The following is a 113,967-nucleotide window of genomic DNA, read 5'->3' on the forward strand; positions in this document are numbered from 1 at the left end:
ACGAATGAATCTGCATTAGTAACAACAATCGCATCTTAAGCGAAGAAACGGGTGAATTGTAACATGAAAGCAGTTATTTTTGATCTTGATGGCGTGATCACCGATACGGCAGAGTACCACTACCTTGCCTGGAAGAGTCTTGCGGATGAGCTCGGCCTTCCTTTCGATAAAGAATATAACGAGAAACTCAAAGGCGTAAGCCGAATGGAGTCTCTTGAGCTGATCCTTGCACTTGGAAATGCTCAGTATACAGATGAACAGAAGTATCAGCTTGCCGATCAGAAGAATGAGCTGTACAAAGAAATGATCAAGAAGGTAACACCGGCAGATCTTCTGCCCGGCATTGAGAGCCTGCTCAAGGAATTAAAGGAAGCCGGCATCCTTATCGCGCTGGCCTCTGCGAGCAAGAACGCTCCATTTATTCTGGACCGGCTTGAAGTGACGCCTTACTTCGATCATGTCGTTGACGTAACACAAATTAAGAATGGCAAGCCTGACCCAGAAATCTTCTTGACTGGCGCAGCCAAGCTGGGCGTCCTCCCTTCGGATTGTGTGGGCGTAGAAGATGCTGAAGCAGGCATCGAATCTATTCGATCCGCTGGCATGTATGCCGTGGGTGTCGGTACACCTGCTCAAATGCAAAAAGCCGATCTTATTGTAGCTTCGACCTCAGAGCTAACTCTGGACTTACTGAAGTCTAGTCATGCAAATAGAGCTTAATATGGAAATAAAATAAGAGCCGCTTCCTTAATGAATTGCACCCTGTTTACTCGACAGGAAACACTCATTAGGGGAGCGGCTCTTTTTTGATCATTCAAGGGTACATTGGCTGTGCTTCAGCTTTTTGCAATTTGTTTATACTTCTTAAGCGCGTTTACAGACACATCTGGCTGAATCCCCGTCATTTTATATATTCGCTCGGCCCAATCCTCTATCTGATCAAGGGGAGATTCGGTGATGAGTTCCCGATTGTTGCTTATAAAGCTTCTTCCTCCTTCATACTCCCAGTGGACAATTTCATTCTCCATCGGAACTCTCATCTCTACAAGTGCATTATGCAGCAAGGACTGCGAATGCTCTCCTGCAGCGATCAAATCCTGAAGATCAACCGGTGTAAGATCAAAAACCTGACTGCTCGTCTTGCCATTCGGCCTAACCCAAGTGAAGGATAAGTGACTGCTTCCGTGATGATCAAGCTTTATTTTGCCCCCTGTAATATATCCGCTGAGCACCTCTCCACCGTATTCATCCGCCGTGAAGTCCATGAGAATCGGCTCAATCCATTGATCCCCCAAGTCGCAAAAATATTTACGCCCCTGCTCGTCAAGCGCACACACAGCTGCATGTGCCTCCTCTGTACCGAGGCCTTCTCCTATGGCATAAGCTTCAATCCCGGCCTGCTTGAACTCCTCAATGAGCCAGATCGCCAGATCAAAGCAATTTCCCGAGGTGCCGAATCTCTCGCGATGCTCCTTCATCTCTTCTACACTGCGCTGACGGACAGAGGACTGATCATAATACCATGCCTTGGTCAGCGTTTCCATGGGGAAAGAATCGAATTTATGCCAGACTTGAAGAATTTGAGTTGGTGCCTTCATCTTCATATACCCTCCTGGATTAAACGAGTTTAATTAGAATAAATTATGAATCTGTGCAGCTATTGTCCATACAATCAATCCAAAACATAACGCACAGCAAGTTCCTTCCCATTTGTAGGACTGGTTCATTACAATTTTCTTCATTGCCTCGAGCAAGGTAATAACAAAGAAGATCCCGAGAACCGGTATCAGGTAGAAGCTAAGGGATAACAGCACTGTCATTAACGGCTTCCTCCTATCTTAATAATAGGACACTCTTCTTCAAATCATTTTGAGTCATTTCAACGGAGGCATTGGATTGTCATAGTTCGAATACTGGGGGAGCAAAATCTCATTCGTAAGTGCCAGCCTATTATGCGACTTACCATAGCTGTCTAGTTCGGATATAGGTCTTCCCTTCAAATGGAAACTTCAACAAATACCAAAGATCCTTCTCGATATATTCCTTCACAGGTTCCACTTCTTTGATATCAGATGAACGATTGTAAAAATGATGATTTAGAAAGGAGTTGACAAAAGTGTAAAATTTCTCTCCCAGCTCCCTAGATTCTTCGGGAAGATGGCACTTCCATTCCACATCTCGAACTTCAACAGCTAGAAATGAAGGATCAGCATCGAAGTATTCATAATCCTCATCATCATCCCCGACAACGCTTGCTTCCAAGGCAGAAATGAGCGAAGGGTTTTCTTTTTTCACATCAAGCAAGGTGCATTTGAAGGTAAACTCGTCTTTGCCATGGATCGTCAGATGAGCTACATTCTCATTCCATCCTTGGGACACGAATATGGTATGGTCGTCTATATAACGCTGATAACTGTATTCGGCATTTGGACCAAAAATAGGATCGATATGATCCTTTGACGGTTTATAAGAATATACACGATTTTTTACAAAATCACTGATTCGGCAGATGATATTTGAATAACTCTCACCTGTCAGTCTAATTTCTTCATCAGACCAATTATCAAGCTCAAACAAAGATTCATACGGATCTCCGCTCAGATATAACAAAAAGGCAAAGGCTGCCTCTGTCTTCATACCCTGTCTCTTAAGGGATATCACTTGATTCGCAAAATCATCTCCTGCCAGTCTGAGAAACCGGTCTTCAATGAGCATATGCCGATAAGCATTTTGTTCAGAAGTAGGAATCGGCTGACCAAATACCTCAATACCCCAACCCTCTAATCTAAAACTGGCCTTCATTCGTTTGATGCCGTCTACGATTTTCTCGGATATTTTAAAGCCTTCGTATCCTCCAAATTGGTCTGTGAGCCGCTGATTAAATTCGGAGAAATCATGTACCTCGCAAATGATATCCAGATCGCTTCCCTCTATGTCAACTGCAATGGGAACAGTTCCTGTAAGAATGGGATCATAAACTTCCAATTTATCCATGACTTTGAACTGTGTTAGGACTCGATATACTTCCTGTTGCACTTCATTCCCTTCTATTAAATAACGTATGTCTTTATATAAATGTTTGTTTTGCATTGGTGGTTTAACTCCTTCCATTTATCTGTACAGCAACCGGACTACACGATCTACACAGGCCAGCAGCATAGGGGGCAATTCATCGTTGTGTATTTTAATTTGTCTGGTGAGCATCGGATGATTTGATCCACCACTCTCTATCTCTGCCACCAGCATTTTTCCTGAATTATGAACAAAACTTGTTTTGTCTAATAATTCTTTGGTATAAGTAAATTCCTCGTTCTTGTATGTAAAAATAAATCTAGGAGATAATTTGATTTTGGTGCGATCTTGTAGAATATTCTCTTCATCACCATCAGGACCAATATAACATATACTCCACTTATTACGTCCTAACCAAATCATCTTATCCTGGATGGATACGCGGAAACCTGTTTGAAGATCTTCTCCGTCAACACTAATCTCAAGACTATTTATAAACCAGTTCGCAGCATCCAATCCTTTATTACGATATACACGCCTTAACGAGCCCAAGTCTTGATTGACCTCGTTTTGCAGTATAGATGGGGCCTTAGAATGTGTCATAAATGGGATTTTATAAGAGTACTTCCTCTCCATTGACTCCGCTCCCTTTTTGAGATGAATATCACACATACATCTTATGTACTCCATTAGAAGTATAATGTTGCGCAGCCCGATCTACAAATCAAAAAAACCTGCACGGAGCGCTCCATACAGGTTTTCAGACAGGTTAATGTTTACGATTCGATTACTTGTTAAAGCTGACTTGCTCAGCACCATCTCCAAGAATAATGGATGCCTGCTCGGGCTTTGTTTCTGCAATTTTACGGCCTTCTTTGAAGGAATACAGAACAGCAGCCTGTTTGCGTACAGCCTCATATTCATTCTCCGCGGAGAGTACAATAAAGCTCGCCGGTTTGCCGGCTTCGATACCATATTTATCTTCAATGTGCAGTGTTTTTGCACTATTACTAGTAATAAGGTCAATCGAATTGACGATCTGATCGTAGCCAAGAAGCTGTGATGCATGAATTCCCATATGCAGCACTTGCAGCATATTGCCTGTTCCAAGCGGGTACCATGGATCAAAAATATCATCATGCCCGAAGCAGATATTGAGACCTGCCTCCTGAAGCTCCTTCACACGAGTCAGTCCTCTTCTCTTCGGATACGTATCAAAACGTCCTTGAAGGTGGATGTTCACGAGTGGATTGGACACAAAGTTCAGTCCGGCCATTTTTAACAATCTGAACAGCTTATAAGTATAAGCATCATTGTAGGAGCCCATTGCTGTCGTATGGCTCGCAGTTGTGCGTGCACCGTATCCGCGCTCATAGGCTTCCTTCGCCACAACCTCTACGAACCGGGACTGCTCATCATCGATCTCATCACAGTGGATATCTACGAGCCGGTCATATTTCTCGGCAAGATCAAACGCAATCTTCATCGACTCTACACCGTATTCTCTCGTAAATTCGAAGTGTGGAATGCCGCCAACCACATCAACGCCCATCTTCAGTGCCTCTTCCATCAGCTCGGTCCCATTCGGATACGAGAGAATGCCTTCCTGAGGGAAAGCCACCAGCTGGATATCTACATAAGGCGCCATCTCTTCCTTCACTTCGAGCATCGCTTTGACTGCAGTCAGGCTTGGATCCGTTACATCGACATGCGTACGAACATGCTGAATGCCTTGAGCAATCTGCCATTTGAGTGCAGTCTTGGAGCGTGTCTTCACATCCTCATGCGTCAAAGAAGCCTTGCGCTCCGACCAGCGCTGAATTCCTTCAAAGAGCGTACCGCTCAGGTTCCACTCCGGCTCACCTGCTGTCAAGGTTGTGTCAAGGTGAATATGCGGCTCAATAAATGGAGGCAGTAGAAGGGAACCGTTGACGTCGAGTACCTCATCGTTCGTGCTTGTTATGGATTCCTGTGTAATTTGTTCGAACTTTCCATCTGTCACGAGGATATTCCACAGGCCCTCTTTACCCCGCAATTTCGCGTTCTGTATGATCATTTGTCATCACCTTTTCATTAGATACTTTTGTTGAGAATACGGACATGAGTACGATGTATACGACGGCTGTGCCCAATAACGCATTAAGCGGCGTAATGCCTGGAGCGAGCTGTGCAAAAGCAACCCCGATCGCCCAAGCGAGCATTGCTAACCAGTTTACCTTTTTAAAGCTCATGCTGGCATATTCCTTGTATGTTCTGCGTTTGACGAAAAAGTAGTCAGCGATAATGATTGCACCGATGGATGGTACCGCAGCACCCAGCACATTCAGAAAGCCGACAAAATTGTTGTACATCCACATCGCAAACACCGTGCCGACAATACCATTTATAATAACAAAGAACTTCTTGGAAATCTTCGTAATGTTCGCAAAACCTAATCCTGATGCATACAAAGCATTGTCATTGGTCGTCCAGATATTTAAGCCAAGTACGATAATCGCTGGAATGAGCAGCCCTTGCAGGAACATGACTTCGGAAATATCGGCCAAGTTATAGGCCATGGCGCCAACCGCGCCGAACAGGAACATTAACGAGTTGCCCAGGAAAAAGGCGATGACGGTTGCAATAACGGCTTGCTTGGATGATTTGGCGAAGCGGGTGAAGTCGGGTGTAAGCGTCCCTCCGCTAATAAAGGACCCGATACAGATCGTCATGGCCGCAGCCACAGACAAGGTTTGTGTTGGTGTGTAATCAAGCAAGCCTTGCATGCCGCCAAGTGTATCGACACCCTTAAGCATCGAGTAACTACCCAATATAGCGATCGCTGGAACCGCGATATATCCAAGGATTACCAACGATTTCATACCAAAGATTGCAGAAGCTGTCATCGCCAGACCGAAGATGAAGATGAGTAAATTCACATCCCAGTTCATCGCCTTTGCGACCGGAACTGCAAACATCGCTACACCTACGCCGAACCAGCCGACCTGTGTAAAGCCAAGCAGGAAGGAAGGCAGATAGGAGCCTTTTTCACCAAAAGAATATTTAGCCAGCAAGTGGGTTGAGAGCCCCGTCTTGGCGGCGATATGTGCGAGTGCGCCCGTGTAAATACCGAGCACCAAGTTCCCCGCCAGCACGATCAGCATAAACTCAGTGAAGCTCAGGCCAATGCCCAGCTCTCCGCCCGCCAGCATACTGGCAGAGAAGAATGTGAAACCCAGCATAACAGATAGTGTCTTCAAAAATTGATTTCTCTGCGTTTTCGGTACCGCCTGCAACGAAAACTCTTGATCGTTCTTACTCATCAGAATACCCCCAAATAAAAGTTTCCTGATACCAAAAAGAGCAGAAAAAAGAGGCTAATCGCCGTCGTTAAACTGACAATTAGCCTCATTTGTACATCATAAGCCGCGCGAATATAGAGAGCATCTCTAAATAGACTATGCCCTGCTTCACGCCGATTACGAAAATCCGCTGTCCTTGCCAGCCTCTCTGGACTGATTTAAAGGTACCAGTATTTAATTACGTTCTATTATTTTAGAAAATCAACCCTATGTCAATGTAATTATTATCCAAGTGCCAAAAAACAGGTGTCATTTATTCATTGGACAATACTACGGACGTCTCAATTTGCCTGTCAGGTACAGTCCAATAAGTCTTGAGCAATCTCATCTTATCCTCTTGAGAAACCCTATTAAACCCGTGTTTGTTGTAGAAGCGGATCGCCCATGAAGCATCTGCCCATGTGCCTATTAGAACAGGCTTATTCGTAAGCGCAAGCAGGTGGGTCAGCAGCATGGAACCGATACCTTTTTGGCGAGAATTCGTCTTGACGTATGCGTGCCGGATCAAACTAACATCCCCCCGGTCTTGTATCCCCATGACACCAATCAGATTGCCTTCAAGCTCATATCCCCAAAACACAACTCCGCTCTCGATCTCGCTCTGCAGCTCGTCCAGTGGCATATAAGGCTCGTGATAGCAATCCTCGGGTATGATTCCTTTATAAGCACGCGAAGCATCATTAACAATCTCATAGATTTCCTGCATTTCAACAGAACTACACAGCCTGATCATATATCATGCCTCCTATTTAATAAGCATCCTCTTTCTCCAGCCACTCCTTTAGCCGTTTATTCCGATGCTCCAAGAATCGCTTCATATACGACTCAAGTACCCAGCGTTCCGCCATTTTCCCTAATACTCCAAAATGAGCTTCAAATATTAATACATCCTTCATTTGGGTATACTCGTGGTCTATAGATGAGAAAAAATGCTGATGGGTCATGCTCCGAAATGCCCCCGATTGCATCTCGTCCGTAAAATAGATCGGGCGCTTGTAGGCTGTCACTTCGGAAGTCAATTTTTGTCTGACACCAAAATGAGTGGCCTCAAAGGTTACCGTTTGACCACATTCAATGAAACCGTCTGTAACGCCTGCCACAGCCTTTTCTTTGGTATGCTTCCATACCGTTACGGGATGAAGACGGATATTTCTGGCGGCATCAAAGCATTGCTCTATTGGAGCCCGGATGATGATACTCGTGTCCAAAGTAACCATGCTGGGTTCAGCTCCTTATTTCTTGAAATATAACAGGATATCAAAGGATTGAAGCATCGCATGATGATTAACCGACTGTTTGTACTGAGGCATCATCATCGGTTCATACAGCAGAATGAGGATAACGAATCCGATCCATAAAAGTGCATGGGATAAACGAAGCTTCAACTTTCTGATGAGCAATAGATTGGCTGGTATCCACGCGAACAGCATAAGGAGTAAGGAAGCAATAACCAGCAGTGGCGGCACATATCCTTCAATCAGCCAACTAAGTAAGCGGAGCCAATAATAAGTAAGTAATGTGAGCAAGAAATTATATAACAATAAAACCGCAATCCTGCTATAAGCTTTCATTCAGAGACTCTCTCCTCCGCCTAGAACGAATAGGCATAAGTAATTCATACCTATTAGACGTCATTCGTTAACGATTTGTTTTAGTCATCCTGAAATTTGAATACATATTCATGAGTCCTTGGACTGCTTAATCAAATTACCTCTTACAACAAGCCAGCTTATGAAAGAAGTTATAAACATGCCGACAAACAGCACATAAATGTTATAAAAAACAGTATTCGTATATTGATTCAGCCAACCAAACCGATAAATGACAGATCCCGGGTCATCCGCAAAACCTCCCAGCTGAGTTTTTAAATCTTCAATTTCCATAAATGCCATAAAACTAAAAATAAGAATAAAACAGATCAGCAGGATGGGAACCCTCATCGTAGCCACATATTTATCATGAACAGAAGCGAATAGCTTCTTCATAAAGAAGAAACTGTATATAAACAAGCCGATGGAGTACAGCAATGCCGGAACTAAGATTAATAGTCCTGGATTACCATTTCCTGAAGTGGAGCCGCCGGGCTCATATTTAAAAGTGAACAAATCAACAAGAAGCACTAGCACTAAACTGATCAGTACGTTTACGCTAAATACCACCATATCCCTATAGATCACTTCATCACCCTCTTATTGGCTTATATCTCGATTTGCTGCTAGATAGACACATGCCTCCTTGGAATCACACATCTCCTAAAAAATATATCACACTTATATATGGTTTTACTTCTAATCTATGGATGATATGGTTGGAGATACACTGTTGACGTTGTACTTTTGTGTGTTAGAATCAGAATACAAAGAAAGCATAGTAGTTTACTAGTATTTAGAATGAATGCTATGAAAAATAAGGAGAGTGAGCAAGTTGTTACAAATGGTCATTACAGGACTTTTGTGCGGCGCCTTGCTGGGATTCGTTATGCAGCGCGGCCGGTTCTGTCTGACAGGCGGATTCAGAGATATGTACATTGCCAAAGACAACCGCATGTTCTATGCGCTGCTTATCGCAATATCTGTACAAAGCATCGGGGTATTCGCATTAATTCAGACAGGTGTCCTTCAATATGATGCTGGGGAATTTTCATGGGTAGCCACCATTCTTGGTTCATTTATTTTTGGTATTGGCATTATTCTGGCTGGCGGCTGTGCGACAGGCACTTGGTATCGTGCAGGTGAAGGACTGATTGGCAGCTGGATTGCCCTGTTCGGTTACATGGCGATGGCCGCAATTATGAAATCCGGTCCACTGGCTCCGGTTAACTCCAGCTTAAGTGAGGTCGCTACGACCACAAACTCTATTCCGGCAACGTTTGGACTGTCCGTATGGCCGTTTATTGTATTACTGGTAGCCATTACGGTATTCTTGGTAGTAAGACATTTGCGCAAGCCTAAAGTGTTCATTCCAACATTGAAGCCTAAACGCAAGGGTCTTGCCCATCTACTGTTCGAGAAACGCTGGCATCCATTTGTCACTGCTATTCTGATCGGACTCATTGCCCTGCTTGCATGGCCGCTCAGCGCAGCTACAGGCAGAAACTTTGGCTTGGGTGTAACTACACCTTCCGCAAACATTTTGCAGTATCTCGTAACTGGCGATGACGGATTTATCAACTGGGGCGTATTCCTCGTGCTCGGTATCTTCGTTGGTTCCTTTGCTGCTGCGAAGGCAAGCAAGGAGTTCCGTTTCCGCGCTCCGGATGCGAAGACAGCTGTAACCAGCTTTGGCGGAGGACTGCTAATGGGCTTTGGCGCAAGCTGGGCTGGAGGCTGCTCCATCGGTAACGGTCTCGTCATGACGGCAATGATGACATGGCAGGGATGGATTTCTCTGGTCTTTATGATTCTGGGTACATGGACTGCATCCTATTTTGTATTCATACGTCCACGCAAAAAAGCGAGCGCAGGTGCCGCCGCTTCAACAACTGCAACTGCTTAGGAGGAATTTAACATGCAACAGAAACTACAAGTTCTCGGAATGGTTTGTCCATTCCCACTGATCGAAGCAAAAGAAGCAATTAAAACGATAAACAGCGGCGACGAGCTCGTCATTGATTTCGATTGTACACAAGCGACGGAGAGCATTCCGCGCTGGGCTGCTGAGGATGGACACTCCATTACCAACTATGAGCAGCTGGACGATGCTTCTTGGACTATCACTGTGAAGAAAAAATAAGCTGAGCTTATATGAAAAGCGATCCTTTCAGGTTAACTGATAAGGATCGCTTTTTTTGAGAGCAAAACCCTTGAATTATTGAAGATGGTCCTGATCGTTGTTAAAACCTTGATGCTTGTCGATATAAATATCCAAAGCTTGTATGCCCCGTCTGGCCAGCTTGACAAACAGCACAATCAAGTAAATGGCGACAACAATAGAAACCAGGTAAATGAGTATTCCAAACAAGCTAAATGCCGAGTAAAGAGCCATATCCATCACCTTCCTTTATATGCTTATTTTGTAAACTCCGATCTCCCTTAAGAAATCTCCTCTCGTGAGGCCTGACTCCCCAAGAAATTGCCGGTAGCTGTTAATGGTACCATCATGGGTGACGCAATATACATTGCCTTCAAATCTACTGATCCACTTTAAAAATTTATCTGCCTGAAATTCAAATTGCTCATTGGAGAGTGTATTAATTCCTTCCTTCCATAGCTCCTGCTCGGACGGCACAACTGTATAATCAGGATAGTCAGCAGATATCTCTTCCAAAGTATAAATCTTGTCGCAGCCAAGGGGCTCCCATGCTGGATTTTGCGGAAACATTCTTGGTCCGAGAAGCGGCGTAACATATTTCTGTATCGAGATGTCCTTGCTCCATATATTTACCGTTTCTATGGTTCTTCTTGCAGGACTTGTTACGACCACATCACCAGATACTAGCGGATACAGATGGCGTAATTGTTCTGCTTGCTGGTTCCCACTCTCTGTTAAAGCAGGATGCTGCATATGCAGCTGGTTGGGCCAGTTCAACGTATGCTCTCCTTGAGCATGTCGTATAAATACCAATTCCATGTACGATCACTCCTGCTCACAGCCTTCGTTCTCAATCCAGTACCTTTGAATTTGAATTCCCTCGATGATGACTTCTGACTCAAGGACTCCCCCATTCGAAATGATTGTCTTAGCCGAAGCGATGTTGTCTTTATCACAAGTAACCAGTACATTACGGATACCTAGTGTTTTGGCTTGTTCAAGCGCGAGTGAAAGGAGCATTGCTGCGTATCCTTTTTTTCGCTCACTTGGTCTGATGCCATACCCAATATGTCCGCCACGCCCTAATAGAAAGTCATTCAGTTCATGGCGAATATTTACAGCACCTAGCACTTTACGATCTGATCTTACAAGCCAAAAAGTGCTGCTGTTCACCGTTAAATGGTCCAGTTGGCTCCCATTTTCTAACTCGCTTAACTTAGCTAAAAAACAGTCAAAATCAGAAGGATCGTATCTCAGCACAAAAGGAATCATTCGCTCTCCGGCCTCTGTCCATTCGAGGATCATATCGAGATACTCTTCCCGATATTCGTACGAAGGCTCCACGAGAAAAACCTCCTCCACTCTCTCTCACCTCTCCTTTTACAGCCTTCGAAATAGCAGCCAATTCACCGCATCCAGCAGGTTCTCCGCTATATAATCCGGTACAACCTCCGCCCAGCTTGATCGATAGTCGGTTAGTGATCCCATTCCCCACCCTGTCTTGACAAGCACTTTCAGTGCCCTAACCGCATGTGCTGCTAGTATATCCGTATCGCCGACGTCACCAATGACAGCGCACTTTGCTAGATCGAGGTCATATACTGCTGCAGCCGTATGCAGCATGCCGGGCTTCGGCTTCCTGCAATTACAAATCTCCGTACTTCCATGCGGACAGATAAATGCATCATCAAACCCATACGATAGAAACTGCTCTCTGAACTCTTCTTCACTTGCTTGCTGCTTCGATATTCGATGCTGGTTCGTAAACGCAAACACCTTGATTCCCTTTCCCTTTAGCAAATGGATAGCATCAAGCGCTCCGTCATACAACACAAAATCGCGCGGATGGATAAAGTGCCCCGTCCCCCCAATGGTTCCATCTCGATCTATAAATACAGCCTGCAGTTCCAGTTCAAACACCTCTCACTTGATCCATCATCACAGAATCTATTTCAGTAATTCCATTCTTAATAGTCTCTCAGCAGCTGATCATAGATGATCTTGGCTATTCTTTGAATCACGGGATTGCCGATACGCTGAGCTTCTTCATATATTTCCGTTGTCATAACCTCTGTCATCACTGCCACGGCAAGCTCTCTACCTGGTATCAAGAAGTAACCTGCATCATGTGTAACATTACTCGCTTCTCCTGTCTTGTGTGCGATCAGCATGTCACCAAGCACAGCGCCAAATTTCGTATTCACCTCTTGCCTGGACATCCATAGAAGCAGCAGCCGTCGAGAATATTCAGAGAGCACCTCCCCTTGATATACAAGCTTGAGTAAATATGTGAGCTCTCGGGCATCCGCATAATTGTCCAGCTCCGGGGACTGAACAGGTGCAAACATCTTGCGTGCAAGCTGCGTCTGGTGTATCCCAAGTCCTTCCAGCATAGCTCTTACCCGCTCAAAGCCAATCATATCAATCAGGACATTCGTTGCCGTATTATCCGACTGCGCGATCATGAGTTTTGCCAGCCTTCCTATGTTAATACTAAGGGGCATAACTTCCAGCTGAAGCGATCCCGAGCCTCCTACTACATCCTTATCCCTCACGACAGCCTGATCTTCAAGACGAACTTCACCTCGATCAACCATTTGCAGCAGTGCACAGGCAATCGCCAGTTTGATCGTGCTTGCTGATCTGTACCGCTCTTCTGATCCGATCGAGAACCCTAAGTTACCAGCGGTAACGCTTAGATCAGCCACACTGACTGTTACGCGTACTCCGTTTAGATTGGCTTGTTCTATTAACGGACGAAGTGGTTTCATGATGTGATGAAGCGAACCTGCATACAGCTCCTCTGACGATAATTGCGGCATGAATAGCAGCTCCTTTACATGATCAAGTTACAGCAGCTTTCCACCATGTTACCATTGACGAAGATATTATTTCCATATTTTATTTAAAAAGGGATGAGATCCCTTCCCCCTCTATTTACATGTTCTTCTCATAAAGCTTCGTTCATCTGCACAAAATAAGTTATACTTTTAAATAGATAGTTTAGACAGCCGTTACTCTGAGAATGAACACACTGGAGAGGGAAGTAATGTACCAATTATCCGAAGCATTAGCACAAGATATTGTGAACCGCATGATGAAGGACATTCCGTACAATATCAACATTATGAATGATAAAGGCATTATTATAGGCAGCGGGAATCCAAGCCGTATTGGCACAGAGCATCGTGGAGCCATTAAAGCGCTTGAGAGCGGAAAAATGGTAGAGGTATGGGAGGATCAGCGTTATGAAAAAAAGGGCACGAATGAACCCATCGTTATTAATCAAGTCCGCGTAGGCGTTATCGGGATCTCGGGCAGCCCGGAGGAGGTACGTCCCTTCTGCAGCATTGTAAGAACAACCGTGGTGCTTCTAATAGAGCAAGGGATGGCACTAGAATCGATGCAAAATGAAGCTAATCGTAAGAAGGCATTTCTAGAGGTCCTGCTAAATCATCAAGGGATTTACTCACAGAAGCTGCAAAAAAAAGCGCTCGCCTACAACATTGACCTGTTATTACCGACAACAATTCTCTACATCCATCATTCTGGGATGAATGCTGAAATTTCCAATATTCTTCTTATATATCCTTCATTTATTATCGAGGAAGATATATGCATCGTTCTCATGCAGGATGTCAAGGAGATCAAGAAGGTAATCAAGCAGCTGCTGCAAAGTCAGCCCCTGCTTAAGATCAGTGTTTCGCGTCATGAAATCCATATTGCTGACAGCTATGATCAGGCCAAGTCTGCGATGAGGACAGCCCGGGCCCTGCATCTCCCCGAACGAATTATTCTGTATGATCAGATCGAGTTCCTTGTGAAATTAAGCGAGACAGTGCTTAACGGCTCCGAGCATCTCATCACCAAGTTGGAGGATAAAGAGTCCGTGGATCTGCTCGATACCCTGAGAGTATACATCAATAACAATTGCAGTGTATCCGACACTTCCGCAGAGCTGAGCATTCACCGGAATACACTTCAATACCGGCTCAAACGGATTTACGATCTAACAGGCAAGGACCCACGAAACACGTTTGATCTGTTTGAACTAACTTATGGACTACTTGCGCTGTATAAATAGCTGTATTCTGCATTATTGGCGTACAGATTTAGTCACGGGCGTGATCCTTACATATTCCAACCAAAGCTGGAGCTCCATAGCGATATAAACTCTTATACGCATTTCCCAAGGTATTGACTACAACCTATAACTTATAGCAAAACGAGGCAGACCCGCGAATACCATCGCTACGGACTGCCTCTATTGTTTGTTTTTCTGTCACATTAGATTAAATCTCATGAAGGAGATCGATTTATTAATTGATCATTGAGTTTGTGACAACGTCTCTGACGAACTCGGTGTAAACGTATACGTTGCGCCAGCTTCTGTGTTGAATGAAATTGGCTTTAGGCCAGGACCTTCCAACTGACAAAGCCCAGCAATTGAACTTCTTACGGTGACTTCAGTAATTTTCGATTTCGCCCAGGAAAATCCAATGGTATATCCGCCACGAGCCCTGAGCCCCTCTACACTTCCTTCACACCAATTGTCTGGTAAGGCAGGCAGAAGCCGGATCACATCGGTGTGGCTCTGCAATAACATCTCAGCAATGCCAGAGGATCCCCCGAAGTTGCCGTCAATCTGAAACGGAGGATGATTGTCAAAAAGATTGGGCAACGTGGAGTTCTCCAGGAGAGCTCTTACATTTTCATAAGCCTTCTGCCCATCCTGAAGTCTTGCCCAAAAGTGAATGATCCAGGCCCGGCTCCATCCGGTATGCCCCCCACCATTCTCCAATCTACGTTCGAGCGTTGTACGTGCGGCTTTTGCAAGTTCCGGCGTGTATTCTGGAGTGAAGCTTTCTCCAGGGTACAAACCAAATAGATGTGAGATGTGCCGGTGTCCCGGTTCCACTTCTTCGTAATCCTCCATCCATTCCTGGATTTGTCCGTATTTGCCGATTTGAGTCTTGGGAATTCGCTTCAGAGCAGCAGCAAGTTCTTCCCTGAATGTATGGTCCCTTCCGATCAACTCGGCACTTTGAATGCAAGCAGTGAACAGAGCTTCAATAATCTGAAAATCCATCGAAGCGCCAACGCATAGAATCCCCACCTCACCACTTGGCAGCTTGTAACTGTTCTCTGGAGAAACGGAGGGACAGGTAATCAGACGGCCATCCGCATCCTCAATCAGATAGTCAAGAAGAAATTGCGCAGATTCCTTCATGGTTTCGTATGCTTCTTCCAGAAAATTGAGATCCTGACTATAGCGATAATGCTCCCATAAATGCAGGCATAACCAAGCAGCGCCCATCGGCCAGAAGGAAGCTGGCAGGTAGGTATCCTGAGGGGCCGTGTCTGCCCAAATATCCGTATTATGATGTGCGGTAAACCCCCGGCAGTCATACATCTTTTGTGCCGTAATTCGGCCAGGCTCCCGCATTCGCTCAATCAGATCGAACAAAGGCTCATGGCACTCGGCTAGATTGCAGTTTTCGGCGAGCCAGTAGTTCATTTGGGCATTAATGTTGATCGTAAATTTGCTGTCCCAAGGCGGAGTGAAACTGTCATTCCATATTCCTTGAAGATTAGCAGGCAGGGAACCTGGCCGGCTTGAGGATATTAGCAAATAACGACCAAACTGAAAATAGGTTTCGATCAATTCGGGGTCTTCTTCTCCCCTTTGGAACTGTTGTAATCTCTCATCCGTCGGACCATCATGACGATCAGAACTTTTGGACAGGTTCAACGAAACCCTGCTGAACAGTTCATTATAATCCGATGTATGCCGTACAAGCAGTGTTTCATAAGGAATTCGGCTGAGCTCTTCCATACGAAGTTTAGTGTATAATTCCGGATCTTCCTGGCGGAAAGTCGTTTCCGCAGCAAGCAGCAGTGTGACCGAGCTCGCATCCTTGAGTAGCAAATACTCGCCAAGGAGCTGACAGGTACCTCCATCTGGTATCGCTTTCAACACAGCTGCGAAGGAACTGCCGTCTTTACCACCGCATTCACCACGCATAATGAGTCCATTCTGCTCCCACTTTTTGGTTTTCTCCAGGTATCTCCAATTCTGACGATTGAATCGGGCTTTCATGGACAAGGCATTCTTCTTGTCTGTTGAGATTCGGATGATGATGGCTTGATCCGGATGGCTGGCAAACAGCTCACGAGTATAACGGACACCATTAACGTTATAGCTAACCTTGGAGATGCCCCGGTTCAAATCCAGCTCACGTACATAGTCCTCAACAGGACCATCATGATTGCCGAATGATAACTGCAGCTCACCAAGTGGCACATAATGTCTCTGGGCTTCAGGAAGCCCGGCCATCGTCATGCTGGCCATCTCTTCAGCCTCTTGGAGTTTCCCTTCCATGATTAACTTGCGGATATGGGGCAGATTGGGCAGTGCATCTTCGTTATTCCGATCCCGGGGCCCCCCATACCACATCGAGTCTTCATTTAACTTCAAACGCTCCTCCGCTACGCCTCCAAATATCATTGCCCCAAGCCGACCGTTTCCGATTGGCAAGGCCTCGTTCCATATCTCTGCCGGTTTGCTGTACCACATGCGATGATTGTTCCGATTCGATTCTTTCATTCTGAACCTCCACTATGAATTTCAATGAATGATAAGAGATTAATCTCATAATAACATCGTAACAAAGAATAAAAATAACGTATTCATGCAGATCCATACTCTTTCATGATATGGAATCGAAAAGATCATATATTGGGAGAGTTTCTTCGATAAAAATCAATGGTGGGTGGCTGTCTGCCATAAAAGATTAAGGACCTGATTCGCAAAAATGCGAACCGGCCCGTGTTTGATAATAATGGATGAAAGTGCCGCCCAGGATGGGTATAAACCTCCCCTTTCTCCCTACTTGGAAATGGATGAAGTATCATACGCTGCCTGCATAATTTCCAGATAACGCTTGATGTTGAGGCCTTCCAGCCCTTTTACGTAATCGTCCCAATCCTTTTCCAGACTCTTTGCTCCTGTAATGAATTGCAGGGCATTCTGGTCAATATAATCCTTGAGGTTCGTCTGCATCATGCTTGTTTCGTCCGCATTTGCCGGATCGACCCATAGTGCCCAATGCGGAAAAACTTCCTCGGGTTCTTTTCCTTCCATTAGGAGTGTTGCCTCATAAAGTCGGCGCTCATAACCGTCACCTGCATAGATGTCCTTGCCTTGTACTTCGGCATCCCGATATGCTCTGTGGTGATTATACTGACTCAGTGCACCCCAGCTGTCATTACGAGGCTCCTCTCCTGTGGAGAGGGGAATGGCTTTGTAAAGCGGCTCTACCTGATCATTAAGGGCCACATCGCCTTCCTCCGGCTTGCGCCAGCTGGTGCCCTCCTCACCCAAATATGCACTCATGGCTCCCTCTTGTGTATAGAGATAATCCAGCATTTTTATGGCTGCAATCTGTGTCTCTTCACTTGCCTTGTTCGTGAGTACAAACGATGCTCCAGGGTCAATTGGATAGTTGTAGGACGCATAATTGGCATGCGGCCCTTTCAAAGGAGGAATCGGATTATAATCCTTTCCATAGGGAGCACCCTCAGCCGTATTTACAAAAAGAGATGGATGCATGGCAGCACCTGCGCCAAGAAGCTGCGCATCCGCATTATCTCCAATTTTTTTAAAGGCCCCAACATTTTGAGTGAACGCACCGGGGTCAATCAAACCTTCATCGTATAGCGACTTGATATAGGCCAGTCCTTCCTTCCACTCCGTTTTGTTCGCAACCGTATCAACCCGGCCATCCTTTGCAATGAGATAGGTTCTGTCATCGTCGTAGATAAACCCGTTCATCAAATAGGGAATGATGTGAACGCCGAAATTTTCAATGGAACCGCTCAGAGGCACTTCATCCGCTTTGCCATTGCCGTTCGGGTCCTTGGTTTTGAATGCTTTTAGCACTTCCTTAAATTCTTCCGTCGTTGTAGGCTCGGATAAGCCCAGCTGCTCTAGCCATTTCGTATTCATCCACATTTTGTTCGGATATGAGCAGTGGAAGCATTCATTCAAGCCCGTCAGTCCGTAAATATTGCCGTCCGGTGCTGTATTCATTGCTTTATAATACTCATTGCTGTCCAGTACCTTTTTGATATTCGGTGCGTATTGCTCAATTAGATCATTGAGCGGTACAATGACACCTTGCTGTCCAAATTTCAACAAGTCCGTTTGAGAGAAACGGTCAACCCATGGAATGAGAAAATATAGATCCGGGTAGTCCCCCGAAGCTAATGATATCTGTCTCTTTTCAGCTGCACCGTCAAAAGGAACCGTCGTCCAGTTTATCTTCATGTTAAACTTCTCTTCCATTTTTTTGGTAAACTTGTTCGTTTGAAGGTTGGTATCCGAACTTTGGTGCGCGAACACGTTAATGGTCACGTTGTCTCCGGATGAAGGGCTGCTCCCCTCTTCTCCGCTGCCCTTTGAGGATGAACATCCCGCCAGTGCCACAGACAGGAGCAGTATAAAAGCAAGTGCGAATGACCCTGATTTTCTCAAATAGACCCTCTCCCTTACAATTAATTGTAATGAACTAGCCCTTGACGGAGCCAATCAACATGCCCTGAACGAAATATCGCTGCACAAACGGATAAATGATGAGTACCGGCAAGCTGGCCATCACAATGAGTGAGAACTTCATCAATTCGGCCATTTGCTGCTGCTTCACCATCTCTCCTACATCCATATTTCCCGTACTGTTACTCAGAATCAGAATGCTGCGGAGAATCAACTGAAGCGGATAGAGCGATTGTGTTTTTAAATAGATCAGAGCATCAAAATACGCATTCCACTGCCCAACGGCATACATCAATGACAAAACAGCCACGATGGGTTTGGCGAGAGGCAAAATGACGCTGAAAATGAAACGGATATCACTGCATCCGTCAATATCGGCTGCCTCGGACAGCTCATCCGGGATAGAATTCTGAAAAAAAGTACGTGCGATAATCACCTGCCACACCCAGATGGCATTAGGAATCAACAGAGCCCAGCGGGTATCGATCATTCCCATGGATTTAACCACTAAGTAAGTTGGAATTAATCCGCCGGAAAATAGCATGGTGAATGTAATAAACATCATGAGAGGGCTGCGCCCAACAAAGGTTTTTTTGGAAAGCGGATAAGCAATCATAATGGTCAGTGCTACACTAATGATTGTTCCTATTGTGGTGTAAAATAACGAATTGGCGTAACCCATGATAACCTGATCGTTGCGCAATACAGACTTATAGCCGTCGATTGTCATATCAACAGGCCACAGCCAGACTTTTCCGGATGTAACTGCAGCCGGGCTGCTCAGAGAAGAGCTTACGATATAGATCAGTGGATAGAGCACTGCAATCAAGACAACCGTCAGAATGAGGTAGATGATGGCTATAAACACCCGGTCCCCAAAAGATTCTCTGATGGTGCTCCTCTGACTAACCGCTGAACCGGCTTGGGACTGCAACTTGCTCATCGGATTCCTCCCTTTCCTAATGCCGCATTACCATAAGCTTGTATTGGACAGGCGCTTGGCGGCAGCATTGACCGTTAACAACAGAATCAGGTTAATAAGCGAATTAAAGAGTCCAACTGCGGTAGCAAAGCTGTAATTGGCATTCAGTAAACCCATTTTGTACACATAGGTGGAGATAATCTCGGAAGCCGATAAGTTCAACGGATTTTGCAGCAAATAAATTTTTTCGAATCCGACGGCCATGATATTACCAACGCTCAGAATCAGGATAATGACTGCCGCTGGCAGCAGACCAGGCAGATCGATGTTCACCATTTTCTGAAACCGGTTAGCACCATCAACCTTGGCTGCCTCGTACAACGAAGGATCAATACCTGCGAGTGCTGCCAAATAGATGACTGCGGAATAACCCATGCTCTGCCAGACATCAGAAAATACATAGATGGAACGGAACAGCCCAGGCTCTCCAAGAAAATTGACCGCTTCGAAACCAAGCATCCCTGCAATCGTATTCACAATGCCGAGTCTCGGGGATAGGAACAGCATGATAATGGATACCATGACAACCGTTGAAATAAAGTAAGGTGCATAAGTAACCATCTGTACCGTTTTTTTGAATTTGGCATTCTTGACTTCGTTCAACGCCAGTGCCAGCAGTATCGGGACTGGAAAACCCACGACCAAACTGTAAAACGAAATATACAGTGTGTTTTTGATCAGGGTAACGAACGCAGGGTTTTGAAAAAGCAACTCAAAATATTTGGTGCCTACCCATGGACTTCCCCAGATCCCCTTAATCACGTTGTAATCCTTGAAAGCGAGCACTGCATTAACCATAGGCACATACTTGAAAATAATGAAGTAAGCGACGGGAGGAATGATCAACAGGTAGAGCTGCCAGTGCCTCCTCCAGCTTCTGGACAAGGCAAGTTTCAATGCGGACCGCCTGCCTTGTTTTACTACTGTTCTGCCATTCGAAATAGTGGTTCTCAGAGTCATCCCCCCAGAAGGTAACCTATTATGAATAAGGCCCTCTTTATTTTGGTAGCGCTTTCTTGTTTGTAATCATAAGAGGGTTCCCTTATTCACGTAAAGGTACACTTTACTCGATGAGGTACGATTCAAGGACAAGAAGGCCGAGAAGCCTGATATGGCTTTATTTTCGCAAGAATTTTTTTAATGTTTTTTCTTGGATTGATATTCATAATGGTGCCAGCTTCATTTCAATTCGTTCTCCATTTGCCGGAATGAACTAGGCAAAACCCCACGGACTCGCTTGAAGGCTCTCCGGAATGAATGTGCGCTGTTGTATCCGGTGGTCATAGCAATCTCATCGATTGTCCGCTCAGTCTCACACAGCAGTTCAGCTGCTTTGTTAATTCGTACCTTCTCCACATAATCGGAAAGGTTCTCACCGGTATACTCCTTGAATAATTGCGAGATATATTTTTCCGGTTTCCCCATTTGTTCCGCAATGCGATACACTGTTAAGGTAGCATCGGCATAGCGTTCCTGAATGTAAGCCATCGTTTCGTTGATAATTTCAGCATGCATATTGGATTTTTTGCGTTGTATGTCCAGGCAGACGTCTTTCGCCAGTTGATGAAACTTGTCCCGGAGTACGGTAACACTGTCCGTTGCCTGAATAGCCGCAATCCGATTCTTAAACTCATCGACAAGCGCTTCGTCCAGCATGATCTTCGGTTCCAGCTTCAGAAATGTTCCCTTCAATTCCACAACGAACTGCTGTGTCATGTCATAAGACAGCTCCCGCTCGGTAAAATTACGGTGGAACAACTGATCCAGAACCCGATCCGATTCTTCCATTTCACCCGCCTTTAGCGTATTGAGCAGACGCTGTTCGGACTCCATCGGATAGTAATACAATTCGGTTTCCTTGACGGTGTCCTCGAATCTCACCAGATGCTCTGTTCCCATATGAATGGCATATTCCAATGCTTGCCTTGCCTCGTTAAACGAACGGCCAACATCATTCCACACCTCATAAGAAGCACCCATTCCAATAGTGGTCGCTACCCGGTATTCCCGGTAAACTGCATCCATCTGTTTGCTCAGTTCGGAAACCGTTGTGTGCATGGCTAAATCCGAGGGTTCAACACTAAGCGGTTGTATAAAAGCAATCTGATCTGTACCCCAGTCTGTTATCAAGATCTCTGAATTCCATGTCGTCAAAGCTTCACGCACGATAAGCCTCGCGACGCTTAGTTCTTGAATAATTTCTTCGCTATCGGGACTTCCATAACCGTCTACCTTCACAATCCCTACAACCCCTCGGCTCGTATGAAGAGGTATATCGGTCTGGGAAGAGAGCGCCTCCAACTCGGGGATGGTGTAAAACTCACCTGTCAGCAGACGTTTGATAAATCCATCCCGTAACATGGGAATCTGTTCATTTAATGCATTCTTAAGTACATGGTTATTGGTAATTAAGCTAGTGATATTGCTTGCCAAAAAATCATATTCGTTGCTTGTCTTTCCGGGCAGCCCTATATCCTGTTCCCGGAACACCGACAGAAGCCGATGAATCGGTGCGCTGTGTCGGTAAGCCAGCATTAGCCCAATCAATAATCCAATACCAAGTGTTGCTAGCGTAAAGGTTAAGGTAACCCGCTTGATCTGATCGGCCTTGACCATAAGCGCACCTTCGGGGATGCCAGCCATGTAATTCCAGCCGTTTTGATTGGAGTGAATGGAAATGAGTAGCCGTCCGTCGTCCATTGGCATCACTTCATCGTTCTTGTTAGCAGGCATACCTTTCAATTTTTCAGCCTCTGCTTCATCTATACCACGCGAAAAAATAATATCCCCATTCGAATCTGTCACCAATGTCCACCCCCCATATTGCTCCACAATATGTTGAGTCAAACTCGCCATCTGATTCTCATCAATCATGACGCCAATGGTAGCCTGCGGCTTGTTGAAGCTGTTTAAAGGAATCGACTGAAGAAACGTGATAGCTGGAGCGTCCTCAAACACACCACTGAGGATCTCCTTCTTATAAATTTGTAGGGGAATGATTTCGTTTAAATGCGGCTTTTTTAATACATTCTCTTTCCACTCTGCAAACGTGATGCCTTCCAGGCGGTTGGCAGCAAAATAATGCTCAGGTCGGTAGTAAACCGTCGTAGGCGTAATAATGACATTATAGTTGGGGATATAGATGAAAAAACGAGACAAATAATCATTCGTACTGCTGTACATGGACAGGCTGCGCTGCATGCGGCTCAAACCATAGACATTATTAACGTCAGGCGGCTTGGGATCAGCTATTAGACGGTTTAAATCCTGATTAATGGCCAGTTGTCTCGTGAAATCCTCAACCAGCATCAGATTTCGTTCAATAATTTCCTTGCTCAGGTTGAGCGATTTGAGGCTGTTCTCAATCGAGCTGGTCCTCGCTGCTTCAATGGATGTTCTGTAGGAGGCATATCCGGCAATTTGAGGAATCATGAGAACAATAAGATACGAAATCATGAATCTGCGAAACAAAGGCGAGAATTTGGACCATAAGCGCTGCATATGTACCCCCTTCTTTCGTAAGCGTTTACAAAACTGTTTTGTTAATGATACACCTATCATTTGCACAAGGTGAAGGTACAACTTCTGCTTTTGGGTACAAATCCATAAATTTCGACCCAAGACCGAAATCATTATCTGAATGAGTGCACTGTATGACAAGGAAAACAAGAAATAAAGCGCTCAAAAAGGACGAAACAGCTTAGAACACTGCTTCGTCCCTTTTCTCCATATACGAAAATTAAGTTTCTTGCTTACGGACTTCAGAATTGAACCTATCCTTTTATGTCTTTTCGATGTTAGTTATTTTATACAAAAAGTAATCAAAATCAGCGTGTTTACGGGTACCGCCAAGATCCTGCACACAGAGACCAATGTAAGTTCCTGTAAATCGGATGTATTCCGGAGATTCATCGGACAGATGTGTGACATCCAGCCATCCACCTGCTGGATACCAGGATGAGTCATCATCGCATGCAAAGTAAAAGCAGGCACGGTCATACTCATACACAACCTTCAACCGAATTCGATTCTCTGATTTTAGTGGAATATCCTCCAACAGTTCGTCGTATATTCCGTATCTCGACTGAAGAATTCCCAAGCACATTCCCTTCTCTTCATGATAGGTGACCCGTAGATAGAGGTAGTCTTTGGTATCGTAGTACAGAATCAGTCCTGCCATTTGCTGCGGATGGTCCGGCGCAAATTCTAGGCAGGTTTCAACTTCACATCTGAAATCCTGAAGCCTCCGGGCGACCATGCTTTGTCTGTGTGTCGAGCTCATGGATTCCATCCCGCGCAAGCGCAAGTAACCGGGTCGTTCCGTCAGGCTGAGCCAAGATGAATCGGGTGGTATACGAAGGGTATTCCAATCGTTACGTAGCTCTGATTGATCGAAATGGTCCATTTCCGGTGCCGGTTCAAATGGAACTGACGAGATTTTCGGTGCAGGCACCGAAACCTCCGGATGCCGACCACCGTTAGACAGCTTCAGCCAGCCTTCATCGCTCCACGTACACGGTTGAAGAGCAGTCTCACGTCCAAGGATGCAAAATTTCTCCTGAACTGGCCTTCCGACCAGATGAGCCATATACCATTCACCCATGTGAGTTTCGACAAGACTGCCGTGACCAGCCTTCTGCAGAGTCAACTCCGGCCTGCCGTATGATGTAAGAATTGGATTCCCCGGATCAACTTCATAAGGACCTTGCAGGGAACGAGAGCGTGCTACCGTAACGGCATGTTCATAACCCGTACCGCCTTCAGCCGTAATCAAGTAATAATAGTCTTGGTATTTATATAGATGAGGCGCTTCTGTCAGCCCCAGTTCTGTTCCCTTAAAAATGTTAATGGCAGGTCCGATCAGTTTTTGCTCCTGAACAGAATATTCCTGCAGCACGACGCCTGCAAACCGATTTTTGCCCTTCCGGTGATCCCAGATCATGTTAACCAGCCACTTGCGACCATCTTCATCGTGAAACAAGGAAGGATCGAAGCCGCTGCTGTTCAGAAATACCGGTTCGGACCATGGCCCTTCGATATCTGTTGCGGTCACAAGGTAATTGTGAGTATCTTTGAAAGCCCCTACACGACTTTTGACATCTGTGTAGATCAGGTAAAATACGCCGTTGTCGTAGCTAAGGCATGGCGCCCATACCCCTCCGGAATTAATGTTCCCTTCCATGTTCAGCTGAGTGCTACGGGTCAGCGGAGAAGTTATCGGCCGCCAATGAATCAGGTCCCGGGAATGGTGAATACGTACACCCGGGAACCATTCGAAGGTGGAAGTGGCGATATAATAATCTTCCCCCGCCCTGCATATGGACGGATCGGGATGGAAACCGGGAAGAATGGGGTTGGTAATCATATTCATTATAGAAGCAACCTCCGGTATTCAAATAATGGCAGATACAACAAATGATAAAAATGCGTCACCATGCCAGCGCTTTTTTGCCGGCTTCCAGGGCAGTTATGATCCGGTCTACATCATATATATTCCCTCTCCATGTTCCGCCGCTGACAGCTTGCAGCGCAGCCCAAAGCCTGGTATCATCCGGCAAGTTTTCATCAGGACGCATATCTGGATGAAAGGTCCTTAGAGCCAGAATGAAAGCTCCTTCTTCTGGCGAAAACTCCGTATCTCCTTCTCCAATGAAGTTCACGCTGCCCTCCAGCTTGCCCCGATCCACAACGATGTCAATCAAGTCGCCGTTCCGGAGTTTGCCTATGGGCCCTCCTGCCAGCGCTTCGGGCCCAACATGGCCGATACATGCTCCGGTTGAAACCCCCGAGAAGCGAGCATCAGTGATGAGGGAAACATACTTCCCAAAAGACAAATGCTTGAGCGCAGAGGTAAGCTGATACGTTTCCTCCATCCCGGTTCCTGAAGGTCCACGACCGAGCAGTACAACAACGTCGCCAGCCAGAACCCCGCCAGTCTTAATGGCACGGATTGCCTCGCGTTCAGTTGTAAATACCTTTGCCCGTCCACGATGCCGGTACACGCCATGCTCATCCAGCACATCAGGATCAATGGATGTGGATTTGATGACAGAGCCTTCTGGCGCGATATTTCCGGTTGGAAAGGTCACCGTCGAAGAAATCCCAAGACGCTGCGAGTGCTCTCTGCTCATGATCACACTGTCCGGATCAATGCCGTCTTTCTCTTCCAATTGCTTGCGTATGAGATGACGACGTTCCGACGATTCCCACCAATCCAGCACTTCATCCAGTGATGCACCTGTTACTGTAAGTACAGATTCATCCAGCAGACCAAGCTGTCTAAGGTGAAGCATAACCTCAGGAACACCTCCGGCCTGAAAAACCCGTATGGTCGGATGAAAGATCGGTCCGTTCGGCAGAGCACTAACCAGTCTTGGAACGTTCTTGTTCACCTGTATCCAGTCCTGTACCGTTGGCACAGTTAAACCCGCTGCATGGGCAGCAGCCGGGATGTGAAGAAGCAGGTTAGTAGATCCGCCGAACGCGGCATGAACGGCCATGGCATTGCGAATTGACGCATCTGTAACAATGTCTGCCATCTTGATCCCTTGGGACTCCATGTTGATCAGTGCACGCGAAGATTGGCGCGCCATCTCGAACCAGATCGGCTGCCCTGAAGGTGCCAGAGCGGCATGCGGCACCGTCATGCCCAATGCCTCTGCTACCACCTGGGCAGTTGCCGCGGTCCCCAGAAACTGACAGCCGCCGCCGGGTGTAGCGCATGCCCGGCATCCCAGCTCCGATGCCATTTCAAGAGAGAGCTCTCCATTCGCGTACCTTGCACCAATGGTTTGAATTTTACCTGCATCCTCCCCATCGGTAGGCGGAAGCGTAACGCCGCCGGGAACAATAACTCCGGGCAGCTGCGGCATACCTGCAAGTGCAAGCATCATGGCAGGCAGCCCTTTATCACAAGTTGCAACACCGAGCACGCCTTTTCGCGTGGGCAGGGATCGAATCAATCTGCGGAATACCATCGCGGCATCGTTTCGGTATGGCAGTGAGTCGAACATGCCGGTTGTTCCTTGAGACCTTCCGTCGCATGGGTCGCTGACATAGCCAGCAAACGGGATTCCTCCGTGGCTTGATATTTCTTCTGCGGCAGCTTTCATCAGTAAACCGACTTCCCAGTGTCCTGTATGGTAGCCAAGAGCTGCGGGACTACCATCTTCATTACGGATACCGCCCTGTGTACTTAAGATTAGAAACTGTTTTCCGTTCAATTCTCCAGGCTTCCAGCCCATTCCGACATTCTGAGACATGCCGAACAAGTCGCCGCTTGGAGCGTTCCGCAGCAAATCATCGGTTAAAGGCAGACGTCCTGTTGCGCCTGGAGCATGCGCTATAATATCATAGCTGCTTGACTCCTTTTCCCCCATAATCGACACAATCTGTTCGTACATGGTAGCCTCCCACAGTTTATGACTTCACAAAGACTGTTTTGATCGCCGTAAAAAACTCGATTGCCGCTTGCCCCTGTTCTCTGGAATGCGAGCTTGACATCTTCATTCCACCGAACGGTGCCTGCAGTTCTACGCCAGCAGTTTCCGCATTAATTCTTACGAGTCCGGCATCCATATCCCGGATGAAGGAGAGCATGGCCCCGACGTTTTGTGTATAGATTGAAGCACTCAAACCATAATCGCTGTCATTTGCGAGCGCGATGGCCTCTTCCAAGGAATCCACCGGAATCAAGGCCAGGACCGGTCCGAATATTTCTTCCCGGGCAATGGACATGTGCGGTTCGACACCTTCAAATACCGTCGGCTGTACATAAAATCCTTCTGCGAGCTCAGGATTGTCCGGTCTTTTTCCTCCAGCGAGCAGAACGGCACCTTCATCCTGCCCTTTTTGAATGTAACCAAGCACGGTATTAAGCTGACCTTCACTAGCACATGGCCCCATCCAGCTTCCTGAAGACATGCCGTCCCCCAAACGGATTTCCTGGATTTGTGACAGAAGTTTTTCTTTAAAGGCATCGTATACTTTTCGTTCAATAATGACCTTACTAGTGGCTGTGCATTTTTGGCCGGTTGATTTCAAGCCGCCGCTGATGGTGGCCTCAACAGCCAAATCCAAATCAGCGTCTGCCGCGATGATAATCGGGTTTTTGCCACCCATCTCAAGCTGATACTTGGCTCCGCGAGCAAGTGCAGCGGCACCGACCCGCTTCCCAACTTCATTGGACCCTGTAAACGTTATTCCATTTACATCGGGGTGCTCAGCAAGTGCAGAGCCGATTACCGAGCCTTTTCCGCTCACGAGATTGAGAACACCAGCTGGGATGCCGGCTTCCTCAAAACATTCCAAAACCTTGGCTGCTGTAACCGCCGTTTCCTGAGCTGGCTTCAATACAACGGTGTTGCCATAGATCAATGCCGGTGCTGTTTTCCAGATGGGAATAGCCACCGGAAAGTTCCAAGGTGCAATTACACCGACTACGCCAAGCGGCACACGGGTCGTGAACATTAGTGCCTCCCTATCTGTTGAGGGAATCACATCACCCGTTTTGCGCATGCCTTCCCCTGCGTAATATCTCAAAATGGCGACGCCGCGCATCGTTTCTCCCTTGGCTTCCGGGAATGTCTTCCCCATTTCTCTGGTCATGGCTTCCGCCACCTCGTCGGCCCGGCGTTCCAGCACATTTGCGGCTTGGAAAAGATAATTTCCCCGTTCCGCACCCGTTAAGTTCCGCCAGGCCTTTGCTGCTTCTTTTGCGGATGTGACTGCATTGTTCAGGTCCTCTACACCCGAGGCGGGCACATAACCCACAATTTCTTTTCGATTCGCCGGATTAATGCTCGGTTCCGTCATTCCGGATGTTGGTTTCACCCATTCCCCGTTAATAAAATTGTTATAGGTCTGCTCTAACTGAAATGCGCTCATCGCATTCACCCTCCTTCTAAACTAGTTTGAAATGACAGGATTGATTAGTGTCCCGATATCACTTATGGATATTTCAATGCGGTCTCCTGGTTCAAGGGTGAAATCATTCGGAGGCACGATGTTAGTGCCTGTCAAAAGTACCGTACCGTCATACAAATCGTTATCCCTTGCCAAAAAGGAAACCAGTTCATCCAGCTTACGGTTTAATTCACTCGTACTCGCTTCACTTTTAACAACCACTACTTCATCGCGATAGATCTGGCAGACGATGCTGAATTCATATGGATTCTTGACCGTTTCTGCCAGTCGAATAGCAGGACCTATGGAACAGGAATTGCGCCATATTTTGGCTTGTGGCAGATACAACGGGTTTTCCCCCTCGATATCGCGGCAGCTCATGTCATTTCCGGCGATGTATCCCACAATGCTGCCATCTGCGGCAAGCACCAATCCAAGCTCAGGCTCCGGGATCTGCCAAGTAGAATCGCTGCGTAGCGTGACAGCCTCATTCGGTCCAATAGTCCTGGCTGCTGTAGATTTAAAAAAAATCTCCGGTCTCTCTGCGTCATAGACCTTATCGTAAAAAGTTTCCGCATCCAACTTTCCATCTGTAGCTTCATAATTCCGCGCTTCCCGGCTCCGCTGATAAGTAACACCCGCTGCCCACACTTCCGGAGCTTCCACTGGTGTGGTCAGGTGCAGAGAAGTCCAATCATCGGTCAGCTTGTTCAACGGTATAAGAGCGCTTTCAATCAATTGAACCGGAGTAACATCTTTCTCCTTTGCCTGATAAATTAAAGTCATAAAATCTGCTTGCGGCAAACGATACGCTTTTTCATCATCCGTAACGGCTGCCAACCACTTCTGTTGTCCATCCAAAAATCGAATAATTCTCATTACAGCTTGCCCCCAATCTCCCTACCGGGTTGATAACACTACCTTAACACCAGAGATGATTCATGACGATATACTAATCACTCCGGCAACTTATCCTTTTCACGCATTATTTTTCTGTTAAGATAAATCTATCCGCATTTGGAATACAGAGCATTACAAGGAGGTAGCTGTGACCAAAATTTCAGAAGCCGTATATTTAGGCCGTCTGCCTGATGTTCGCATGTCTTTTCAATTGTTGGGACTGCATGCAAGACAAGTAGATTCCAAATGGACGTATCCGTCTCATGAGCATTCCATGTATGAAATTCACTGGATGCTCGACGGTGAGATGAACATGGTGGTCAACGGTCAGTCGTACAGTCAATCCATTGGAGACCTTCTGTTTATCCGTCCGGGTATGACTCACTCCTGCACTGGTGCCGGACCGCAGGGTTTCACATACTTCTCCGTTCATTTCAGCGTACACGATACCTCTTTCTGCAGAGAACTCAACCGCTGCAAGGACATTTATTATCCGGCAAATTCGAGCCTCACTTTAGGATTGTCCTCTTCACTGTGTACCTTGTATGAACTGGCCAGAGAGCACTTATCCATGCCGTTGTCTTCCTCCAAACAGATGAAGGTTCATGCCGCCGTATTCGAACTGCTCGGCTCCCTGGTTGGCCAGTTATCCCAGAATGTATCCGTTACCTTATCCAGAAAAGAGACCATTGCCCACCAAATTGCCGAGCACATTGAGGACTCCGTAAGATATATCCACCTTCATGGTGACGTTCGGGAAAGCGAACGAACCTGGATCCAAGACATCGCCAAGTCGCTGAAGATTAGCCCTTCACAGATCAACCGGATCTTTCGGGAGGTATACGGTACAGCCCCGCGCAGGTTTCTGTCAGAAACACTTCTGAACGAAGCTCAGCGGCTGTTAAAACAAACAGACTTGAATATTGACCATATTGCGATGATGCTTGGATACAAGACCAACGCGCATTTCAGCCGTCAGTTCAAGCGATGGACAGGCATTACGCCAAGCGAGTTTCGTATCCATTCCCAGCGAATTGCTGCAGAGGAGCATTTCGGTGATTGAAGAACCTTTCCACAGAAATAAGCAGCTGCCGGGTTACGGCAGCTGCTTATTTCATAACAGAGTTCGAATCTGTGCAGCCCATTGCCTCATATTCTCTTGCTCTAGTCCTTGCCCTTATCCTGCTTGTCAATCAGGATTATTGCTCAAGCCAGCTTCAAGATCCGACCAATGTTCTCACAGGTTCTCTTCACATTTTGAGGTCCTTCAGCTAACAGCTTCTCAATGTCTGAAGCGCCTGGCACGATGCCAAAGATTGCGTCAATTCCTTCTTCGTACAACACCTCAACACCTTCGCCGATATACCCTGCCAGTGCAATCACTTTCTTACCTTCCAGCTTGGCCGCCTTCGCAACACCATATGGTGTCTTGCCAAATTTGGTCTGGAAGTCCATACCGCCTTCTCCGGTGAAACAGTAATCCGCCAATGCCAGCTTGCTGCGAAGCCCCGTGTACTCAATCACGATATCGATGCCACGCTGCAGGGTTGCCTGGGTAAAGATAAGCAATCCTGCTCCAAGACCGCCTGCTGCTCCTGCACCAGGGATATCACGAATATCTTTGCCGAGCTGTTCTTTGACCACAGCTGCATAATTCGCAAGATTCGCATCGAGTGTGAGTACCATTTCAGGTGTTGCTCCTTTTTGCGGTCCAAAGACATGAGAGGCTCCCGTTTCTCCACACAGTGGATTTGTCACATCACAAGCCACGATGATCTCTACATCTGCAAGGCGGGCATCAAGCTCACTTATATCGATCTTGGCAAGCTCACCAAGACTTCCTCCGCCGCGCGGCAGTGTGTGCCCCTCCGTATCCAGAAACTTCACACCAAGTGCCTCTGCCATACCTGCACCGCCATCATTGGTTGCACTGCCGCCAATACCAATAATGATCTTCTTGATGCCTTGATCCAGACATTCCTTAATCAGTTCACCTGTTCCATAGGTTGTTGTAATCAGAGGATTCTTTGTTTCCTTGGTCACAAGATGAATTCCACTCGCAGAAGCCATCTCAATCGCAGCGGTCACACCATCCCCCATGATTCCGTATTTGGCAGTAACAGCCTGGCCAAGCGGGCCTAGCACCTCTTTTTCAACAATTTTACCCCCTGTTGCATCAACGAGAGATTGAACCGTTCCTTCCCCACCGTCTGCCATAGGAACATGTATATAAGTCGCTTCTGGAAATGCTTTACGCAAACCAGCCTCCATTGCTACACAGACTTCCTTTGCCGTCATGCTTTCTTTGAAAGAATCGGGTGCAAGCAAAAATGTTGGTTGTTTCATCCCTCTCACCTCATAAATTCATTTAATAATATTCACTTCACCTTATAAGAAAAATCCGTAGAGCAATGTAGCTACAATCGTCATCGTTCCACCGACAATCGCTTCATATGGCACAAGTCCCATACGCTGCTTAATCGACATGTTCATACTTCCTGCAGTAACATGGAAATAGTTACCTTGTGGCAGGGAGTCAATAACAGTAGCACCTGTGTGGACCATTGCTGCCGCTGCGAGAGGTGCTGTACCCATATTCAGGATCGCTTCACCGAATGATCCGGTTGCCAGAATAACACCTGTTGAAGTTGAAGCGGTTGCTGCTGCCATCAAAATACCTGCAATCGGTGCAAGGAAGGTACCGGAAATACCGGAAGCTTCGATAATACTTACAACCTGTGTGGATAGATCCGAATTCGAGATCAGTCCTGCAATACCACCTGCACCCAGCAGGATAAGAACGGTTGCGGTCATTTTATTAAGCCCGGATGCGGAGTAGTCCAGAATTTTGTTTGCTTTTCCCATCGCCAGCATCCCGATGATCCCTGCGATCGGCAGGATAAACATAGCGTCTACTTTAAAGCTGGCAAGCAAATCGATGCCCAAGATGGAACCGATCGGGTTAATCATCAGCAGGATGACAGCTACGAGCGGTGCCACAATGGCCGTTTTGAGCGGTGGATATTTGGAAGCATCCACTTCTTCATCATTTACCGCTTCTTCAGCCGACACCATTGCCCCTTTGTTCTTCAGCAAGGACGCTACGATAACGGTTACAGCTAGTCCAAACAGAGCAGGAATGAACCCTGCGATCATGACTTGACTCAAATCTAAATTAAATCCGTTTGCTGCTGCAATCGTATTCGGATTAGGAGAAATGATATTCCCTGCTTTACCCCCGCCTGAGAGCGCAAGCAAGAGTGCAATCTTCGAAATGCCCATTTTGTTACCCACTGACAAGGCAATGGGTGCAACGATCAGTACTGCGACTGGAATAAATACACCTACGGCTGTAATAATCATTGTGGCAAGTGCAAGTGCGAGAATCGCCTTGCCGCCGCCAAATTTTCTCACGATCGCCTGCGCGATCGTTTCGGCAGCACCGGACTCCATCATCACGCCAGCCAGAACACCTGCGGCGAGTACCCGGAGAACCGTACCCATAACACTTTGTGTTCCACCAACAAGCACATCAATCGTTTCTTGCAGATTGGCTCCACCAATCAATGACCCAATGATGGCTCCCAGAAATAATGCATACACCGGATTTAGCTTTCTCAAGATGAGGATGATCGCAATGGCAAGTCCGACGAGCGCCCCGATCCAACTGATGGTTAATCCGTCCATCTTTGTATGCCCCCTTATGTTTATTTATGAAATCGCTTTCTTGTTGAATACGCTTTCAGTATAAGATGAATTGAAGTTAAGATATATTGATAAACGGACGATTTTTATTGTGCAATTGCACAATAACACCTTCATTTTTCTTCCAATTAAAAAACGGAGCACTGCGCTCCGTTCTGATCATTCCCTTATAAGTAGATAATTATCTACTTAGGGAAGAATGATATATTCTCCGTCACCTAGAAAAAGAATAGGATCCGGAATCTCTTTCATAGCCTTCTTCACGACAGTCTCATAGGAAGCTGTACGATATCGGTTGCTATGAGGCAGAATTGCCGCTTCAAGCACACCGAGTCCACTAAATTCGGTCAACAGGGTCTCGTTCCATTCAGGATGAAGAATATCGGCATGCTGAATAGTGCTTCCGAATATCGCAGCCCCTGCACTTTGCCCAGATACCAGCTTACCTTCTGACAGCAGAAATGCCAGAATTTCATGCGCACCGGAATCTTTAACTCGAGCCAGCAGATATAAAGGGTTCCCCCCATTAATATGTACAATATCATAATTTAGCAATAAATTTGCAGGGTCTGTATCCAAATCCACATAATCGACCTTCGCAAAACCAATGGCGTAGAACAAATCTTTTGTTCTGACCGCGTGCTTGCTTTTATTTTTATATTGAACATCCGCCGTTGTTATAATACAAGCAGTTAAACCTGTCTTCACCTGGGGAAGCAAACTTAGAAATTGTGCCATTGTGTGCTTCGAATACAGTCCGCTCGCCGTTAGAAATAGCGGCATTAGTATAATCCCCCTGTCTAGTCATATAGGCAGTCTTCATGTGGCTACTTCTAGAAAAAGCATAATTTTGTAGGATTACATTGTTCGAGGTTACTGTGACTAATTAGATATTAGAACGGTTATTAATGTGAATGTTAACGGAATGGAGCGGGAAGCTTAAGATGTGTGGCAGGACCGAAAGGTTATAAAAAAGGTCCGATCCCGCCATGGGGAATGATCTGCAAGGTGTGTTAGGAAGCAACTCTTACTTAACCTGCTCTGGCTGGCAATCGGTCTACACGGGAATTTAAACCCCTGCTTCCTTCATGCGCTGGAGAATTCCCACAATGCGTAATCCTTCTACATCGCTGATCGTAATTCCATACTTCTCTTGAATGCGTGTGATTTTTTTGAGAAGGGCAAATTTAGAGTCACAAAAATCAAACAAGGATGCATCATCTGAAATGAACATGCCGTAGTATTCCAAGCCAAAGATCTCTTTGAAAAAAATAATGCCTTCCGGCTCCAATTCATTAATCTGGTCTACGCTTGCATATACGATGCCCGCCTTGCTTCCCGGTCTAGGAAGTTCTCCACCGCGAGCTAGATAGGCTTCAAAATTTCGTTGCAGATTCGCGCAAGCCTCTTCCTTCGTATCTCCTTCCCCTCGCATCCAGTACCAATTAAGTACTCTGGCTTGCCAAGGATACTTTTTGGAGTAGGAGTCTGACTCAGGTTGAATTTCTTGATTTATAATTTCAATCGGATAGTCACGAAGAGACCAATTTGACTTAAAGAAGGAAGCCGCCATCTTATATGCTGTTTTCCATGATTCTGTCAGTAATTGTTGTTTCATCGTTCATAACTCCCTCATTTATATGCTTGGGTGATATTATCCTCTATTATAACAAGCTCATACCTAATCTTCGAATGTTTAGGCCTGAAGATGAAGCTTGTATAGGTATTAGACAAAAAACCATCACATTTAACGAGATATTTAGAACTTTTTAATCATTTCCATTAATTTCGTAATCTATAATTTAGATGTTTATTTCTGATCTTCTTCATGCATTTTTTGCAGTTCCGCTTCTATCTCTTCATCCGAGGGCGGTGTATCTTTATCCGCAATATTAAGCTTCCGTTTGATTGCCTCCATATCGGCTTCCATGTCTTTTAATCTGGAACGATTCGATAGCGCAACCAATAAAGTAATAAACAAAATGATGAGAATAATCACCATGTTAGCTCCCTTCAAATAAACAAAGAACGCACCTCTAACAAGTTTGAACAAGTATAGTCTGGCTGCACTTCATTTTTTCTCATTTTATTCAATCGATTCAACCACACGGCAGCAATACCTGCATTCTGAGCTCCCTGGATGTCACTCTTTAGCGAATCTCCAATATGGATGATTTCATCAGCGGCCAGACCGCTAAGCGCAAGTGCCTGATAAAACATTTCGGGCCGAGGCTTATATGCTCTTACGCTTTCGCTCGTTATGATTCCATCCACTTCAATCCCGTGATAAGACGCAGCAGATTGGACGTCATATGTGTCTATATTAGACAGAATATAAGAACGAATCCCTTCTCTTCTCAGCCATTCTAGAAAAGGCACGGTATCCTCATAAAGTACGGGTTTCACCCAATGTTCGAACTGGGATGTGATCAGATCCTTCGACTTCCCTATTCCTCTTCTACCTGAAAGATCGAATCAACGATAATAGGCAGATTATCACGCACCGAAACGGCTCCAAACACAGACCTTGCATGAACACCTTTTTCCCCAAATACGTCAGACATCAAATCGGAGTAACCGTTCAATACCTTGTGATGCTCCTCAAAGCTCGGCTCAGCATTAACGAAACCCTGAACTTTAACGACTCTCTTGACACGATCCAGTGTACCAAGCGCATCTCTCACAACCGATAGGACCTCAATCGCCGCATCGCGGGCAAAGGTATAACCCTCTTCTGTCGTAAAATCACTTCCAAGCTTCCCCTTCGGGCTGCCAGATGGACCTTTGCCTGAAACAAACATCAAACCATTGACGATAACAACATTCGTATATTGCGCAGCCGGATTACTCGCCGCAGGAAGCTCGATTCCGAGATCTTGTAAACGCTCTTCCGTAGTTTGTAGTTGTGACATATAGATCGCCAGCCCTTCGATATAATATAGATGCTTCATAGACTGCTTCTTTCGTTCGATTGGATTCCCATATTATAACTTGATTGAATTAAATCTTCATCCTGTATTTCAGCTGATACGCCAGTCAACTGCCAGCTAAAGCTGCTATTTCTGATACAATGAAAATCAATGTGTATGTATCTTGAGTTATTTAATGAACGGAGGAATATCATGTCCCATTCCGAAACCAAACCTATAAAAATCACCAAACCAAAGCTTCCTAAGCAGCTCTCATTGGTTAAGCTTGCAGATTCCACCATTCTGGATCGCGCTGAAATTGGCCAGGTCATGTGCCAGGAGGAAGAGATCATGGATGTCATCGCCGAGAAAGTAACATTTGATCAGATGGTATTCGAGAACATCACCTTTAGCAGCACCTCACTTCTGCATGCAGAATTAACAGATGTCGTCTTCAAGAACTGTGATTTATCCAATGTGAACTTCAGCGACTCTGTCCTGCATCGAGTTCAGTTTACGCATTGCAAAATTATTGGGATTGACCTTACCGCTGCAACTATGCGAAATGTATCTTTTCAAGAATGCGCCGGAGATTATGCAACGTTTCGTTTTGCCAACATGAAAAACATCTCATTTCAGGAGTGCTCGCTCATCAAGTCGGATTTCTATCATTCCGAATTTGCCGGCATTGAGCTCATCGGCTGTATGATTGACGGTACACAGTTCACGGGTGCGAAGCTAAAAGGCATTGATCTTAGCCAAACGGAATTTTATAACCTCGGTGTGACCATGGAGGATTTGCAGGGCTGCATTATTGCACCGGCACAGGCACTTCTGTTCTCCAAAATATTTGGTCTCGTCATTAAGGAATAACTTCACAGAAAAAATAATTTAAAAGGTTTTTTATCCCTGTCAGATATAGATCAATGTTATATTATTACAATCATGGTTTTTCGCGTTTGCAAGAAAAGGAGTTATTCATATGATAGAAGCTATAGGAAAATACAACACGGCTAAAATTTTTACAGATACGATCGATGAAACGGCTTATGCTCAAGTCCTTGAGCTGTGTAATCAGAAGGCCTTTGAAGGTGTACAGATCCGGATCATGCCAGATACCCATGCAGGAAAGGGCTGCGTCATCGGATTTACGGCTGAGCTTGCAGGACGCGTCGTCCCTAACCTCATCGGTGTAGATATTGGCTGTGGAATGGAAGTAACCTACCTCGGACCGATCGATATCAATTTTGAAGAGCTGAATCACTTTATACGTCATAAGGTCCCTCATGGTCATTCCATTCACCAAAAAATCGTGCACCCTATTCATAAGCCCGTACTGGAGCAAAAAATTGAGAACATCGCAAGCAAAACAGGTACGGTCTATGAGAAGCATCTAAGAAGTGTGGGAAGTCTGGGTGGAGGCAATCATTTTATTGAAATTAATGAGGATTCTTCAGGTAACAAAATCTTGGTGATCCATTCCGGAAGCCGCAATCTTGGACTTCAGGTCGCCAAATATCATCAGAAAAAAGCAGAGCTCTACTGCACAGACCGCATCAAAGACCTGACCTATCAGCAGAATGAGGAGATCGGACTCCTCAAAAAATCAGGCAATCTTGATGCGATTCCTGCCGTTATGGAGAAGTATAAAGCACTCATGGAAGTGTACCAGGTTCCAAAACCGCTTATGTACCTCGAAGGGGCTGGGGCTGACGAATATTTAGCGGACATGTACGCAGCACAGGAGTTCGCTCTCTTAAACCGCCAAGGGATGTCGAGAGCCATTGCCGAGTTCCTGAATCTGAACTACCGTCAGCTGGAGAAATTCACAACCATTCATAACTATATTAATCCAGAGGACAAAATTATCCGCAAAGGCGCGATCTCAGCCAAAGCAGGTGAAAAGGTCATCATACCGATCAATATGCGAGACGGTTCTATTATCGCCATTGGCAAAGGCAATCCTGATTGGAATCATTCCGCCCCTCATGGAGCAGGCCGCCTGATGAGCCGATCCAGAGCCAAGGATATTTTGCATATGAACGATTTCAAGGACACGATGCGCGGGGTATGGACCTCATCCGTAAGCACCGCTACGCTGGATGAAGCACCCATGGCCTACAAACCAATCGAAGAAATTCTGGAGAATACGGTGGATGCATTAGAGATTGTAGAGATTATCAAGCCGCTGTACAATTTCAAAGCGAGTAATTAATTTGTCATTTAGAACAAATAGTACAGCCACTATGCTTCCAGTCTTGAGAGAAACGGTGCACTGATTTTTGAGTAAAATTCGACCCACAAAATAGGAATGCCTCACTCTCGTGCAAACTTGATTCGAGGTGAGGCGATAAAATTATTGCATTATTTAATTGGTAATTATAGTGATGATGTTTCTTTCAAGTAATTTACTAGTTCAGTAGAAGGTGTGGCAACCATTTTTCGATATTCATCAGTACGTTTTCCATTCGTATCGTATGATATTTTGACATAAACATTTTTATAAATATTATTTATGTTTTTGGATAGTTCCCCTTCTTCTTTCAAGACGTATCCCCGATATAAACTTAAACCAAATGGTTTCTCGTTTGGTTTGAGTATATTCTTTTTAACATTATCAGGATTACTAATTGAGATTAAATCATAGCTTTCTAAGTTATTTATCATTTCTGGTTCAAGAGTGAATGATATTGTGATATTTTCCATTTCTTCTTTTACATTATTAACTAAGACATCGTAAACGATCATATTAGCATCTTCACCGCTTTTAAAAGTTGAAGTTACCGTCAGATCATAATTTACTGGTTTCGAAGATTCAGAAGCTTGATCTCTAATAAAATCATCAAGCTTTTCTAATTCTTCTATCTCATTGTAGCCATTAGAATAAAAGCTTGTGTTAGTATTGGAAGAACATGCTGTTAACGTAAATATTATTATACATACAAGTAAATAAAATCTCGGATGAAATCTACTCATCATTTTCCCCTCACACAATGTGTAAAACAAGTGATTATGCTGCTGGCTGTTTTTTATCTGCTTCTTCATTGAAAATATAGCTCTCATAAAGCTACTTGAGCGTAAATCCTTTGCCTATAACAGTTTCCTTATCCAAGTCAACATAGACTACGAGATCACCCGAAGTATTCGTACCGGTATGATTGAAAGTCACAGCATAAACTTGATCATTGCCAACATTACTATACATATAGGAGTTGTTCTCCTCATTAACTCTTACTTTCTCTACGCTTGAATCCTTCGGGCTGGCAGGTATTAAAGCTTGTTCTTCATCTGTAAGGCTACTGAATGCCACCATTTCGATCGGTGTCTGTTCATGAGTTGAAATCAAACTGCAGCCTGCTAAAGTTGGTAAGATCATTAATAACAACGAAATAAAAATGTGTTTTTTTATCATCAACACTCTCCTTTGACTTCCTCAAAAGTCGTTCTTCAACCATAGACCCACGCTAAATATAGCCTCGTTGATGAAGGAGCTTAAGGTAGGTTGCGTAATTTTCATTACCTAGATGGCATTCTTCTTCTCGGAGGCCTCTTAATATGTATAATTCCTGCAGTAGCTGCTGGCTCATCCCCTGAAGTGTAAATCCGGTAATGTATTGTTTATCTGCACTTTCTATAATAATGCGAAGCAATCTGCCCTGCCTGATCTTTCTCCACAGCCGTTCTGCACCCGTCAAGGAATCCTCATCGGAAGGGACCGTTGCATGAATTGCCTGCATTTCTTTTATCATTTCTTGCTCTTGAGATGTAAAGATGGAGGATAGAATTTGACTGTCGTTCACATGATAGATTTTTACGATATGATTGTAATGGATTAGAGGGTCTTTTTTCAGGTCGGATACTTCCAATGGGTTCACAACAACAACACCATATTTACTTTTCAATAGATGATCTGCTTCCTGAAGAGTATACCGCAGCGGCAAATTAGATGCCTTAAACCGCTCATGCAACTCGCTGATTTCGATATCCACGTTTTCTATATTCAAGTAAACTCCCCCTTTGAACTACTTTATTTCCTCAAAGTGTTGATCATAGCAGCTTCAATCCTCAGACTAGAGCCTCACTAACTCGGCAAAAACATCAGAGGTTGTTCAAGCTCACATACTACCGTATTCATTTAGAAAGCGGAAGATGCCTGGCTCAGCACTTCAATAGTTCATTGACAGTCTTAGTCCACTGTCCTGCCGAATCTGCCAAAATGGTCTCCCATCCCATCTCTCTAGCAGGAAGCAGATTACGCTCTTGATCATCTACAAAATAAATCTCATCGCTATGCTCCAGCCTGCCGTGCAAAGCGTTGTAGATAGCAGCACCCGGTTTACACATCCCAACCTCACTCGAAATGGTACAGGATGTGATGTAGGGCATGAGCGGTGCCAATACAGGTGATAACCATTCATGTCTATGATTACTTAGAATATGTATGTTTGCTTTTTCAGACCATTTTGCTACCCATTCCGCAGCAGGCAATAGCCTCAAATGGGTTTGCAGCATTCGCCTCATGACCTCATCACTGTGGTCTATGTCACTGATCTGCCTTCTTATCCAAACGTAGAATTCCGCTTCCGAAACACGCCCAGACCATAACGACTCCCTGAGCTCTTCTTTAAATTTGCGAACAACACTATTGCCAGAGACTATATCTGATAACATCAGTTCACTCCAGTAGCTGGGCGACAAATTTGCCGTGATGACGCCTCCGGCATCAAGCACAAGCTGTGGTTTAGGGTTCATTGGGGTGATCATCCTCCCAGATATGATTAGTCCTCTTCAATTACTTCGGATCCACTTCAAGCTTGACTACATAAGTACCCGTACCAGCCGGCCATTCTCCGTAGATCACGATGAAATAGGTCCCCGGCTCAGAAGGGGTTCGGATCGTATTATCCTTTACAGGAATTGTGCTCCGCTCCATATCTGTCACTTGCGCGACCGAATACTCGGAAGGCTGAATAGAGAATGAGAGGATCATGTCTGTGCTTGGAGCCACTTTATATCCCTCATATTGATTGGCTATTTCCGTTGGTTCCGGCGCATCTGCTATCCCACTCGTCCAGACATACGAGCCTTTATGAAAGAGAAGCTCCTGCTCATCCAAGCGCCCAATCAGATCCGGAGGCTCCGTTAGAAAGAAGGACCTGGATGTGATGTAAATGACGGCAAGGAACAACAACACTCCCACAGAAATAAGCAGCCTCTTCTTCATTTTATTTTTACTCTCTCATATTTGGATACAGATTCTATCAAATTCTCAATCGTCCCTACAAATCGTTTGACTTCAGGCAAATGATAGAACGTACTGGACTGCTCCGGTTCATAGACATGTTCTGATTCTGAGTATATCCATACTTCCTTTCCTGTACCCAGGGCAATACCCAGCTCAATATGACTTCCCTTGCCTGCAGGCATCATCATAATGAACACATCGGAACGGATGACTCCTTCCATTTCCGCTTCTCCAATTGCAGCGAGCTCTGCATGCGTAGTAGCTTTCCCATGTCTGGTCCAATCATAGGTATGTGTATGCCCTCTCAAGACAAGCTGTTCAGCAGTGTAATGAACATGCTCCATGTTTCTAAAGCTCGAAGCAATATAGAATCTCATAAGTTCCCCCTGATACGTTAATATCTAACCATTAGATTATATTGAAAATATTGGATTTTATATTATATTCTACACGATTGTCTACAACTCAAAAACCCCCGCATTCACACGCGAGGGCATTCAAGCTGAAGCTTATATTCTAAATCACTATCTTATACATCTACAGCGGTAAAGTTACCAAAATAATAGAGCAAAAATGAAGCTAACAATAGAACAGCAACAATAATTCCAACAGTAATCTTCTTCTTGCGTTTGGTTAGGTGTTCTCTATTTCCTGCCATATGAAGTCTCTCCCTTAATTGTTCATCTTGATAGATATATAAACGTTTGAAGAGAGTTATAAACGAAGGCAGGACCGAAATTCATTCCATTCTACTTTCTTTTTGGTATGGAAGCCGTAATGAAATCCTGATCTTTAAACATTTTGGCAAGGTATAGCATCTGCCCCAAATGTTCTGAAAAATGCGTTGCACACGTAAGCAGAACTTCCAGGTTACTCCGTTCCTTATTCCGAATCACCTGTGTTTTCATCCAATCTTCTTCACTCATTCGCTCAATGGTTTGTCTAACATCTTGGTAAGATTCCTTTGTGATCTCGATAAGCTCATCTCTTGTACGGGATAACACATCGAATTCGGCGTCTCTGTCTCTCGTTACATCGGATCCCCGAATACCTCGACGAACGCGTTCATCCACATTGCCGCTGATATGCACAACCAAGTTGGCAATGCTGTTGGATGCTTCATTGCAGCGATAGTTCACCTCATCATCATTCAACTGATGAAGCACATGCAAGGTTCTTTTCTCGATATCATCGAGCTTTGTACATAGCACTTCTTTAAACAAATGAATATCCATTTGGATCATCCCTTCCTGCTCATCGATGAATTTTACTAGAGATAATAGCATCCTCCCTGTTGCAGTCCATTCCTGAGCTGAGTATATTTATCTTTAGTTATAGAAAAAAACGCCATTTCCCTCTATTTGATATATAATTTCTTTTAGCAATATCATAGGCCGCACGAATAAGATATATCAGGAAAGGAGAGCTTGCTATTCGAACCTTGGTCATCAGTGATATTCATGGCTGCTACGATGAATTTAACGCATTGCTGCATTTAGCAAATTACATACCAGAGCAGGACAAGCTCATACTCCTCGGCGATTATGTAGATCGCGGACCGAACAGCAAGGAAGTACTTAACCAAATCATACAGCTTCATCAGGATTATGGTGTCGTTACACTAAAGGGGAACCACGATCAACTGTTCCTGGAGGCGATGCTGCTGCAGGAGGATGATCGCTGGCTAAAAAACGGAGGATACCAGACGGTCGAGAGCTACATGGGCCCTTCCTACTTCGAAGATCATTACTTTAACAAAAATGCCTACGCAGAAGCAAAGGCCTATATTATGGAGCATTATCCTCATCACTTGGAATTTCTTCAAGCCTTGCCTTATTACTATGAAACGGATACCCACTTGTTCGTCCACGCAGGCATTAATCCATTCTATGCAGATTTTAGAGAGCAGCCGAAGGATGATTTTATATGGATACGCGATCTCTTTCATGATCAGCCCACCAGTCTCGATAAGCCGGTTGTATTCGGTCATACGCCGACGGTGCATCTGCATGAATCTCCAGAAGTGTGGTTCCAGAAGGACAAAATCGGTATTGACGGTGCGTGCGCCTATGGCAAACAGCTGAACTGTCTCGAAATTGCGAAAGACGGTACCTATAACACCTATGCTGTCTCCAAGGGAACCAAGCTTCCTGCAAGTACATAAAGCCTTCTGTCTTGTTTAATCCTACCGTATAAGGGTACTAAAATGATGTATGTCTCATTTTGACCTTAATTAGGAGGTGGATGCAGGTGGAAGAAAAGAAGCTCTTGCCTAAAGAGGAAGGCCTAGATCACAGCTTAAGTGTGCTGCGTGAAGGCTACCTATACATAACGAATCGTACAATCGGGTTCCAATCGGATATTTTTGAAACACGCCTTCTTGGGGAACGCGCAATCTGTATGCGGGGAGAAGAAGCTGCGAAGTTGTTTTATGATAATGATAAATTTGAAAGAATTGGCGCTGCACCGAAGCGGGTCATTAACACTCTTTTTGGTGAAGGCGGCGTTCAATCCTTGGACGGAGAAGAACATCATCATCGCAAAAACATGTTCATGTCCGTCATGTCCACAGAAGCCCTTGCCCAAATGCGGACGATCACTCGCAAGCATTGGGCCCTTGCCGCTCAGCGGTGGGAGACTATGCCGAAGGTACAGCTCTATGAGGAGGCGCAGGAGCTCCTGTGCCGAGCTGCCTGCGAATGGGCAGGCGTGCCTTTGCGAGAAGCCGAAGCACAAGAAAAAGCAGCCTGGTTTGGCTCCATGATTGAAGCCACCGCTGCGATCGGTATCAAGCATATGAAGGGGAAGAACGCCCGCTCTAAGGCGGAGAAATGGATTAGTGGCCTGGTTGAGCAAGTCCGTACAGGTGAAATCGAAGCACCCGAACAGAGCACACTCCACACGTTCGCCATACACCGTGATCTGAAGGGAGAGCTTCTCGATTCACAAACAGCTGCCGTAGAAATCATCAACATCCTGCGCCCGATCGTCGCGATCGCTATATATATCTGCTTCACAGCACTGGCGGTCATTCAGCAGCCTGAGGAGCGCAAGAAGCTGGCGACGGCAGAAGAAGATTATCTTCAGAATTTTGTGCAGGAGGTACGCCGTTTCTATCCCTTCTTCCCGTTCCTGCCTGCACGTCCAACCAAGGATTTTACTTGGCAAGGGTACGGATTCGAGAAGGGTGTTCTTACTCTCCTTGATCTGTACGGTACGAACCATCACCCGGATCTGTGGGATAATCCTGAGAAGTTCAGACCGGATCGCTTCCGGAATTGGAATGGAAGTCCATTCAATTTTATTCCGCAAGGCGGCGGAGATCACTATACAGGACACCGCTGTGCCGGTGAATGGATCACGATCGAAATCATGAAGGAAAGTCTCGATTATCTTGCGAACAAGATGGAGTATGACATCCCTCAGCAGGATTTGAGCTTCAGCTTTCATGAGATGCCCTCTCTGCCGCACAGCCGCATCGTCATGATCAATGTGAAGGCAGTAGGGGATGTTTTAAGCAGTAAGGTTACTGTAGAAAATAAAAAGATGGACGTAAACTTTTCTACGTCCATCTTTTATTTTCTGGCTTAATTCAACTTAATGTTGATTTAGGCTCAAAAATGGGAGTTACACTCCCGAAGTTACTTTTTTCTTTAATTTTGACTCAACTATAAGAACGAAAGGGTATGCAACTATTAAAATGAGGGTGCAAAAAGTAGATTTTTCAAAAATGTCTCGAAACTTATCCTGAGACCAGCCGTCATCACCAATAATTGAGTACGCCACTTGATTTGATATTCCAATTCCATCGTTTGCTTCTGGAATTTGGCTTTGAGTGTAGTTTTGAGCAAGACAAACAACAGCTACTATGGATAAAACAATAGCTAGGGCGAAACCTTTAGAATATGGATTTGAAATCCTGACTTTTCTAAACGTAAATATTGAGACAATAATAAAAATGAGAGATACAAACATAAATAACATCCTCACACCTCCGTTCTTACAATGACTGAAATGAGAAGATCCCTGCAATGACAGCAATCACATACCCTAGAAAAATCAGTAAACCGATGATGAATAGAATTCTAAACTTTCTGGTTCTTCCATCTAATATTGCTCTGTTTTTCATCAAATTATTGCTCCTCTTCCCTTGATCTCCACAAGCCTCCTCTACATCGCTTAAATCCACCTTCTATGTAAAATGATTCATGCTGATCTGCAAAAGTTACAGTTACTATAGGTATTCGTGCATCCTCTGCCGCATGCAGCAAGGCCTGAACCAACTGCTTGCCCAGGCCCTGTCTCTGAAAATCCGGATGAATCATAATATCCTCCATATAACCATGCTCGAGTCCTGTCCCGGTAATATAACCAAATGCAATAAGCCTGCCGTTCATATCTCGTGCACTTCCCCATAACAAACATCGCTTGAACAAAATCGGATAATCCTGCTCTCTCCTGTCCCATCCGACAGACTGCCGCAAATCAGGCACTTCATGATCTTGAATCGAATTATTAATTAAAATTGTAACTACAACAGAATCCATAGCTGCTTCCTCCCTTTTCGCTAATCCTAAAATATGAGGGGGTCCTTCAGTTCCGACCATTGCATTAAGGGTTTTCCCAGCTTATTTAGGGTAATCGTCCCCACCATAATGTGCTGACTGGAAGGACTGGTGAGGTAGTGCTCCAGCATGAAGCTATTAATTCTGGACATTGTGAGATGAGGCAGTTCCTTTTTCGGTACCCAGATCAGCTCTCCTTCATCACAAGCTGCTAGATCTACCATATCCGTTTTACCAAAGTACACATACTGGAGTCGTATCTCGCTATTCTTGATTCGATGTAAAATATACTTCAGCTCTAAATCTATGATATCCTTGCTCTTGATGCCGGACTCCTCATACACTTCACGAATACACGCCTCTTTGGGATGAGACAGCTCCTCCGGTTCGAGATGACCCCCGAGTCCGGTCCAGAAGGCCTCGTCATGAAGCCGGCTTCCTAATCTTTTTAGCATAAGCACTTTATCCTCGTTAAACAGGTACGCTGTTGCCATCTGCCGAACTTCCATAGATCTTCCTCCTAACTACTTCAACAATTTCGCAATACTGCCGTTAACACCTAATCTGCTGGCAGCTTCTATGTATACATCCGGCGCAGGCTTTCCTTTGGGCACTTCCTCTCCATAACATACTCCCTTTTGAGAATAGAATATAGCGCAGCATCTACCGCTGACTTATTCTTCATCAAGCCTTCGCGTAGAACCCCCTCTTGCTTAAATCCGGATTTATCTAGCAATTGTCTTGAAGCGCTATTATCAACATGGACTAGGGCCTCTACTCTATTTAAAGCCATCTGTTTAAAGCCATAAGTCAATATTGCAGAGACGGCTTCTTTCATGAAGCCCTGACCCCAGTATTCTGGGTGAAGATCATATCCAATCTCCGCCTTTAGATGCTTCTTCTTCAAGTTATGATAACCGCATGTACCGATCAGTAGATCAGATGATTTCAACGTTATGCCCCAGCGAACCACCTCTTGCCGTTCATATCTGTCCTTCCAATTCTGAATTAATGCAAGAGCCTGATCTCGATCATCGAAGCTCTCCAGATCATAATATCTCGTTACTTCATCACGGCTGAAATAGGCAAATAAAGCTTCTACATCGGTATACTCAATCGACCTAAGAATAAGTCTATCTGTTTCAATCACAGGTAAGGTAAAAACCATAGATTTAATCCTCCCTTGCATATGGGCATGGTTATTTCAATAGCGGCTGATACATCATCAATGCGTGATTCTCGGTAATATACTGGTCGTCTACAAGCTCCTCATGAAGATTAAAGACCCGCCTGTGCAGAACATTATGGCGCATGTAACCTCCCCAATATTCTTGAGTGATTTTATGCTCCTTCTCATAGACTTCATATTTAAATTGTTGTGGAATTACACTGTTCCAGCTGCCGACGAGCTGTTCTTCTGTCATATATAGCTTTAGCTGATAAGGAAATGTAGTGGGGTTATATATTCGCAGGTCCAAATAATTATAGGCACAGGTAGCTCCGCTTCCGAATGGCTGACTTCGGTTAGAATCCGGAAATACATCATAGCTGTGTCTGTGACGCTCGGTGACCACCAGTGGCGTGTGAAGAGTGATCCAGTAGATGAGGTTAGACAGCTGACACAGTCCGCCGCCTAGACCGGGCTTAAATCCCCCGTAGAAGAGAACCATGCCCTCTACATATCCTTTTCTACGGGATGGGTTGCCAATCCGCTTCCAATAGGACAAGGTCTCTCCTGGATGAATAATGATCCCATCGAGCTTAGGAATCGCAATCTCCAGATTCTTAATCTTGTTGAATTGAAGCCACATCTCTACATTCTTCAGGCGGCGAAGGAGCGGGGTCTGGTGTCTCGCCAGTTCATGAGGATAAATCGTGCTGCTCTGTTCTTTAGCAAAATTAGTCCTGCCAAAGTACCACTCTGTATATCGTTTTGATCGATAATAGGCTGTACCCAGCTTGATGCGAAGCTTCGATCTTGGAACAGGTTTCAAATGATCCCCTCCTCTAACCTCATTTAGACATCTCTTGATACAACAGAATGACAACCCTAGAAAATCGTATTCAAAAATCCTACAGTATTTACTTTATACACCGTGCCATCTTCTAAGAGCTTATATTTTATCTCACGCTTGGTGAAAATCATGCCGCTAAAGGTAGTCCCAGAATCGAGAATCATTTGTCCGTCTTTCACACAGCCAAGTCCATCCAGGTAATTATATTGATCACATGAAATACCGTGTTCCTCATGCAGCCAAGCATAATAATCTTCTTGTGTTGACCCGCTTCTAGAGTTCTTCGTACAAAACCCTTAGCGTTTTGAGCTATCCCTTTTTTTAGTTGCGTACGACTTCGGTTCCTGCAATAAAATCATGAAGGGAGCGCTTATCCTCTCGGATCGCTACCATCAGCACACTGACAATCGTTCCGATTCCAAACGTGATCGCATAGACCAGACCGGAAACAACGTCTCGCAGCAGCATCGTGCCAATCCCGGGAGGTCCTTCGTCCGATACCTTGCGAATCTTAATTCCGCAAATGTATTTCCCTATGGTATACCCTCTCCAAAATACAGGCAGAAGCAAGGAATACAGAAAGCTAACCGTATCATTCAGCCAATTCTCTTCTACGTTCCCAACAATGAAAGAGGTCACAAATGCCAAAGGAATACCCACAATAATTGCATCCAGCAAAATAGCTCCAAAGCGAATCCAAAACCCAGCCGGTTCGTTTACCATGCCATCACTCCATTCGTAAGCATCTTCTAAGATTGTATTCAGAATGATCATTCTTAATTTACAATAACGATGCGACAGGGGTATAAGTTTCGTTTGAATAAAAAAAAGCATCATCCGAATCAGATGAGCTTTTCTCATAATGATGGAGCAATCATTGTTAACCCCAACGACGGTTGGCGTACTTCTCCACTAATTGTCTAAATTCCGTTTGCTGCGCAGTGTTAGCAAATCCTCTTTTCGGAACACCAATGCCCTGCGTATCATTCACAAACACATAGAAGTATTGAGGATCTTCACGAAGATGCGCTACCTTGCTCCATGGGTAATTCGTTTGGTTAATCGAGGTTGTTTCCGTAAAGCCCTGATCGTTTACTTCAATCGTATGCTCACCGATAAGGCCTTTGTTCGTCTTCACATGTCGCTGCACCTTTAGCTTCACAGAAAAAACAACATAGAGATCCGCAAGTATCCCAATAAGCAGACCTAGTATTATCGAGACCTCCCAAGATCTGCCGAGCACTTTTAATGCAGCGCACATCAGGATCGGCAATAGGATCATGACCAGGAGGATCATATTCTTAAATTGAGGCATATGAAACATCACATACTTATTGAGCTCCCAATAATCGTCTTTTGTAAAATCTATGCTAATCTTCATCTACAGTACTCCTCTTGCCTATTCAAGATTCAAACCAGTGACAGCTCGCTTCTGCCAACTCTTACAATGATACTCTATTGTAACTGGGTAGCACCAGTATTTTAAGAGATTGCTGTGGCAATAAATTTTTCCTATGTGATCATTGGTCTATAGAGTCCTGACGAGGTGCCCGCATTTCTTCATCTCTTTTTCTCAGATATTCATTCATCTCTCTTAATTCTCTTAAGATGAGCTTGTTATATCTGGTGTTCTTGGAATCATCAATTGCCAGCTTAATGATGAAAAAAGTAATAATAACCCCTATAATCCAAATAATAATACTCAACTTAATCCCCTTTCCCTGGTACCCTTGTTAGTTTTGATCACTTGGCATTGTACTTTTGAACTTTTCCCAAGCTTCAGTGGGCCCAAATGCATATCCGTCCATTATACTGTATTTGGTATCAAAATCATCGGATTTAATCCATATCGTGCTGAAATCCTTCGAAATATGAATGGCCCCTGCCGTCCGTGGCACTTTGTCTTCCCCCCATTGCACTATGTGATGAATATAATCCGTACCATCCAGGTCTGCCGTGATGGGATATGTCAAATCCTGATCTACTGTGACACTGCCGACAATTCGATGCTCGCCGGAGAGCCGTTTATACCGCACACCTTCTATATGGATCGTTGTATTCTGCTTATATGAATCTTCTGTGGAATAAATTAAGCTATCGAATGTCCGCTCAAACAGAGTTCCCCGATGATACAGGACAAGGCCAAGGATAACTAGGGCAAGACAGGCGAAGATAACATATTTCTTATGTGGGGTGACTTGATTTGCAGTAGAAATGTTTGACCCTCCTCTTTAGAATTGCACACTAAAATGGCCAAAATGATGTACCCCGGTTCCGAATTTAACAAGATCGTTCTCTTTCATGTACGTTGTCGCTCTCGTTACTTCCTCTAAAATGCTAGGGTCAAGTCCTAATGTATTATGAGAACCACACACCATCTTGACACCTCATCGTAGAAGCTTCCTTTTAAAAATAAACACCCGTACTAATCGCTCAACATGCTGTTGTTATATAAAAATATAGACCTCTTATCAATGGCAAGTATAAGATTATCACTAACCTAACCTTTGGCTTAATATAAAAAGGAACAGCTACCAACTGGCAACTGCTCCTGACTGTTTTAACTAACGTTTGCCATTAGATGAACTAAGGCATCCATCCTTTTCGCCAGCTGCCTTCGTGAAATCTATCTCATAGATAAATCTTTTCAGTATTGAAATTCCTCTTTCAATAACCCCAGCACAACAGTATCATAGTACTTTCCATCAACAAAAGAATGGTTCCGCATCCGTCCCTCGACAACAAAACCGCATTTTTCATAGGAACGAATAGCTCGCTCGTTTCCACTCCAAGTATCAAGCTGCACACGGTTTAAGTTCATCGTTTGAAATAAATAATGGATCAGTGTCTTAAGAGCATCAGATCCAAATCCTTTGCTCCAATACTCTTTGTCACCAATCCCCATACCAATCGTGCACCGCCGTGCAACAATATTCATTTCACGGTAGACAATGAAACCAATATGCTTTGGATTTTCCTCCTGCGTATAAATGGAGAATTCACCTTTTTCCCGTCGATCAAGTGTTCTAATTTCCTTTTCATACGTGGACTCGATCTGGTCCAAGGTAACATGACTATATCGGAATAAGTCCGTGCCTGCACTCATTTTGGCAAACTCTTCATCGTTCCGCCATTCGAACGTCCTTTTAAAATCCTCTATCGAAACAGGGCGTAGCTGGACTTTTCTTCCCGTAATCAAGAGTGTGATCATCCTTCCATTTGTTCTTTTCAATTCTTGTAGCAAAATCAATAAAATGATTACTTAACGATTATAGCAAAAGTTGGTGAGAGTTCCATTATAACTAAACCTGCTCGTTCGCTATAAATGAAAAAGAGCAGCAGCGTTCAGGAGAAGAATTTGTAAATGTAAACAAAAAAGCCGCTAAATTAGCGACTTTCAATAGGATTATGTCTTAATCCTCCGGACATACTTTTCATACCATTTCTTCCACCCTAACAGCTTGCTGTATCCCATTGATTGAACGAATACTTCTTGTGTCAGAACCCAGCCCCATCTCGCCTTCTTTCAATGTGTCCGTTAGAGGGTAAGACAATCCGGCCAAGAGATAGGGCTTATCCAATATTTTAGCTTTTAAACGATGTAGCCCCGAGTATAAACGGCTTTTTACTGTACTAGGTGTAAGATCCAGGAGCTCTGCAATATCTTTAAGCTTCATATCCTCATAGAAACGAAGCATAACGACCTGCTGCTGTGTATAGGTAAGCTCATAGAGCAATATCCGCATTTCATTTGATGTCTCCCACTGAAGAAACTGTTCCTCTGCATTCACATGGGGGTCGACCTGTTCAGGCAGTTGCTCTCTTACTAGTGCCTCAAGTACGGCAGATTCGCTTACCCAGTAATCACGGCATTGATTTATCAGCACACGGTAAAGCCAAGCTTTTACATGCTTGAGCTCCCCTTTATCGCGTAAATGCCTGATCAGCTTGATGAAGGTTTCCTGGACCGCATCCTTGGCTCTTTCTCGATCTCTTAGCAGCCTAAAGGCATATTGAAGAAGAGGTCCATGAAACCGGACAACCATCACTTCAAAAGCCTCCTGATCTCCTTCGCTTATTTTCCGTGCCAATTGTTCGTCGGTCACCATGCCATTCTCTCCTTCTCCTTCAAAGTCCTCTGGCGATGAAGCGTATTTCATTCCAAAAGAAATATCAGCAAAAAACCGGAAACAGCAATAACTGCTCCCGGTTCCTTAATTCTAGATGAACTAATTTTTGATCTCGAGCGTGTGGGTAAACTTATGAGACTGGCCGTTTGCATCCTTGATGATGATCGACCCACCTTGCTGGGTATACTCTTCCACGGTCAGCTTTTGTGGTTTGCCATCCACATTCACTGTCAGCTCATATTGTACGCTATCCACTTTCTCATCGAGTTTACCTTTTGATCCCTTTTCCTCCAGTGCCTCATCATCACCAGTTGAACTGAGCACGTCCGTTTCATCCGCCTTATCGAAGGTTTGGGATAAATCACCTGATGGTTTGCTCGCCTCTGTGGCAAATGCAGTGGTTACGCCGATAACGGCCACCAGTGAAAGTACGGTAGTAAAAACTGTCAATTTTTTAAAATTCATAATGGATACAATCCTCTCTTCAACGCTGTCTGCGCTGAAGCCGCTGTGGGTTGCGGCCATCCGTCCGCCACGCTCAGCTGCCCGGAGCAAGGACAGAGCATAGGCGGAACGCTGTTCTGGTCCAAACTTGCACAGTACTCGCTCATCGCAGGCGAGCTCCAAATCTCGCTTCATCAAGCCGTACATGAGCCATACAAGCGGGTTGAACCAATGTACACATACCGCAACCAGCATCAACAGCTTCCATAACGCGTCCAGTCGTTTAATATGAACAAGTTCATGGGCGATGACAAATCTTAATTGCTCTTGATCGTCATAATTATAGCCCTTCGGAAACAAAATACACGGTCTAAAAATGCCACAGGTAGTTGGGCTGCCGACCCGGTCGCTCGTCAGTATCCGGATCGGGCGCAGAGGCAATCTCTGCTCACTTAGGACCTCTGCTAACGAAGAGGTAACAGCTATCGGCAGCGCACTAGCAGCGATATGACGACTTCTAAAATAGCCAAGTGCAAAGTAAACCGCCAGCAGCAACGCGACGGCCAGCCAGATCACCATAAACAGACTTGTCCATTGTACTGCGTCTTCAGCTGCGGTGGTTCCGGCCATTATCGTCACAATCTTCGTTATCCCATTCTGCCCTCCTGGTACCGAGTCTGTCTCGGAGGATGTCGCCTGCAACAGATGCTGCACACTGAGCGGTGATGCGATCGGCAGCGGATTGAGCAGAATATACAGCGCACCTAGCCACAGCAGCAGAATGGCAGATTTGGGCAATCGGTGCAAAGCAAGAGTCCGCAGCGCTACGGTAATTACTATAAGTATGCCTGCGGACAGGCTCATCTGCATCAAGTTCATGCCATCCACCTCACTTGTGCTCGTCTACGAGCTTTCTCAGCTGCTCGAGTTTTTCCTTCGTCATACCCTTGCTTTTGATGAACGAAGCAAAAAACTGCTCGGTCGATCCGTCAAAAAGCTTGTCGATCAGTTCCCCGGTTTCTTGTTCCAGCACTTCTTCCTTCGAAATCAGTGGCACACAGACAAAGCCGGGCTCCTGCCGCTCGATCGCTCCCTTCTCCACACATTTCTTGATGACGGTGTACGTCGTATTACGATTCCAGCCAGTTTCCGCTTTCAGCAGTTTGGCCAGTTGCCCCGCGGTTTGTGCGCCTTCCCGCCATAGCACATCCATCACTTTCAATTCAGAATCAAACAATTTAAAAGACATAGGCCTATTCTCCTTCTTAATTGACTATTGCAATAGTCTGTCGACAAGAAATATACTATCAGAGTAGTCACACTGTGTCAACAGCTTCAAATATCTGATGCTAATAACTAGAGAAACTGCTACCGTCGTCAATCAAATCGTTAAACAAACTGTTACATTTCCCAAATATTACTTTTAAGTAACTATATGAGTTCAAAGTGCGTACTTTTCTTCAGTTCCCCTCCCACTCATAATAGCTGTTATAAGAGAAGGAGGAATACTTTATGGAACACTTTGAAATGAAAGCAGATAAAACCGCTCTTGTAGTCGGAGCTAACGGAGTCATCGGACGGAATCTTATCGACTATCTGTTAACACTCCCCGAATGGAATATTATTGGCGTTTCAAGACGTGGCGGCAAGAACGAGGGTCGGTTACGATATGTAGCAGCAGACTTGCTTAATGAAGAGGATACCTATGAGAAGCTGGGCAATCTAACCACAGTCACACATATCTTTTATGCGGCTTATCAAGATCGCCCTACATGGGCTGAACTGGTTCCTCCTAACTTAGCCATGCTTGTAAACGTGGTCAATGCAATCGAACCGATTGCCCCGAACCTTGCACATATTAGTCTTATGCAAGGCTACAAAGTGTACGGAGCACATCTCGGTCCCTTCAAAACACCGGCACGGGAGACGGATGCCAACCATATGCCTCCCGAGTTCAACATCGATCAACAGCAATTCCTCGAAGAGCGCCAGCCAGGAACCTCATGGACGTGGTCGGCCCTTCGTCCGTCTGTCGTTAGCGGGTTTGCATTGGGAAATCCGATGAACCTCGCGATGGTTATTGCGATTTATGCTTCGATGTCCAAAGAGCTTGGCCTGCCGCTTCGTTTTCCCGGTAAGCCAGGCGCTTATAACAGCCTGCTGGAAATGACCGATGCAAACTTGCTAGCTCGCGCGACAGTCTGGGCTGCAACAGATGAACGTTGCGCGAATCAGGCATTTAATATTACGAATGGTGACTTATTTAGATGGAATGAGCTTTGGCCGAAGATCGCGAAATTTTTTGAACTCGAGACCGCCCCTCCGCTACCTATGGCATTAGAGGTTGTCATGGCTGACAAGGAAGCTCTATGGGACTCCATGGTGGAGAAATATGATTTAATGAAGAATAGCTATAAGGACGTTTCATCCTGGAAATTCGGGGACTTCGTGTTCTCTTGGGATTACGACTTTTTCGCAGACAGCTCAAAATCTCGCCGTTTCGGCTTCCATGAATTCGTCGATACGGAAAAAATGTTTATGGACATCTTTGAACAATTCCGCCAGCGCAGAGTGATTCCATAAATAACTTAGAAACTTGCCATACCGGTTCCTTATAATCAGGGACCGGTTTGTTATCTCATTCGTCCGATGGAGGCGGTTCAAATAATACCTTTCCTCTATCCCCATATACCTTATCGATGTGCGTATCTCCCCATCTGCACATGAGATGAAGGATCTCTTTTAGGCTCCAACCATAGTCCGTCAACTCATATTCGACCTTCGGCGGCACTTGGTTATAAGAAATACGGAACACGACTCCATCATCTACGAGTTCCCCTAGCTGCTGAGTCAGCACTTTTTGGGTTATGGCAGGCATCAGGCGCTTCAGTTCGCCATTGCGCCTCTTTCCAAACGTGAGATGGAACAAAATAACCGGCTTCCACTTGCCACCGATTACTTCTAGAGTAGCTTCTACCGCAGTGTTATAAATTTTATCGGGCTGCTGCATAATCTGAAATTCCCCCTTCACTTCAATGGTTACCCTAATCCGGCAACGGAACTCTGTTTAATGCCGGTTTGTTGTTGAAACTAACGTTTCTACGTTAGTTGAATGCTTCATAGAATTAAATGCAAACATTATTTCTGCTTCACAAACCAATTCATTGTTTACCATTGCGATGCCCGTTCCTTTGACAATCCCTTGGTTCGGGTCACTTCGAATTCAATATGGAGCTGCCCCCCTGTTTTACTTGCTTTTTGAACCGACAATGATCAATACCAGTCAGTAACCCTAACTTATGGTTATTGCTCTCTAAAGATATCTATGGGGAATAAGCTTTTTAATTTGATTAATATCCAGCATGGATTTCCTCCTCTAATATTGGCTTATAACCATTCTAACGTCATTTGGAGGAATCAGCCATTTTTTAACTAACCTACCCATTAACTTAAAGAAAAAGGAGCAGCTGCCAATCGGCGAACTGCTCCTGACTGTTTTGAACTAACGTTTTTACATAGCTTAATAAGATCTCTCTTCTTATTAGAAGCAGAACCCGCCTCTAGAATGAATAATTTGTCCGGTGATCCATTGGGAATCGTCGCTCGCCAGAAAAGCAATCAGACGGGATACGTCTTCAGGAAGACCGATTCGGCCCATCGGAAATCCCGGTAGCATGGCACTTTTCACTTCTTCTGACATCCACCCCGTATCTGTAGGCCCGGGATCAACCGCATTTACAGTAATGTGAAACTGTGCAAGTTCAGCAGATAGACATTCTGTAAAGGTGGAGACGGCAGCTTTGGTTGCGGCATATGCGAGATTACCAGGCATCGGACCCTTGCCTTGGCCGGACGTGAGATTGATGATCCGGCCGCCGCTAAGGATCTGACGGCTGGTTAGTTCAACCTCCAACATACGCGCAAATTCGGCAGAAAGCATGAACGTACCTCGAATATTCATGGCACAGTGCGCATCGATAAGTGATGCATTTAATTGACGAAAATCAGCTGCTACGCTATAGGTAGCGTTGTTGACGAGAATGGTCGGCAGTCCAATAGAAGACCGGCACGCTTCAAGCACTCGTATTGGAGAGGTGGGATCGGTCAGATCGACCTCCATATGTGCTGCCTTAATGCCATAGGAGTGTAGCTCTTCGGCGAAAAGATTCGGCCAGTTCTTGTCCGCATCTCCCGGGTTCTCATTCTTATCGTATTCGTGGAAATGAGTATAGAACACATTAGCGCCTTCTTGCGCCAATGTACGGCAAACGGCTGCCCCGATACCTCTTGGGCGGCTTGTGCCTGTTACGATAGCGGTTTTTCCATTTAGTTTGGTCATTTTATTTCCTCCGTTAATAAGGGAGGGAGAATACCATTTTCATTGGAGATAGGGTGATCCCAGGTATAGCAAAAAGCGGATACATCAAGTATCCGCGCCCGAGTTTGAATAAAAACGGTTCCTCGCGTCCCTTGAATGGTTGCAGATCGACATAACAAACAAGGCATATGGTTATGACCACAACACCAAGTCGAGCGATCTATTTAAGATATAACCATTACAAGGAAGTCCACATTATCCTGCGAGTCCCCTTTCCTACATCTCCAACTCAAATATTATAAGCTAGACCCCGAACTGTCAAGAATACATGCTAACCTGCCCGTTAGTTGAACAAAAGCACCCAATTTTTTTGCTTATCTCGAATATCTTCACTCATTTTCATAAACATTTAGTATGGAATCTATTAACCCAGGAAAGCGCTCATTAAGGTCTTCTGTTCGAAGCGACAACAGACGTTTGGTTCCTTCAAAACGAGTATAAATGATTCCAGATTCCCGAAGTGTCCGAATGTGTTGTGACCTTGTAGAATTCGCAATAGGAACGTCAAAATTTTTACAAGCCTGCTCTCCACTTCTATGCATTTGTGCCACCATGTGAAGACGAATTGGATCACTGAGTGCATGCAAAACTGCTGGCAGCATGAAGTCTTTACGATCTGGATGATGTAGTGATTTCATTGAAATTCCCCCATTATATTCCTATACCTAATTATTAGCTGATGTGAGCTTACACTTTAATCTAATGTCCAAAAACAAATTCATGTTGTATTTTACAATACCACGTTATATACTTCAATTGTTCGCTATTTTACGAACAATAAAACAAAATGTATACATAAGTTATATAACCAGAAGGAGAGATCGTATGAGTTCAGAAAAAAATTCCTCGATAGTTCAATCCGAGCAACCACTTTTAGCCCGAGAAGGCTTTACCATTGTTGCCATATGTATTGCTATTGTATTGGCACTTATGAATACGTCCATGTTTAATTTGGCGCTGCCTAGTATCATCTCAGATTTCAATATTTCCTCCTCCACAGCTTCTTGGATTGTGTCCGGATATTCAATTATGTTTGCAGTTTCGTCGATCACATTTAGTCGTTTATCTGACTTCATACCACTCAGACGACTGCTGAATATTGGAGTCGTTGCTATCGGACTGGCTAGCTTAATCGGATTCTTTAGTGGTAGCTTTGTTACATTGCTTTTATGTCGGATTGTGCAAGCAGCTGGCGCGGGGGGGATTATTTCCCTATCTATGGTAATTTATACGCGTTATATACCTATAGAACGCCGTGGCGCTGCTATGGCCATCAATATGTCTGCTGTATCACTAGGACTTGGTGCAGGACCAGTTGTCGGCGGAGTAATTGTCGAAAATTTAGGTTGGCACTGGTTGTTTATTTTAACTTCATTGGTCTTGCTGCTGCTTCCATTATTTCTTACGTTGCTTCCTAAAGAGTCGCCACAGGCTGGTTCTTTTGATTTGATTGGTGGTATATTCCTTGCTTTAGGTACGACTTCATTACTTCTATTTACAACAAACCAGAATTGGATTATGCTTATCGCCGGACTCGTTGTATTAATACTCTTTGTTATGCGAATTCGTAAAACCCCGGAGCCATTTGTACTTCCGTCACTATTTGCAAACCGCCCATTTCTAATACTCGTTTTACTAGGAATGACAGGTTATATATGTAATTTTGCTACTTTGTTTCTCTTGCCTCAGATCTTAACTCAGAATTTCAGCTTTACACCCGGAAATGCAGGATTAATCATTTTTCCTGGTTCGTTACTTGCTATCCTCGCTTCACGCCAAGTGGGGCGAGTAATTGACCGTTACGGAAATCGTATCTTTTTGAAGTATGGACCTATATTATTGTTAATTTCTACGATCCTCTTCGCTTTTTTGATTGGGCACTCTTGGATAGGAGCAATGATTACCTATATGATTCTTAGTCTGGCATTTACAGCACTCTCTAGCTGTTTATCCAACGAAATCTCACGTGTACTAGACAGGAAGTATATAGGTTCCGGAATGGGTTTATATCAACTTCTTCAGTTTTTCAGTGGAGCCTTTGGGGTCGCCATAGTAGCCATTGCTTTAGAAAAACAGCAACAACTCACCTTGGCCACAGCATATACAAATATATACTTGGGATTATGTGTGTTAGCAGTCGTTGGTGTTGTTTCTGCTATCATCTATAGCAAAAGTGGAAGTTTCACACAAACAAACTGAGGCCGTCAAATAAATTTCATTGAATAATCGTTGTAATCGATTAGGAGGGGGCGGCTAGCGCCCGTCCTCTCACACCACCGTACATGCGGGTCCGCATACGGCGGTTCCAAAAGGTTAACAAAGTTCTAAATAACGTGAGAGCAAACTTTTCAGCCCTTTCTCTTTCCAATAGGAAGTCAAGCTGGGGATCCGATCATATTGATCGGCTCCTTTTCCTCCCATTATTTAACTCACGTTTCCCGTTAGCTTAACAGTAGAGTTTATTGATTATCTTGCCGCCTTGCTTTAACTACTCTAGGTATTTGTTTCTCATAAATGGATAGTACATTTGAAATCAATTGTTCGTTCGAATTTTTGTTATCTTTTAAAATTGCATATATTAAGTTTAAAAAAGTCTTAGCATCTTTTTCTGTTAAACTTTTGATAAGTTCCATAGTGTTATCGTTTGAAAAATTCTCTTCCTTCGTCTCCATAACTGTACCTCCGTATCTAAGTATCTTTTTAATGCAACTCACCGCTAATTATCGTTCCATTATCTTTCCCTTCACAAATTTCTTTCATTGAGCCACGCTTGTCAAAATTAAACACATGCATGGGCAGATTGTAGTCTCTAGCTAAGATAAAAGCCGAATGATCCATTGCATCACAATTAACTTCGATTGCCCTTTGAACGGAAGGATAATCTGTTGTAACATAGGGTTGCCCGTTTCCTCCCGCAAAAATTACTATGTAGCCCTTTTCCAGATGGTGAACTGCCCATAGTCTTATGTACGGTTCTGCAACTGATGTAATAGGTATTGCTGTCATTACACGAACTTCTTTGTTTGATTTGGCTTTAAGAACTCCTCGAAGCATCAAGCTATTAATAACAGTCGCAAGCGTCCGGATGTTATCAGCTTCTGCTCTTTCTATTCCCCAGCTTTCCGCCATATTACCGCGAAAAATATTCCCTCCACCTATAACTAATGATACCTCAACACCTAGATTCACAACTGACATAATTTCATTGGCAATATGGTCCAACTTTTCAGGCTCAAAACCAAATTCCGTGTTTCCGGCGACTGCTCCACCACTTAGTTAATAAGAACTCTTTTGTACCTTGTCAAATTAACACCTCTGCGCAAATAAAAACACTAAAGCAACGAATGCTGTAGTATCTTAATGGAACGAGAATATGAAATTGTAACAATCGACTTATTGTAAGCCTTCCGTTTCTTAAAGAGGTATTTGTTTTGCGTATCATCTTTACGTATCAGGATTTAAAAGTTCTTCGCCAAGCCAACGCAATTCCGCAGGCGCTCCTTGAACTTGTCCAAGATTACCTCAACCAGCTAAGGATTGAACTTGAAGACAAAGCTAAGAGCGAATTTATCCCAAGCGCAAGGAATTACAAAAAAACTTGCCCCTTATTTATGATACGGTACTCCACGCTGTCTGTAACGGCAAGTTTTAAGGCCATCCTTTTGGGGACGGCCTTTTTTCATTGTATCGAGTTAGCTTCTCAAGCTTTAGATTTGAAGTAATGGATCGGACGAATCTCAATGCCCCATCCAAATTGCTCGCCCGCACCTAACTGTACGGCTGGATGTAAGGAGGCGATCCTAATCGCTTCCTCTATGTCACGTGCTTCGATGAGAAAAGCACTGCCTATCATCTCTTTGGATTCGATAAAGGGACCATCCATAACCTTTACCTTCCCGTTCACATGCCGCAAGCACTTTGTTTCAGAGGAGAGGCCGGCATCAACAAACACTTGGCCGCTCTCGTACAGAGCTTCTAGGTGAGGTGGACATTCGCTCAGTATGGCATCAATCTCTTCCTTTGGGCAGGCATCCATCTTCTCAGCATCCAAATAACCTAAACACAGGAATTTCATTTTCATTTCCCCCTTTTCATTAGATAGAAGCATTGAAGCATTAATTCTTGCCTCTATTTAATCGACGAACGACACGTATAGAAATCGACATACCGAAAAAAATGTTCTTAAAAAAATGAACTCAATTTTATTCTTCAGTGCACGCAGCAGCACGTTTCAACAGCAGTTCTTGCTCTCGGACGTTGCTCGTAAGCGCTGCAGCGCGTTTAAATTCCAAGAAAGCATCGTCAAGTCGGCCCAACTTCATCAGTAAATCGCCACGGACGCTCGGTAATAAATGATAGTTTTTCAATGATGGCTCCGAAAGCAACGTATCGACGATTTTGAGTCCAACCTCCGGTCCATGCGCCATCGACAATGCCACCGCACGATTCAATTCAATGATGGGAGTTGGGACTATCCGGAAAAGTGTATCATATAGCCCGGATATCCTCACCCAATCCGTCTCCGAAGCGGATTTGGCTCTGGCATGACAAGCAGTTATAGCCGCCTGAAGTGTATACGGGCCAAGTTCGCCGCCAAGCCGCTCAGCACGCTCAAGAGCAGCTAGGCCACGATTGATACGGAGATCATCCCAGAGTGCCCTGTTTTGATCCATTAGCAGAATGGGCTCCCCCGCCGAGTCGACCCGCGCTTTAAACCTCGATGCTTGAATATCCATAAGTGCAACTAGTCCGTAGACCTCTGGCTCGTCGTGCACGATTTCCGCAAGTATACGACCGATTCGAAAAGCCTCTTCACAAAGTACGGGCCGTAACCATCTGTCTCCGGCAGACGCGGAGTATCCCTCGTTAAACATGAGATAAATCACCTCAAGAACGGAGGACAGTCGAGCTTTAAGCTCGGACTTTGGAGGAACTTCGAATTCAACGCGCCTTTCCGAAAGCTTCCGCTTCGCCCTCGTTATTCGTTGTGCGACCGTAGATTCAGGAACCAAGTAAGCTTTTGCTATTTCCTCGGTCGTAAGCCCTCCGAGTAGTCGCAGCGTAAGCGCCGAACGTGCCTCTTCCGACAAAATGGGATGGCAGGTTATGAATATTAGGCGTAGAAGGTCATCGCCAATGTGATCATCAAGGGCAGAGTCAAAATCCGGTTCGTCCTGAGTGTTCAACTCATAGCTTAGCTCTTCATATTTGCGTTCTCTCAATTTATTTCTACGCAGCAGATCGATAGCCCTACGCTTTGCGGTTGTCATCAACCATGCGCCGGGATTGTCGGGGATGCCTGATAACGGCCATCGCTCGAGAGCGATGAGGAGAGCATCTTGCGCAAGATCTTCGGCAAGTCCGATATCTCGTACGATACGTATCAGACCTCCAATGATCCAAGCCGACTCCCTCTTCCAGATCGCATCGACGGAGCCATTGATCGACATGTTATCTATGAAAACTCCTCCTTCCATTGGATCCCTGTCAAAACATGCCGTTAATTGTGATACGATTCACCGTGAATAATCTTAAACTATCCTGCTCGTTAGCTTAATGAAAAAGGAGCAGCTGCCAATCGAAAACTGCTCCTTGCTTTTTTCAACTAACGTTTCTATGTTAGCTCAATGGTAGTCCGTCAGAATATTGCTCGTTGCGCGTACCATTGATTCAAATCAACAGACCCTTGTACTCCTAATAAGCGGTAAAAATAGCGGTACACCTTGCGATATTTCGATATATCAGGGGGATCTAGGATGGTCGAATAACCTTTAAGGAAAGAAGCTGCAGATTTCTCATCTAATACATACTCTAGTCCCACAAAATCAAATTCACGCGGCCCTATTGCATATGCTTCAACATCGACGACTGCAGACAGCATACCGTCTTGAATTAAGAACTGAGACGGATCCAGATCAATAAACACGGGGCAAAAGTAGTCCGGTACAGGCAGAACAAAAAGCTCGCTGATAATGGATTCGACCTGCGTCTTGATCTTGCTATCATGCTTATAATCGCGCTCAACAAGCTGCCGAATGGTTTGGGACATATGAGCGTGGAAGGATTCTTTTCGATCAACTTTTCCAGAGGAAAGGTTTCCGAAGTAATCGTAACGATTTAAATGTACTTGGGCAAGCCAGGTACCTAACTGATGAAGCAGCGCATCCGATTGCCCAATGAATGCCCTACATGCCTTGCCATTCATCTTCTCGACAACGAGATATTCCTTGCTTTCGATAACCGCACGCGAATGCACCCTAGGAGCCCGAATGCCCAAGATGGAACCGAGCATGTCAGCGTTTGCCTCGAAATGCCGCATTCGTCTAGGATCGATCCCGAATAGATTGAGACACCCCCACCAAAACTCACGGGTCGGCGCCTCTGTCAATCTTGATGTACGTACGACGCACTCTTCACGAGCTGTTTTGACTAACCACACATCGCTAGCGTGCCCAGAGTAACCAGGATCTAGATATGTGATCCTTTCGATAGGTTCGTAAAAGAGGTGTTGGAGCAGAGAATCGCTAGCCATGGATTAAATTCTCCCCGTTTAAATATTTGTGCCATTTGAATTGACTAACTAGTTCAAGATATATCCACGTTATCCTGCCTGTTAGCATATTTAAATAGCTTTAAACTCCGTTAGCTCAAACATATATTCAGTTAGTGAGGTCTTCTATTCATAAAACGTTCAGTATTTCTCATAAATCCATACTTCTCGTAAAGCCCATGACCGTCTAACGTACCGAGTAAGCCCATCATTCCTTCAAATTCTTCGGTTATAACTTCAATTAATTTCTTCCCTAGCCCCCTACCTCTATATTCTTCATCTATGAAAACAGCACATAGATAATAAACCGTTGCCCAATCAGTAATGATACGTGCAAAACCGATTTGACTATCTCCATAATAAATTCCATAGCAAACCGAGTTGTTTATTGACTTTTCTATTATTTCAGCTGGTCTTTTATTCGCCCAATAACTCCTAGATAAAAAGCCAAGAATAGTATCAATTTTAAGCATTGCTTTATCATTGCTTATTAGAAATTCATCATACGTTAGTTCCATATAAACACCCCAATCACTCAAGTAAATACGATTAACTTATCTTCTCCAAGTGATTTACAACTCCTGCCTGTAGATCGTGCTCAACAAAACGGCCCGTTAGCTTAACGAAAAAGGAGCATATTGCTTATCTAAAATTCATCATGAACTAACTTAGTAAGTATCACCTTATATCCATCTACACTGAAAACTTCTTCTGCTTCGTAGTAGTTATAAGCTTTTGATGCGTCGTATCGTTCTTTAATTATTCTTTCGGCTGATTCTTTACTTTCTGCCACCACTAGCTCAATATCTCGATAACCGTTGTGAAGATACAAGGCAACTTCATAAAGTTTCATTATGTTTATCACTCCCGAGAAACCCTTATAATCATCAAATATCATACCAACTTTACTTTCACTCAAATCTTACATTAATGGAACTAACCTTCCCGTTAGCTTTAATAAAGCAGCCACGTATCAGTTGGCTGCCTTCTTGTTCTGTAGCTCCCTTTTCATTATCTTCTCACACCGTAACTGATGATTTCTTTTGTATCAGCATTAAGAAATACTTGAATGGGACCTAAAATAAGATCATTGGTTGTTTTGAAAGTCACTTTGTACAGGTTATCAATTTGAGGCGGTTCACCACCGTTTTGTACTGTAGGCAGCTCACTCAACTCCACTTCTGCAACATTTGCTGATTTCCAGTCACCTTTTACTTCTTCTTTAGCACTTTCAGTTAGGCTATTCCATGCTACTTCACGAAGAACCGAAACATTGCTAATTTTGTTCTCCTCATTTGAACATCCAACAGAACTGATTATCACCAAAAGAAAAGCTAGGAACACCAAAATATTTTTCATCTATACTCCCCCATAATCTTGTTGTCATAATATAGACGAAATGAAAAGATTAGTAGTTCCGTAACTTTACAATCAAATATTATATATGTTCAACTAATCTGCCTGTTAGTTGAATGCTTTAATAGAATTAAATGCAAACATTATTTCTGCTTCACAAACCAATTCATTGTTTACCGTTGCGATGCCTGTTCCTTTGACAATCTGTCCCTTGGTTCGGATCACTTCGAATTCAAGATGGAGCTGATCCCCTGGTTTAACTTGCTTTTTGAACCGACAATGATCAATACCAGTCAGTAACCCTATCTTATGGTTATTGCTCTCTAAGTTAGACATAACGATACCACCCATCTGTGCCAATGCTTCTACAATCAAGACTCCAGGCATGACAGGATAGTCAGGAAAGTGACCAAGGAAATAAGGTTCATTGAAAGTCACATTTTTAATTCCAACAGCTTTCTTTCCCTCAACAATTTCTAAGATTCTATCGACCAAAAGAAAGGGATACCTATGGGGAATAAGCTCTTTAATTTGATTAATATCCAGCATGGATTCTCCTCCTCTAATATTGGCTTATAACCCATTCTAACGTCATTCATTTAGAAGATGGTTAGATCAATAGACGAGAAACTAGTGCGTCAGCCTCATGATTATACCCTAATAAACAAAGATTATTGGCAATCCGATCAATTAAATTTTTCACCAGAGCAAGTATGTTGAAGATGGCGAACGAGAGATAACATGGCTATAATTTCATTAGACACTGTTGGTATGAATTGTTTGATACCTACTGAATCTTGAGTATATTTACAGTTACTTGAAATGATCTTTCTAGACGAAGCTTCTTCTTTGTTAAATAAAATTAAAAGGATTGATTATGTGTTAAAGTTAGAGGAATGTTTTAAGAAAGTAATAATTTATTTTAATGAGGAGCATATGTTTATATGCCCACATCAGCCGGTACTTAATGAAGCCGGAGAGTTTCAAAATTTTTTAGATGATGGACCCGTTCTAGAATTAAAGCGTAATATTACTATTGAAGAGTTACAGAATGCGATATTCGAAACTCTTGAGAAATCCAATTTGTATATTCTCAGTCAGCGCCCTAAACGTTTAGGGATTGAAAGACATCTAAAAGTAAGGAGCTACAAAGCAGCTACAAAAGATAAGAGCTTAATTTCACTAGGTTATTCTCCTGATGAGTCTATTGAGTATAGAATAATTGCTTATAGGAAGGAAAATAGTCTCGTCTATCTCAAGGAAAAAGAACTTTTAATAAAACAAGAAGATGCAATGCAGGATAATCAACTTGCTAAAACAGTGATTGAATTTATGGAACTATTACGAAATAAATGAACATTAAAATTAATTTTTAACTGTTATCAGATTCATCTCTTTTAACTGTACATCATTGAAATTACTTAAATAATCTAATGAAATTGATTCGTAATGGGTTAAACCCAGTTTTTGAGCAATGAGATAAGCTGGTGGGTTGGAATAGTCGATTTTGTTAACTTTAAAATCAAATATTTCTTCAATATGTTCCGTGGAGTTGCCTTGCTGTACAACTAATTCATTGATTAAATCAAGATCGAATAATCTCTTTTCAATAACTAGAGTATCTCCGGCCCAATCGGCAGCATAATCAAATACAATTTCGTCTTTGTTGTATATTTTAATTTCCCACATATGATCTTCGAGATAAACGTAATACAATAATATACCCGGGTTAAACTCACTTATTATTTCATCTACATTTCCCCCTCTATAATCAACTACAAATGTAACCCAGCCGTTATTTTCACCAAACACATACCCTGGTATTTCAACATCTGATAAAAGATTCATTACCTTTGCTTGGTCAAAAGTCCTTAGGTGAAAGCTATCAGTAAAGCCACTCATTATATTGTCCCCCAAATAATTTGATTAAACTATCTCCTTCTAGTGAATGTCGGTTATGAACCAATATTCATCTACTGTGCTTAGATGGACATGCATTTATTCCTTATGCGAACAGTGAAAGACACCTCATTTTATTTCTTTGCTTGTTTAGACGCAAAATTTAATAATTCGTTGCATTAAACTGCCCGTTTTAACGAAAGGAATAGCTGCTAAACGGCAACCTGCTCCTTCCAGTTTTTGAACTAACGCTTCACCTCGGTTTAATCATGACCTGATTTAGAAGTCACCTCTTCATTTTTCTTTCTTCCATATAGCAGTTACTACAAAAGCAAATGCATAACCAATCACTTTAAATACAGCGTTAATAATCTCCATCTTTAACCATCTCCTCTATGGAGATTATATGCGAAACCCCGCGTTAACCTGCCCGTTAGCCAACGAGAAAAGGCGCAGTTGTCTTCTTACTACAGCTAACGTTAATCTTCAAATGATATCTCTTTGTCTAAAATGAACTCTTTATTTCGAGAACGTTCCATTGGTGGAGCATATGGAATCAATCTGAGTTTTAATTCTTCTATACTTTGAGGAAGTCGTGGGGTAACTATAAAACTAATTTGGGCATGTCCACCACCGCCACCTGCACTATTTTTACTGACTCTGTATTCTTTTTCTCCACTTATATCTAGGAGTAGTTGTGGGCGGATACGGCGTGTAACTTCACTTTTGTTCGATTGGTAAATTTCTAAATATACAATGCTTCCACCTTCATGCTGCATTGAATGTGTGATTTCATATTCAAATCCATTAACTATTGCCCTTTTCATAATGGGTAGGACATTGAGTAGTTTACCAGGTCCAATGGGTAAAGTTGGAGAGGAAACCTCAGCAAGATTGTGTAGAAGTCCATTAATTTGAGGGATACTTAATCCGAACTCAACTGCCCATTCGCCAACTATTTCTTTCGGTGGGAAAAATCGTTTCCCTTTTGTAATGTCTGTACGTTCACTAATTAAACCGATGATCCTTTTATCAATAGCTTTAACCGTTTCACTGTATTCGTTAGGAATTGACTTAAACTCACTCCAATTCATAAGACGCCTCCTCTACTTATCTAACTATACTCAGTATAACAAACAACCCAGTAATCATTATAAAAACAGCAAGTATATTCAACTATCCTGCCCATTTAGATTAATGAAATAGCAATGAAAAACTGTTAGATATTTTTCTAATTGATCAAATAATCAAGTTCTTTTCTATTTTCCCCTATACTTTTTTATGAGTGATTGTTAATATATTTTAATAATTAACTATTTGATGAAGGAGCTTTGTTTTGGAAAAAGTAGCAAAGATCGTTGGCGGAGCCTTTCTATTAATTGCATTTATTGTAATTTGTTTTATAATTTATATCTTGTACTCTCTTAACACACCACCGAAGAGTAATCCGGAACTTGTCACATATACTCAGGACAGGGTTAAAGATTACTTAATTGAGCAAAAGGGATATTCCGAAAGCGAAATCTTACATGTTGAATCAAAAAAAGAGCCGAAAGACGCAGACACTACAGCTGCAGGGTATTCAATTGCAGTTGTCTTCTCGGATGAGCCTAACGGATATTATTTTTATCAACTAGTTGATGATGAAGTCAGACAATTTGGAACGAATGGCGGAGTTTATAAACATGAGGATATTGAATATTGAATATTGAATATTGAGTTTTCAAAAATATAAGCTTTATTATTTGCCTCCCATAAACCATCCTTCTAATTTCTTTTGTGATGATAGAAGTCCTATGTGGCATTACAACTCATGATTATGGAGCAGTGCTAGACTGCTCCATATTATTAGGGATAAAACTAAACTTCCCCCAGTAGCTGAATGAAAACCCGTACCTTGATTCACTTCCTAACGTTTATATACTGACGTTCTTTCCACACGAACTCATTCCCCAACTGAAATGTGGCTAGTTCAATCACCAGATCTAGTTCTTTTTTAGGAGCATCCAAAAATCTCTCCTGCCCGTGCGCCCAGCAGCAATACAACTCTAAGTCTTCACCTACTTCCATATTACTGCGTATATATTTAAAAAGTTCTACTAAGCACTTTTTGCTTGTCTGGTATAAAATCGGATGAGAATGTTTAAGCTCGTCATTAATCTCGAAAGAACCACCTTCGGGATTCACTTGGTAAACATACGGATGACGGAACAGATGCGAGGGTTGTCTGGTTATGGGACCGCTTATATATAATCCTGCTGCATCCTCTTCGGTATCGTAGACCTCCATAAGTTTATCCCCTTGTGGGTATTTTTCCAGTAATAGTTGCATATTGAGTTGATCCTTTGCGGCAGGGTTCACATTCGTTACGTAATCATTAATTGTCATAACTGTTTTTTCAGTCCAAACGAGCCTGTCGGAAGCTCATGACTTGCAGCAATATAGTAAAATAGAGTCACGTGTCAATCTCACCCCACTCTGGAACTATTTTTAAAGCTTTTTATACCAATTAATCTATCTAACTACTCCATTGAATATTTAATTGATGATCATCAACAAAACCATTACAAGAATCATTCCTATAACCCACGCAGTAACACCGAGGTCTTTCCACGCATTTTAATAATTTTCCATTTTACTGGAATATATCAAAGACACTAATTTTATATAAGAATCATGATTAAAGAAATCACAAATCCTTGCGCAGCAGCTATGATCAAATCATGTTTCCAGTAGGATTTTGTGTATAGACTAAATAATCTGAAGATAATAAAACCGCAAATTGCCATTAGAAACCAGTTCATTAACATTCCAACCACTCCTTCGTGAACTGTTGGTAACGTCCCGTCGGACCGTTATGTCATCTCATTCTATTTATGTAATATGATTCGAATTCAGTGACAGAGTCAAACTTGTTTACAGCTACACCTTCTGTTTTGAGCTGATTCTCTAGCTTTTCCATTAATTGCAGTACAGCTAAACGCAGCGGTTCATAATTTATGGGATCTAACAACGCGATAAGATCGGGGTAACCATAACTATCATAGAATTCACGATATTCACCAAGGTCAGCAGTATTAGGCCAACGCCCTTTCTCTGCAGCATACAAAATTCGAGATAAACTGTCTTGTACACTTATTGCTACGAAAAATGCCGTTTCGTAGTGGCCTGTTTCGCATGCGGTTAGTAGTTTATTCATCATCCCTCTCTCTTCTTCGTAATATCCACTCATGTGTCCTTTATAAGAGCGCACGACTTCTTGACTATTTCGTCGCATCGAGATAAGACGAAGTGTATCTGTAGTTAATTTTTCACACGCTAACATTATTTCTTCTGGAATTATACTAAACATTAGGGTATCCAGGTGCTTGTCCAGTTGCTCCGGTTTAAGAGAAAGATTTCTGACTTGCTCACGATAGTGCCCCCACATACGTGTATAATAGGTTTGATTCAACAACCCAAGAGACTTAAAGATATTGGCTGCGATCTCTTGAGATTGGGTTCGGAAATAACTCAGATCTTTGGCATTCTCAGCAATTCGCATTTTAGCTATGCTAATAAGACAACTGTTCAATACCGATTCGGCTTTGGTGATCATTTCAGCTGTTTTGGATTCACTTCTCATGTTGGATATAGTCTCACGTAGTTCTATAAATCTTGCAAGATCATCATCTGATCGGACATATAACAGCTCACAGTCTGCTATAATTGTCGTGCTCCACTCTTCAGCAGCTGCCATTCTCTCAGCACGCTCCCAACCAATTGGCCAGAAGTCAAAACTTATACCATCAATAATGAACTGACACTCTACTTCTCTCCCTCTGGTTGTAGCTGGGATAAAAAAGAAATCCAAATCTGATCGTTCAGTCGCATGGCCCTGCAGATATGACCCATAATATCCTACAATCGCTACATCTTGAGGGTAATGATCCTTAATATGCTTGACAATAATGTCAGCAACAGCAAATACATCAACCATAAGATAACCTCCCTGGAATCAACTACGTGGCTGTCCGAAGTACTTTATTTCTAGAGTAACTTGCAACGCTGAGGAACAAAACGGAGAGATTACATATAATTATTATCTACCTGTTGTTTTATGAAATGACAATAAGGTTTATGAATGTCAATCCCTTGATAGAGTCAACACTCCATTTTTCAAAAATCATTAGTCGGAAAGAATTTTGCATCACCTTCGAAATCCCACCACAACTCCTGGTTACAATACCCAAGCTTGCATGAGAAAGACGAAAGAGAATGCATAACATAGGATAGCGAATACACGTAATCCTTTGTTATATAGGTTTCTCCCAATAAAAAGTACAGTAAGCGCAGCCGCACAGAAAAACAGATACAGGTACTCGTCTATACCGAGCACAGTTGCAAACATGATACATACGGCTATAACAGCCATTGCAATACATGCGTACAACAGACTATTAAAAAATCGCATCGTTAGCTCCTTTAAATCTTCTTACTTTGAATATAAAAAAACAGCCAGGTCCCTCATGGAAGTGGCTGTTCATATCGTTGAAGTATATTATATTAACAAATTAAGAGCTTATATTTGCTGCGCGGTTAGCCTGGCTTGCATGAATCTTCTTCATTGCAAATCTTGCGATCGGCTGTGCGACAAGCAGTTCAATCCAAAAGGCAACACCAAAATTTCGAAACCATGTCGGAAAGAAGTTGTGAAAAGGTTCTAGAGATATTTGTCTCATCCCCACCCAGGTACCGATAATCGTTAACAGAACCGATAGAACCGTCACGTTCATTACAATGTTCAATAACACTCTGGCGTTAAAACCATCTGTTTGACCCACAAATTTGGGTAATACCTTGCGAACCAAAGGTCCTGCCACCAGCTTCACTAACAGAATAACGATAACCCACATGAACGGGATGACCTTCAATGTTTCTAAGTAATTGGCTACGCTAAAGCCTCGTTCCAACCCCAATATGATGGGCCCAATGGTGTTTACCGAAATAATGGACACGATCAACATAAAAATAATGCCTTCTCTAGCATTTTGCGGAAGTCTGTCTTCCTTGAACAAAATAATCCCCTCCGAAATTAAAATTAAAATTAAAATTTCAGATGGTAGACGTATCTTGCGACATATATTTTTGGCGATCAAATAGTGCCAATATCTCTACACACCCTGAATCAATTTCATATCGCGTTATAACGAACGAAATTGGTTCAACAACTGAACAATTATAACATTTTACCTTAAGTTTAGGTAAGAGCGAATTTTGAATAACTCTTAATAATGATTCATTTCTCTTCCAACTCTGCTACACTGAGCTTAGAACTAGAACTCAAAATCTTGAAGAAGGTGCCTCCATGCAGCTCGAATTTGCTTATCTCCCCCCCACCTATTATGCTAATCTGCCTAATCCAGGTGGATATTTTCCGTTCACTTTTAATCAGGAGCATGTTCCATATGTTATGGATTTCATAAGTACGAACTCAGTCTGGTTCAATGAATCCAGTGCTCCGCTATTATTGGAGTGGATGCACAATCTGAATGCTTATCCGATCTGCTTCTGTCTGAATGTCTCACGTGTTTGGCAGGAGGATATCACTCAGCTATGCACACAGCGTTCGATAGAACACGTGGTGCTTAATAAATGGTTTTCTTTATTACATGTTACAACCACGGTACAGCTTGCCAGTGCCCTGCCGCTACTTCTAAATATGGCAAGCTGTAATGAACTGGTGATCTGGTCTATTGGCACTAGCGAGCCTCCCTTTACCATTGAACCAATATTAGTGGCAAATCATGGCGGTAGTCAGACCCAGCATATGGTTGTCATTGACATGACGAAAGCCAAAACGATTTTCTGGCCGGGATACGATGGTGCTTTTATCTCTGTTCTATCGAATGAACCGCGTTTCACTAATATATCGAAGGTCAAAGCGACCTTTCCTCCAGGTGTTGAACTGATCGAGATTGAATTGTCATCTTAGCTGAAGTACCGGGAAACAATCACAGCACCCTTTGCGATGCAGCAGTGCCTCGATTTGAGCGGTGTGATGTTTATTGTGCCAAATGAATCTTTGCAGAGCCGTATCAAGTGTGATCTTCCCCAGCACTTCGGTACGGAGCATTCGGCTAAAATCTTCATCGGACAGGCTGCTTACGAGAACATAGAAACGTTTATGCAGGATGGCAAGCAGAGTTATGGAATCATTCACTTCTGCTCTCCTATAATCTTCGAGCTCGGCCCATAAGTCCTCCCTGTAAGAGCTGGCGATCGGCACATCCTCGGTCAGAGCACGTTTAAACCGAATATAGGCATTCATATCATTATCCGCCATATGATGGACGACCTGCTGAATGCTCCATCCAGCTTCTCGATAAGGGGTAAGCAGTTGTTCTGGATTTAAAGGTTCAGTGAGTCTCTTAAGATGACGCGTTATATCCAGTAATTCATCCATTCCATTCATTCTTGCTTCTCCCGACAATAGCCCAACAGGTACAAATCGACCTATAGGATAACGTAGTGGATCCATGAAATCACCAAATCTCTCTCAACATGTTATATAAAAAATAACCCAGCCTTAAACCACGTGGATTACAGGCTGAGTTATTTTCCGAGAATATCGAGAATATCCTTTATAGCTATTGTATCTGTTATTCACTGCTCATGTAGAGTTGAAACATCCTTGGTCCGTTCCATATACCACATGTAAAAATGATCTGCTGCTTGCACCGGCACATCCTGAGCCTTATGATGAAGAACAGGCTTTGCACGATTGGTGGTTTGGATGGAAGCTAGGTCAAGACGTCGCTGAAGTATGCCTTGCGTTACTTTGACTTCGGTGATCTTGGCTCTCTTTGAAATAAACAGACTTGTAGCAAATCCTCCGCTCTTAAACTGAACAAAATGCTCTCCAATGCTGTATCTGCAGTTAAGATAATCGAGGACTCTCCATAGCACGACACAGACAAGCAAGCCAGCGGATAATACCCACCAAGCTTCATCCCAGCCAAATAGGTTCGGCTTAAAATAAACGAGCAGCGCTGTTGCAACGATCCAGATCCAGCTTGGCCTCACAAGACGCAGCCATAACGATGTACGAGGCAAACGCTGCATATCGAGGGATACTTCATAGGCCGGCAGCATCTCGGGGATCATGGCGTGAACTTTACTTACTGGTAAAAAAGGATACAGGCTGTTCACTTCATGCTCCGCTTCCCCCACACTGCCTGCCGTGACCAGCTTGACCTCTGCCAGTCCGAGCAGCCTCTTGATGAAGGATTGCGAAATTTCAATTGCCTGCACCTTTTCTTTTGCAATGGAAAACGCAGTTTGCTCCATGACTCCTTTGGCAATATAGATCCGTTCCTCGTCTGAAGAAATCTCGAAATTTCCGTATTTAAGAAATGTAGTCAAAATCCCAAGAATGACAGCCAGCAGGACGATTCCGGCTATAACCAATGTGGTCATCCACCAAGAGGATAACACCGTGGACAGTATTCCCTCGGCCTGCTCCTCGATATCGATAAATTCCTGCACATTAGTGTACAGTGTCCCTACAATGGGAATAAGGACCAGGAAGCTAAGCGATGTAAAAGAAGCCTTTAATACTTCCTTTCTGGTCGGCTTGAAATGGAGCGTGCGCTGCTGTGCTTCAGGAGCTTGTTCAGAGGTCGCAGCATGGACCGTGTTGTGGGCCTCCTCCGATGAATCTTGTATCTGATCTGCTGTCAATTCGATTTCGTTCTCACCAATTGGAGCGCTGTCGGTTTCGTTTGTGATGTTCTTGGACTGCATAGCAGAAGCGACACGCTCTTTATTCACTTGGTCAGCGATGTACTTCTCAATGCGATCTGCTTCGGCACGAGATATCACTTGAAACTCCACAGCCGCTTCGTCCCCCGTCATCCCTGTCTCGAACCTGATGGAGGTCACCTTAAAAATTCGATGAAACAATGAAGCATGACGGTTTACATTTTGAATTTTTCTGAATGGAATCGTTCGCTTCGATTTGACGAATACCCCTTGCGCAAGATGAAAGGAGGTATCATCGAGGCGGTAACGCTCTGTGATCCAGCGCCACACAATAGTAATAAGACAACCCACGATAACCAGATAAAAAATCCATCTTCCGTATATGACCCACTTCGCTTCGGAACCCATTTGGATGACAAACAACAAAATAATAATGGAGAAAGTATTTTTGATCAGCTTCCATACCTCAAACAGAATTAGCAGTGGATGATAGCGTTTATCTTCGGTCATTCATCCACCTCTTTTATTTTGGCATAATAAGCGATTTGATCTCTCAGGTCCAGCGCAACCTGCTCAGGCAGAACAGGAATACTGTGTGAAGATCCCATTGTATCTACCGATACAGCGTACAAATTGTATTTGCGAAGCAGCGGGCCCTGACGGGTAGCTACCGATTGGATCTTGGTCATGGGAATCAGCTGATGGACCTCAGTCAGCGTACCGAACTTCAGCTGTAGAAACTGCTCTGTTACATCATAGCGCCAGTGTGCGTACAGCAGCTTTGGACGGATCAAGATATCCCAGACAGCATAGAGCACCGAGATGATCGTGAGTCCGATGAGAACCCAGCCGATCCAAGCATACCAGGAGAAATAATAGTCGAGATATAACAACACCCCGAGTACTACAAACCCGATCACATTACTGATTACTGCACTAATCCACCATATTTTGACCGCATTGTCTGCTAATCGCTGCTGCGGCTCTTTCGTTTGCGAGTACAATGTACCACCTCTTATTCCGACCACCCTTATGTCTTGGTCTTCGTTTCGTCTGAATGATCGTCTAATGACAATTTTTCATATATACCTTCATCTAATTTAACAAAATAAGTGTAAAATTAATTCCTCTCTGTCTCATTTACCCTCCTTGCTCTTCAAGTGGATTCTTCGGTGTTCTTCCAGCTTTAATTTGATCTGACCGATGTATGTATCCAGCACACGGATCCGGTGACAGCTAACGAAATGAATGCAATGAAGCAACACATATAGTACGGTGAGGAAGTCCCCGTTTGCCCTAAGCTTCTCACTGCTGGAATCTACTAGCCTTTCCATATCCACCTGCCTCCTACATTACTTTATTTCACGGTCATGAATGACGCCGAACATGCCGGTCATACCTTGATGCACATTAAAACCGTATTTCTGATAAAAGCTTTCTTTGCCCTGAGCGGAAAATAGCCCTACAAATGCCTTCTCAGCCGCATGCTCACTTAAATATTGCTGGATCGCCTTCATGATCAGCTGTCCCAGCCCCTTACTCTGATGCTCCGGCTTCACGACAATATCCTGGACGTAGAAATACATGATACCATCGCCCACGATTCTGCCCATGCCGACAGCCTCTCTATTATATTCTATAACAACGCCATAGCAGGAATGCTGCAATGATTGTTCAGCTGCATCAAAATTCATGACCTCTTGCCAGCCGACTGAACTGCATAAATCAATATATTCCTTCACATTCGGCATTCTGTGAATCGTTTGATATTTATGTTCGGACATGGTCGTTCGATCTCCTATTCATTGTCTTGTTGTCTGATCACTCGTCTTAATTTGGATCTCTGTAAAGAATAGCTCTCACTGCAAATCTTGGCAAGATCAGCTGCCTTCTCCACCTTGAAGGCTGATTTATAAGTCTGTACATCCACTCCAGATTCAGCCTCTGCCAGATGCGGGGTGCTCTTTTTACTCTTCCAGCTATAATATCAAGCGTGCCACCAACACCGATAGCGATTCGTGCATTCAGTTGGTCCCTGTGCTTATGTATCCACTCTTCCGCATAAGGCGCGCCGAGTGCAACGACAAGGATATCCGGATTCGCTGAACTGATCTCCTCTAGGATTCGCCCTTCCTCGGAAGGATGGAAGAAACCATGATGCCTCCCCTTTATGATGGCACCAGGGTAGGATGTTCGTATGTTCGCTTCCGCTGCTTTGCTCGTCTCCTCATCCGCTCCTAGCAGATAGAAGGACCACTTCTTCTGATGCCCGGCGTCTAGAAGATGATAAAGAAGATCACAACCCGTTACCCGCTCAGGAAGGGGATCTCTTTTGACCCTTGAGACCATCACAATTCCTGCACCATCGGCGGTAAGCAGCCCGGCACGATCTACAATCTGACGAAGCGCAGCATTATGCTGACAGGACATCGCGATCTCCGGGTTCAAGGTAACGACATGATACAGCTCTTCTTGCCTTTTCTCTATGACCTCACTCAAGATTTGGACCGTCTCTGTCATCGTGAGCTTTGGAACTGGAATGCCCATAATTTTCGAATAGTTCTCCATGATGATAACCTCGCTTCTATACTTTATGTCCTTCGTTCGATGCATTATTTAATCCTAACGCGTTCTCATACTAACGATAATGATTATTCCAATGGGTATCCGTATAGCCGCGATTGATATTCCACTCTGCCAGCAATGCTCTTTGACGCTCTTCTAAATCTGGATACGGTGCGGCGTTGAACTCAATTTGATTAAATAAATCATCATATACTGGGAGTGGACTGCCCGCATTTTTAAACCTTCTGAACGCACCAATCTCTTTATCATTGGCTGCCCACACCACTTTTCGAATCAACGACAGCACGATTGTACCTGTACACATCGGACAAGGCTCACAAGTAGTGTATAACGTCAGACCATTGTTGGGTATGAATTTACGGGTTGCTGGGTTTACAATAACCTGTCCTGCTTGTCTAATTGCGTCCACTTCAGCATGAGCTGTTGAATCAGAATCCGAAAATACCCGATTTCTTCCCCTACTGATGACTTCACCGTTCGCATCCACAATGACTGCTCCAATGGGGAAGGTTCCTTCATCTCTTGCTTTCATAGCTTCTTCAAATGCCATCAGTAAGTATGTATAATCCTTGTCCATCACTACACTCCTCTGTTTTAAAGATCGGCTTTGCTGTGTGCTTGCATTGTTATGTAAAAAAAGACCCGGCCTCAGATAGCTTCTATCTTGGGCCGGGCCTCGGAAGTCATTACGAGCTTATGTACATAAAGCCCATCATTCCATTATTATACAGTTATTGAATGCAGCTTGGAAACCTAATCTTGATATCCCTCTATTTCTACTGATAGTTGAATCTATTACTTAACTTATCTTGTGACTTTATCAAATGAATTCGGTTGAATAAAATATCCAATCTCCACCGCATGATCAATCAGCTTATTAAAGTACGCCTCATCTGGCTCGGCACACTGTACCCCGGTGCCTGCAAGGAACTCCATCGTTTGGGTACATGTGTACCGGAACATGGAATTCTTCGCTCCATCCCCTTCCAGCTGGGCCATCGCGAGTTCAACTCCCGCCGAATCCTTCGGTTCGTTCGGATTAAGCAGCCATTCTTCGAACTCACTCAAGTCCATTAACGTGATGTCATAGCCTGCAGCTGTAAAGTACTCGACCATACGCTCATAAGGAATCGTGACCGGATTACATATGTGAAAGACTCTTCCTACGGTCTCATCCTGAAGCGCAAGCGCTGTTACTGCTTGTCCCGCATAGTCAATCGGAGTCATATCCACTTCCCATCGAACCCGAGGAGCTCTTCTCAGCAGCAGCATCGCCTTCAGCATGCGGTAAAAAGCATTGTTATCGATATTATGTTGGAATACCCCGTTGTCTGAGCGGCAGGATAAATTGCCGACCCGATAAACATTCACCGGCACTCCTTCTTCACCCGCCTGTATTACCAGCTTCTCCGCTTCAAGCTTGCTATTCGTATATACATTCTCGACATATGATGTCATATAGCCGTTCCCTTGAACGATGTCAGCCCATTGTCCATTCTCAGCAAGCTCTTCCGGAATACCCAGTGTGGAAATAAAGTGGAACCGGATGCCCCTTCCTTCTCTTGCCAGAGACAGCAGGCGATTCGTGCTCTCTACATTCACATTGGCAAAATGCTTGGCATCTCCAAAGTGTCTCACATCCGCACCGCAGTGGATGATAGAATCAATCTGCTTATCCACCAGCATTTGGTCTGCCTCACTAAGCCCCAGGTTCTCCTTCTCCAGATCTCCTTCCAATACAACAACCCGGTTCTCAATCCATTCTGCAGATTCACTGCCGAAGTAGCCCTGCATGATGTGAACCAAGCGTGCATATGGATCCATTCCCGAAGAAGAGCGGACGAGACAGTACACGATAGCATCTGAACGCTGAAGCAGCTCTGCCAGCAAATGAGAGCCTAAGTATCCGGTTGCTCCAGTTAGTAGAATGTTTTTCTGTGCAGACCTCTTTATGCTGAAGTGATCTGCAGTACCAATGACTGCCGGATGTTCTGCTAAATCCTCAACTGGACGATTTAGGATATCTATATCCCTGTCATCCTTCTCTACCGCCTGATTAAGCTCCTCAATCCGCTCAGCTAATTTTGCAATCGTTGGATACTGGAAGAAGTCATTGATTTTGAGTAGTGGATAACTTGGCTTCAGCTGAACCAGAATCTCAAGAATCTTGAGCGAGTACCCGCCAATCTCAAAGAAATCATCATGAATACTGATTCTCTCTAAGTCCAGTACCTGCTTCCAGGACACTGCAACAGCTTGCTGGGTATCATTCTCCGGTGCTGTATATACCGAATCATTCTCATCTGCCTTAAGTTCATAGGCTGCGAGTTGTTTACGGTCAATTTTGCCAGTAGGAGATAACGGCATTTCCACTACATGCTGCATATACGTAGGAACCATATATCCCGGAACCTTCTTACTTAGATATTGCACAAGATCCTTCTTAGGTATTGCTGCCCCATCGTTCGTTGTATAAAATGCCGCTAACAATTTGTTGCCATCCTCAGTAATTGGAATGACTGCAGTGTCCTTGATATTCTCGTGCTTGGCAAAACTATTTTCAATCTCACCAATTTCAATTCGGAATCCTCTGATCTTAATCTGCGAATCCCGTCTTCCTCTGTATTCAACCTGTCCATTCGGCAATAGCCGCACCAAATCACCAGAGCGATAAAATTTCTTCCCTGAACCCGGACGGATCGGATCTGAGATAAATGCTTCCTTCGTCTTCTCCGGCTGGTTCAAGTAACCTTTGGCTACACCTACAGAGCTGATTAGCAGCTCTCCTGTAACTCCGATGGGACACAGGTCATTGTTCCCGTCCACAATATACAGCTCGTAGTTGGCAAGCGGAGTCCCGATCACAATCGTGGAGACATCCTCCGGCACTGGATAATCTACCTTATGTCCGGTTGCAACAACGGTAATTTCGGTAGGACCATAGAGATTCGTCACGGGAATCTGCAGCTTTTTCTGAAACATCCTTACCGTCTCTCCCGTCAGGGCTTCTCCCCCGACAGTGATGCTCTTAATCTTCTCATATTTAACTGCTGCATCCTCCGGCAGATAGGCGGCAAGTCTGTTAAAGAATACGGTTGGCAAAATGGCAATTCGGGTCGCTTCTAGCTGCTCCACAGCTTCTGTAAAAGCATCGATCGAGAAACGTTCTTCATCGGACAGCAGATGCAGTCTGGCACCGCTCCCGATCGAACCGAAGATATCATACACGGAAGCATCGAAACTGAAGGTAGAGTATTGCAGAATCACATCCTCTTCCGTCAAGCCAAGATCCTGCTTGGTCGCCATCGCCAAATTGACAACCCCTTTATGGGCAATCAAGGCTCCCTTCGGCTTGCCGGTCGATCCCGATGTATAAATGACGTAGGCCAGATCATCCTCGTCAATGCGGATCGCTGGCGCCGTCTCGGAATAGGAACCGTCAAGCTGATCCAAACAGACGATTTCCGGTCTATGCTCGAATCCGGCAAGCAGTGAATCCAGCTTCGGAATATAGCTGCTCTCGGTCAGGATCACCTTTGATTTCGTATCTTCGATGATATATGCATTTCTCTCCTCCGGATGGGTCGGATCAAGCGGGATATAAGCTCCTCCAGCTTTCATTACACCCAGCAGGCTTACAATCGTCTCTAAGCTTCGCTCCATAAAGAGAGACACAAATTCACCCTTGCGTATCCCCTTCTCCACGAGCATGTTTGCAATTTTGTTTGACAGCAGGTCCAGCTCTTGATAAGTAAGCTCATCCTCATTCGCGGACAAGGCGGTTCGATCTGGAAACTGCGCAGCTACTGAAGTGAACATGGACACGATGGTGGCCTGCTCCGGGAGACTCATCTTCGTGTCGTTCAGCACATCGTAGACTCTCCAGTCTTCTTCTGTCAGAATGGGAAGACTAGAAATCGTCGTATCCATATCTCCATCTTCAAGCACACCGCTCATTAACCGCTCAAAGTGCTGAATGTATCGGCGAATGGTATCTTCCTTGAACAGCTGCGAATCATATGAAACATGAAGGAGCCAGGTATCCTGCCCCTCCTGCACGTACCAATTCAGTCTGCTGTCTTCATGATGAAGATCCACGCCGTATATCGTTTGATAATGAACCGTATATCCAGCTATATGCTCCACATCCGCATGGCTCAGCTCTGTTGAATCCAGTTGTACAAGCTTATCCAGGACCTGCTCATACACACGTCTGAACGAATCTGCTCCACTTATGGAGATACGCATGGGAAGAAGCTGCTTTCTTCTGTTTTGCACACCAATCAGCATATCATTGTCCTGAGTCATTCGGTGCAGGAATACCGCGTATCCGGCAAGCATCCATGCCTTCATATCATATAGTTCACTGTAACGCTTCAGCATTACGGGCTCAAGGTTCAGTACCTGCTCTGTCCGAGCTGCTGCCTGCTTGGCATAGTTCAATGACCCATCTGTATACAAATGAAATCCGGGCAAAGGCAGCTGCAGCTCGTCAGACCAATACTGCTTGCTTTGTTCTAACAACATGGTGGTATTCAACAGATATCAGCTCCCTTTATTTATTGCACTCTAAGTTTGTCTACTAATGTCTCTAATTCGCCTGCAACCTCGTTCATTTGTTCCGCTGAATCAAAAATCTTGGCAAAAGCAGCCTGCTGCTCTTGAGCACTACGCTCAATTTGACCGGAGACTACTGAATTCTTCTCAGCCATATCCGCAAGTGATTTGATTGAAGCCGTAATTTGCTCCGTTTCTGCAACCATCTGCTGTGTAGCGGCAGATACTTCTTGAATTTGGCTTGTGACGGAATCGGTTGAAATTAGAATGCCTTTGAAGATCGAGCCGGTTTCTTTGACGATCTCAATACCTTTGGCTACATTTTGCTCTCCATCACCAATGGCCTCTACAGCGAGAGCCGTCTCATCCTGGATGTATCCGATCAATTCTGCGATCTGATCTGCTGATTTCTTAGAGGCTTCGGACAGCTTCTTCACTTCATCCGCTACGACTGCAAATCCTCGTCCCTCTTCACCAGCTCTTGCCGCTTCAATACTAGCATTCAGAGACAACAGGTTCGTCTGTGAAGCAAGCTCTGTAATCACTTGAACGATCTGGCCAATTTCGCCGGAACGCATCTGCAGCTTCTCAATAATATCTACCGAGTTCTTAACCGAACGATTGATGGAGTTCATCTGCTCAATGACCTGATCTACATTCTGATGTCCTACCTCAGACTGCTCCTTCATCTGCAAAGAAATCTCGGACAGCTCGGAAGTATTCCCAGCAATCGTGGTTACACCCGATGAGATCTCTTCGAGCGAAACGACGCTCTCTGATATCGACACGCTTTGCTGCGCGACACTATTGGACATTTCTTCAATATTTTTCGTAATATCTACCGTATTTTCATTGTTAACTTCAACCGCACTGAACAAGAATTTAGATTGCTCCGCGGATTGCTCGGATACCCTCTTGATCGTAGTAACCAAACGGCCAATGTTACTTGCTGTGGTGTTGAATTTCTCGTTGACTTGTCCAAGCTCATCATCACTCGTTCTCAGCTGTACGGTAAAGTCACCCTTACTCAATTTGTCTAGTGCTCCCATCAGCTCTTTGATCGGCTTGAAGGTCTGTCTAATGGTGATATATTGCAATGCCAGAACGACAACTAGAGTAATAAGCAGTGCAAGAAGGGTATAAGTCAGCAGCTCCTGCTTGCCCGTTTCGATCAGACTTGCGTCCACATCAATTCCCATATATGCAAATACTTCGCCTGCTCCATTCACAAAGGGATACAGTACCGTGATCCATGTACCGTAATCATCTTTATAAGCAGCGGTGTAGGCAATTTCCTTGGTTTCGAGCATCTCCTTCACGCCGTCTGCATGAATTTGAGGCTGTGCGTACATGTCTCCAAGTGCCATATCTTCTGCAGCAAACATCTCAAGAACTGCCGTTGGCAGTGCAATAATCGAGGTTTGCGTACCTTCTTCCAGCTCCGGTCCAAAGATATAGCCTTGTGCTACATTCGGATGTGTCTTGGATAACTCATCAAATACAGCCGTAATTTGCTGTTGAATCGGAGATTTCGGATCCGGATTATTCTTCGCTGCTTCCGCATCTTCCACAGATACCTGGCTTCCCAGCGCCTCCATTAATTTTCCAGAATCGGATTGAAGCTGTTTGGTCAATACATTACCTTGAATAAACTGACTGCAGCCAATAACGACGGCACCTGTGATAATAATATAGAAGCTTGTGAGTATCATATTTCTAGCAACAATGCTCAGGTTTTTGAAGCTCCATTTTTTTAACTTACTCATGTCTGACAGTTCTCTCCCTACTCATCCATATGTAGTTTCTATTTCATCTTAAATTGCATGGTAAACCTTCCAGCCTTGGTCGTTGGTGCCTACTTCCTCCTTTCTCATGGATCGCTTTAATAAACAAAAAAATGAACCTATGGACAAAATAATGCCATGGCTCATTCAAGCAACTGGCTGACATTTCCTTCACGGAAGTAGTCCCTCTAGCTTTGCGTCACTGCTTTTCAACAGCTTTGCCACGTATTCAATTTACAAGTAGTGCTTAAGAACTATAAAATCTATATTCACTAAAAGTAAACTGGTGTTCACTTTTACTAATCGGCTTTTTTTGTTAGTTTTTTAATACTATAAGACTATTTTTTGCATAAAATCTCTATTCTCAATTTAAATATGCCCCCCCTCATAACCAGTTCCTAATTGCAGGGATTATTTCACATTTCATCAAAAAAAGTCCCCATCCATAAATGGATGGAGACTCGAACCCATTTTATAACCCCTAAAATAAAGAATTTAAAACGATCTTTGGAAAGGGATTATTCCTTCTCATACAAGTTGATCTTCCAGCCGTTATCCCAGTGAAGCAGCTTCTTATGGAAATATCCAGAGTTTACATAGTACTGATTCAGCCTTTCGTTGTCTGCCATGCAGTCCAGCCTAATCTGCTTCTTTCCTTTGCTTCTTATGTAATCCTCTGCCCACAACAGCAGCTCTCTGCCTATGCCTTGTCCAGAATGTGATCTCTTGACGGCAAACCTATGAATATATCCTGACGACGCCGCATCATTCAGCTCGCCCCAGACAACGGGGTCAGACCAGCAAATGTACAGCGTACCTATGATGTTACCCTCCGTTTTTGCTACATAAAGCTCCCGATTACGATCCATAATCAATTGTTCGGTCTTCGCGAGGTTAAATTCATCAGGATTCCACTGGTTGATCCCTTTGGCCTGTATCCAGCGGGCCGCACCTATCCACAGCTCTAATATTTCTGGACCATCCGTTAATCTTGCAGGAAGCACTTCAAGCATTTGTCGGCTCCTCACTTTCTGCATCAGCGAATTGTAAACCTCTGAATTCTCTTGCCTTGTTCGTATCTGACCATAAGATCCAGGCCAGCGGCTTCGGAAATTACCCGATTCCAGAATGCAATTGCTGGATAGTTATTTTCCAGCTGATTTAATTCCCATTTCCCTGTAATGGAACCAAATACAGCTCTGGCTGCCTGCTTGCCGACTCCGGCTCTTCTAAATTTGCGAAGGATGAAAAAGTGAGCCAGCTTATGGCTTCGCTCATCCTCCAATTGCTTAACAAGTACAAAGCCGGCGATCTCCCCGTTGGCCTTGATCAGATAAGCATTATAGCCGTCATGATTTTCCCAGTATTTATGAAGATCCGATAATATGGGATAAGTACCTTGTTCATTTATTCGCTCGTTCGTAAATTCAGTAAAATCATATATATAGAACTGCACCAGATTCTTTATTACTGTTTTATCTGTCATCAGTGCCTGTAATACTTCTACTTTCACATTTGTTTCGGATTTAGCTGCTTTGTTCACTAGAGCATTATTCTCATTAGGAAGTACCTTTACCATCTTATATCTTCCTGGTACCGGCTTATATCCCAGCAGGTCTCGATTGATGTGAAGCATGGGAAGATTCAGAGAGTCATTATTCGTACGCAAGTACTTGATCTTCAACTGCTCCGCAAGCTGTACAGCACTTACCTTCAATGCCAATCCGATCCCTCTGCCTCGGTACGCTTTATCTACCCCTGTATATTCATGGTACATGCTCTCCGTGGAAGTCTGATGCAGCAGTTGCGCTACTCCAACGTACCGATCTCCATCCAGGGCGATCAGCACATACTCGGGCCTTGAACCGGGCAGCTCCAAAGTCCATTTCTTCCATTCTTTAAAATCAAAATAATTTCCGCTAATTCCCGGAATATCCCGGCTCGTTACTTTATACAGCTCATACAGCTTCCGTTCGGCCTCGAGCTCTTCCATCTCGGATAAAGGTTTTATAGTTATTGACGTCGGAGGTGAAGGCAGCGATTTCAGACTATCCTTCGATAGCTCTAGGACAGATTCGAACTGATGTCTTTCTTGATCAAATCGACGATGCTCGGCAAATGCGATAGAGGAAGCATCATTATCGTTCACTTCATAATTCAGCTTGCTTGCTCCATTCAGGACAGCCCAATTCTCAAGCTCTGTGTACAGTGCTCGGCCAATGCCTTGCTTGCGGTAATCCGGATGAACGGCTAGAAGATGATTCAGCTCTCCTGCCTCGGTCCAAGGCGCTCTCCAGGATATCCCATAGCCCACAACCTCTCCCTTGTCATTCACAGCGACCAAGCGACAGCGGTCGAATCCAGCAAGCTGTCCGTCCTCATTGATCCATAGTGATCCGGTATCAGGAATTTTGGCATCCTCATCAGCCAGATTCTCTGCAGTTGTCGGTTCGGCGAAGACATAACCCAGAATCTCCGCGATGGAAGCAAAGTCGTCTGGTGTTCTGATTTTACGAATGATACAGCTCATCATGTTCCCCCAATCCATATTTCAGTGGCATAAAAAAAGCCCACCGTGTATTATTTCTTCGGGTGGGTAAGGCTTGCTGCAAATAACTCAACGACAGAATAAGATATGATCTGCCTGTCACGGTATGTCGTTTGAACTGCATCTTCTCTTGAGCTTAGAATACCGCCTTGAAGAACCGCCGTGTTGAAGCCTCTTTCGATGGCACCATTATATGTGAACAAGACACAGTGCTCTGCCGCAAAACCAGAAACGATGACAAGCTCTACACCTTTGTCTTTTAGCATCGATTCCAGCTCCGTTTGCCAAAATGCGTTAGAATTGACCTTGTTCATGGTGATATCTCCAGCTTCTATATGTATCTCCGGTATAAAATCATAGGTTGCATCGTCTGGATGGTCTGCACCTTCTATATCCTTGATATGAACGACAACCTGATCATTCACGCGAAGTCGATCCGCTACGTAATTGATATACTCACAGGCATTGTGCTTATCTTGCGGTTTAACCTGGTCCTTCAGTAATAGCTCCTGCATATCCACGATCAGTAAAGCAATCTTCAAATCGTATCCCCCATCCATTTTCAAATCCTGTAATTTACTATACTCCATCACGGTCCATTCGTCTTGGTAGTAAATTTCTATAACCATCTTGCCTTCTGCAGGCCAAACAATGTCTTGCTTATCTCAACTTGATCTAATGATATGCCGTACCTGCTCTACTACCTGATTCATTGTTACATTACTTGTATCTATTCGGTTAGTTTGCATATTCTTATAACCTTGGAGTCTATCTATGCTTCGCTTAATCTCTTCCTCGGTTCGCTGATCCTGCTCCATTCTCTTCCTCAAGGCAGTCTCCGAGCAAGTCAGCGTGATCGTTTCTACCTGAAACTCCAACCCGCTGAGTCTGTCCAGCAGTTCATCCCTGATCTCTTCCTTATGAAGAACCCAGCTTAGGATAACGTAGTCAAATGTGGAATTGGTAAGATAATTACGAAGCATATAGGTCATGTTATCTATGACCATCTGAATGTTCTCCTCACTGAACACCCAAGGATTCATCATCCAGCACCAGTCTCCATCGAGCCAGACGGATCTGTCCAGTGATTTATGGACCTCTTTGCTTACCGTTGTTTTACCGACACCCATCGTTCCGCTAATAATAATTAATTTCTTCATTGCTACCTCTAGTCACAAAATACGTCCCTTGAAGGATCTCTCAAGTAATTGAACAATGCCTTAATCTGCTTCTCGGTGTTTCTGTCGATTGAGAGCTCCGGCAAATGATCCTCATCAAAAAATCCAACATCTGACGTTTCCACACCTTCTTGAGGTTTGCCGCCTATGAGCTCACATCGTATAAACATCTTGTATACATAAAAGGGGGACGGCGGATGATCGTGGAACTTCTTATCATATACGCCAAGCAGGCGGACAGCCTTTACTTCATATCCGGATTCTTCCCGCACTTCCTTTACAACGACCTCTTTGGGAGACAGCCCGATATCCGCCCAGCCGCCAGGAAGCGCCCATGCTCCATCGATCTTTTCTTTCACCATTAGAATCTTATTGTCTTGAAAAACAACCCCGCGGACGTCCATCTTCGGTGTTGCATATCCAGTCTCACTCGCGAATAGGTCTCGGATCTGATCGACTTCCACATCCACATACTCTCTCATGATTTCGATGCTGAGTGCTCTAAGCTGCTCAAAACGCTCCAAGTCATATACGTCCTTCGAATAAGCCAGTCCGGTTTGACTAATGGCCTGAATCTGCTGTGCCCACGCGAGCCATTTAAGCTGCTCCATTTACGCCTCTCCCTTGTAATAGACTAGATTACAATATCAAGCCCTTGCTATGCAGTCTTGCAATCAATTGCTTATCTTCCCTCGCCTGCTGGATCGTCTGGATAATAAAATCCGATTTCCCTTCGGTATAGGCCACACGGTCATAGGTATGCGCTGCTTGCAGCTTCTTTTTGAGCCGATTATATTCCTGCTTGACCTCTTCATGGGATTTCAGATAATCGCGAAACAGCAACTGGTTGATCCAATGCGGACCCTTGAAACTGTACACATGCAAGTGATGGGTTCCAGCTCTCCATTTTCCTTTTCGAAAAAAGAGCCGCTCTGGAAATTCAGGCTTATGTACATATTCATATCCGATCCCTGCCAAACGTTCAATAACCGCCTCATTCACAAGACTAAGCTCCTCAACCCCGGCCATCATATCAATGGTGGGTTTGGAGTCCATACCAGGAACAGCGGTGCTGCCGATATGTTCAAGGAAGACAGGAAGACCTTCGAAGCTATATCGTATTTTCTTCTGTTCATGCTCGTAGTCCTGCATCCATTCCGCGTTGTATGAAGAAATAATGACTTGTTCCATAAATGTTTCCTTTCGTGAATACATATGTGTTCAGCTATTTGTCTGCACGGGTATGATCTCAATACTCAAATCGCTGGCTATAATGTGAAAAATATTCATGCTGTTCATCAGCATTCTCAAATAAGCCTCCTTCAGTTATATCAATTTCAGGGTATAGCAAGACATCCTTCATAATCCCCGGGTAGTTATTAAACACCTTCACTCCGGTAAAGCATAATTGGTACTGGTGCTCAGGATATCCGACGAGGTCAAGAAGAATATCCACCTGTTGATGCTCCGTCCGTACATCTATAATTCTAGCATCATGCAAGTGAAATTCCTTATCTAATCTTCGAACCTCTGCTGGCAGCTGCTCTTGTATGGAGCTATATTGTTCCCAGTAGCTGTCGCAGATTGTTTTCCATTTAAGGTCCCACTCCTTCTTCCATGCGCCGATCTCTGCCTTCATCTCCGGGCTATGTATATAGCAATCCATAATGCTCTCGTCATATACGTACTTTAACAAGTGAGCAGGCAAGAATTGCAGCATATGAGGGCGCAGCCATTCAAATCGGTCTCGTGACTCCTGATAGAAGTCCCTGCCTTCTGAAGCCAGCCATTGCATCTCCTCTTGGCGCTGTTCCTCCGATTCGAGGTAGCTTCCCATGCAGCCTCTGACCTGCATTTCGTTGTATAGATCTACTGTAAAATATCTCATTTTTTCTACTCTCCTACCCCTCCTACCCCTCCTATAGCGGATATTGAAGAAGAATCTGCTCACTCTTCAGCCCTTCATGAAAAAGATAATTATGGTCTGCGCCAACGACACATAGTATTTTTCGTTGCGGATTTGCCTTGATCGCATTCTTTGCCCGCTCAATCATAATCTGATTCCTGACGATCCATCTAAAATTCACTGCTGTCGGATTAACTTCATACATCCATTCATATTTTTGCTTCGTTACTTGATCAAATTCTGCGGAGTTAAATGGAATATTGCCATATGACCAAGTATCCATCTGTCTCTGGAACCATTCATCATCCAGCTTCTCAAGCTCTTGACGTTTCTCTTCTGGAAAAGGCACAAAAGGATCAAAATCATTCCATACATCCAGCTCAAACCAGTCAATCGGAACGAACTCTACCCCATGCTCCTCACAATAAGGAAAGATTAGCTCCCAGTACTCACTCGCTGGCTCACCCCAGTAGCCCTGCTCATGCTTGTTATTCAAGTACTTCTGCCAACTGTCAGGATGAACTTCACCGCAGATCAGGTCAGGCTCAAAGCGATGGATCACTTCTCGATATAGATCAAGAGAACAATGATACTGCTCTCTCAGGCTCTCATTATGAATTGTTCCCAGAATTCCAACCACGGGTCTCATGAACGCAGCCCAGCCCCTTCCTTTTTATTTTGTTATACATCTGGATATAAGGAGGTAGATAAGTATCTCTCACCTGTATCAGGGAGAATGATGACCATCGTCTTCCCTTTATTCTCAGGCCGTTTCGCAAGGGTTAATGCAGCAGACACTGCTGCCCCTGAGGAAATACCAACAAGAAGCCCTTCACTTCTAGCCAGCAGCCTTGAAACTTGCATCGCTTCATCATTTCTGACTGTAACAATCTCATCAATGACAGAGCGGTTAAAGTTGTCTGGAATAAATCCGGCACCGATGCCTTGTATGGAATGCAGTCCCTTTTTGCCGCCTGACAGCACTGGAGAATCATAAGGCTCCACAGCAACGACCTGAATGTTCTTGTTCTTATTCTTCAGAAATTCACCTACCCCGGAGATGGTACCTCCAGTACCTACACCCGCAACGAAGATATCAATGTTGCCTTCTGTATCTCTCCATATTTCTTCTGCTGTCGTTTGTTTATGTATTGCTGGATTAGCCGGGTTCTTGAATTGCTGAGGTATATAGGAGCCTGGTATTTCTGCCGCCAGTTCCTCTGCCTTCTTGATTGCTCCTGCCATTCCCTCTTGTGCCGGTGTAAGTACTAATTCAGCTCCTAGTGCAGTGAGCAGCTTACGACGCTCTACACTAAAGCTTTCCGGGAGCGTAATTATCAATTGATATCCTAGAGCAGCCGCAGCAAATGCCAATCCTACACCTGTATTGCCGCTGGTCGGTTCAATAAGAATTGAATCCTGCGTAATAACTCCGCGTTCCTCCGCATCTTTAATCATGGCATAGCCAATTCTGTCTTTTACACTTCCTGCTGGATTAAAGTACTCTAGCTTAGCATACATAGTAGATTCAATCTGTTGGACTTTTGAAAAATGACTTAATTCTAAGAGAGGTGTATTTCCAATAAGTTCGGTAAGGTTTTTCGCGATTCGGCTCAAGTTCATCCCTCCAGCTAGATAATACCAACCAACGAGGTGGGTTATACTAAAAAGCTAACATAGATGGAAAATAAATACAAACATATCTTGGATAATGGATTAGATTTGCGAGCATATCTGTCCCCAGCGGGAGAAATTTTGGTATACTGAATGACAACTATACATTAGTAGACTTACTGAAAGAGGTTAGACACATGGAAAAAGCGACATTTGCAGGCGGATGCTTCTGGTGCATGGTTACTCCATTTGAGGAGCTGCCCGGCATCCACGGTATCGTATCAGGTTACACAGGGGGTACTGTAGAGAATCCCACATATGAACAGGTCAAGACCGGAACGACAGGTCACTATGAAGTCGTCGAAATCACTTTTGATCCAGAGCTGTTTCCATACGAGAAGCTGCTGGAGTTGTTCTGGCCTCAAATTGATCCGACAGACGAAGGCGGGCAATTTCAAGATCGCGGCAGTCAGTACAAGACGGCTGTGTTCTATCATAATGAGCATCAACGAGAGCTTGCTCTGGCTTCCAAAAAAGAGGTTGCAGAAAGCGGGCGTTTTGATAAACCGATTGTCACTGAGATCCTGCCAGCGGCTACATTCTACCCTGCCGAAGAATATCATCAGGACTTCCATAAGAAGAATCAAAAGCATTATAAGGAAGACCGTGAGAAATCAGGCCGTGATGAATTTATTGCGGAAAATTGGAAGTAGAAAATCTCTGATATTATAAACTTCAAAAAGAGCCAGACACTGTAAAGTAAAGTGAATGCTTCGCTATTAAAGGTCTTGGCTCTTTTTTCATAGTTGTTTATATCACAGAATAACATCCGCTGTCAGATACTTGTTTTCATTAAATATGTTTCTGACCCGCTTCATCATGTCCTTTCCTTTTAAAAGATCGCTCCCTCTGCTGAGCAGCAATCCTCTGAGTGTCGCAATCGCTTCAAACAGCTCCAGCTCTTCATCCGTATAAGCGGTTGCAGATAAACAAGCGGCTCGATACACTGCTGCATTCCGGTCTCCTGCAAATATCCGCATAACAATGACAGACCAGGCGATATCATACCTTGCATCTCCCAACTGCCCATTGGTCCAATCGATGATCTTGTATTGACCTTCCTGCTCCAAAACATTGCCGAGATTAAAATCACCGTGAATCACACTGTGATGATTGAGATTTGCACGCTCCAGCAGCGGCATCAGCAGCCGCTTGATATCCTCATGCTGATCGATAGACGGATAAAAATAAGACATAAAATCGTATTTCGGCAATAAGTCGCTAAACTCCGTATCTACCGGCAGCTTATGTATATCAATCAACATTTTGGCGAGCTTACGAACAACCGCTGCACCCAATCGGGTAACCGGTGCTCCATCATAAGGAGTGAGCAGAACCTGATTGCCGTTCAGATCATAACCCCAGCCAAGCGGCCTGGACACGGGCATACTATAGCTATGCAGAAGCTCAAGCAGTTTATATTGACGCCGGATATCCGGTCTGGAATCGCGATTCCATATTTTGAGCACAAGGCTGTTTTCCTCTTCATCGGGCACGATCTGGAAAACTTCGGCTTCAAGACCCGCTTCTAACGCCGTCATCCCTTGAGAGCTGCCTGGCTTAAGCAGCACATCTACCTTGTCATCCTTTTCCTCCCAACGAATATCGAGCAGATAATGACTCATGGCGACACTCCTTTTTATCCATGTAATCTATCAAATGCATACGCTGCTGCGCCAATCATTCCTGCTCTTCCACCAAGCCGGGCTGGTTCAATTCTGCAGGCTTCTCTCGACAGCTGTAACGCATGGCGATGAACCGTTTCTCTCACCGTCCCCAGCAAACGCTCTCCTGCTGCAGACATACCTCCTCCAACAATAACGATCTCGGGATTAAATAGATTAATGACGTTAGCTAAACCGAACCCGAGAATTTCACCTGTCTCCTGCATTACTTCCCTGGCGGTCTGATCCTCCAGATCGTAAGCATCTGAGATCATCTTGGCTGTGATTTGGGTATCATCCCCCTGTACCCAATCCTGAATCATACTCTGCTGACCAGCAGACAGCTTCTCAAGCAGTGTATTCACCATCCCGACAGCCGAAGCATACCTTCCAAGACACCCTGAACTGCCGCATCTGCAAGGACGTCCCTCTCTATACATATTCATGTGTCCAATCTCACCTGCGCTGGAGGTCGTGCCATAGAGAACCTGTCCACCGCAGACAATCCCGGATCCAAGCCCTGTACCCAGTGTAATCAAGAAAATGTTCTGGTACCCTGCACCTGCCCCATGACGCCATTCTCCATATAGATTTACACGTACATCATTATCCATATAGACAGGGAAATTGAAATGCTCCTTCATACGATCCACAACCGGGATGTTTTCCCAATCTGGAAAATTCGGCGAAAAAATAGAGAACCCTGCTTGAGGATCCAGTAGTCCTGGAATTCCCATTCCCATAACCTCAATATCCGCCTGCGACAAATTTACGGAAGCGAGCAGTTTTTGCACCGTTTCTGCGATATTGGATAATACATAAGCTGGCCCTTTTGCAGCTTCCGTCGCCACGCTCAGCTCTATTACTGTCTCAAATTGTTTCGTGTAAATCGCTGCTTTCGTATTGGTTCCGCCGAGATCAACACCGATTAAATATTTGCTCATCTGTCTGCTCCTACACGTACTTAAGTATTTTTTAAGCTATAAAAAAGAGATCCCTATCGGACCTCCTTTTTGCATAAGCTTCATTATTTTCTATAAGCTTTGAATCCAAAATAACATAACAGAGAAATTATTGATATACCCGTCAACACCTCTACATACTCCGCTTTAGAGCTTGATGGGGAAATTTCAAATAGGAATAGAAAGGTGAATCCCGCTCCATCTGTTGGTCCGTTTATCAATAAAATACTTAGAATCATAGAAAAACCAAACACAAAAAGAGACAGCTTAGACCCATACTGCTCATCTTTCGATTTGAAAATAAAGATCAGAGAAAAGATAAAGCAAATAAACAATAATACCAACAACATGTCATCACCTGCTTCGATTAAGACTACTTGTCGATAAAATCGTTCACCTGACACAGCCATACCATGTGCACGGAGCCTGGTCCCCAATAATCCCGTACGGTAACATAAGGCTTGCCGAATTTTCGCAGCCACTTCTGCTGTGCCAGCTTATAGCCGCTGTCCAGGCAAAACTGTTCGACTCCCTGTTCATTCAGTAGAGTCAGCAGCGCCTTGATCAATGCAGAGCCTATACCCTGCCCCTGATAACTGGGGAGTACATATAAACTGCCGAGCTCACCCACATGATCGAGTGCATGCTCGGTGCACACTTTAATATCCTCTCCACAAGGCGAATACGAGATGGTGCCTACGACCACATCATCCTGCATCGCTGCGAGAAAAAGAGTACCTGCAGCATCCGATTGAAGCGCCTTCTGCAGAAGCTTTTTCTTAAGCTCAATTTCCCCGCGAAGATCCTCTTCCAGATGGGCGATGCCTTCTTTTTCAAACGTATCCGGTATGGTCTTCTCAAAAATATAATTAACCCTCTCAACATCAGCCGAACCCGCCGGTATGACCTGTACTTTGCTCAAGACATTGCTCCCTTCCTCCACATTTCAGATCTGCGATTATGAATTGCACTTGGCAGTCTATCTTTTTTGCGTGGCATGTTATACCCTGCTTAATTTCTCAACCGCCTGCTCCTCATGATCCAGGAAAAAGATATGTCGGCCCTTATTGCTCTCATATATAAAGTCCTTCAGACTCTTGCTCTCATAGATTGAATAATCCCCCACGATCGCGATATTCGTCTGGTAGTTTACAAACTTCTGCATGATCTCACCAGCCAGCTTCGTCTTCAGATCAAAAAACGGCTCCGCTATTGCTGATTTATGCAGGACAATCCGGCTGGAGCCCGTCTCATACTTCACCGTTGCCATAAGATCCAAGGCAGATTGAACATCTTCAATTAATACATCCATATCACGTACAACTGCAATCTCAACTCCATTGTGCTGAACAGTCGATATTTCCATCTTTATTCCTCCCGACTTCAATAGGACAAATTCCTATGCGCTTAAAGGACCAGCAGCACGCTTATCCCCACATTCTCATTAAACACGGAATATCCATTTTCCACAACCAATCCCCCTCAAGCATTTAAGCTAGTCGGTTAATTAATAGACGAACCTGCGCTGTGCCCAGTAGCTGAACACAAAGATGGATGCCTCCGTCAGTATCTTCGCAGCAAGCAGCGGAATGATTAATTTCTCATTGTAAAAGTACAATAGTCCATAATTCAGCAGCAATATGAGCAGGACAAGTGCAAAGTACTTGGGAAAGGATTGATAAACTCTCTTCGTATGGCCTCCCGTGAACACATATCTTCGATTCATAGAATAGTTGAATACAGAGCTGCACAGCCTTGCAACGACCACCGATAATAATAGACTGCTGCTGAAATAATGAACGATGAACAATAATGCAAAATCAAGAAGTGCAGAGATCAGCGACGAAGTGCTGAACAGCAGAATCGGATAATAGATCCGCAGCGAATCGGCAACAGGTCGAAAGTGAGAGGATTTATTTTCATCCAAATAAACCGTATCTATATATTCCTCCGTAATGGGATAGCCTGCTGTGTTCGCGGTCAGCAGCATGTTCATCTCATATTCGAATCGCTCGCCAGGGAGATCTGAGAGCCAGCTCAGCATGGATAAGGGAAATCCGCGCAGTCCCGTCTGTGTATCGTATACTTTATTTCCTGTCGTCAGTTTAAAAACAGCTCTCGTGACCGTATTCCCGAACCGGCTTCGGAGAGGTACCTTGCCGCTGAAGCGCCGGCTGCCGAGCACCATGCCAGGTACTGTCTGCTTCTGCACGGCTTCATATATCCGCTGTATATCATGTGGAAGATGCTGACCGTCACTGTCGGCCGTAATGATGGGACCCGGGAGTCCGGCTCTCTGAATATGCGCAAAGCCTGTTTTTAATGCGAGTCCTTTACCCAGATTGGCCTCATGCGTGAGGACGGTACACCTTAGGGATTCTACCAATGTAAAAATCTTACTGTATGCCGGCCCGCTGCCATCGTCGATAACGACAATTGGGCCAAGCTCACAGTTTAGAAGCTGAATAATCAAATCAAGCAAGCGGTCATCCGGTTCATAGGCTGGAATTAGAATGGTCATCTCATTCTCCCTCCGCTACATACAAGATATCGCTGACCCCGCGTTCTTCATTTTTACCTTGAGGATTGTTCACGACCCTGCCCATGAATACCATCGTAGAGGAGCCGCCGCCGTCCAGATTATAAGCCTCTGTTGCACCGAGGTTATCCATTAGCTGTGCAAGCTCGTCCAGCGTCATTCCGCGGCTGTAGCCTTTATTTCGCCCATCCACCACGACAAAAACATAATGATTCGGTTCAATCATACCGATCGCTGTCCGCGGGTTCGCAGCCTGAATGGAACGGTTGCCGAAATTGCTGTCAATCTTGACATGACTGAAATCTCCCGTGATTTCACCGTCCTGTATGAGAATCGGTCCAAAGGAAAGCGTATGGACTGCCCCGTCAGCCAGCAGCTCAGAGGAAGAAACCTCGGTCTCGTTATACGTCTGCATGGAGCCATCCGCAAACAATGCCATCGCATCTCTCACCGGGCTGTCTCGATAGAGCGTTCCATTGCGAATAATGACTCCATCGCTTCGAAAACCATAGTAGTCTCCATTGATCGCGAAGATCGCATTTTTGCCTGAAGCAATAGCCGAGGTATTCTCGATAATATTCGTTCCAAAGCTGTCATTCGCGAATGCTGTGCGTAAGAGTTCCGCATTCTTAAGTAAGACATCGGCAACATAGTAAGTAATCTGGTCCTCACCCGAACCCGTTTGTACCTGGTCGATCTGAATCTGAATATCATTACTCGTATAATTCCAGTCATCATACTCTTCGTCAGTAGTGGATGCAGAGGAATTGCTAGACTCGGCTGTACCAGCTGCTTGATTAGACTCCACTGTCTCATCCGTGACCACAACCTCAACGTGCTCAATAAGATAGCGATCAGCAAGTCCATATAATATAACCCCCACGATGATTAGAATCATTAGGGAGATGAGCATCCCTTTTCTTTTCCGTATTTGACCAAGCTTCAGATCGGCTCTCATAAGAAGTCCCCTTTACATATATTCTAAGGCTGAGTATATAAAGGGTTGCTTAAATGAATCTGAAACAAAGATCCAATGCACTGACGGTTAGAACGAATCTCGCATCGATCTTCAGATACGGAAGTGCAAAAAAAAGATGGCTTTCTCTCCTTAATTGAGAAAAACCATCTTGTATACTTTTCACAATCAGCTAAGCTTTTGCCGCTAAATATAAGGCAACTCTATGCTCCTTATGAATTGTACCACCTGCTCGGTCAACGGACTCCTGGATTCGATGGAACAACTCATCTTTAACTGATTTTGGAAGCTGTCTGTGCTTGGAGTTTGTATTCAGCAAGGATACATAAGCGGAGCTGGTGAGTGTATGTATTTCCCTATACTCTATTACACGCAGATTCTTAAAGAACCCCGACTTGTCAGTGATCACTCTTCTGTCTTCAATAATCTCCTCAGGAGTAGGCAGCGCAGCGTCATCCAAATGAGGAGCAAGTCTGCGGTAGTGAAGACGAATTTCCTGGTGGAGGTCATCGTACATCGGAATATGTACCGTCCAGAAGAAAGCCATTGAACCGTTATGTTTAAGCAGCTCCCACACTCTCCGATATCCGAATTCAGGCTCAATGAAATGAAAGGCCGTTCCCGAAATCGCGAGGTCAAAAGGTGAACCCTCTCCATTCCAATCCTCAAACGCGGTATGAAGTACTTTTACTGAGGGATATCCTTTGAATTTCTCGGCAGTAAACTGTGCTAGTTGGTCACCAAGCTCAACACAGGTGATGTCCGTAAAACCTTTATCTACGAAGCCTCCAGTCGCTTGACCTGTTCCGCAGCCGATTTCTAAGATCCTTTGGCCTTGTTTCAGACCGGAATAATCAGTAATATCATCGAACATTTCTTTGGGATAAGCGGGTCTGAACCTCTCATATTCACTAACGATATAATTGAAGGTTTCTTTATTCTCCATACTGCTCCGCCTCCAGCCTGAATTAACTTCTAACTATACATAACTTAATATCGGTCGAGGTCATTGATTGCTCTTAGTCAGCTCTTCTTCGTCATCAAGATGAGTCCCGTGGACCAATTGAGCTTAGACAGATGGAAATCCTCTCTTGATTCCAGATACGATACTAACTTGGATACCTTATCCTCATGGTCTTCAGGCCAATTCGGCTGCGGGTTCAGATCATCAATAATATACATTCCTCCAGGCTTGACCATATCAAGCACCTCTTCCACCAGATAAAACTTGCCTGGCCATGTATCAGCGAAGATGACATCATATTGTTTGGATTTATGTTCTTCTATGTATTCGCCGCCATCCTGAGCAAATAGATGTAACCGAGGATCATCCCCCAGCACTTCCCTCGCAATATTCGAGCATTGCTCATCCATCTCAACAGAATACAGCCTGCTGTCCTGGTCCATTCCATCAAGAAGCCAAGCTGTAGAGTGACCTACACCTGTTCCTAATTCCAAAATGGTGCTCTGCCTGCGATTTGCGACTAACATCCGAAGGAAGCTGCCTGTTAAATCATCACACGAAGCCGTGAAGCCATATTCTGCAGCACATTTACTCACTCGTTCTGCATGGATCGGGCGCTGAATACCTTGTAATTCGTCCATGGATAAGCCTCCTTTTATTACCTTGAGCTAACTTAATCGTTATACCTTCATTCTCTTTTTGATCATTCTGATTTGTCCTCTATGATTGATTTCATCTTCAAAGACGTGGAACCACATAAAGTAATAATTTGCTTGTTTGTCATACCAGAATTGCTCCTCATGATGAAGCCAATCATCATTTACGGAATTAAAATACTTAAGTGTTCTATTTCTTACTTCTTCCAATTTGTTAAGGTAAAATGTGAGTTCATGCCCTCTGATCTGTTCTTGCGTTCAACGCTGCTACCTATTAACAATCCCGAAGGAAATCTTCATGTTGGGTGCGTAGGTTAACCAGGATTGATCATTAAATTGTTTGGAGAATAACCGTTCAGCATCGTACTGCCTTCTTGTCTCTTCCGCTGTCAACCCTCTCTCTATCAGATTGATCTCAACCTGTTCGTAATCACCTGGATCTTGGCCTAGTCCATCTGCACTTAATGCTTCAAAGAGCTTATTCTTCATCGTTAAATCCATGTGCTGATCTAAAAAGTTTACCCGATCACTGACCCGGCACTGTACGTCCTGTAAACCTAGCTGGCTAAGAAGTACAGGTAATCTCATGCCGATATTTCCGTCTTTGCTCTTACTTCTTCTGTCTGCTTCAAACAGTTTTTGAAGTATTCCCAGCTGTATGATATCGGATTGTTCCTGCCCTTCGAAATAATAGTTCGACATATTTGAAATCCAATGAGGCTCAAAGCATATAACCCTGCCCGAATTTACTACGCTATCGATCATCCTCTGAAGAATAATAGATGGTTCAGCGATATGTAACAAAAAGGCGTGACTCATCGCAATATCATACTTGCCATCTACGGACTGTTCTTCAAGATCAGCTACGATAAATTCTGTTGTATACGGTAAGCGAGAGAATAATTCTTTTGCTTCATCAATCAAATCCTGGCCTTTATCTATCCCCGTATACGTTGATCCTTCTGGCAATAAAGGCAGCAGCTTTAAACCGAGGTAGCCATATCCGCAGCCGTAATCTACCACATTTACAGGCTTATGAATGTTCCACACTTTTTGCACTAGAAATTCTAGATAGTCATCGTTGTAGTACAGCCATCGCGTATTTCTAAGGTATTCGATTTGAGTATCCCAATAATATTCGGACATTGTGCAGCCCCTTTACTCATTGTTAGTATTTATTTTATTTAGCACGCAGCATCTTTTCTGTGGGGTTAAAATTAGACCACATCAAGCATTGGCTTTAAATGAAGTAATCCCATATCCACCGATGTTTCGATATAACCCAAGATTTGAACAAACGTGAATACTTGAAGCTGCTGTTTGTTGACTTCGTCTTTGTCGTATTCCATATCACCTAGTACATAAGGGAGGAAAAGTTCAACGTCCTTGGACTTCACCTCTTCCAAATCCATAACGGCAGGAACATCACTGAGCATTTCCTTCAGTATATTTGTAAATCCATAGTGTTCTAACAATTTCCCGTTCAATGTTTGAAAGTCTTTATGATATATAGGGTATAAATCTGGATCCGCTTCCATTCTGTTTTTCAACCATGAGAGGTTAAATCCTCTGAGCCAGATATCATCCGCAATTAGAAGTGTAAAATATCCTAATATATACTGTTGCTCCGCCTGTGAGCTATATTTATGTAAAAATCCTTTATAATCTATGAATCTTGAAGAGCGTCCGGTCTTCCATGGACAAACTCTCTGCAATTCGATTGGCAATAATCAAGTGCATGATCCTTGAACCCATATGCTTCCTCGCCTTCTTCTGTTATTTCTATAGCCCTTTCAATTTCCATCAGCATTCTAAATCATATAATAATTGTAAATTTTGTTCAATCGAAACCTACTTAAAAAACCACTTTTACTTCCAAGTGATCCCCATAAAGCATGGGCTCTCGAGTTCTAATTGTTCCTGTAAGGTTCAATTAGGCCTGAGAGCCTCATCCTTCTAAAAACCATTCACTATAAAAATCAAACTCATAAATAATATCAAGCCAATCGTTCCAACAGCCGCAAGGATGTTAATAATCTTGTCAGCTCTGAACTTCGTCCGGACTAGCTTTAGCAGTAAATGATACAGCCCAATTCCAATAACACCACCAAGCGTATTGTTGATAAGATCCGTTATGTCACTTGCACCAATGGCAAACATATATTGAAGCAGTTCATATACCAGACTTATAGCTGCAATAGTCGCTGCTCTTTTGAGAAATGACCATTTCGTCAGCATGCTTAGATATATCCCAACAGGAACAAAAGCAATCATGTTATATAGCAGCTCTTGTATATCTAATTCATTGTTAACGATGACCGACTCGCCAAATGGAACCAGGTTAATGTTTCTGATCTCAGGTAAATCCTGTGCTGAGAATGCCATTTTGAATACGATAATCCAGGTTAACAGCAAAATATAAACTGCAAATAGCAACCAAGTTAGCTTTGTACCTCGTTCTCGTTGTGTTGTTTTCATTTTCTCTCCCTCTCTAGACAATCATCTCACTGACGAATCAACTCTATAACGATTGAAGCTGCGAATAAGTTTGATTCTCTATATTGAAATTATTGTCAGGCGGGGGGATTGTTCAAATATTGTTATTATCCATAAATTCAATACAAAAAGGCTGCGTTTCGGGCTTCAAACAATACTCTATTCTTTTTCTAAAATCTTTCCATTGTACTTTCTCTAACGCTTCTTCAATGGGGAAAAATCCACATTCCAGGCTCTCCGGTGAACATGTTAATTCGCCTCCGATGGGCTTTGCTAAAAATAGTGTATTACAAATCGAGTTCCCAACATTCTGAAATATCCCGCAAAATTTAATAATTTCAATGTCTATTCCTGATTCTTCCTTCGTCTCTCGTATTGCGGCCTGACTCAAAGATTCTCCTATCTCTACTTGTCCTCCAGGCATTTCCCAGCCTCTTCTTGGTCCTCTGATCAGTAATATTTCGTTATTATCATTGACTACAACGGCAGCTGCCGAAACAATATGCTTTGGTGGGTGCATGACGCTACTCCTTCATTTTTGAGATTACTTATTTATTTTAGCAACCATGGTTATGGATGTGCCTACCTTACCTGTCTCTTCGAAGCAAAATCGCTGGTAAAGTTTCATTGCTGCTTCATTGTGTGGATCTACACTTAATGAGATTCTTTCAATGTTCTTCTTCCTGGCTTCTTTAAAGAGTTCATTCATCAAAGCGCTTCCAATTCCGATTCCTCTGTATTCTTCTAAGATCGCCATTCCGAGCTCCGGCACGTCATTATCGACATACCCAAAGCCTTTATTACTCTCATGAAAGTATCGGGCTGTTATTGATCCAACCGGCTTGTCTTGTTCATCCATTGCTATGAATCCAAAATCTCCATCCCGTCCCCAGCCTTCTACATACTTCGAAAGGTGTGGGTCATTGATCATTTCTCTGCTGAACGGCTCCTGCCCCTCTGGAACAAACAGTGATTCGTACAACATATCCCATAAAAATGTAACATCTTCTGCTTCAATTGGTCTGATTCTATAATTCATCGTTTGTTACCACCTTCACCTATAATAAAGTCTTTAAAATGGTCCGTTCCCTGTCTACTGTTGTTGTGAAGAACTCCTGTTTAATCTCCTGCAATTCTTCCTTAAGCTTATCTCTTCCAATGGCATCAAATCGTTGTTGAACCTTGCTGATATGTTCCTCGTCGGACTTAATCTTGCTCTCAATCTCATCATATTGCTCTAACGAATCATATTCCCACATGGCGAAGATCTCACTAGTATCTTCATTCAATGTGGTTTGCCATCTCCCAATCAGTCTAGCTCCATACTTCTGTTGAGCAGGCAACAAGATATCATTGAATAACGAATTAAACTCATCTACGATTGAATTAGCAACAATATACGTCTTCCTCCGATAAATCATTTTCCACGCCTACTCTCGCAGTTTTTGTATACGTACTTTTGTTGAGTTAAACTTCGAAATCTTGTATCTTACCATTTTTCGTGTAATAGATAAGCCCTTCCACTTCTTTCATTACTCTTTGAGTACCTTGCTGACTTTCCCACCAGTTCGTAGGTCTCGTGCTCTTATCTTGAGCAGGACATAATGAGTACTCAATATGTTCAGGCAAATAGGTCTTCAATGTTAAGTAGCAGCGTCGGATATGATAAAAAGTAGTGACGATCAGAATTCTTTTTATATGATTTAATCCGAAATACGGATCCAGTACTTCTCTGGATTTCAAGACATTATCTATCGTGTTCTTGGATAGGGTCTCAACGATAATATCTTGTTCAGGTACCCCGAGCTCGATGGCTCTATTCTTCATTAATATGGCTTCGGGCACCTCGAGTGCTCCACCAGACATTAATATCTTTGAGGAACGTCCAGAATTATATAAATTAACTGCGTGTGGAACTCGATATTTACTGGCCGACACACTGCCAAATACAAAAATAACATCGCCGTTCTCGCCATCATCCTCAATTCCACGGAATAGAATGCGGGTTAGTAAATCTTTATCATCCAAAGTGATACGATCCAAAGACATATCCGATATTTTCATTTCCCGATCCTCTCGTTTATTGTGATCTTCGACCTGTCGTTCTCGATTGATGAAATAAACACTAATATAATAAGCAGCTCAGAAACATTATTTATATTCGACTTTATAGTCATATTTCACATGCGTTTATGTATGTCTGGCACTTCATTGTTTGCCTTTAATTTCATCAATACAAAATCAATTTTTTCTTCTCCTACTCGACTTTTGAAACATTGAGACTTTACAAATCCAACCCGTTCATAGACTTTAATTGCCCGTTCGTTAAATGTAGCCACAACAAGTTGAATCTTAGATATTTGATATTCCTCTATAATAAACTTGATAGAAGCTTCCAAGAAGTTTGCACCATTACCCATCCCCGTGCGTGAAGGAGCTAATCCCAGCCCAAGGTCTAAACATTTATCATCATTGTAAATTCCTATTTCATAACCTCCCGATACACGGGCTGATTCTCCAATACAAATAAATCCACACAGCTCATTATCACTATTTAATACGTAATAATATTCACCATTCATTAACTCCGAGATCGTTTCCTCGCTGCCATCCATGTTATAGAAAGAGTAAGATTCTTTATATGTCCATTCAGCAATGGACGCAGCGTATACTTCTGTCATTAAATAGTAGCGAAAGGATTGCATAACTCTTTATTTCTCCCTTCCTTTAGAATAAACTTTCATAAATCTCTTTAGCGCCCTCGTTAATTTCGCTTAATATTTCGCTCGGTGTTGGATTCTGAATGATTCTCAGCAGATCTTCTCTTACTTCGTTATGGAGATCCGCATTCAGATCATCCGCTTTGAATCTTGGAAGCACCGTACATAATTCTTGTGCAACAGGCCAATTAATATCCTGCAGCCATTCAAATAAATCATCCATAATTGAACTAACATCCATTTCACTGGGATCAAGTTCTTTCAACTTATCAATGACCTCTAAATCATGTTTATGTTTTGGAACTAGCTGTTGGAGATCATTCATTTAGTTCACCTTATTCCTTAACTTTTAACGCCAATACCATAATTCTTGATTGTCTTATCTAACGTTAAATTGCTTTTCTCATTCCATATAAAATTCATTTCAAAAGTACCCTCTGCAAAGAACAATGGAAACCTTCGTTTAAACCAATCTTGCATAGGTAACTTAGGTACATCTTCAATCTCTACCCACCGTAACTCCCCTTCTGGCGGATGATCAAGCAGCTCCCCCTCAAAAGAAGTCGCCAGATAATTGAACACCATATATCTTAAGCCTTTATCCGGTTCACAGAATTCATCGAGACCTTTGTATATGATGTCTTTAACGATTAATCCGGTCTCTTCACGCACTTCTCGAATTGCACCATTAACTATACTCTCTGGAAAATCCACCTTTCCCCCGGGGGCTATATATCCTGGAAATCCAAGCTTATCAGGTCTATTCATTAATAATACCTTCGATCCATCCTGTATCATGCACATCGTATATATTTTATGAGTTACTTCGGCTGCCAAATGGTTCAACCCTCTCTTTATATTCATTCTCTAAAATAGAAAACAAATAGGAATCATGGAATTTTCCTTTAGCCCATATATGCTCCCTTAAGTGACCTTCCATTTTCATTCCTATTTTTCGCAATACCTTTTCTGATCCCGTATTCTCTGGTCGACAAGTTGCAAAGACTCTATGTATATTGAAGTTCTCAAATGCTAGTTTCAATAACACTTTAGATGCTTCGCTAGCATAGCCATTGCCCCAATATTTGGAATTAAAACAGTAACCGATCTCTGCATTTTTCTCTCTGATATAAATTCCACAGCCACCTATTAATTGGTTTGTTTCTTTTAGAATGACAGCAAATTCATAATCTGTTCGCTCATTTAATTGTTGCAATGCAATTTGATGACTTACATACGACTTCGTCTCCTCTTCACTATTGGGTCCCCACAACGTATGCTCAGTTACCTGAGGGCTGGATGCATACTTATGTACTTCAATCCAATCATTCATGATGAACTCACGAATATTTAATCTTGCGGTTTCTATGTGCATTTATATATTCTCCTTAATGTAATTTAGTGTCTTCTTCATTCTCACACTCTTCCTAATATCATAAGCTGTGTAGGTTTAGCTCGACTTTCCGATCATTTTTGTACATAATTAGCTCATAAGTTTGTTTATTACATTTTTATACAATCCACTATGTTTCACACTTTATATATCGCAGGAGGGTTTTCATTTGAAAAAAACGTTCGCTTTTTTGCTGGTATCCACTCTATTTATTGGATCCGTTAGTTCTGCCGCTGCCAAACCTGAGGTGATTACTTACAAAAACTGTACTGAGTTAAACAAAGTCTATAAAGGCGGAGTAGCCAAATCAGCTTCTATTAAGAACAAAGGCGGGAAAACCAAATATAAGCCCTTCGTATCCAAAGAGTTATATGAAGCGAATAAGAAAAGCGATCGAGATAAAGATTTTATTGCATGTGAAAAATAATATATCCACGGGACCTTCTCTATTGAAGGTCCGACTATTGTCAAAATATCAACTCGCAATCATGATTTTCCCAGATTGTGCTTAAAGCACACAACCTTCCATATTCCATACTTACTAGTAATTTCCTGCAATGTACTAACATAACTTGACACCGTATAACAAAAAAAACCGCATTCAGCGGCTGATAAGCGTTCGGTGACCAGGTACTGCGGCTCACCCAGTTTGAACAATTGAATACTGTATTAGACAATGATATGTTTTCATTGATTCTCTTAATTCAAGTTCTTATTCAAGAACACCAGTCTATCGATCTCTGCAAAACCAATCTTTTTATAAAATGCTTCAGCAGGAATACCTCGATCCGTTAACAACGTTATATTACCTACCTCGTCAGACTCAAGCTTCTCTATTAAGAATCTCATAAGTGCTGATCCTACACCCGATTTCTGCTTCTGTACACTGACACACATTTCGTTGATGAAAAACTCTTTTCCACTCCACCAATGCTTAGTAGCACCAAAAATAAAGCCTATGATTTCTTCCCCATCTACAGCAACAACACCGATAAATCCAGGAGTATTCGTGAAATCGGTCAAGTATTGATATGCAGTATCTGATGACCATTCATCATTCCACGGCTCTTGATTAAAAACACTTATAAACGTACTTACACATAGCAAGAGATCATTTCTATCGAATAATCTAAGTTCCATAGCTCAATCCATCCTTTCATCGATTTATTATGTTCATTGATGTAGCCTCATTGATGACTCCGTGTTCCCCATATGGTTCTACATAATTTATATGCTCTGATTCAAAAAGTTTCATTAGTTCATATTCTTGAGGAAAAGGCACCTAACGTTTCTCCTGTTCGTTGACTTAACTCAACAATAACTTCGAATGTCTTTGCAGAAAAAACTATACTCCGTTCTCCATTCATCCGCTTTCAATCCATAAATTGTCCTATCTATAAATCTTCCATTGATATATTCGTAATCTCTTAACTCCCCTTCACGTTTAAAACCTAATTTCTCAGGAATCGCACGACTCTTCGTATCAAGCCGTCTAAGTTCTTCCAATGGTTTTACGCTAGGTTTATCTTTCACTTGTATCACAGCAGAATAATCATATTCCATCAAAGTCATCCATTCATCTTTTACTTCTAAACTTAAGTCGAGATCCGGATTACAATGAAGACAATAATCTAAGAGCTCTGCTGTAACTTCAGATTCAATTGATATGTACTTATTAATCCCTGTATGCTTACAATCAATGTAGGCTCCATTGTAATAAATAAAAGAACCTAAGTTGAGCATGTCCTCACTTATAAACGACCTGACTGCTCTTGGAGGACGTGCTGTTGCAAAAATAAATTTCATCCCCATATTCGAGCAATTCATAATCGCATTATAGTTTCGCTTTGATATTTCTTTTTTGGAGTTGAGGAGGGTGCCATCTAGATCTAACACTATAATTGGAAAATTCATTGAGATCTCCTCTCTGTAGATATATCTGATTATTTCTCACACAATGCCTTCATTGAAATAAGTTACTTCAGAGTTCTTTTGTACTAGTCCACTTAAACCTTGTTTATAATAGGGCATCAATCTGTTAGATTCTTCAAGACTAATCCATTGGATATCCATTATTTCATCAGGTCTTATGATCTTTTTATTTCCTCCAACAATCTCTGCATTAAACGTAATAAATAACGCATGTTCGTTACTATGGCTTATTTTCGCTTCATTGACCGCAACAATACCGTGAACGTTTATGTCAAACCCCGTATCTTCCTTTGCTTCCCTGACTGCTGCTTCATCTAAATATTCACCCTCTTCAACTGCTCCACCAGGAAGAGACCACCGATTGTTGTCTTTATTCTTCACCATTAATATGTGTGTCTTTGTCTCGTCTAAAATAAGAGAATAAACTACATTAATTCTTTTCATCATTGATCTCCCCCACATATGAACTCCCATAAGTTTTTTCAAAATATTCAATCATTCTTTCGCTTAATCACAAATGCCTTATCTGCTCTCTCAAACCCAATCTTCTCGTAAAATCCTACAGCTCTAGGAGCTGAAGTTAAAATATATTGAATTTCTTCTTCTCCTAATCTTTCCCTTAGTATTCTTATAAGTTCTTTACCGATTCCTTGTCCTTGATAGTCTTTATCTACAGCAATATCTGATATGTAGCAGCAATAAGAATAGTCAGTTATAGCTCTTAAGAATCCAATAAGTTTTCCTTCATCTCTTACCGAAATAACTTCATCAGCATTATCAAGCATTCTCTGAATTCGATCACCATCTCCAACTGGTCTCCTGATCCCGGATTTACTAAACACTTCCTCTACTTCCTTGACACCACAGTATTCATTGATTTTATATTCTAGTCTCACAGTACATACCTCACAAAATATATAATTTTTGCGATTTCAACCAACTATTGCGTCAACTTTAGCTAAATGTTTCTTTGCTTCTAATATGATTTGCTGTCTTACTTCTACTTTATTTGGTTTATGATACTGATCATCATATATTATTCGGTCAATATCTTCACTAATGTTCACCCAAGTTATCAAATCTTCTGGGTAATCCAGTTCAGAAACAAGGTTAATATAAGCATTCCTTGAATCACTTAATATTTCCTGACAAAGGTAATACAAATATGTTCGAGCACACTCCTCATAAATAGGAATACTCATTTCTATTTCAAGTACAAATTTATTAAAATATTCTTCGAAACTAAACAAGCTTTCATTACAATTCATTGATAATATCTTGTATAAAGTGATTGAATCAACGTCAGCTTCAGCTAAGGAATTAGCCCACTTCAGATAGTCAGTAGCTGTTGCCTTATTTTTATACCTTTTATAGTAAAGAAGATTTGTTTCTTTAGTGAGTATATCTGTCATTCATTAATTTCTCCTTATCTTCACTTAAGAAATTTGTTGACGTCGTGGTGTCTACGTAACCGAGATGTGTATATGAATCTGCGAATGGTTTAGACCGACTTCTCCGATTTATCCATCAGAGTATTTTAATAATTCCCCTGATTCAAATTGCTTATCAATAATATTTAATAAATGCTTTCCAAGTTCTTCTGTTGATTGTAATTGCCCTGTTTGATGTGCTTGTTTAAAGAATTTCGCCATTTCAAAGTCTTGATCATTCTTTTCTCTGGCTACTTTCTGCAGATCCGTCTCAACCAGCCCAGGATCAACAGCAATAATTTCTATTGGATTTTCCCGTTTCAATTGTTCTGCTCCGATACACTGAGTGAACATATTGATTCCAGCCTTGGCTGTACAATACACACTCATTGCTGGCGCTGGATATACTCCTGAGCTAGAGGAGATATTAATAATCTTTCGTCTAATCTGCTCATGCTCTGTTAGTTTAATAAAGCAAGCTGTTAATACCATCGGAGCTACCAAACTTACTTGTAGATTCTTATTAATTTCTTCTGCATTACATAGTCCTATTGGTTTCAAAGGTTCTAGCATTACCGCGTTATTAATGAGACATATCATTGCCTTATTGTTTAAGTTAATTTGATTGAGAATTATGCTTAACAGATTTTCAATTCCAGATACGTCACTTAAATCATAATTGTAATGATTGTAGTTCTCGTACTCCATTAAACTAGCAGCGTCTCCTCTGGATATACCATATACAAAGTTTTCTTCATCAAGAAGCATCCTGGAAACTTGCTCACCTATACCTCTTGATGTTCCTGTAATAATAAAATGATTCATTTGCAGTAAGTCGCCTCCTGACTCCTGAACATAACTTAGGGATTTACAGTATGTATCTCTTGTGAGAATCATTCTCCCAGATCTTTGATTAGATACATCAGCAGGTCATCATCAACTGTCACTTGGTGCCCAGGTTTCACTTCAGTATTTTTATATACAATTCCTCTACCATCCATGACATATCCGCGCTTGTTATACATCATTTGAGCGTTCCCATAATCTTTATATAGTCCTACTCCTAGACCGATAAATTTGGACTTCTTTGATGCTATTCTTTCAAGCTCATCAAACAGTACACTTGCGATTCCCTTTCTCCTAAAATCCTGAAAAACATTGAGGTCATTGATCTCCGGTATGTTTTCTCGTTTAAAATAGGGATAATCGGATTCAAACAATAAGTGGCAGCAGCCGGCCAAGGTATCTCCATAGTAAGCTAGTAAAGTAACTCTCTTACCTTCTAAATTCTCTTCTAAACAATTAGAAAAATAATCATTCGAGGTATACCATGGATATCTCTTTGCGAATTCTATGTCCAATAGGGATACCTCTTCATCATTTGAAAGTTTTCTTAATGTTATTGAGTTTGTCATCTTTGGTCCTCTTTCTCTCGATTCATAGAAGGGGTGATACCCAATGGATGGATATGTTTTAAATTTGACATCACTTCTGGAATTGCATCAATAAAATATTGTATTAACTCCCTCATCTTCTCTTCAAAATCTTCCCGATCTGGTGCTCCGATATTGATAGATGTATTCTGTTCTTTATATAATTCATTGAATAAGTGAATGTCTTTATTATATTCATTCTTTACAAATTCCTTATGTAGCTCACTCATACCAATGATGATGTCATATTTAAGAAACGCTTCATTATCAAATTGAGTTCTCTTAAATTCAGATGTATCGATATTCATGTCATTCATTATTTTAAAATGAAGCTCTGAATATTTATTTATGTCACTATTTGCTCTTATCCCTGCAGATGCCACTTGCACATCCGAAATAAATTCATCCTTAAATAATCCTTACAGATAAACTCAGCTATGATGCTGCGAGTATAATTATCTGTGCATAAAAATAGAACCTTCAAAACATTTACCTTCTTTCTATTCCATGCTTTGTTAGTTTGTTATACACCGGATCTCTTAAACTGCTTCCATATCCTTACGGATTCAACCTCATGTTTGTATAGTATGAATTAAATCCGATCTCTTCCCAAAACCTTCTGCCCATCGGGTTACTTTCTAACACATCAATAATGAGCATTGAATTTTGAAATAATTCGGTTCTTAATTTATCTATTCCTTGTTTTCCTAAACCTCTTCTTCGATATTGCCTCCTGATAAAATACTGTCTTATATAAAAGGTTTTGTTCTTCCTATTATTTATGTCCTCTCTTTCTTGGTATAAGGCATATCCTACAGCCTGTTCACCTAGTACAAGTAGAACTGCTTTCCAATCATTATTCAGAAAATCTGTCATTCTGTCGTTCAATTCTTCTAATGTCATGGGGTTATCGCTTTTTTCATCTTCAATAAGTTCTTTGTTCATTTGGGATAAAATGTGTACATCGTTAAGTTGTGCAGAAATGACAGTTAGAGTTTCCATGTTTAGATCCCTCATTTTTATATGATTCTTCGGTCTAATCTAATTCCTTCAAAAAATAATAATGTTTGTGCCCTCTAGGTGCATCATTGATTGTTGCTATTATCTTGTATCCATGTTTCTTATAAAAATCAGGTGCTTGAAAGCTAAATGTATTTAGCTTAATAAAGCTACACTTTTTCTCCCAAGCAATTCGCTCGATTTCACTTAATAGACTTGATCCATGCCCATTCTCCCTATGATTCTGATCAATCCACAGAATATCAACCTCAAGCCAATTCCAGCATAAAACACTGAGAAGTCCCCCAATGATATTTCCTTCCGCATCCTTCATGTGTAAGTTAATCTCTTCATAATTGTTTTTAATATCATCTGATAATTGATTTGCATTAAACTCGATAAGTTTGTTTCTTACATATGTGCTATCTTCATCTGTGCTCCTTAATATGGTTTGATTAGACATCATGATCCTCCAAGATAAACGAAGTGTGTTTGTTATTTTGAATTTAGACTATCTCTGTTAATTCATGAACGAAACGCCCCAACCTTAGATAACTCTTATCTTAGGCTGGAGCGTTTGTTTGTCTGAGTTTATTCCAATATTATACATCTACTATCCGAAAGGTGATAGCCCCAATGAATGAATCCCTTGTTACCCAAAGGAACTAACTTCGTAAAAATATTTTCACTGGCTTGTTTGACTTGAACTTAGCAATTGTTTCTTCAGCAGCATGATCTGTCCTATATGATACGCATTATGAATACATAAATTTGATACCACTCCCCACCATGGAGCATTATAATATGACGGGATAACAGATATTAGTTTTGCATCCGAGCTTCCCTCAATTGCCCTATTCCAATCTATAAAAACGGTTTCAAGCCTCTGAAGGGTCTTCTTCCATTCAAGATCATTTATAGAATGTGGATTAACATAAAACGTATCCTCATTGTTTATGGTGCTGTCCAATTCGAATTGTCCGGCGTTATATCGTTCAAGCCATTTTTCATTCCAAAAAATAAGGTGGTTCACGATCGACCAGATCGATTGTTTACTCTCTGTCTCCCACGCAGCTTGTGCTGCATTTAAGTCGATTAGGATCTCATGAAGAGGAATAAACCAGCTCTTATCGTTATAACAAGCGTTTAATTGATCTAACAGAATAGATTTATGGCTCACACCTATAACCTCTCTTCTCGAACGATTTTCCGCTTCTGTTCAGAAACTACTATCGATTTTTAGGAGTGGGAACGGCTGGATCATTATCCCCTCCCATTCTTCTTCTCGAGGTCTCCATTCTACCGACTGCGGGTATATGTGTTCCGGCCTTGGCCAAACCAAATTTAGGCATATTTCCATAAATACATTCATATTGCCCGGGCTGAATCATATAAGTCTCGTGATAAATTCCCACCGTTCCATTCGTGCCCACGGATTGATTGAATTTTTTCCATTCTACAAGATGAGTTCCTCCCCGTGCATATTTCTCAAGCTGGTCATACGTTTTCCAGTATTGTAATAAGTTGACACTCCCACAGCTAAAGCAATGGGATTCTTGAGTGATGAAACCGAAGTCCGTTTCCGGTATCGGAGTATGACCTCAAGATTAGGCTGTGCCATCAGCCCTCCTAAGACAGTGCGTATAGCATCTTAGGCTGATTGGCTGTTACCGCCAATCACAGGTGCGTGAATAATATTGATTGCACCCACTCTATCTCGATGGGTTTTATAACCACATGAACAAGCATATTTTCTATCCTTTACTTTGTTTTTTGAATCGCAAGTAGGACATTTTTGTGATGTATACGCTGGGTCCACATACTCTACTTTAATTCCTACCATATTTGCCTTATATTCAATGAATTGAGCCAAGCGATAAAATGACCATGTATGCAAATTCTTCTCGTTTTTACGACTTGTTCTTGTCGTCTTCCTTATATTAGTTAGTTGCTCTAATCGAATAATAGACACTTGGTTATCTACCGCAAAATTAACGATTTCCCTACTAATTTTATGGTCTTTATCTTTCATCCACCGTTGTTCTTTATCATGCAACTTGCGAAGGGTACTAAGTTTTTTCTTTTCTCCTAAGCACTTTCTTGTTTTGCGGAACTTTCGTTTCATAAATTTATTTTCTCTTCCGTTTCCAAAGAACTTTGTCTTACCTTCATTAGTTACTGCAACGGCCGGTACTTTTAATCCTAAGTCAATACCCATCAATTGTTCTTTTGTTGGCTTTTGAGACGGGGTTGGCACTTCCAGGGAGATTTGTGCAAACCATTTCCCTGATTTCTCCACGACGCGCATTAGCCCTAATTTGGCTGCTTGGAGAATTTTTTTGTCTCTTTCTGTTATTAGGGCGGGGAAGATGGTTTTCTTTGCTTTTCCGTTGACCATTATCGGAAAAGCAAGTGAAGATTGATCTAGGCTATAGTTTTGGTTATTTATACAGTAGGTTGGCTTCTTCAGAACGGGGCGTTTTTTTCTTTTCTTTGTTATTCTAAATACGCTTTTAGCGTCACGAATAACTTGATTCAATACAGCTGAGGGGAGAGCAGCTTCAATATTCTTTGTTGTGACTTTAGGGAACGAACCTTCTATCTCGGCTCGTTCAGTTAAAGTATTAACAATACGAATATATTCTTTACTCAGTTCCTTTAAACCGGATATGTCTTTCGGAAAAAAGCGAATTTTTACTGTAATGGGTTGCATGTAAATCACCCCCTTGTTTTTTGTTCTTCTACATATCGTTTGATTGTTTCACTTGAAACATTACCTGCAGTACTTACAAAGTATGAACGTGTCCAAAGCGAAGGTAAATGCGACAAGTGCTTGTGTTCCTCTCTTAATATTTTTGAAGTTGTTCCTTTGATTCTAGCCATAATGTCAGATGGACTTAGTGTGGGAAGTGCATTCAAAAAAAGATGCGCATGATCTTTATCTGTTTCGATGGCGATAATTTGTATGTCCAACTGAGCACAAACATCTTTAACAATTGATTTAAATCTTTCTTCTACTTTTGAATTGAGAAATATATTTCTTCGATAACGAGGACAAAAAACAAAGTGATAATTAATTAACGATACGGTAGTGTGGGTTCTTCTATAATCATTCATATATTCATTGTATCAGTTACCGATAAAAACTGAAACATTATTTTTGTTAATATTGGAACATTTAACGTCTG

At 43.3% G+C, this 113,967-nt stretch carries 137 protein-coding genes, 3 pseudogenes and 1 riboswitch (1 of these 141 running past the window's edge); of the genes and pseudogenes, 19 read left to right on the top strand and 121 right to left on the bottom strand.

Annotated features, from left to right (window positions below):
* Both BLW49_RS05170 and pgmB read left to right on the top strand, forming a co-directional pair.
* On the top strand, positions 1-39 hold the 3' portion of the coding sequence (locus BLW49_RS05170) for a glycoside hydrolase family 65 protein (RefSeq protein ID WP_090723478.1). It extends 2,244 nt beyond the left edge of the window; 39 of the gene's 2,283 nt are visible here — the last part of the coding sequence; its start codon lies off the left edge, out of view; the stop codon is at positions 37-39.
* Between the two features lie 24 nt (positions 40-63).
* Positions 64-720, top strand: a complete 657-nt coding sequence (gene pgmB / locus BLW49_RS05175) for a beta-phosphoglucomutase (RefSeq protein WP_076311764.1) — start codon at positions 64-66, stop codon at positions 718-720.
* A gap of 116 nt (positions 721-836) precedes the next feature.
* Here the strand turns inward: pgmB and BLW49_RS05180 are convergent, their stop codons facing one another.
* From BLW49_RS05180 to BLW49_RS05225, 10 genes are all read right to left on the bottom strand, one after another.
* Positions 837-1,598: a hypothetical protein gene (locus BLW49_RS05180; protein WP_090723480.1), complete on the bottom strand. Its 762-nt coding sequence runs from the start codon at positions 1,596-1,598 to the stop codon at positions 837-839.
* Positions 1,599-1,631: 33 nt separating this feature from the next.
* Positions 1,632-1,820: a hypothetical protein gene (locus tag BLW49_RS05185; protein ID WP_090723481.1), complete on the bottom strand. Its 189-nt coding sequence runs from the start codon at positions 1,818-1,820 to the stop codon at positions 1,632-1,634.
* Positions 1,821-1,959: 139 nt separating this feature from the next.
* The gene (locus BLW49_RS05190) at positions 1,960-3,090 is read right to left on the bottom strand and encodes a DUF4269 domain-containing protein (protein ID WP_177178646.1); all 1,131 of its coding nucleotides are present in this window, start codon (positions 3,088-3,090) and stop codon (positions 1,960-1,962) included.
* A gap of 21 nt (positions 3,091-3,111) precedes the next feature.
* Positions 3,112-3,648, bottom strand: coding sequence for a tubby C-terminal domain-like protein (locus BLW49_RS05195; RefSeq protein ID WP_143042066.1), 537 nt, complete (start codon positions 3,646-3,648; stop codon positions 3,112-3,114).
* Between the two features lie 151 nt (positions 3,649-3,799).
* On the bottom strand, positions 3,800-5,068 hold the full coding sequence (locus tag BLW49_RS05200) for a cytosine deaminase (RefSeq protein WP_090723486.1): 1,269 nt from the start codon (positions 5,066-5,068) through the stop codon (positions 3,800-3,802).
* Positions 5,037-6,314, bottom strand: coding sequence for a cytosine permease (codB, locus tag BLW49_RS05205; RefSeq protein ID WP_076311769.1), 1,278 nt, complete (start codon positions 6,312-6,314; stop codon positions 5,037-5,039). The genes BLW49_RS05200 and codB overlap by 32 nt, the downstream gene beginning before the upstream one ends.
* A 292-nt stretch (positions 6,315-6,606) precedes the next feature.
* Positions 6,607-7,086 carry a GNAT family N-acetyltransferase gene (locus BLW49_RS05210; RefSeq protein ID WP_047910092.1) on the bottom strand — a complete coding sequence of 160 codons (480 nt, stop codon included), beginning with the start codon at positions 7,084-7,086 and terminating at the stop codon, positions 6,607-6,609.
* Positions 7,087-7,102: 16 nt separating this feature from the next.
* A complete protein-coding gene (locus BLW49_RS05215) occupies positions 7,103-7,570 on the bottom strand; it encodes an SRPBCC family protein (RefSeq protein ID WP_090723488.1) in 468 nt (155 codons plus the stop codon).
* Between the two features lie 15 nt (positions 7,571-7,585).
* The gene (locus BLW49_RS05220; RefSeq protein WP_076311771.1) at positions 7,586-7,924 is read right to left on the bottom strand and encodes a hypothetical protein; all 339 of its coding nucleotides are present in this window, start codon (positions 7,922-7,924) and stop codon (positions 7,586-7,588) included.
* A gap of 108 nt (positions 7,925-8,032) precedes the next feature.
* Positions 8,033-8,530, bottom strand: a complete 498-nt coding sequence (locus tag BLW49_RS05225) for a hypothetical protein (protein ID WP_090723490.1) — start codon at positions 8,528-8,530, stop codon at positions 8,033-8,035.
* A 256-nt stretch (positions 8,531-8,786) separates the two neighbouring features.
* Between BLW49_RS05225 and BLW49_RS05230 the strand changes: the two genes are divergently transcribed.
* Both BLW49_RS05230 and BLW49_RS05235 read left to right on the top strand, forming a co-directional pair.
* Complete coding sequence (locus BLW49_RS05230; RefSeq protein ID WP_047910250.1) at positions 8,787-9,848, top strand: YeeE/YedE family protein; 1,062 nt, start codon at positions 8,787-8,789, stop codon at positions 9,846-9,848.
* A gap of 12 nt (positions 9,849-9,860) precedes the next feature.
* On the top strand, positions 9,861-10,085 hold the full coding sequence (locus BLW49_RS05235) for a sulfurtransferase TusA family protein (protein WP_047910094.1): 225 nt from the start codon (positions 9,861-9,863) through the stop codon (positions 10,083-10,085).
* Between the two features lie 75 nt (positions 10,086-10,160).
* On the opposite strand, the gene BLW49_RS05240 is transcribed toward BLW49_RS05235, so the two are convergent.
* Genes BLW49_RS05240 through BLW49_RS05260 form a run of 5 tightly spaced genes read right to left on the bottom strand, consistent with a single transcriptional unit; the run spans position 10,161 to position 12,925 of the window.
* The gene (locus tag BLW49_RS05240) at positions 10,161-10,337 is read right to left on the bottom strand and encodes a hypothetical protein (protein WP_177178647.1); all 177 of its coding nucleotides are present in this window, start codon (positions 10,335-10,337) and stop codon (positions 10,161-10,163) included.
* A gap of 15 nt (positions 10,338-10,352) precedes the next feature.
* Positions 10,353-10,922, bottom strand: a complete 570-nt coding sequence (locus BLW49_RS05245) for a histidine phosphatase family protein (RefSeq protein WP_090723493.1) — start codon at positions 10,920-10,922, stop codon at positions 10,353-10,355.
* Between the two features lie 6 nt (positions 10,923-10,928).
* Positions 10,929-11,447, bottom strand: coding sequence for a GNAT family N-acetyltransferase (locus BLW49_RS05250; protein WP_256209580.1), 519 nt, complete (start codon positions 11,445-11,447; stop codon positions 10,929-10,931).
* A 36-nt stretch (positions 11,448-11,483) separates the two neighbouring features.
* Complete coding sequence (locus BLW49_RS05255; RefSeq protein WP_083655736.1) at positions 11,484-12,023, bottom strand: HAD-IIIA family hydrolase; 540 nt, start codon at positions 12,021-12,023, stop codon at positions 11,484-11,486.
* A 47-nt stretch (positions 12,024-12,070) separates the two neighbouring features.
* Entirely contained in the window at positions 12,071-12,925 is an 855-nt protein-coding gene (locus tag BLW49_RS05260) for a serine hydrolase (RefSeq protein ID WP_076311774.1), read from the bottom strand.
* A gap of 227 nt (positions 12,926-13,152) precedes the next feature.
* Here BLW49_RS05260 and BLW49_RS05265 point away from each other — a divergent pair, with 227 nt between their 5' ends.
* Complete coding sequence (locus BLW49_RS05265) at positions 13,153-14,187, top strand: CdaR family transcriptional regulator (RefSeq protein ID WP_090723494.1); 1,035 nt, start codon at positions 13,153-13,155, stop codon at positions 14,185-14,187.
* A 243-nt stretch (positions 14,188-14,430) separates the two neighbouring features.
* Here BLW49_RS05265 and BLW49_RS05270 read toward each other — a convergent pair whose 3' ends face one another.
* The 9 genes from BLW49_RS05270 to BLW49_RS05310 form a co-directional block, all read right to left on the bottom strand.
* Complete coding sequence (locus tag BLW49_RS05270) at positions 14,431-16,710, bottom strand: glycoside hydrolase family 95 protein (protein ID WP_090723496.1); 2,280 nt, start codon at positions 16,708-16,710, stop codon at positions 14,431-14,433.
* 282 nt (positions 16,711-16,992) lie between these two features.
* The gene (locus tag BLW49_RS05275) at positions 16,993-18,639 is read right to left on the bottom strand and encodes an ABC transporter substrate-binding protein (protein WP_090723498.1); all 1,647 of its coding nucleotides are present in this window, start codon (positions 18,637-18,639) and stop codon (positions 16,993-16,995) included.
* A 34-nt stretch (positions 18,640-18,673) separates the two neighbouring features.
* The gene (locus BLW49_RS05280) at positions 18,674-19,600 is read right to left on the bottom strand and encodes a carbohydrate ABC transporter permease (RefSeq protein ID WP_090723500.1); all 927 of its coding nucleotides are present in this window, start codon (positions 19,598-19,600) and stop codon (positions 18,674-18,676) included.
* Positions 19,601-19,627: 27 nt separating this feature from the next.
* A complete protein-coding gene (locus BLW49_RS05285) occupies positions 19,628-20,599 on the bottom strand; it encodes an ABC transporter permease (RefSeq protein ID WP_177178648.1) in 972 nt (323 codons plus the stop codon).
* Between the two features lie 219 nt (positions 20,600-20,818).
* The gene (locus BLW49_RS05290) at positions 20,819-23,140 is read right to left on the bottom strand and encodes a helix-turn-helix domain-containing protein (protein ID WP_090723501.1); all 2,322 of its coding nucleotides are present in this window, start codon (positions 23,138-23,140) and stop codon (positions 20,819-20,821) included.
* A 280-nt stretch (positions 23,141-23,420) separates the two neighbouring features.
* The gene (locus BLW49_RS05295; RefSeq protein WP_090723503.1) at positions 23,421-25,010 is read right to left on the bottom strand and encodes a glycoside hydrolase family 43 protein; all 1,590 of its coding nucleotides are present in this window, start codon (positions 25,008-25,010) and stop codon (positions 23,421-23,423) included.
* Positions 25,011-25,068: 58 nt separating this feature from the next.
* Positions 25,069-27,042, bottom strand: a complete 1,974-nt coding sequence (locus BLW49_RS05300) for a YjhG/YagF family D-xylonate dehydratase (RefSeq protein ID WP_076311781.1) — start codon at positions 27,040-27,042, stop codon at positions 25,069-25,071.
* 16 nt (positions 27,043-27,058) lie between these two features.
* A complete protein-coding gene (gene gucD / locus BLW49_RS05305) occupies positions 27,059-28,525 on the bottom strand; it encodes an alpha-ketoglutaric semialdehyde dehydrogenase GucD (RefSeq protein WP_076311782.1) in 1,467 nt (488 codons plus the stop codon).
* A gap of 21 nt (positions 28,526-28,546) precedes the next feature.
* Positions 28,547-29,422: a fumarylacetoacetate hydrolase family protein gene (locus BLW49_RS05310; RefSeq protein ID WP_076311783.1), complete on the bottom strand. Its 876-nt coding sequence runs from the start codon at positions 29,420-29,422 to the stop codon at positions 28,547-28,549.
* Positions 29,423-29,591: 169 nt separating this feature from the next.
* On the opposite strand from BLW49_RS05310, the gene BLW49_RS05315 reads away from it, so the two are divergent.
* Positions 29,592-30,506: an AraC family transcriptional regulator gene (locus BLW49_RS05315; protein ID WP_090723504.1), complete on the top strand. Its 915-nt coding sequence runs from the start codon at positions 29,592-29,594 to the stop codon at positions 30,504-30,506.
* Positions 30,507-30,649: 143 nt separating this feature from the next.
* Here the strand turns inward: BLW49_RS05315 and BLW49_RS05320 are convergent, their stop codons facing one another.
* The 7 genes from BLW49_RS05320 to BLW49_RS05350 all read right to left on the bottom strand — a co-directional run bounded on the left by BLW49_RS05320 (position 30,650) and on the right by BLW49_RS05350 (position 36,099).
* The gene (locus tag BLW49_RS05320; RefSeq protein WP_090723506.1) at positions 30,650-31,789 is read right to left on the bottom strand and encodes a glycerate kinase family protein; all 1,140 of its coding nucleotides are present in this window, start codon (positions 31,787-31,789) and stop codon (positions 30,650-30,652) included.
* 42 nt (positions 31,790-31,831) lie between these two features.
* On the bottom strand, positions 31,832-33,130 hold the full coding sequence (locus BLW49_RS05325) for a GntP family permease (RefSeq protein WP_076311785.1): 1,299 nt from the start codon (positions 33,128-33,130) through the stop codon (positions 31,832-31,834).
* Between the two features lie 207 nt (positions 33,131-33,337).
* Positions 33,338-33,931, bottom strand: coding sequence for a Type 1 glutamine amidotransferase-like domain-containing protein (locus tag BLW49_RS05330; RefSeq protein ID WP_090723508.1), 594 nt, complete (start codon positions 33,929-33,931; stop codon positions 33,338-33,340).
* Positions 33,932-34,217: 286 nt separating this feature from the next.
* Entirely contained in the window at positions 34,218-34,766 is a 549-nt protein-coding gene (locus BLW49_RS05335) for a hypothetical protein (protein ID WP_047910109.1), read from the bottom strand.
* A 192-nt stretch (positions 34,767-34,958) separates the two neighbouring features.
* Positions 34,959-35,150 (bottom strand): hypothetical protein, encoded by a 192-nt coding sequence (locus BLW49_RS05340; protein ID WP_076311787.1) that lies wholly within the window; start codon positions 35,148-35,150, stop codon positions 34,959-34,961.
* Between the two features lie 11 nt (positions 35,151-35,161).
* Entirely contained in the window at positions 35,162-35,554 is a 393-nt protein-coding gene (locus BLW49_RS05345) for an HAD family hydrolase (protein ID WP_256209581.1), read from the bottom strand.
* Between the two features lie 41 nt (positions 35,555-35,595).
* A complete protein-coding gene (locus tag BLW49_RS05350; RefSeq protein WP_256209582.1) occupies positions 35,596-36,099 on the bottom strand; it encodes a RidA family protein in 504 nt (167 codons plus the stop codon).
* Positions 36,100-36,270: 171 nt separating this feature from the next.
* Here BLW49_RS05350 and BLW49_RS05355 point away from each other — a divergent pair, with 171 nt between their 5' ends.
* Positions 36,271-36,930 carry a pentapeptide repeat-containing protein gene (locus tag BLW49_RS05355; protein WP_090723511.1) on the top strand — a complete coding sequence of 220 codons (660 nt, stop codon included), beginning with the start codon at positions 36,271-36,273 and terminating at the stop codon, positions 36,928-36,930.
* A gap of 109 nt (positions 36,931-37,039) precedes the next feature.
* The gene (locus BLW49_RS05360; RefSeq protein WP_090723513.1) at positions 37,040-38,272 is read left to right on the top strand and encodes an RtcB family protein; all 1,233 of its coding nucleotides are present in this window, start codon (positions 37,040-37,042) and stop codon (positions 38,270-38,272) included.
* A gap of 164 nt (positions 38,273-38,436) precedes the next feature.
* On the opposite strand, the gene BLW49_RS05365 is transcribed toward BLW49_RS05360, so the two are convergent.
* The 8 genes from BLW49_RS05365 to BLW49_RS05395 form a co-directional block, all read right to left on the bottom strand.
* Positions 38,437-39,102 carry a hypothetical protein gene (locus BLW49_RS05365; protein ID WP_090723514.1) on the bottom strand — a complete coding sequence of 222 codons (666 nt, stop codon included), beginning with the start codon at positions 39,100-39,102 and terminating at the stop codon, positions 38,437-38,439.
* Positions 39,103-39,124: 22 nt separating this feature from the next.
* On the bottom strand, positions 39,125-39,403 hold the full coding sequence (locus BLW49_RS05370; protein WP_256209583.1) for a hypothetical protein: 279 nt from the start codon (positions 39,401-39,403) through the stop codon (positions 39,125-39,127).
* Positions 39,404-39,521: 118 nt separating this feature from the next.
* On the bottom strand, positions 39,522-40,061 hold the full coding sequence (locus BLW49_RS05375; protein ID WP_090723516.1) for a hypothetical protein: 540 nt from the start codon (positions 40,059-40,061) through the stop codon (positions 39,522-39,524).
* A 154-nt stretch (positions 40,062-40,215) separates the two neighbouring features.
* Positions 40,216-40,809, bottom strand: coding sequence for an HAD-IA family hydrolase (locus tag BLW49_RS05380; protein WP_090723519.1), 594 nt, complete (start codon positions 40,807-40,809; stop codon positions 40,216-40,218).
* A gap of 40 nt (positions 40,810-40,849) precedes the next feature.
* A complete protein-coding gene (locus tag BLW49_RS05385; protein WP_090723521.1) occupies positions 40,850-41,281 on the bottom strand; it encodes a hypothetical protein in 432 nt (143 codons plus the stop codon).
* Positions 41,278-41,679 carry a nucleoside 2-deoxyribosyltransferase gene (locus BLW49_RS05390; RefSeq protein ID WP_090723523.1) on the bottom strand — a complete coding sequence of 134 codons (402 nt, stop codon included), beginning with the start codon at positions 41,677-41,679 and terminating at the stop codon, positions 41,278-41,280. The genes BLW49_RS05385 and BLW49_RS05390 overlap by 4 nt, the downstream gene beginning before the upstream one ends.
* 152 nt (positions 41,680-41,831) lie before the next feature.
* Complete coding sequence (locus BLW49_RS29090) at positions 41,832-41,960, bottom strand: hypothetical protein (protein ID WP_256209584.1); 129 nt, start codon at positions 41,958-41,960, stop codon at positions 41,832-41,834.
* Between the two features lie 91 nt (positions 41,961-42,051).
* Complete coding sequence (locus tag BLW49_RS05395) at positions 42,052-42,588, bottom strand: DUF1572 family protein (RefSeq protein WP_090723524.1); 537 nt, start codon at positions 42,586-42,588, stop codon at positions 42,052-42,054.
* A gap of 155 nt (positions 42,589-42,743) precedes the next feature.
* Between BLW49_RS05395 and BLW49_RS05400 the strand changes: the two genes are divergently transcribed.
* Both BLW49_RS05400 and BLW49_RS05405 read left to right on the top strand, forming a co-directional pair.
* Positions 42,744-43,466, top strand: coding sequence for a metallophosphoesterase family protein (locus tag BLW49_RS05400; RefSeq protein ID WP_371264520.1), 723 nt, complete (start codon positions 42,744-42,746; stop codon positions 43,464-43,466).
* Positions 43,467-43,546: 80 nt separating this feature from the next.
* Positions 43,547-44,893: a CYP152 family fatty-acid peroxygenase CypC gene (locus BLW49_RS05405; RefSeq protein ID WP_090723527.1), complete on the top strand. Its 1,347-nt coding sequence runs from the start codon at positions 43,547-43,549 to the stop codon at positions 44,891-44,893.
* A gap of 36 nt (positions 44,894-44,929) precedes the next feature.
* Here the strand turns inward: BLW49_RS05405 and BLW49_RS05410 are convergent, their stop codons facing one another.
* The 13 genes from BLW49_RS05410 to BLW49_RS05470 all read right to left on the bottom strand — a co-directional run bounded on the left by BLW49_RS05410 (position 44,930) and on the right by BLW49_RS05470 (position 53,705).
* Entirely contained in the window at positions 44,930-45,286 is a 357-nt protein-coding gene (locus tag BLW49_RS05410) for a hypothetical protein (RefSeq protein WP_256209587.1), read from the bottom strand.
* Positions 45,287-45,435: 149 nt separating this feature from the next.
* Entirely contained in the window at positions 45,436-45,849 is a 414-nt protein-coding gene (locus tag BLW49_RS05415; RefSeq protein WP_090723529.1) for a GNAT family N-acetyltransferase, read from the bottom strand.
* A gap of 26 nt (positions 45,850-45,875) precedes the next feature.
* A complete protein-coding gene (locus BLW49_RS05420) occupies positions 45,876-46,376 on the bottom strand; it encodes an NUDIX domain-containing protein (protein ID WP_090723530.1) in 501 nt (166 codons plus the stop codon).
* Positions 46,377-46,444: 68 nt separating this feature from the next.
* The gene (locus BLW49_RS05425; protein WP_090723532.1) at positions 46,445-47,035 is read right to left on the bottom strand and encodes a GNAT family N-acetyltransferase; all 591 of its coding nucleotides are present in this window, start codon (positions 47,033-47,035) and stop codon (positions 46,445-46,447) included.
* Between the two features lie 31 nt (positions 47,036-47,066).
* A complete protein-coding gene (locus tag BLW49_RS05430; RefSeq protein WP_090723533.1) occupies positions 47,067-47,861 on the bottom strand; it encodes a VanW family protein in 795 nt (264 codons plus the stop codon).
* Positions 47,862-48,203: 342 nt separating this feature from the next.
* On the bottom strand, positions 48,204-48,605 hold the full coding sequence (locus BLW49_RS05435) for an RDD family protein (protein ID WP_090723857.1): 402 nt from the start codon (positions 48,603-48,605) through the stop codon (positions 48,204-48,206).
* A gap of 157 nt (positions 48,606-48,762) precedes the next feature.
* Positions 48,763-49,263: a YcxB family protein gene (locus tag BLW49_RS05440; protein WP_090723535.1), complete on the bottom strand. Its 501-nt coding sequence runs from the start codon at positions 49,261-49,263 to the stop codon at positions 48,763-48,765.
* A 139-nt stretch (positions 49,264-49,402) separates the two neighbouring features.
* A complete protein-coding gene (locus tag BLW49_RS05445; RefSeq protein ID WP_090723536.1) occupies positions 49,403-49,588 on the bottom strand; it encodes a hypothetical protein in 186 nt (61 codons plus the stop codon).
* Between the two features lie 27 nt (positions 49,589-49,615).
* On the bottom strand, positions 49,616-49,918 hold the full coding sequence (locus BLW49_RS05450) for a hypothetical protein (protein ID WP_090723537.1): 303 nt from the start codon (positions 49,916-49,918) through the stop codon (positions 49,616-49,618).
* Between the two features lie 611 nt (positions 49,919-50,529).
* Positions 50,530-51,081: a GNAT family N-acetyltransferase gene (locus BLW49_RS05455; RefSeq protein WP_090723539.1), complete on the bottom strand. Its 552-nt coding sequence runs from the start codon at positions 51,079-51,081 to the stop codon at positions 50,530-50,532.
* Positions 51,082-51,316: 235 nt separating this feature from the next.
* Positions 51,317-51,991 carry an RNA polymerase sigma factor gene (locus tag BLW49_RS05460; protein WP_177178650.1) on the bottom strand — a complete coding sequence of 225 codons (675 nt, stop codon included), beginning with the start codon at positions 51,989-51,991 and terminating at the stop codon, positions 51,317-51,319.
* 120 nt (positions 51,992-52,111) lie between these two features.
* Entirely contained in the window at positions 52,112-53,335 is a 1,224-nt protein-coding gene (locus BLW49_RS05465) for a M56 family metallopeptidase (protein WP_090723542.1), read from the bottom strand.
* A 10-nt stretch (positions 53,336-53,345) separates the two neighbouring features.
* Positions 53,346-53,705, bottom strand: a complete 360-nt coding sequence (locus BLW49_RS05470) for a BlaI/MecI/CopY family transcriptional regulator (RefSeq protein WP_090723544.1) — start codon at positions 53,703-53,705, stop codon at positions 53,346-53,348.
* Between the two features lie 263 nt (positions 53,706-53,968).
* Between BLW49_RS05470 and BLW49_RS05475 the strand changes: the two genes are divergently transcribed.
* A complete protein-coding gene (locus BLW49_RS05475; RefSeq protein WP_090723546.1) occupies positions 53,969-55,039 on the top strand; it encodes an SDR family oxidoreductase in 1,071 nt (356 codons plus the stop codon).
* Between the two features lie 55 nt (positions 55,040-55,094).
* Here the strand turns inward: BLW49_RS05475 and BLW49_RS05480 are convergent, their stop codons facing one another.
* From BLW49_RS05480 to BLW49_RS05495, 3 genes are all read right to left on the bottom strand, one after another.
* Positions 55,095-55,466 carry a winged helix-turn-helix transcriptional regulator gene (locus tag BLW49_RS05480; RefSeq protein WP_090723548.1) on the bottom strand — a complete coding sequence of 124 codons (372 nt, stop codon included), beginning with the start codon at positions 55,464-55,466 and terminating at the stop codon, positions 55,095-55,097.
* Between the two features lie 531 nt (positions 55,467-55,997).
* Positions 55,998-56,795 carry an SDR family oxidoreductase gene (locus tag BLW49_RS05490; protein WP_090723549.1) on the bottom strand — a complete coding sequence of 266 codons (798 nt, stop codon included), beginning with the start codon at positions 56,793-56,795 and terminating at the stop codon, positions 55,998-56,000.
* Positions 56,796-57,163: 368 nt separating this feature from the next.
* Positions 57,164-57,472 carry an ArsR/SmtB family transcription factor gene (locus BLW49_RS05495; RefSeq protein WP_090723551.1) on the bottom strand — a complete coding sequence of 103 codons (309 nt, stop codon included), beginning with the start codon at positions 57,470-57,472 and terminating at the stop codon, positions 57,164-57,166.
* A gap of 187 nt (positions 57,473-57,659) precedes the next feature.
* Here BLW49_RS05495 and BLW49_RS05500 point away from each other — a divergent pair, with 187 nt between their 5' ends.
* On the top strand, positions 57,660-59,033 hold the full coding sequence (locus BLW49_RS05500; RefSeq protein WP_090723554.1) for an MFS transporter: 1,374 nt from the start codon (positions 57,660-57,662) through the stop codon (positions 59,031-59,033).
* 260 nt (positions 59,034-59,293) lie between these two features.
* On the opposite strand, the gene BLW49_RS05505 is transcribed toward BLW49_RS05500, so the two are convergent.
* Both BLW49_RS05505 and BLW49_RS05510 read right to left on the bottom strand, forming a co-directional pair.
* Positions 59,294-59,506: a hypothetical protein gene (locus BLW49_RS05505; protein ID WP_090723556.1), complete on the bottom strand. Its 213-nt coding sequence runs from the start codon at positions 59,504-59,506 to the stop codon at positions 59,294-59,296.
* Between the two features lie 28 nt (positions 59,507-59,534).
* Positions 59,535-60,139 (bottom strand): annotated as a pseudogene (locus tag BLW49_RS05510) (uridine monophosphate kinase).
* Positions 60,140-60,265: 126 nt separating this feature from the next.
* On the opposite strand from BLW49_RS05510, the gene BLW49_RS05515 reads away from it, so the two are divergent.
* Positions 60,266-60,556 (top strand): hypothetical protein, encoded by a 291-nt coding sequence (locus BLW49_RS05515; protein WP_090723558.1) that lies wholly within the window; start codon positions 60,266-60,268, stop codon positions 60,554-60,556.
* Here BLW49_RS05515 and BLW49_RS05520 read toward each other — a convergent pair.
* Positions 60,535-60,909, bottom strand: coding sequence for a YciI family protein (locus BLW49_RS05520; protein WP_090723560.1), 375 nt, complete (start codon positions 60,907-60,909; stop codon positions 60,535-60,537). The genes BLW49_RS05515 and BLW49_RS05520 overlap by 22 nt on opposite strands.
* A 127-nt stretch (positions 60,910-61,036) precedes the next feature.
* Positions 61,037-62,233, bottom strand: coding sequence for an RNA polymerase sigma factor (locus tag BLW49_RS05525; RefSeq protein ID WP_256209632.1), 1,197 nt, complete (start codon positions 62,231-62,233; stop codon positions 61,037-61,039).
* Here BLW49_RS05525 and BLW49_RS29095 point away from each other — a divergent pair.
* Entirely contained in the window at positions 62,174-62,338 is a 165-nt protein-coding gene (locus BLW49_RS29095) for a hypothetical protein (RefSeq protein WP_256209635.1), read from the top strand. The genes BLW49_RS05525 and BLW49_RS29095 overlap by 60 nt on opposite strands.
* A gap of 134 nt (positions 62,339-62,472) precedes the next feature.
* Here BLW49_RS29095 and BLW49_RS05530 read toward each other — a convergent pair whose 3' ends face one another.
* From BLW49_RS05530 to fabZ, 5 genes are all read right to left on the bottom strand, one after another.
* Positions 62,473-63,366, bottom strand: coding sequence for a phosphotransferase (locus tag BLW49_RS05530; RefSeq protein ID WP_090723563.1), 894 nt, complete (start codon positions 63,364-63,366; stop codon positions 62,473-62,475).
* A gap of 131 nt (positions 63,367-63,497) precedes the next feature.
* The gene (locus BLW49_RS05535) at positions 63,498-63,902 is read right to left on the bottom strand and encodes a GNAT family N-acetyltransferase (protein ID WP_090723565.1); all 405 of its coding nucleotides are present in this window, start codon (positions 63,900-63,902) and stop codon (positions 63,498-63,500) included.
* A 128-nt stretch (positions 63,903-64,030) separates the two neighbouring features.
* Positions 64,031-64,237, bottom strand: a complete 207-nt coding sequence (locus tag BLW49_RS05540) for a hypothetical protein (protein WP_076311817.1) — start codon at positions 64,235-64,237, stop codon at positions 64,031-64,033.
* Between the two features lie 158 nt (positions 64,238-64,395).
* Positions 64,396-64,743, bottom strand: a complete 348-nt coding sequence (locus tag BLW49_RS05545) for a hypothetical protein (RefSeq protein WP_076311818.1) — start codon at positions 64,741-64,743, stop codon at positions 64,396-64,398.
* Between the two features lie 105 nt (positions 64,744-64,848).
* Entirely contained in the window at positions 64,849-65,289 is a 441-nt protein-coding gene (fabZ, locus tag BLW49_RS05550; RefSeq protein ID WP_076311819.1) for a 3-hydroxyacyl-ACP dehydratase FabZ, read from the bottom strand.
* Between the two features lie 330 nt (positions 65,290-65,619).
* Between fabZ and BLW49_RS05555 the strand changes: the two genes are divergently transcribed.
* A complete protein-coding gene (locus BLW49_RS05555; protein WP_076311820.1) occupies positions 65,620-66,096 on the top strand; it encodes a hypothetical protein in 477 nt (158 codons plus the stop codon).
* A gap of 9 nt (positions 66,097-66,105) precedes the next feature.
* Here the strand turns inward: BLW49_RS05555 and BLW49_RS05560 are convergent, their stop codons facing one another.
* Both BLW49_RS05560 and BLW49_RS05565 read right to left on the bottom strand, forming a co-directional pair.
* On the bottom strand, positions 66,106-66,642 hold the full coding sequence (locus BLW49_RS05560; protein WP_076311821.1) for a hypothetical protein: 537 nt from the start codon (positions 66,640-66,642) through the stop codon (positions 66,106-66,108).
* 476 nt (positions 66,643-67,118) lie between these two features.
* Positions 67,119-67,733 (bottom strand): hypothetical protein, encoded by a 615-nt coding sequence (locus BLW49_RS05565; RefSeq protein WP_090723567.1) that lies wholly within the window; start codon positions 67,731-67,733, stop codon positions 67,119-67,121.
* Between the two features lie 242 nt (positions 67,734-67,975).
* Between BLW49_RS05565 and BLW49_RS05570 the strand changes: the two genes are divergently transcribed.
* Positions 67,976-68,344 carry a DUF3139 domain-containing protein gene (locus BLW49_RS05570; RefSeq protein WP_076311823.1) on the top strand — a complete coding sequence of 123 codons (369 nt, stop codon included), beginning with the start codon at positions 67,976-67,978 and terminating at the stop codon, positions 68,342-68,344.
* 197 nt (positions 68,345-68,541) lie between these two features.
* Here BLW49_RS05570 and BLW49_RS05575 read toward each other — a convergent pair whose 3' ends face one another.
* From BLW49_RS05575 to BLW49_RS05590, 3 genes are all read right to left on the bottom strand, one after another.
* Positions 68,542-69,027: a hypothetical protein gene (locus BLW49_RS05575; protein WP_090723568.1), complete on the bottom strand. Its 486-nt coding sequence runs from the start codon at positions 69,025-69,027 to the stop codon at positions 68,542-68,544.
* Positions 69,028-69,499: 472 nt separating this feature from the next.
* Positions 69,500-70,618, bottom strand: a complete 1,119-nt coding sequence (locus BLW49_RS05580; protein WP_090723570.1) for a hypothetical protein — start codon at positions 70,616-70,618, stop codon at positions 69,500-69,502.
* Between the two features lie 574 nt (positions 70,619-71,192).
* Complete coding sequence (locus BLW49_RS05590; protein WP_090723573.1) at positions 71,193-71,696, bottom strand: hypothetical protein; 504 nt, start codon at positions 71,694-71,696, stop codon at positions 71,193-71,195.
* Between the two features lie 290 nt (positions 71,697-71,986).
* Here BLW49_RS05590 and BLW49_RS05595 point away from each other — a divergent pair, with 290 nt between their 5' ends.
* A complete protein-coding gene (locus tag BLW49_RS05595) occupies positions 71,987-72,613 on the top strand; it encodes a hypothetical protein (protein ID WP_090723575.1) in 627 nt (208 codons plus the stop codon).
* Here the strand turns inward: BLW49_RS05595 and BLW49_RS05600 are convergent.
* From BLW49_RS05600 to cysK, 18 genes are all read right to left on the bottom strand, one after another.
* Positions 72,605-73,159 carry a YfiT family bacillithiol transferase gene (locus tag BLW49_RS05600; RefSeq protein WP_090723576.1) on the bottom strand — a complete coding sequence of 185 codons (555 nt, stop codon included), beginning with the start codon at positions 73,157-73,159 and terminating at the stop codon, positions 72,605-72,607. The two genes, BLW49_RS05595 and BLW49_RS05600, sit on opposite strands and share 9 nt — an antisense overlap.
* 125 nt (positions 73,160-73,284) lie before the next feature.
* Positions 73,285-74,892, bottom strand: a complete 1,608-nt coding sequence (locus BLW49_RS05605) for a PH domain-containing protein (protein WP_090723578.1) — start codon at positions 74,890-74,892, stop codon at positions 73,285-73,287.
* On the bottom strand, positions 74,889-75,386 hold the full coding sequence (locus BLW49_RS05610; protein ID WP_090723579.1) for a PH domain-containing protein: 498 nt from the start codon (positions 75,384-75,386) through the stop codon (positions 74,889-74,891). Before BLW49_RS05610 ends, BLW49_RS05605 begins: the two co-directional genes overlap by 4 nt.
* 132 nt (positions 75,387-75,518) lie before the next feature.
* Positions 75,519-75,716: a hypothetical protein gene (locus BLW49_RS05615; RefSeq protein ID WP_076311831.1), complete on the bottom strand. Its 198-nt coding sequence runs from the start codon at positions 75,714-75,716 to the stop codon at positions 75,519-75,521.
* An 18-nt stretch (positions 75,717-75,734) separates the two neighbouring features.
* Entirely contained in the window at positions 75,735-76,166 is a 432-nt protein-coding gene (locus tag BLW49_RS05620; protein WP_076311832.1) for a GNAT family N-acetyltransferase, read from the bottom strand.
* Positions 76,167-76,212: 46 nt separating this feature from the next.
* Positions 76,213-76,950 carry a WecB/TagA/CpsF family glycosyltransferase gene (locus tag BLW49_RS05625; protein WP_076311833.1) on the bottom strand — a complete coding sequence of 246 codons (738 nt, stop codon included), beginning with the start codon at positions 76,948-76,950 and terminating at the stop codon, positions 76,213-76,215.
* 70 nt (positions 76,951-77,020) lie between these two features.
* Positions 77,021-77,545 carry a nucleoside deaminase gene (locus tag BLW49_RS05630; protein ID WP_177178651.1) on the bottom strand — a complete coding sequence of 175 codons (525 nt, stop codon included), beginning with the start codon at positions 77,543-77,545 and terminating at the stop codon, positions 77,021-77,023.
* Between the two features lie 227 nt (positions 77,546-77,772).
* The gene (locus tag BLW49_RS05635) at positions 77,773-81,507 is read right to left on the bottom strand and encodes a non-ribosomal peptide synthetase family protein (protein WP_256209591.1); all 3,735 of its coding nucleotides are present in this window, start codon (positions 81,505-81,507) and stop codon (positions 77,773-77,775) included.
* Between the two features lie 20 nt (positions 81,508-81,527).
* Entirely contained in the window at positions 81,528-83,291 is a 1,764-nt protein-coding gene (locus BLW49_RS05640; protein WP_090723583.1) for a methyl-accepting chemotaxis protein, read from the bottom strand.
* 165 nt (positions 83,292-83,456) lie between these two features.
* Positions 83,457-83,542, bottom strand: a riboswitch (cyclic di-GMP riboswitch).
* A gap of 285 nt (positions 83,543-83,827) precedes the next feature.
* A complete protein-coding gene (locus BLW49_RS05645; RefSeq protein ID WP_256209592.1) occupies positions 83,828-84,322 on the bottom strand; it encodes a GNAT family N-acetyltransferase in 495 nt (164 codons plus the stop codon).
* Positions 84,323-84,345: 23 nt separating this feature from the next.
* On the bottom strand, positions 84,346-85,842 hold the full coding sequence (locus BLW49_RS05650; RefSeq protein WP_143042069.1) for a GNAT family N-acetyltransferase: 1,497 nt from the start codon (positions 85,840-85,842) through the stop codon (positions 84,346-84,348).
* A 47-nt stretch (positions 85,843-85,889) separates the two neighbouring features.
* Complete coding sequence (locus tag BLW49_RS05655; protein ID WP_371264521.1) at positions 85,890-86,486, bottom strand: cysteine hydrolase family protein; 597 nt, start codon at positions 86,484-86,486, stop codon at positions 85,890-85,892.
* A gap of 36 nt (positions 86,487-86,522) precedes the next feature.
* Positions 86,523-87,017, bottom strand: a complete 495-nt coding sequence (locus tag BLW49_RS05660; protein WP_090723588.1) for an AAA family ATPase — start codon at positions 87,015-87,017, stop codon at positions 86,523-86,525.
* 8 nt (positions 87,018-87,025) lie between these two features.
* Positions 87,026-87,646, bottom strand: a complete 621-nt coding sequence (locus BLW49_RS05665) for an NUDIX hydrolase (protein ID WP_090723589.1) — start codon at positions 87,644-87,646, stop codon at positions 87,026-87,028.
* A gap of 28 nt (positions 87,647-87,674) precedes the next feature.
* Entirely contained in the window at positions 87,675-88,226 is a 552-nt protein-coding gene (locus tag BLW49_RS05670) for a GrpB family protein (RefSeq protein WP_090723591.1), read from the bottom strand.
* Positions 88,227-88,284: 58 nt separating this feature from the next.
* The gene (locus BLW49_RS05675; RefSeq protein ID WP_090723593.1) at positions 88,285-88,923 is read right to left on the bottom strand and encodes a DUF4085 family protein; all 639 of its coding nucleotides are present in this window, start codon (positions 88,921-88,923) and stop codon (positions 88,285-88,287) included.
* Between the two features lie 31 nt (positions 88,924-88,954).
* Positions 88,955-89,590 (bottom strand): hypothetical protein, encoded by a 636-nt coding sequence (locus tag BLW49_RS05680; RefSeq protein ID WP_090723595.1) that lies wholly within the window; start codon positions 89,588-89,590, stop codon positions 88,955-88,957.
* Between the two features lie 32 nt (positions 89,591-89,622).
* The gene (gene cysK, locus BLW49_RS05685) at positions 89,623-90,558 is read right to left on the bottom strand and encodes a cysteine synthase A (RefSeq protein ID WP_090723596.1); all 936 of its coding nucleotides are present in this window, start codon (positions 90,556-90,558) and stop codon (positions 89,623-89,625) included.
* A gap of 194 nt (positions 90,559-90,752) precedes the next feature.
* Here cysK and msrA point away from each other — a divergent pair, with 194 nt between their 5' ends.
* On the top strand, positions 90,753-91,268 hold the full coding sequence (gene msrA, locus BLW49_RS05690) for a peptide-methionine (S)-S-oxide reductase MsrA (protein WP_047912017.1): 516 nt from the start codon (positions 90,753-90,755) through the stop codon (positions 91,266-91,268).
* 102 nt (positions 91,269-91,370) lie between these two features.
* Here msrA and BLW49_RS05695 read toward each other — a convergent pair whose 3' ends face one another.
* From BLW49_RS05695 to BLW49_RS05795, 20 genes and pseudogenes are all read right to left on the bottom strand, one after another.
* Positions 91,371-92,240 (bottom strand): phosphotransferase family protein, encoded by an 870-nt coding sequence (locus tag BLW49_RS05695; protein ID WP_090723598.1) that lies wholly within the window; start codon positions 92,238-92,240, stop codon positions 91,371-91,373.
* A gap of 14 nt (positions 92,241-92,254) precedes the next feature.
* Positions 92,255-93,223: an ROK family protein gene (locus tag BLW49_RS05700; protein ID WP_090723599.1), complete on the bottom strand. Its 969-nt coding sequence runs from the start codon at positions 93,221-93,223 to the stop codon at positions 92,255-92,257.
* Positions 93,224-93,614: 391 nt separating this feature from the next.
* Complete coding sequence (locus BLW49_RS05710; protein WP_090723602.1) at positions 93,615-94,163, bottom strand: GNAT family N-acetyltransferase; 549 nt, start codon at positions 94,161-94,163, stop codon at positions 93,615-93,617.
* A gap of 78 nt (positions 94,164-94,241) precedes the next feature.
* Positions 94,242-94,607: a DUF4180 domain-containing protein gene (locus tag BLW49_RS05715; protein ID WP_090723604.1), complete on the bottom strand. Its 366-nt coding sequence runs from the start codon at positions 94,605-94,607 to the stop codon at positions 94,242-94,244.
* A gap of 141 nt (positions 94,608-94,748) precedes the next feature.
* Positions 94,749-95,762: a GtrA family protein gene (locus BLW49_RS05720; RefSeq protein WP_090723605.1), complete on the bottom strand. Its 1,014-nt coding sequence runs from the start codon at positions 95,760-95,762 to the stop codon at positions 94,749-94,751.
* 1 nt (position 95,763) lies between these two features.
* Complete coding sequence (locus BLW49_RS05725; protein WP_090723607.1) at positions 95,764-96,738, bottom strand: phosphodiester glycosidase family protein; 975 nt, start codon at positions 96,736-96,738, stop codon at positions 95,764-95,766.
* A gap of 190 nt (positions 96,739-96,928) precedes the next feature.
* Entirely contained in the window at positions 96,929-97,702 is a 774-nt protein-coding gene (locus tag BLW49_RS05730; protein ID WP_090723608.1) for a class I SAM-dependent methyltransferase, read from the bottom strand.
* A 77-nt stretch (positions 97,703-97,779) separates the two neighbouring features.
* On the bottom strand, positions 97,780-98,361 hold the full coding sequence (locus BLW49_RS05735; RefSeq protein WP_090723610.1) for an O-methyltransferase: 582 nt from the start codon (positions 98,359-98,361) through the stop codon (positions 97,780-97,782).
* Positions 98,362-98,400: 39 nt separating this feature from the next.
* A pseudogene (locus tag BLW49_RS29100) lies at positions 98,401-98,631 on the bottom strand (integrase); the annotation flags it as partial.
* 12 nt (positions 98,632-98,643) lie between these two features.
* On the bottom strand, positions 98,644-99,522 hold the full coding sequence (locus BLW49_RS05745) for a class I SAM-dependent methyltransferase (protein ID WP_090723612.1): 879 nt from the start codon (positions 99,520-99,522) through the stop codon (positions 98,644-98,646).
* 71 nt (positions 99,523-99,593) lie between these two features.
* Positions 99,594-100,131: pseudogene (locus BLW49_RS05750) on the bottom strand (hydrolase).
* Between the two features lie 201 nt (positions 100,132-100,332).
* Complete coding sequence (locus tag BLW49_RS05755; RefSeq protein ID WP_090723614.1) at positions 100,333-100,854, bottom strand: VanZ family protein; 522 nt, start codon at positions 100,852-100,854, stop codon at positions 100,333-100,335.
* Positions 100,855-100,966: 112 nt separating this feature from the next.
* Complete coding sequence (locus BLW49_RS05760) at positions 100,967-101,392, bottom strand: NUDIX hydrolase (RefSeq protein WP_076311859.1); 426 nt, start codon at positions 101,390-101,392, stop codon at positions 100,967-100,969.
* Positions 101,393-101,416: 24 nt separating this feature from the next.
* Positions 101,417-101,911, bottom strand: coding sequence for a GNAT family N-acetyltransferase (locus BLW49_RS05765; protein ID WP_090723615.1), 495 nt, complete (start codon positions 101,909-101,911; stop codon positions 101,417-101,419).
* Between the two features lie 19 nt (positions 101,912-101,930).
* Positions 101,931-102,293 carry an NIPSNAP family protein gene (locus BLW49_RS05770; RefSeq protein ID WP_090723617.1) on the bottom strand — a complete coding sequence of 121 codons (363 nt, stop codon included), beginning with the start codon at positions 102,291-102,293 and terminating at the stop codon, positions 101,931-101,933.
* 46 nt (positions 102,294-102,339) lie between these two features.
* Entirely contained in the window at positions 102,340-102,936 is a 597-nt protein-coding gene (locus tag BLW49_RS05775) for a YdcF family protein (protein ID WP_090723618.1), read from the bottom strand.
* Positions 102,937-103,052: 116 nt separating this feature from the next.
* Positions 103,053-103,577 (bottom strand): GNAT family N-acetyltransferase, encoded by a 525-nt coding sequence (locus BLW49_RS05780; protein ID WP_090723620.1) that lies wholly within the window; start codon positions 103,575-103,577, stop codon positions 103,053-103,055.
* 22 nt (positions 103,578-103,599) lie between these two features.
* Positions 103,600-103,917 (bottom strand): DUF5071 domain-containing protein, encoded by a 318-nt coding sequence (locus BLW49_RS05785; protein ID WP_090723623.1) that lies wholly within the window; start codon positions 103,915-103,917, stop codon positions 103,600-103,602.
* 17 nt (positions 103,918-103,934) lie between these two features.
* Positions 103,935-104,429, bottom strand: a complete 495-nt coding sequence (locus BLW49_RS05790; RefSeq protein ID WP_371264522.1) for an 8-oxo-dGTP diphosphatase — start codon at positions 104,427-104,429, stop codon at positions 103,935-103,937.
* Complete coding sequence (locus tag BLW49_RS05795) at positions 104,407-104,967, bottom strand: GNAT family N-acetyltransferase (protein ID WP_090723626.1); 561 nt, start codon at positions 104,965-104,967, stop codon at positions 104,407-104,409. Before BLW49_RS05795 ends, BLW49_RS05790 begins: the two co-directional genes overlap by 23 nt.
* Before the next feature lie 187 nt (positions 104,968-105,154).
* On the opposite strand from BLW49_RS05795, the gene BLW49_RS05800 reads away from it, so the two are divergent.
* Positions 105,155-105,412 (top strand): excalibur calcium-binding domain-containing protein, encoded by a 258-nt coding sequence (locus BLW49_RS05800; RefSeq protein ID WP_047912038.1) that lies wholly within the window; start codon positions 105,155-105,157, stop codon positions 105,410-105,412.
* A gap of 272 nt (positions 105,413-105,684) precedes the next feature.
* On the opposite strand, the gene BLW49_RS05805 is transcribed toward BLW49_RS05800, so the two are convergent.
* The 14 genes from BLW49_RS05805 to tnpA form a co-directional block, all read right to left on the bottom strand.
* Positions 105,685-106,125: a GNAT family N-acetyltransferase gene (locus BLW49_RS05805; protein ID WP_090723628.1), complete on the bottom strand. Its 441-nt coding sequence runs from the start codon at positions 106,123-106,125 to the stop codon at positions 105,685-105,687.
* 171 nt (positions 106,126-106,296) lie between these two features.
* Positions 106,297-106,899 (bottom strand): HAD hydrolase family protein, encoded by a 603-nt coding sequence (locus tag BLW49_RS05810; protein WP_090723629.1) that lies wholly within the window; start codon positions 106,897-106,899, stop codon positions 106,297-106,299.
* Positions 106,900-106,935: 36 nt separating this feature from the next.
* Entirely contained in the window at positions 106,936-107,364 is a 429-nt protein-coding gene (locus tag BLW49_RS05815; protein WP_371264523.1) for an NUDIX hydrolase, read from the bottom strand.
* Positions 107,365-107,408: 44 nt separating this feature from the next.
* The gene (locus tag BLW49_RS05820) at positions 107,409-107,813 is read right to left on the bottom strand and encodes a GNAT family N-acetyltransferase (RefSeq protein WP_090723633.1); all 405 of its coding nucleotides are present in this window, start codon (positions 107,811-107,813) and stop codon (positions 107,409-107,411) included.
* Between the two features lie 36 nt (positions 107,814-107,849).
* The gene (locus BLW49_RS05825; RefSeq protein WP_090723635.1) at positions 107,850-108,329 is read right to left on the bottom strand and encodes a hypothetical protein; all 480 of its coding nucleotides are present in this window, start codon (positions 108,327-108,329) and stop codon (positions 107,850-107,852) included.
* Between the two features lie 108 nt (positions 108,330-108,437).
* Entirely contained in the window at positions 108,438-109,172 is a 735-nt protein-coding gene (locus BLW49_RS05830; RefSeq protein WP_256209595.1) for an SDR family NAD(P)-dependent oxidoreductase, read from the bottom strand.
* A 68-nt stretch (positions 109,173-109,240) separates the two neighbouring features.
* On the bottom strand, positions 109,241-109,762 hold the full coding sequence (locus BLW49_RS05835) for a GNAT family N-acetyltransferase (RefSeq protein ID WP_090723636.1): 522 nt from the start codon (positions 109,760-109,762) through the stop codon (positions 109,241-109,243).
* Positions 109,759-110,169: an arsenate reductase/protein-tyrosine-phosphatase family protein gene (locus tag BLW49_RS05840; protein ID WP_177178652.1), complete on the bottom strand. Its 411-nt coding sequence runs from the start codon at positions 110,167-110,169 to the stop codon at positions 109,759-109,761. The genes BLW49_RS05835 and BLW49_RS05840 overlap by 4 nt, the downstream gene beginning before the upstream one ends.
* A gap of 169 nt (positions 110,170-110,338) precedes the next feature.
* A complete protein-coding gene (locus tag BLW49_RS05845; protein ID WP_177178653.1) occupies positions 110,339-110,782 on the bottom strand; it encodes a GNAT family N-acetyltransferase in 444 nt (147 codons plus the stop codon).
* Positions 110,783-110,816: 34 nt separating this feature from the next.
* On the bottom strand, positions 110,817-111,242 hold the full coding sequence (locus tag BLW49_RS05850; protein ID WP_090723641.1) for a GNAT family N-acetyltransferase: 426 nt from the start codon (positions 111,240-111,242) through the stop codon (positions 110,817-110,819).
* A gap of 222 nt (positions 111,243-111,464) precedes the next feature.
* A complete protein-coding gene (locus BLW49_RS05855) occupies positions 111,465-111,959 on the bottom strand; it encodes a DinB family protein (protein WP_090723642.1) in 495 nt (164 codons plus the stop codon).
* Between the two features lie 49 nt (positions 111,960-112,008).
* Positions 112,009-112,368, bottom strand: a complete 360-nt coding sequence (locus BLW49_RS05860) for a monooxygenase family protein (protein WP_090723644.1) — start codon at positions 112,366-112,368, stop codon at positions 112,009-112,011.
* A gap of 62 nt (positions 112,369-112,430) precedes the next feature.
* On the bottom strand, positions 112,431-113,492 hold the full coding sequence (locus BLW49_RS05865) for an RNA-guided endonuclease InsQ/TnpB family protein (RefSeq protein WP_090723645.1): 1,062 nt from the start codon (positions 113,490-113,492) through the stop codon (positions 112,431-112,433).
* A 5-nt stretch (positions 113,493-113,497) separates the two neighbouring features.
* Positions 113,498-113,896, bottom strand: coding sequence for an IS200/IS605 family transposase (tnpA, locus tag BLW49_RS05870; protein WP_090723647.1), 399 nt, complete (start codon positions 113,894-113,896; stop codon positions 113,498-113,500).
* Positions 113,897-113,967 lie beyond the last annotated feature (71 nt).

The organism is Paenibacillus sp. PDC88 (assembly GCF_900106725.1).
GTDB classification, from domain to species: Bacteria; Bacillota; Bacilli; order Paenibacillales; family Paenibacillaceae; genus Paenibacillus; species Paenibacillus shunpengii.

Coding starts and splice junctions, on each gene's coding strand:
- pgmB (WP_076311764.1), top strand. CDS start 64: ATGAAAGCAGTTATTTTTGATCTTGATGGCGTGATCACCGATACGGCA.
- BLW49_RS05180 (WP_090723480.1), bottom strand. CDS start 1,598: ATGAAGGCACCAACTCAAATTCTTCAAGTCTGGCATAAATTCGATTCT.
- BLW49_RS05185 (WP_090723481.1), bottom strand. CDS start 1,820: ATGACAGTGCTGTTATCCCTTAGCTTCTACCTGATACCGGTTCTCGGG.
- BLW49_RS05190 (WP_177178646.1), bottom strand. CDS start 3,090: ATGCAAAACAAACATTTATATAAAGACATACGTTATTTAATAGAAGGG.
- BLW49_RS05195 (WP_143042066.1), bottom strand. CDS start 3,648: ATGGAGAGGAAGTACTCTTATAAAATCCCATTTATGACACATTCTAAG.
- BLW49_RS05200 (WP_090723486.1), bottom strand. CDS start 5,068: ATGATCATACAGAACGCGAAATTGCGGGGTAAAGAGGGCCTGTGGAAT.
- codB (WP_076311769.1), bottom strand. CDS start 6,314: ATGAGTAAGAACGATCAAGAGTTTTCGTTGCAGGCGGTACCGAAAACG.
- BLW49_RS05210 (WP_047910092.1), bottom strand. CDS start 7,086: ATGATCAGGCTGTGTAGTTCTGTTGAAATGCAGGAAATCTATGAGATT.
- BLW49_RS05215 (WP_090723488.1), bottom strand. CDS start 7,570: ATGGTTACTTTGGACACGAGTATCATCATCCGGGCTCCAATAGAGCAA.
- BLW49_RS05220 (WP_076311771.1), bottom strand. CDS start 7,924: ATGAAAGCTTATAGCAGGATTGCGGTTTTATTGTTATATAATTTCTTG.
- BLW49_RS05230 (WP_047910250.1), top strand. CDS start 8,787: ATGGTCATTACAGGACTTTTGTGCGGCGCCTTGCTGGGATTCGTTATG.
- BLW49_RS05235 (WP_047910094.1), top strand. CDS start 9,861: ATGCAACAGAAACTACAAGTTCTCGGAATGGTTTGTCCATTCCCACTG.
- BLW49_RS05240 (WP_177178647.1), bottom strand. CDS start 10,337: ATGGCTCTTTACTCGGCATTTAGCTTGTTTGGAATACTCATTTACCTG.
- BLW49_RS05245 (WP_090723493.1), bottom strand. CDS start 10,922: ATGGAATTGGTATTTATACGACATGCTCAAGGAGAGCATACGTTGAAC.
- BLW49_RS05260 (WP_076311774.1), bottom strand. CDS start 12,925: ATGCCGCAATTATCGTCAGAGGAGCTGTATGCAGGTTCGCTTCATCAC.
- BLW49_RS05265 (WP_090723494.1), top strand. CDS start 13,153: ATGTACCAATTATCCGAAGCATTAGCACAAGATATTGTGAACCGCATG.
- BLW49_RS05270 (WP_090723496.1), bottom strand. CDS start 16,710: ATGAAAGAATCGAATCGGAACAATCATCGCATGTGGTACAGCAAACCG.
- BLW49_RS05280 (WP_090723500.1), bottom strand. CDS start 19,600: ATGAGCAAGTTGCAGTCCCAAGCCGGTTCAGCGGTTAGTCAGAGGAGC.
- BLW49_RS05285 (WP_177178648.1), bottom strand. CDS start 20,599: ATGACTCTGAGAACCACTATTTCGAATGGCAGAACAGTAGTAAAACAA.
- BLW49_RS05290 (WP_090723501.1), bottom strand. CDS start 23,140: ATGCAGCGCTTATGGTCCAAATTCTCGCCTTTGTTTCGCAGATTCATG.
- BLW49_RS05295 (WP_090723503.1), bottom strand. CDS start 25,010: ATGAATATGATTACCAACCCCATTCTTCCCGGTTTCCATCCCGATCCG.
- BLW49_RS05300 (WP_076311781.1), bottom strand. CDS start 27,042: ATGTACGAACAGATTGTGTCGATTATGGGGGAAAAGGAGTCAAGCAGC.
- gucD (WP_076311782.1), bottom strand. CDS start 28,525: ATGAGCGCATTTCAGTTAGAGCAGACCTATAACAATTTTATTAACGGG.
- BLW49_RS05310 (WP_076311783.1), bottom strand. CDS start 29,422: ATGAGAATTATTCGATTTTTGGATGGACAACAGAAGTGGTTGGCAGCC.
- BLW49_RS05320 (WP_090723506.1), bottom strand. CDS start 31,789: ATGAAACAACCAACATTTTTGCTTGCACCCGATTCTTTCAAAGAAAGC.
- BLW49_RS05325 (WP_076311785.1), bottom strand. CDS start 33,130: ATGGACGGATTAACCATCAGTTGGATCGGGGCGCTCGTCGGACTTGCC.
- BLW49_RS05330 (WP_090723508.1), bottom strand. CDS start 33,931: ATGCCGCTATTTCTAACGGCGAGCGGACTGTATTCGAAGCACACAATG.
- BLW49_RS05335 (WP_047910109.1), bottom strand. CDS start 34,766: ATGAAACAACAATTACTGACAGAATCATGGAAAACAGCATATAAGATG.
- BLW49_RS05340 (WP_076311787.1), bottom strand. CDS start 35,150: ATGGTGATTATTCTCATCATTTTGTTTATTACTTTATTGGTTGCGCTA.
- BLW49_RS05350 (WP_256209582.1), bottom strand. CDS start 36,099: ATGAAGCATCTATATTATATCGAAGGGCTGGCGATCTATATGTCACAA.
- BLW49_RS05355 (WP_090723511.1), top strand. CDS start 36,271: ATGTCCCATTCCGAAACCAAACCTATAAAAATCACCAAACCAAAGCTT.
- BLW49_RS05360 (WP_090723513.1), top strand. CDS start 37,040: ATGATAGAAGCTATAGGAAAATACAACACGGCTAAAATTTTTACAGAT.
- BLW49_RS05365 (WP_090723514.1), bottom strand. CDS start 39,102: ATGAAGAAGCAGATAAAAAACAGCCAGCAGCATAATCACTTGTTTTAC.
- BLW49_RS05380 (WP_090723519.1), bottom strand. CDS start 40,809: ATGAACCCTAAACCACAGCTTGTGCTTGATGCCGGAGGCGTCATCACG.
- BLW49_RS05385 (WP_090723521.1), bottom strand. CDS start 41,281: ATGAAGAAGAGGCTGCTTATTTCTGTGGGAGTGTTGTTGTTCCTTGCC.
- BLW49_RS05390 (WP_090723523.1), bottom strand. CDS start 41,679: ATGAGATTCTATATTGCTTCGAGCTTTAGAAACATGGAGCATGTTCAT.
- BLW49_RS29090 (WP_256209584.1), bottom strand. CDS start 41,960: ATGGCAGGAAATAGAGAACACCTAACCAAACGCAAGAAGAAGATTACT.
- BLW49_RS05395 (WP_090723524.1), bottom strand. CDS start 42,588: ATGCTATTATCTCTAGTAAAATTCATCGATGAGCAGGAAGGGATGATC.
- BLW49_RS05405 (WP_090723527.1), top strand. CDS start 43,547: ATGCAGGTGGAAGAAAAGAAGCTCTTGCCTAAAGAGGAAGGCCTAGAT.
- BLW49_RS05410 (WP_256209587.1), bottom strand. CDS start 45,286: ATGTTATTTATGTTTGTATCTCTCATTTTTATTATTGTCTCAATATTT.
- BLW49_RS05415 (WP_090723529.1), bottom strand. CDS start 45,849: ATGGATTCTGTTGTAGTTACAATTTTAATTAATAATTCGATTCAAGAT.
- BLW49_RS05420 (WP_090723530.1), bottom strand. CDS start 46,376: ATGGAAGTTCGGCAGATGGCAACAGCGTACCTGTTTAACGAGGATAAA.
- BLW49_RS05425 (WP_090723532.1), bottom strand. CDS start 47,035: ATGGTTTTTACCTTACCTGTGATTGAAACAGATAGACTTATTCTTAGG.
- BLW49_RS05435 (WP_090723857.1), bottom strand. CDS start 48,605: ATGGTAAACGAACCGGCTGGGTTTTGGATTCGCTTTGGAGCTATTTTG.
- BLW49_RS05440 (WP_090723535.1), bottom strand. CDS start 49,263: ATGAAGATTAGCATAGATTTTACAAAAGACGATTATTGGGAGCTCAAT.
- BLW49_RS05460 (WP_177178650.1), bottom strand. CDS start 51,991: ATGGTGACCGACGAACAATTGGCACGGAAAATAAGCGAAGGAGATCAG.
- BLW49_RS05465 (WP_090723542.1), bottom strand. CDS start 53,335: ATGAACTTGATGCAGATGAGCCTGTCCGCAGGCATACTTATAGTAATT.
- BLW49_RS05470 (WP_090723544.1), bottom strand. CDS start 53,705: ATGTCTTTTAAATTGTTTGATTCTGAATTGAAAGTGATGGATGTGCTA.
- BLW49_RS05475 (WP_090723546.1), top strand. CDS start 53,969: ATGGAACACTTTGAAATGAAAGCAGATAAAACCGCTCTTGTAGTCGGA.
- BLW49_RS05480 (WP_090723548.1), bottom strand. CDS start 55,466: ATGCAGCAGCCCGATAAAATTTATAACACTGCGGTAGAAGCTACTCTA.
- BLW49_RS05490 (WP_090723549.1), bottom strand. CDS start 56,795: ATGACCAAACTAAATGGAAAAACCGCTATCGTAACAGGCACAAGCCGC.
- BLW49_RS05495 (WP_090723551.1), bottom strand. CDS start 57,472: ATGAAATCACTACATCATCCAGATCGTAAAGACTTCATGCTGCCAGCA.
- BLW49_RS05500 (WP_090723554.1), top strand. CDS start 57,660: ATGAGTTCAGAAAAAAATTCCTCGATAGTTCAATCCGAGCAACCACTT.
- BLW49_RS05505 (WP_090723556.1), bottom strand. CDS start 59,506: ATGGAGACGAAGGAAGAGAATTTTTCAAACGATAACACTATGGAACTT.
- BLW49_RS05520 (WP_090723560.1), bottom strand. CDS start 60,909: ATGAAATTCCTGTGTTTAGGTTATTTGGATGCTGAGAAGATGGATGCC.
- BLW49_RS05530 (WP_090723563.1), bottom strand. CDS start 63,366: ATGGCTAGCGATTCTCTGCTCCAACACCTCTTTTACGAACCTATCGAA.
- BLW49_RS05535 (WP_090723565.1), bottom strand. CDS start 63,902: ATGGAACTAACGTATGATGAATTTCTAATAAGCAATGATAAAGCAATG.
- BLW49_RS05540 (WP_076311817.1), bottom strand. CDS start 64,237: ATGAAACTTTATGAAGTTGCCTTGTATCTTCACAACGGTTATCGAGAT.
- BLW49_RS05545 (WP_076311818.1), bottom strand. CDS start 64,743: ATGAAAAATATTTTGGTGTTCCTAGCTTTTCTTTTGGTGATAATCAGT.
- fabZ (WP_076311819.1), bottom strand. CDS start 65,289: ATGCTGGATATTAATCAAATTAAAGAGCTTATTCCCCATAGGTATCCC.
- BLW49_RS05560 (WP_076311821.1), bottom strand. CDS start 66,642: ATGAGTGGCTTTACTGATAGCTTTCACCTAAGGACTTTTGACCAAGCA.
- BLW49_RS05565 (WP_090723567.1), bottom strand. CDS start 67,733: ATGAATTGGAGTGAGTTTAAGTCAATTCCTAACGAATACAGTGAAACG.
- BLW49_RS05575 (WP_090723568.1), bottom strand. CDS start 69,027: ATGACAATTAATGATTACGTAACGAATGTGAACCCTGCCGCAAAGGAT.
- BLW49_RS05580 (WP_090723570.1), bottom strand. CDS start 70,618: ATGGTTGATGTATTTGCTGTTGCTGACATTATTGTCAAGCATATTAAG.
- BLW49_RS05595 (WP_090723575.1), top strand. CDS start 71,987: ATGCAGCTCGAATTTGCTTATCTCCCCCCCACCTATTATGCTAATCTG.
- BLW49_RS05600 (WP_090723576.1), bottom strand. CDS start 73,159: ATGGATCCACTACGTTATCCTATAGGTCGATTTGTACCTGTTGGGCTA.
- BLW49_RS05605 (WP_090723578.1), bottom strand. CDS start 74,892: ATGACCGAAGATAAACGCTATCATCCACTGCTAATTCTGTTTGAGGTA.
- BLW49_RS05615 (WP_076311831.1), bottom strand. CDS start 75,716: ATGGAAAGGCTAGTAGATTCCAGCAGTGAGAAGCTTAGGGCAAACGGG.
- BLW49_RS05620 (WP_076311832.1), bottom strand. CDS start 76,166: ATGTCCGAACATAAATATCAAACGATTCACAGAATGCCGAATGTGAAG.
- BLW49_RS05625 (WP_076311833.1), bottom strand. CDS start 76,950: ATGGAGAACTATTCGAAAATTATGGGCATTCCAGTTCCAAAGCTCACG.
- BLW49_RS05630 (WP_177178651.1), bottom strand. CDS start 77,545: ATGGACAAGGATTATACATACTTACTGATGGCATTTGAAGAAGCTATG.
- BLW49_RS05640 (WP_090723583.1), bottom strand. CDS start 83,291: ATGAGTAAGTTAAAAAAATGGAGCTTCAAAAACCTGAGCATTGTTGCT.
- BLW49_RS05645 (WP_256209592.1), bottom strand. CDS start 84,322: ATGCTTGAAGTGCTTCCTGCAAGATTAACGGATGGTCCAGAAATATTA.
- BLW49_RS05650 (WP_143042069.1), bottom strand. CDS start 85,842: ATGATGAGCTGTATCATTCGTAAAATCAGAACACCAGACGACTTTGCT.
- BLW49_RS05655 (WP_371264521.1), bottom strand. CDS start 86,486: ATGGTTATAGAAATTTACTACCAAGACGAATGGACCGTGATGGAGTAT.
- BLW49_RS05660 (WP_090723588.1), bottom strand. CDS start 87,017: ATGAAGAAATTAATTATTATTAGCGGAACGATGGGTGTCGGTAAAACA.
- BLW49_RS05665 (WP_090723589.1), bottom strand. CDS start 87,646: ATGGAGCAGCTTAAATGGCTCGCGTGGGCACAGCAGATTCAGGCCATT.
- BLW49_RS05670 (WP_090723591.1), bottom strand. CDS start 88,226: ATGGAACAAGTCATTATTTCTTCATACAACGCGGAATGGATGCAGGAC.
- BLW49_RS05675 (WP_090723593.1), bottom strand. CDS start 88,923: ATGAGATATTTTACAGTAGATCTATACAACGAAATGCAGGTCAGAGGC.
- BLW49_RS05680 (WP_090723595.1), bottom strand. CDS start 89,590: ATGAGACCCGTGGTTGGAATTCTGGGAACAATTCATAATGAGAGCCTG.
- msrA (WP_047912017.1), top strand. CDS start 90,753: ATGGAAAAAGCGACATTTGCAGGCGGATGCTTCTGGTGCATGGTTACT.
- BLW49_RS05695 (WP_090723598.1), bottom strand. CDS start 92,240: ATGAGTCATTATCTGCTCGATATTCGTTGGGAGGAAAAGGATGACAAG.
- BLW49_RS05700 (WP_090723599.1), bottom strand. CDS start 93,223: ATGAGCAAATATTTAATCGGTGTTGATCTCGGCGGAACCAATACGAAA.
- BLW49_RS05715 (WP_090723604.1), bottom strand. CDS start 94,607: ATGGAAATATCGACTGTTCAGCACAATGGAGTTGAGATTGCAGTTGTA.
- BLW49_RS05720 (WP_090723605.1), bottom strand. CDS start 95,762: ATGACCATTCTAATTCCAGCCTATGAACCGGATGACCGCTTGCTTGAT.
- BLW49_RS05725 (WP_090723607.1), bottom strand. CDS start 96,738: ATGAGAGCCGATCTGAAGCTTGGTCAAATACGGAAAAGAAAAGGGATG.
- BLW49_RS05730 (WP_090723608.1), bottom strand. CDS start 97,702: ATGGAGAATAAAGAAACCTTCAATTATATCGTTAGTGAATATGAGAGG.
- BLW49_RS05735 (WP_090723610.1), bottom strand. CDS start 98,361: ATGGACGAATTACAAGGTATTCAGCGCCCGATCCATGCAGAACGAGTG.
- BLW49_RS05745 (WP_090723612.1), bottom strand. CDS start 99,522: ATGTCCGAATATTATTGGGATACTCAAATCGAATACCTTAGAAATACG.
- BLW49_RS05755 (WP_090723614.1), bottom strand. CDS start 100,854: ATGAAAACAACACAACGAGAACGAGGTACAAAGCTAACTTGGTTGCTA.
- BLW49_RS05760 (WP_076311859.1), bottom strand. CDS start 101,392: ATGCACCCACCAAAGCATATTGTTTCGGCAGCTGCCGTTGTAGTCAAT.
- BLW49_RS05765 (WP_090723615.1), bottom strand. CDS start 101,911: ATGAATTATAGAATCAGACCAATTGAAGCAGAAGATGTTACATTTTTA.
- BLW49_RS05770 (WP_090723617.1), bottom strand. CDS start 102,293: ATGATTTATCGGAGGAAGACGTATATTGTTGCTAATTCAATCGTAGAT.
- BLW49_RS05775 (WP_090723618.1), bottom strand. CDS start 102,936: ATGAAAATATCGGATATGTCTTTGGATCGTATCACTTTGGATGATAAA.
- BLW49_RS05780 (WP_090723620.1), bottom strand. CDS start 103,577: ATGCAATCCTTTCGCTACTATTTAATGACAGAAGTATACGCTGCGTCC.
- BLW49_RS05785 (WP_090723623.1), bottom strand. CDS start 103,917: ATGAATGATCTCCAACAGCTAGTTCCAAAACATAAACATGATTTAGAG.
- BLW49_RS05795 (WP_090723626.1), bottom strand. CDS start 104,967: ATGCACATAGAAACCGCAAGATTAAATATTCGTGAGTTCATCATGAAT.
- BLW49_RS05805 (WP_090723628.1), bottom strand. CDS start 106,125: ATGGAACTTAGATTATTCGATAGAAATGATCTCTTGCTATGTGTAAGT.
- BLW49_RS05810 (WP_090723629.1), bottom strand. CDS start 106,899: ATGAATTTTCCAATTATAGTGTTAGATCTAGATGGCACCCTCCTCAAC.
- BLW49_RS05815 (WP_371264523.1), bottom strand. CDS start 107,364: ATGATGAAAAGAATTAATGTAGTTTATTCTCTTATTTTAGACGAGACA.
- BLW49_RS05825 (WP_090723635.1), bottom strand. CDS start 108,329: ATGACAGATATACTCACTAAAGAAACAAATCTTCTTTACTATAAAAGG.
- BLW49_RS05830 (WP_256209595.1), bottom strand. CDS start 109,172: ATGAATCATTTTATTATTACAGGAACATCAAGAGGTATAGGTGAGCAA.
- BLW49_RS05835 (WP_090723636.1), bottom strand. CDS start 109,762: ATGACAAACTCAATAACATTAAGAAAACTTTCAAATGATGAAGAGGTA.
- BLW49_RS05845 (WP_177178653.1), bottom strand. CDS start 110,782: ATGGAAACTCTAACTGTCATTTCTGCACAACTTAACGATGTACACATT.
- BLW49_RS05850 (WP_090723641.1), bottom strand. CDS start 111,242: ATGTCTAATCAAACCATATTAAGGAGCACAGATGAAGATAGCACATAT.
- BLW49_RS05865 (WP_090723645.1), bottom strand. CDS start 113,492: ATGCAACCCATTACAGTAAAAATTCGCTTTTTTCCGAAAGACATATCC.
- tnpA (WP_090723647.1), bottom strand. CDS start 113,896: ATGAATGATTATAGAAGAACCCACACTACCGTATCGTTAATTAATTAT.